Below are 115,343 nucleotides of genomic sequence, written 5' to 3'. Positions count from 1 at the left end.
TGGTGACGACGCCGCTCATGGGTTCAGTCCCGCCAGACGCTCTTCAGGCCAGCCCGTCAGCTCCACGAGGCGGGAAACCTCGCTGTCACCGGGGGCGAATGTAAGATGCAGCGCGCCTTCCGGCAGCAGGTCCCCGGCCCGCTCCGGCCATTCGACTAGCATGATGCCCTCGCACGCCTCATCCCAGGCCAGTTCGTACAGCGCATCCGGCCCGTCCAGACGCCAGAGGTCATAGTGATGCACCGCCCCTTTCGGCGTCTCGTAAGGCTGGACGAGCGCGAAGCTGGGGCTGGGTACTTCCATCTGCGGATCCTGAGCCAGATGGCGCAGGAATGCCCGGGCGAACGTGCTTTTCCCGGCCCCTAAGCCCCCCGAAAGCGCGAGGCAGTCTCCGGGTGCGCAGCGATCGGCGATCAGGGCCGCCAGAGTTTCGGTTGCGAGCTGGTCATCGAGGCGTATCTGCATGGCCCCAATGTGGCCCGACTGCCGTGTGCCAGCAAGCACGTTTGGGGAACATCCGTGCCCGTTCAGCCGGATGTGTGCTGAAGAAGCGCTTTCCACCGCACCATGACCGGGCCTTCCTGAAACTCCGCCGCCCGCTGCCGCGCCTTAACCGACATGCGCTGGCGTTGCTCAGGCGCGCCCATCAGTTCCAGCAGGGCAATAGCCAGAGCCTCAGGCTCTTCGGGTGGAACCAGCGATCCAGTCTCGCCATCGCGGACGATTTCCGCCGGCCCGGTCTCGCAGTCAAACGCCACGACCGGCACTCCGGCCGCCATGGCTTCGAGCAGCACCATCGGCAGCCCCTCATATCGCGAAGACGCTACGAACAGTGCGGCGCGGGCGTAATCGGCGTCAATGCTCCCGGTTGCGGGCGCGATCGTCACATGATGCAGACCCTGTGCCTGCTGAAGCAGGGCATCACGATCGGGGCCATCGCCGCGAATCAGCAGCTCCCAGCCCGCGCTCCGCGGGTCCTGTTCGACGATCCGCCAGGCCCGGAGCAGCAGGTCGTAGCCCTTCTGCTCGGTCAGGCGTCCCGCAGCCAGAACCAGACGGGACGCTTCCGGATAAGGCCTGTCCGTCACGCACGGCGCCATGTTCGGAATGGCGGTCAGACGCGCCCGGACCTTCGTTCCTTCCCGCCAAAGAACCGTGTCCCGCTGCGTCAGGACAACAACATCGTCGGCCCAGCGCGCGGCGAGCTGCCGGCCCCAGACGCGCTTGCGGCGGTTTAGCGTCACGTTGAAATTGAAATGCTCCCACACGACACAGCGCACGCCCGCAAGCCGCGCCGCTGCCACGCCGTAAAGTGCATGGGTGGACTCCACGACCACCAGCGTGTCGATCTTCTCCCGTTTCAGCAGGCGCGACAGCCGCCAGACGATCCGGAACCAGGAATTGAAGACCTTCACCGGCCGGTCGAACAGGGACGAGACGGCGATTTCGGGTGACAGCGGAAAGGCCGGAGCCCCCGCCCCGACGAGTTCCACCAGACGCACCTCACAGCCCTGACGGACCAGCCCGTTCATGACGGCACAGGCCGAGCGTTCAGTGCCGCCGAGGCCTCTGAGGTCCTGAATTACAAACGCATATCGTGCCTTCAATGCCCTACCCCAACCTCTTCAAACCGATTATGAAACAGATCATGACGACTGCACCTCAGACCCTGACCACCGATGTCGCGATTGTCGGCGCCGGTCCGACCGCCCTCTTCGCCGCATTCGAATGTGGCATGCTCAAGCTGTCCTGCGTCCTGATCGACGCGCTCGACAGCGTAGGCGGACAATGTGCGGCGCTCTATCCGGAAAAACCGATCTACGACATACCAGCCCATCCCGCCATCGAAGGCGGCGCACTGATCGAGGCGCTCGAACAGCAGATTGCACCGTTCGACGTACCCCGCCTGCTGGGCTCGCGGGTTGAGACGCTGGAAGGTCAGCGCGGGGCGTTCACGCTGAAGACCGCACGCGGCGACGTCATCACCGCGAAGGCCGTCATCATCGCCGCCGGTGCTGGTGCATTCGGGCCGAATCGTCCGCCACTCGACGGGCTTGAAGCCTATGAGCGCACGGGGGCCGTGCAGTATTACGTCAAAAAACGCGCCGACTTCGCAGACAAGCGCGTCGTGGTCGCAGGCGGTGGCGATTCCGCGCTGGACTGGGCGCTATCCCTCTCCGAAGTGGCGGCGCAGGTCTATCTGCTGCATCGCCGGGACCGCTTCCGCGGCGCCCCCGAGACACTCTCGCGTATCGAACAGCAGATTGCAGCCGGGAAGATCGAGAAGGTCGTGCCCTATCAGCTCCATGCCCTGCACGGCACGGACGGCGTGCTCTCGACCGTAGAAGTCACCACGCTTGAAGGCACGTCCCGGCATATCGAGGCCGATGCGCTTCTGCCGTTTTATGGGTTGTCCACCGATCTGGGGCCGATCGCGCTCTGGGGGCTGGACACGCATCGCAATACCGTCCCCGTCACCCCGGCCACGCTCGAGAGCAGCACGCCAGGTATTTTCGCGATCGGGGATGTGGCGACCTATCCGGGCAAGCTGAAGCTGATCCTCCAGGGCTTCTCCGAAGGCGCCATGGCAGCCCATGCCATCCATGCCATCGTCCATCCCGACACGGCTCTGCATTTCGAGTACTCGACCAGCAAGGGCGTGCCGGGCTGACGGAGCAGGACGGGACAGGTTTTTTCGCAGCGCTGAGCTGGCTTTCATGGCTTCAGAGCGGTTTCACGAACGACAACACAGCAGGACAGATATGAAAGTCATCGTTATGGGCGCCGGCGTCATCGGCGTGACAACGGCCTGGTATCTCGCTCAGGAAGGCCACGAAGTCGAAGTCATCGACCGCCAGCCGGGTGTGGGTCTGGAAACGTCCTTTGCCAATGCGGGTCAGGTCTCTCCGGGTTATTCCACCCCCTGGGCCATGCCGGGTCTGCCGTTCAAGGCCGCGAAGTGGATGTTCGAGAAGCACAGCCCGCTCGTGATCCGTCCGCGCTTTGATACGGCCATGTTCCGCTTCATGGGCGAGCTGCTCATGAACTGCACGGAAAAGGCCTATGACATCAACAAGGGCCGGATGCTGCGGATCGCGGAATATGCGCGTGACCGTCTGGACACCCTACGCGCAGAGACTGGCATCACCTATGACGGTGCCCAGAAAGGCCTGATCCAGCTGTTCCGCACCGACAGCCAGATCGAATACGCCGCCGAAGACATGCGCCTGCTGGCCGAAAGCGGTGTCGAGCACAAGCTGCTGACCGTGGACGAGATCCTGGCCCGCGAACCCGGCCTTGCCCATGCGCGGCATCTGCTTAAGGGTGGCCTGCTTCTACCCGGTGACCAGACGGGCGATGCACATCTCTTCACCCGCCGTCTGGCCAAGATGGCCGAGGAAAAGGGCGTGAAGTTCCATCTCGGCGTCAAGATCGAGGCTCTGGAAGCCGCCAGCGATGCCATCGTCAGCATCCGCACCAGCGCCGGCCGCATGACGGCGGACCGCTATGTTCTGGCGCTCGGCAGCTATTCGCCGCGCTTCCTCAAGCCTCTGGAACTGCGTCTGCCGATCTATCCGGTCAAGGGTTACTCCCTGACCATGCCGATCACGGATGAAAGCCGCGCCCCTGTCTCGACGGTCAATGACGAGACATACAAGGTCGCCATCACGCGCCTTGGCGACCGCATTCGCATCGGTGGCACGGCGGAGCTGAACGGCTTCAACCTGCGCCTCAGCCCGGACCGTCGCGAGACGCTGGAGCTGTCCTTCAGCGAGATGTATGGCGGCGGCGATCTGTCGTCCGCGAAATACTGGACCGGCCTGCGCCCCTGCACGCCGGACGGCACGCCGATCGTTGGCCCCTCCCCGCGCTACGGCAATCTGTGGCTCAACACCGGCCATGGCACACTGGGCTGGACGATGGCGGCAGGCTCCGGCCAGATCGTAGCGGACCAGATCTCGGACCGCCAGACGGCCATTCCGTCCCTCGACCTGTCGCTGGACCGCTACGGCGCCTGAGACACACTCCCTGTCCGCAAACCGTTATGGTGTTTGCGGACAGGATACTGAAATATTTGCTCTCATTTTTTTGCCATTTTCCATATTTCGGAAGTAGCGTTACAGTCCAAGGCCAATTGATGGCTATGCTATTAATTGCATGCATTGGCACAGACTGGATACGCAATGAATTTTTCCGATATCTCCAAAGGCTCAAACACTGCGCCTTGCGGTATTTCGCATTTTCATGAGTTCCGACCTGCGGAGAAAGTTGTCGGGCCCTTCATGGTCTGGGAGCTTACGGACGATCACGGCTGGACTTATGATTATCACTGGAAAAGGCCAACCCAGGATCTGAATCCCATAGGTTTCTACAGTGTGAGAAATCTGATCGTTACCAGACCGGGCAGCAACATCCTCAGCACCAATCTTGTTTATGACTGCGCCACAGGAATTGATAACCAGCGTAGCATTCCACAAGAAGACGATTATTTCCTTCAGTCACACAAGAACAAAATCATCATCGACGAACCGGTCGTCATAGGAGACGGCGTATCGTTCGACGTCTGGGGGCACTGGCTCATTGATTACCTGCCCAGATTTGCCGTTGTAAAAGCGATGATGGACGAGCGGTTTTCTGAAATGAAAATCCTCCTCCCGCATTTCAGCCCCCAGTGGATCTACCGCTTTCTGGAACTTGCTCTCGGTTTCAGAAGAGAAAATATTATCAATTACAATCCAGGATCCGATATCGTCCTGTGCCGGGAGGCTATTCTCCCATCCTATTGTTATACCAATGAATTTTCGTTCCACAGTTTCGTTCGGGATTTCTATACATCCCTGACGCCTGCTTCCGGGAAAGAGAAAAAGACACGCAAGATCCTCGTGTCCCGATCTGATTTTCTTCACAGCAACCGACAGCTTTCCCGCCGCGCCATTTTCGAGGAAATGGCTCTGGAGCGGGGATATGAAATCATCCATCCGGAAAAATTCTCTCTTGAAGAGCAGATCCAAATCTTCTCCGAGGCTGCGGCTGTTGTTGGAGAGCATGGATCAGGGATGCACAGCACCCTTTTTTCAGGGTCTGGCACAGTCGTAGGATGCCTCGGGTTCTGGAATGCGGTGCAACTGCATATCGGCTATCTGATGGGCCATCAGAATGTCTATGTAACCAGAAACTGCAAATGGCCTACGCCGGAAAACAATCAGTACAGGATTGAATGTACCGAAGAGGATCTGAAGAGCTTTTTTGAAAAAGTCGATTCTCTTATTCGATAGCCTTGCAGAAATCCTACCGGTCTTACGGCTGGCTTTTCCTATAAAAAAACGGGGCCTGCTTGAGCAGACCCCGTTCCGTATTCCGTAGCTCTGCGAGAGAGCTGCGAGCCGTTCCTCAGTTGGAAGGAGCGGCGTCGGACGTCGTGGCATCTGTCGGAGCGGACGTCTTCTTGTGATGCTTGTGCTTGTGGTGGTGCTTCTTGCCATGATGCTTCTTCGTGCTCGTGGCAGTAGCATCGGAATCGGCGGAAGGAGCAGCCGGAGCAGCTTCGGAAGGCGCAGCCGTTGCAGGGGCCGTGGCAGCAGGAGCTTCAGCCGGCGGAACAGCGGCCGTCGTGGCAGGGTCGGCAAATGCCGGAGCAGCCGTCAGGGCCAGGGCGGAGACGGCGGCGATCAGGGAACGGTTGAAAAGACGCATCTGGAAACGAAGCTCCAAAACAGAATAGAGACGAGCCATCATTCAGGTATCCTGAAGTGACCTTGATACTGAAGATACCATTCCTGCTTTGCCGGGTCGCGCATTAACTTTATGAAATTTCAGTCTCTTGTCCGTGTCTTGCGAAAACGCGCCTCAATTCAGACAAACTCTATTGCCCGACCATAAAAAAAGGCGTGCCCGGAAGATCCGGGACACGCCTTTTTTCTAACCGCTATCCTCGGAAGGACGGATCAGATCTCGCGGGACTTGGAAGCACGCTTGCGCTCATGCGGATCCAGGTAACGCTTGCGGATCCGGATGGCAGACGGCGTGACTTCGACCAGCTCATCGTCCTCGATGTAGGCGATGGCCTGCTCGAGGCTCATGCGGCGCGGCGGGGTCAGAAGCAGGGCTTCGTCCTTGCCGGAGGCACGCATGTTGGTCAGCTTCTTTTCGCGAACCGCGTTGACGTCAAGATCGTTCTCGCGCGAGTGCTCGCCGAGGATCATGCCCGTGTAGATCTTCTCGCCGGCATCGACGAACATCGTGCCGCGATCCTGCAGGGAGAACAGCGCGTACTGCGTCGTCGTGCCGTCTTCAGCAGAGATCAGCGAACCGTTGCGACGGCCTTCGATCGGGCCGACATACGGCAGGTAGCCGTGGAACAGACGGTTCATGAGGCCCGTACCACGCGTGTCGGTCAGGAACTCGCCGTGATAGCCGATCAGGCCGCGCGACGGGATCAGGAACGTCAGACGGACCTTCCCGCCACCGGACGGACGCATGTCCTGCATGACGCCCTTACGCAGAGACATCTTCTCAACAACGACGCCGGAATACGGCTCGTCCACGTCCACCAGGACTTCTTCAAACGGCTCTTCACGCTCGCCGGTCTCTTCGTTTTCACGGAAGAGAACGCGCGGACGGCCGATCGTCAGCTCGAAGCCTTCGCGACGCATCGTCTCGATGAGAACGCCAAGCTGAAGTTCGCCACGGCCGGCGACTTCGAACGCCTCGCTTTCCGGGCTTTCCGTCACCTTGATGGCCACGTTGCCTTCGGTTTCCTTGAAGAGACGGTCACGGATCTGGCGCGACGTCACCTTCTTGCCTTCACGACCGCCGAGCGGGCCGTCGTTGATGCGGAAGGTCATGGACAGGGTCGGCGGATCGACCGGACGCGACGGCAGCGGCTTCTCGACAGACGGATCAGCGATCGTGTCAGGGATCGTGGCTTCGGACAGACCGGCCACGGCCACAATGTCACCGGCTTCGGCTTCCTCGACGGGCACGCGGTCCAGGCCACGGAAGGAGAGCAGCTTCGTCAGACGGCCGGTCTCGACAACCGTGCCATCCGGACGCAGCACGCGCACCGGCATGTTCACCTTCGCACGGCCCTGATCGATACGACCCGTCAGGATGCGGCCCAGGAAGTTGTCGCTCTCGAGAATGGTGGAGACCATTCCGAACGGCGCATCCTTGTCCACGTTCGGCGTCGGCACATGGCGCAGCACCAGGTCGAACAGCGGGGCCAGATCCTTCTTCGGTCCGTCCAGCTCCAGATCGGCCCAGCCCTGACGGCCCGAAGCGTAGAGCATCGGGAAGTCGAGCTGGTGCTCATCTGCGCCGAGGGAGGCGAACAGATCGAAGATCTCTTCGTGCACTTCGTCCGGACGGGCGTCGGAACGGTCGATCTTGTTGACGACGACGATCGGGCGGATACCACGGGCCAGCGCCTTGCCAAGCACGAACTTGGTCTGCGGCAGCGCACCTTCAGCGGCATCAACGAGGATGATCGCGCCATCCACCATGCTCAGGATACGCTCGACCTCACCACCGAAATCGGCGTGGCCCGGAGTATCGATGATGTTGATGCGGGTTTCTTTCCACACAACGGACGTGCACTTGGCGAGAATGGTGATGCCACGCTCGCGTTCGAGGTCGTTGCTATCCATGGCGCGATCAGCAACATGCTGATTGTCACGGAAAGAGCCGGACTGTTTGAGAAGCGCGTCAACCAGCGTGGTTTTGCCATGATCGACGTGCGCGATGATGGCGATATTACGGAGTTCCATGTGGTCTTCCAGACGGGAGGCATCGAAGAGAGGATTTGCGCCGTCTTCTGCACCGAATCCCGCCAATATGCAAACTCTGTCACTGTCTTTTCGTCCTGAAGATGCCTTGAGCCTACGGGAAAGCTGGGCCACATCACACAAAACACGGCCCCTTTAAGGAATTCAGACCATGTCCGACCATCACCCGACCGGCCCGTCCGCACCCGGCACCGACGCCCTCAGCCAGCTTGGCCGCGCCACCACCACGCCGCAGAGTCCCGAGGAAGCCGTCCTCGAGCGCGTCCCTTCCCCGCATCAGGGCCGACAGTATGTCGTGCGCTTCACAGCGCCCGAGTTCACCTCACTCTGCCCGGTCACGGGACAGCCGGATTTCGCGCATATCGTCATCGACTACATCCCCGGCGAATGGATCGTGGAGAGCAAGTCCCTCAAGCTCTTCCTGACCAGCTTCCGCAATCATGGCGCGTTCCACGAGGACTGCTCCATCGCCATCGCCGAACGTCTGGTCGCCCTGCTTGACCCGCAGTGGCTACGGATCGGCGCATACTGGTATCCGCGCGGCGGCATTCCGATCGACGTGTTCTGGCAGACGGGCGAGCCGCCGAAGGGCGTGTGGATTCCCGCACAGGACGTCCCCGGCTATCGCGGCCGCGGCTGAACCAGTCCATGACCGAAGCTGCCGCCATCGCCCGCTCCAGCGGGCCCGTCACGCAGGCCCGACTTGTGGTGGACTTCCAGCGTCTCGGGGTCACGCCCGGTATGACGCTGCTGGTCCATGCGTCGCTGAGCCGGATCGGATGGGTCTGCGGCGGGGCGCCAGCAGTAATTTCGGCCCTGCTTCAGGCGGTCGGGCCGGAGGGCACGATCGTCATGCCTGCGCAGTCTTCCGAACTGAGCGATCCGTCAGGCTGGTGCGATCCGCCGGTCCCGGAAAGCTGGTGGGAGACGATCCGTGCGACGATGCCGCCCTATGATCCGCGCCTGACCCCCACGCGCGGTGTTGGGCAGATCGCCGAAATCTTCCGGACATGGCCCGGCGTGCAGCGCAGCCTGCACCCGCAGGTCTCATTCAGTGCATTCGGACCGCAGGCAGCGGATATTCTGGCGCGTCAGCCGATGGAAGATCCGTTCGGCGCACAGTCCCCCCTCGCCGCCCTGTCGGATAGAGATGCGCAGGTCCTGATGATCGGAACGGGATGGGAAACCTGCACGGCGCTGCATCTGGCCGAGAGGCTTGCCCAGCCGGACGGCCCGACCTTTCAGGATGGGACCTGCATCACTGTTGAGGGAGAGCGCCGGTGGGTCCGGCTGTGTCTGCCCGTGACGGACATAGAGCGTTTCCAGCCTTTCGGCGCCACGCTGGATGGCAATGCCCTGCTCCGGCACGGTCATGTCGGCTCGGCGCCCTCACGTCTTTTCCCGCTTGCGCCGGCCATTCGCATGGCCACGGAGCGCTGGACGGGAAGCGAAGCGGCTTAAAGGCTGATCCCGAGCTGCCCTTGGAAATACAGCAGGGGCGCGCGGTTTTCGTCGAGTTCCAGACCAACGGGTCGCGCCATGAAGATGGCATGGGTGCCGCCCTGGAACGTCTCGACCAGTTCACAATGCATCTTCACGAGTGAATCCCGAACGAAGGCCGTGCCATCCGCCGCGCGTTCGATCACGTCCGAACCGAACTTGTCGGCCGTGCGACTGGCGAACAGCATCGCCACGTCCTTGTGGTCGTTGCCCAGGATGCTGAGGCCGAACACGCCGGCTTCCGCAATCGCACGATAGGTCGCGCTGGCCCGGTTAAGACAGATCAGTAGCAGAAGCGGATTGAGGGACACGGACGTCAGGGCGCTGATGGTCGCGCCCTGCTCGCCTTCGCTGCCTTTGGCCGTCACCACGGCAACACCCGTGGCGAAGTGGGACATGGCTTTGCGGAAATCGGTTTCGTTCGGAGTCGTCATGACAATCTCCTTGCCATAATCCGGCGGCAAGCGCACCTCCCCTTCAGAACCCCAGCGTCATGTCGGCTCCGAACAGGATCCGTCCCATATGGTGCTGGTCATCGAACGGGCGCGTGCTGTTGAGCGACCGGTCAAAGCGCAGTTCCGGCCGGAACTGCAGCAGCTTGACGTGATGCCCCACATCCGGCCGCCAGACCGTATTGAGCGTCAGGGCGCCATAGGTCGTTGCCGGAGCGGATTCCGAGCGCGTCGGATTGCCGAGCATGGCCTGCGCATAGCCCTCGTTCTCCGCAAAACTGGCCACAAAACTCCCGGTATTGTCCCGGTACAGCTCGGCCCGTGCATTGACCGTCAGGTTGGGATGGATGTGCCACCCACCCCAGACGACCGCGCTCCATGTATCGGCACGCAGGCCTTCGTCATGAAGCTGGTTCAGTTCCGCCGTGACGCTCCATTTTTTCGAGAACGTCCAGGTCCCGTTCAGATCGTTCCAGTACCGCATGGCGCCATTTGCGCGCGGCCCAAGCGAGCGTACAGCATTTTCCGGCCCGACCCGCAGCAGGTAGGTGAAGGATAAATGCCCGTCCGCCAGATTGTTGCCCGTGACACCGATATAGCCGGCAGGACGGCCATTATTGTCGCCGCGTCCAAAAGACGTCTGGTTGCCGGTATCGGCGCCGAACTGGAGATCGAAATGATCGTCCAGATGGAGCTGGAACATGCCGCCCACATGCTCGAACGGCGTGGAATATTCAGTCGTATAGGCCAGCGTATAGAAAGCGCGGGTCGAAGGATCGAGCGTCTCCACCCCCATGGGGGAGGTCAGGATACCGATCTGCCCATCCAGCCCTTTACTCGTGAACCAGGGCATGTGGATCGCGACATTGGCGAAGACCGGCATGGCCTGATAGCGGCCATTGATCCAGCGGTCTGAAACACCGGCAATCGTATAGCTGCGGGCGTCGGAGCCGTAAAGCATCCGCAGGTTCATCCCCAGACCATACCCGCCGCCGATCGGATCAACCGGTTTGGTGAGCGTGAAGGTGAGCTGGTTCAGCGTCGCCTGATCGGCATAAGGCGAAAGGAGCTGGCCGAAATTGAGGTTGCTGGCGGGGTGGCTGGAACTGCCCATCACGCCGCCTTCAATCTGCGCGCCAAAGGAGACGTCGGAAAACCACTGATCCGTCCAGGCCTTGCCCTGCCCGGTCGCGGTCTGCTCCCCCACGGTCTGGGCGCCGGCAGCGGAGACTCCGAGCCCCGCAAGAACCACCAGTATCGCACCAAAACCCAGACTGAAACACTGCCTCATGCCATCCACCTTCCGGTTGCATGAGGCAGCCCATAGCACAGGCCTGGTTTTTTACTTAATGTTGCTAAGCGGGAATATTTCTCAGAATTTGGCCGTATTCGGGTCAGCGCCCATCCGGCCATCCTTGCGGTCCATTTCCCCGATGGCCTGCATGTCCTCCGCGTCCAGCACGAAGCCGAATACGTCCAGATTTTCCGCCAGCCGCTTTGGATTGACCGATTTGGGAATGACGATCAGCCCGTTCTGAAGATGCCAGCGGATCACGACCTGTGCGGGAGTGCGGCTGTGCTTTTCAGCGATCTTTGCGATCCGCTCATCGCTCAGGACGCGCCCCTTGCCCAGCGGACGCCAAGACTCGGTGCGGATATTGTGCTTTTCGTGAAACGCCCGAAGGGCGCGCTGCTGGAAGTCCGGATGCAGTTCGATCTGGTTGACGACCGGTACCACACCCGTCGCGTCCATGATTTGCTCCAGATGTTCCGGCTCGAAATTGGAGACGCCGATGGACTTCACCCGGCCCGACTTTTTCAGCTCAACCAGTGCCTTCCATGTCTCGACATACTGCCCCTGATCCGGCATTGGCCAGTGGATCAGATACAGGTCCAGAACCGGACGACGCAGCAGGCGCGCGCTTTCGTCATAGGCGCGCATGGTCCTGTCATAGCCCTGCTCGTCATTCCACAGCTTGGTCGTGAGAAAGACCTCCGGATGGTCTTCCAGTCCCTCACCGACGCCTGCCTCATTTTTGTAAAGCCGCGCCGTATCAACGGAACGATAACCGAGCTTTACGGCTTCCTTCACAACCTTTGCGGTCTCATCAGGTGGCGTTTCCCACACTCCCAGCCCGATCTGGGGCATGGTGTGACCGTCATGAAAGGAAATCACCGTCTGGGCATCGGCGGATGGAACCTGTGAGGACATGTCTGTCTCCCTGCTGGGTTGAAGAATGAATTACACGCGCGTGATGTGCTGTCTGTCCAACGTCCGGCCTGAACGACGGGTTCAGTCGCCGCTCAGCAGAACGCCCAGTTTGCGGGTGAATGTCGCAACCGTGAACGGCTTGACCAGCAGCGCACAGCCCGGCGCCAGAGGCTGATCGCCCAGAATGCTCTGCTCGGCATAGCCCGTGATGAACAGGACTTTCAGCGCGGGCCAGCGTTTCATCAACTGCTCGCCCAGTTCGCGGCCGTTCATCCCGCCCGGCATGCCGATATCACTGATAAGAACCGACGGTGGCTCGTCCTGCACAGCCAGAGTTAGCGCGGACGGGCCGTCAGATGCCGTCAGCACGACCCCGCCCAGATCCGTCACCATGTCTGCCACGATCATGCGCACGGCCTCTTCATCGTCCACGACCAGAACCCTGCGCCCTTCCAGAAGACGCGGCTGGGGCGTACGCGGCAATGACGGAGCATCGGCGCGCATCACATCCTGACCGTGATAGCGCGGCAGCCAGAGGGACACGCTCGTTCCCTGCCCGGGGATGGAGCGGATTTCCACCTGCCCGCCCGACTGCTGGGTGAAGCCATAGATCATGCTCAGACCAAGCCCCGTCCCCTCTCCCAGCGGCTTGGTCGTGAAGAACGGATCGAAGGCGCGCTGGACGATTTCAGGCGGCATGCCACAGCCTTCATCCTCTACCGTCAGGACGACATAATCGCCCGCCCGGATGGACATGTCGGCTGCTGCATCAGCCGTCAGGAGACGGTTTTCACTCTTCAGCCGTAGCGTCGTCCCATGGTTGTGCATGGCGTCCCGGGCATTGATGCACAAATTCAGGACCGCGTTCTCAAGCTGGTTGGAGTCCACGCGCGTCAGCCAGAGATCCGGCTGGAGGTCAAAAACAAGCTCTATTCCCGGTCCGACCGTTCCCCGGAGCAGGCTCTCCAGTCCGCGGACAAGCGCATTCATGTCCGTGGGTGTGGGATCGAGGGTCTGGCGGCGGGAGAAGGCCAGAAGACGATGGGTCAGGGACGCCGCCCGATGAACCGCTTCCTGCGAGGCCGTGATGTAACGCTCCAGCCCGTCCATCCGGCCCTGTGCGATCCGCATGCCCAGCAGTTCCAGCCCACCCCCGATCCCGGCAAGCAGATTGTTGAAATCATGCGCCAGACCACCGGTGAGCTGCCCGACAGCCTCCATTTTCTGCGCCTGACGGAGCTGTTCTTCCAGTTCGTTGCGCTCGGTCAGATCCCGCCCGACTGCATAGATCGCATCGCCCTCGTCGTTGCAGCTCCAGTTATAGGTCCGCCAGGTTCCGTCAGAACGCCGCATCCGCACGTCCAGCCCCGCCGTCGGCCAGGGCGTGCCGGTAATCAGCCGGTCGAACGTGTCCCAGACCATCTGCCTGTCATCGGGATGGCACAGCGCATCCAGCCGCAGCCCGGCGAGTTCCTCGGCCCTGTAACCCTGCATTTCCTCCCAGCTCGGACTGACCGCGACGTAATAACCGCGGCGGTCAATGATGATGAACAGGTCGCGTGCAATGTTCCACAACCGGTCACGCTCGCGGGTCCGCTGGAGGATGCGCTCTTCAAGCATGACGTTGAGATCGCGGATCTGCTGCTGCGTGCGGGCCTGACGCATGGAAGCGTGGGTGCGGTCCGCAACGGCGCGGGTGAAGACGATTTCCTCTTCCGTCCAGACATGCGGCGCATCATGGCAGACGAACATCAGCCCCACGAAGCGCCCGAATTTGAAAATCGGAATACTGAGGAACGCCACGATGTTCTCGGCTTCGTAGCGTGCATCATATCCCGCCGTCAGGGGATTGGTGCGGACATCCGAAATAGCCACAGCCTCGCCTCGTGCAAGGAGCGGCCTGAACTCGCCGTAATCCGCGAACGTCCGCACGCCCAGCAGAGGCCGCCGCGCCTCGGCGACGCCGCTGACAGTCATGCCCGTGCCATCATCGTTGATGATGCCATAGCCCGCGCCGCTGGCATCCAGCTCCCGGCAGATGATATGGGCGGCGACCTCTTCCATCATGCCCGTATCATCAAGCGCCCGAAGCTGGTCTCCCAGTTCGACGAGGGCAGCCTGACGCAGGGCCTGACGCTTGCTGCGGTCGATGTCAAAGACAATGCCCGGAAAACGGGCCACCCGCCCCTCTTCTCCCAGATCGCAGCGGCCATTGCCTTCGAACCAGCGCTGGCCTTCCGGCGTGTCCACCCGGAACTCGAAACGGCATTTTCCGCCCCGCCGGGTTGCCGCCGTTACGGCCTGCACCACGGCAAAGCGGTCCCGCGGGTCCACGGCGTCATAGATGACGTTCGGCATGACCCCTTCGCGCAGCCGGGCCGGATCGAGCCCAAGCGTCAGGGCCAGCCGGGCATCGCCCGTCATGCGGGACGCACTGTCATCCCACATCCATGTCCCGGCGATCGCCCCGGCATCCAGTGCAAGCTGAAGCCTCTCGGCTGACTGGTTGGCTTCTGTCAGATCACGCCCGATTGCCAGCAGACGCTGAACGTCCCCGTCCTCGCCAAACACCGGAGTGACAGCTACGTCCCAGAACCGGCGCTGCCCGCGCATGGTCATGGCATAGCCCTGAAAGCGTGCCGTCTCGCCTTCCAGCGCGGTCTGCACGGCCAGGGCCGCACGACGACGCGGCTGCCCGCGCCACAGATCAACCCAGGGCAGCCCGTGCATGATGATCGGGCTGTCCATTTCCATGGATCTGATGCCGCCTTCGCTGACGAAGCGGATACAACCATCGCAGTCGAGGATATGGATGCAGTCCGGCAGGCTCGACAGCAGCAGGCGGGTGAAAGACTCGCTGGAACGCAGAGCTTCCGCCGTTACGGACGCAGAGGACACATCCATCGCCAGCCCGACGCTACGGCGTCCATCCAGACGGCTTTCATCTTCCCGCCAGCCACGAAGCAGCACATACCGGAGCATCGGGCGACGCCGGGACGCTTCCGGCCCCGAAAACGCAGACGGAGTCGGAACTACAATCCGGAACCGCAATTCGTAGCATCCGTCTTCGCGGAGTTCCTCCTCGACGTTCCCGTCATAAACCATCCGGTCTTCGGGATGGAGGAAAAGCAGCAGTTCATCGACAGGAACACCTACGGCCAGCCGCTCGGGAGGCAGGCCCCAGATACGGGCGAACCGGGCGTCTCCAGTCACCATCCGTGTTGCGAAATCACAGCGGTAGAACGCTACTTCCGCCGTGTCCGCCATGCGCTGCATCCGGAGCTGCATGCGCTCCATGAGCGCGTGCTCCTCCTCTTCCGGCGAGGTGGACGCTGCATGCTCGCGCAGCAGTTCATCCACCTGAAGGGCGCACAGGGCCAGAACATGCTCAAGGGCCGGCGCGTTCTGCCGCACACACAGCCAGACCTCGACCACGCCGGAGCGCACCGGCAGCAGGCGTACGGTACAGGAATCGACGGACTGTCCGTCCATGAGGCACGCCGCGCCTTCATAGGCAATCGTGCTTGCCTCACCGCCAAGAATGCGCACCCCTTCGGTATCGCGCACCAGAAGAGCAGCCTCACCGCCCCCCTCGGCGGCAGCAAGGGCCAGAAGATGGACGCACAGAACAGAGGCACGGCCACCGGCCGGAGCCGGACGGAGCATCAGCGCTTCGGTTCCTCCTGCTGCGTCCTCCCCGCGATCCATTGCCTCTCCTCAAGCCCTGCTCATCCGAACGTTTCCCAACTCGGGACCATGTCAGTCATAGCAGATCTGGCGTCCCTCGCATCCTGTCACGAAACCTCTACAATGGGATGGCCACTTTTTCGCCTTTCTTACGTTTCTGTCGGAACGTGATCACATTTTCAGGAGTTTGCCATGCTGAACCTCGATCTGAGCGGCCGCACCGCCCTCGTCACCGGATCAACCGGCGGGATCGGCCTTGCCATTGCCCGCAAACTGGGTGAGGCCGGGGCAACCGTCATCATCAATGGCCGCAAGCAGGACAGCATCGACGGCGCGCTCGAAAAGCTGGGCAAGGCCGTGCCGGGCGGCACCTTCCGTAGTGTGGTCGCCGATGTCGGAACGCCGGAAGGCTGCAAGACGCTGTTCGAAGCCGAGAGCAGCATTGATATCCTGATCAACAATGCCGGTATCTTCGGGCCGAACGACTTTTCGAGACGACGGATGACAGCTGGCAGCACCTGTTCGAAGTCAACCTGTTCTCCGGCGTGCGCCTGTCCCGCGCCTATATGCCGGGCATGAAGGAGCGCAACTGGGGACGCGTGCTGTTCATTGCATCGGAATCCGCGCTGAACATCCCGGTCGAAATGGTCGATTACGGCGTCAGCAAGACCGCCATGCTGGGTCTGGCCCGCGGTCTGGCGAAGCTGATGGCGGGCACGAATGTGACGGTGAATTCGGTCCTGCCGGGTCCGACCCTCTCCGAAGGTGTCGAGGACATGCTGAAGGCCCAGAATCCCGGCAGCACCCGCCCTGTTGCGGAACTGGCGGCAGAGTTCGTGCAGAAGCACCGCCCGAGCAACATCCTGCGCCGTATGGCCACGGTTGATGAAGTGGCCAACCTTGTCGCCTATGCCGCCTCGCCCCTGTCTTCCGCCACAACCGGCGCGGCCCTGCGTGTCGATGGCGGTACGGTCGACACTATCTGATCAGGAAGGCTGATCAGGCAGACGGGGGCACGTCCCCCGCCAGCCGTTGCAAGGCGATCCGAACGTCGGGTTCGACAGCCGGATCGTTCCGCAATGACTGGGCAACGGTCCGCGCAAGCGGAGCCGCAGCATCGCCTTTGCGGAACCAGGCCCGCAGAAAAACCTGCAACCGTTTGCGGACAGGCGCAGGCGTCGCTTCGCGTGCCGCGGCGTCACGCAGTTCGATCACCCACAGGCCCAGCGCCATCGCATGCAGATGCCGCGCCATATAGGTGAGCATCACATCCCGCGGGATGCCCTGACAGTTGCGCACGGCCCGCACCATGCTGGCAGCATTGATCGCCAGCCACTGATGAACCGTCTGCCCGCCGCCCTGCGCAATGAAACGAAGCTGCTGCTCGACCCAAGCCGATGTGCGCCGGAGGTGACTGTCAGCCCGGAACGGAAACACCACACCGAACGTGACGCGCGCGAAAATGACCGCCCCCAGAAAGGCGCTGGCACCGTTGAGAAACGATACTTCGTCATAACGCATGAGGTTTGACGGTCCGATCAGGACGGGCAGGAACATGTTGAACGAAAAGGCGTGGTTCACGAGCTTTGGCGCCCGGGCGGCCAGACCGCCGATCACCATCGGGACCATCAGAAGCAGAGCCAGATATTCCGGCGCCGTGACGGCGGGCACGACAAAAAACGCATAGATCCCCGCCACACCTGCGCACCAGACCGCGCCACGATAGAAGCCGGACGACGCCAGTGCGGGGATTTCGCGGGTCGCCAGCAACCCGTAGACCAGCGCCACGAAGGACACGAAAGCCGGCCCCGAAGGCCACGCCGTTACTTCCCAGAGAAGCCAGGCGCCCATGATGCCGGTTGCAGCCCGCAGCCCGTTGAACACCGCTTCGAGCATATGACGCGGAGAACGCGTCCGGAAACGGAAGTGATCGTGACGCGGTGGCGTGATGATCGCCTGAATATGGTTATGGGCCGCCTCCAGATCACGATCCACATCAATCCCAGTCGCCCCGCCCTGCGCCCGCGCAAGGACCGCCAGCAGACGTGCCAGAACGGCACGTGCATGGTCCGCACTGCGCCGGGTTCCGGACCCCATTTCGAGAACGTCGAACTCAATGCGGCTGTTGGCATCGACCAGTTCGGTCAGCAGGCGACTCTCGGTCTCCGGATCAAACCCGCCTGCCCGCAGGATTTCCGCATGGGAAGCGACCTTGGCGGTAATCTGTTGCAGACGTCCCAGAAGCCTTTGCCGGGCTTCCTTCTGGACATTGGGCAGAAAGAGCGCCGCCATGACCGCTTCGCAGAGCGTTCCGAGCATGATGTACGTGCCGCGCGCCATAGCGACATTGAAAACGTCATCGGGCTGGCTGATCGCGCCGGTCGCCACGATGGCGGAGGTGAAGCTGATAACGAGAAATCCGTACCGCCGGTAGCCGTCGAGAAACGTTGCCCAGCCGCAGCACAGCCCGATCCAGAGCGCGAGCGCAATGAAGAACAGCCCCGCCTGCTGGGGAAAAGCCGCGATCAGGGCCACGCCCATGCAGCCCCCGATGATCGTGCCCGCAAACCGCCAACGCGCCTTGGACAGGCTCTCTCCGCGCGAGGCCGTCGCCACGACCCAGACGGTCAGCGGCGCCCATTGCGGACTGTCCAGCTCCATCCACATGGCGATGAGCAGGGACAGGATCGCCGCGACCGAAGTCCGGACCGCAAAACCCAGATCCTTCGCGGACGGCGCAATCAGCCATCCCCAGCGCCCGATCAGAACATCGCGCAGTTCCGATCCGAATGTTGACCCCAGTCCCGCGAGACCGGCTGCTCTCCCGCCCAAACCTGGCACTCTTCCGTCCGAAAAGCCGCAAATTGCGAAACGGAACCCAGGCCTGTCCAAGATATTGTCATGATCGCATCATAAGTCGCGCTTATGATGGTCCTCAGACTGTCAGCGCATCTTCCAGAATGAGCTGCGTGGCGACTTCCCAACTGCGGGACATCAGGGCCGTCTGCACCGGCTGTTTCAGCCGCACCAGACCCACTCCCGGGGACGGGCATGACGCGAGACGCCGGATCTGAAGCGGGTTGGCCGGATCACGCTGATGCGGCAGAGCAGCGACTGGCAGGATCGTCGCCAGACGCCCGGCGAGCACTTCGACATATAGCAGTTCGAGCGCGTTGGTTTCCAGCAGGACGTTGGGCTTGCTTCCGGCCTTCGCAAAGCACTCATCCACGATCTGCCGGGTCCGCATGGAATGGCCCAGAAGGCCCAGCGGATGTTCGGCGGCATCCGCCCAGCTGAACGTCTTGCGGGATGTCAGCTCCATGCGGGAGCCTGCCACGAAAACATACTGTTCCGCATAAAGCTGGTGCGTCTCGAAACTGCCGTCTTCGGGAACCTGATCCAGATAGATCAGCCCCATCTGGATCCGCTGCTCGGTCAGGTCATGCAGGATGTCGGTATTGGCAGATACCGTCAGTTCAATATGAAGCGCCGGCACGGCAGCCCGCAGACTTTCCATCAGTGGCGGCATGACCTGAATGGCGGGCGGAATGGTCCCGATCGACAGCGTTCCCCCAGCGACTTCATGTGCGAAATCGGCTTCCTGACGCAGACCGTCCAGTGCAGCCACTGTCTGCCGCGCCCAGGCCAGAACGCGCTCACCTTCCGGTGTCAGCCCCAGAACGCGGCGGTTCCGCCGGACGATGGGAACGCCAAGTTCGTGCTCAAGCTGACGGATCGCCATCGACAGCGCAGGCTGCGACACATTGCAGTGCTCCGCCGCCCGGGAAAAATGCCGGTACTGGTCCAGAGCGATGAGATAGGTCAGCTGACGCAGGAACACGAGGGCTTGTCCATGAACACGGAAAGGGTAGGAGTGTGTCGCCGCGGTCCGCCCTTGGCAATCCGGCAGATCGTGTCAGACGGCCGCCCGGACGTCCTATCTGTGGCCCGCTTGCATCAGAACAGAAAATCCCTCCCGATTATCACATATAATTTTGAATATTTTCCCAATCATGCGTTATACTTTAGGGCTCAAGATGGCGAATCACCGTGCCTGTCACAGAAGAGCCTTCTCCCTCTCTCCCCGGTGCAGGCTGACCTGCCCGGTTTCTTTTCTGCCTTTCCCTGACAGGTCTACCCTGCGGGTCGCCGGAGTTTTCCCGTCATGAGCGACACAGTGCTCAACCCCTCTCCCGTCCCTGCTGCTGCGGTCAAAGCCCCCATGGTCGGACGCATGATGTTCGCCGTGGCTCTGGCTGCGATTGCGGGCCTGATGTTCGGACTGGATGTGGGCGTCATTTCCGGCGCGCTCGGCTTTATCCGTGACGAGTTCCATGCGTCCGAATTCGAGCAGTCTTGGATCGTGTCGTCCATGATGTTCGGCGCAGCCGTCGGTGCCCTGGGCGCAGGCCGCATGTCCTATGCATTCGGACGCCGCCGCTCCCTGATCTTCAGCGCATTCCTGTTCGTCGGTGGAGGACTCGTCTGCGCTCTGGCATCCTCTGTGTCCGAGCTGATCATCGGGCGCACGATGCTGGGTCTGGCAATCGGCATCGGAAGCTTCGTGGCTCCGCTCTATATTTCCGAAGTCTCGGACATTTCGCGGCGTGGCAGTCTGGTGTCGATGTATCAGCTGATGATCACGCTGGGCATCCTGCTGGCCTTCGTCTCCAACGCCATCCTGTCCTACAGCGGCTCATGGCGCTGGATGCTGGGGATCATGGCCATTCCCGGCACGTTCTTCCTGATCGGCTCGTTCTTCCTGCCCGACAGCCCGCGCTGGCTGATGCTACGTGGCCGTCACGAGGAAGCCCTGTCGATCATGAAGGAACTGCGTCACAATCCCGAGCTTGCCCATCAGGAAATCCGTGACATCCAGGGGCAGATCCATGACCGTCAGCGCGGTCTGGCGATGTTCCTTGAAAACCGGAACTTCCGCCGCGCCGTCCTCCTCGGCATCGTGCTTCAGGTCATGCAGCAGCTCACGGGCATCAACGTGGTCATGTACTACGCGCCGCGCATCTTCCAGGAAGTCGGTTTCGGGGCGAGCGGCCAGATGTGGGGCACGGCGATCGTCGGCGTGGTCAACTGGCTCGCCACGTTCATCGCCATTGCTTTCGCCGATAGCTGGGGCCGTCGTCCGATGCTGATCACGGGATTTGCCATCATGTCAGCTGGTCTCGCCGTTCTGGCAACCATCATGTCGGGTGCCGTTGGTAATACGGATTTGTCGCATTACCTCGCGATCTCGGTCCTGCTGTGCTTCATCGCAGGCTTCGCCTTCTCGGCCGGTCCGCTGGTCTGGGTGCTATGCTCGGAAGTCATGCCGCTTCAGGGGCGTGATTTCGGCATCACCTGCTCGACCGTAACCAACTGGGTCACGAACATGGTGGTGGGTGCCACGTTCCTCGGCCTGCTGACGACGCTCGGGGCCTCGCATACCTTCTGGCTCTATGCAGCACTGAATGCGTTCTTCATTTTCATGGTGCTGTTCTTTGTCCCGGAGACCAAGGGCGTGTCCCTTGAGTCCATCGAAACCAAGCTCAATCAGGGCGTCACCCTGCGCAATATCGGCCGCTAACCCCCGGCCCCTTACAGCATAAAAAAAGCCCCCGCTCCGCAGGGAACGGGGGCTTTTTCACGTCCGGAGCGTCAGACGCGACCGGCAGCGATCTTGCGATCGGTGTTGTACTGGCTCAGCGCATAGACCGACCAGATGGCAGCCGGGATCCAGCCGATCACCGTGATCTGAAGGATCAGACACACTAGACCGGCGAACGGCCGGCGGATGGTGAAGAACTGCAGCCAGGGCAGAAGCAGGGCAAGAATGAGACGCATGATGCTCTCCTTTCACAAAAGTGCTCTGTCCTCAGTGTTCGGTGAGAAACGCTCCGGATGCAACTCCGCATCATGACGAGGTCTGCGGAAGCGGATCACGTCCGACCAGTTCCAGCAGCAGGAACGACCGTCCCGTCACGACATATTTGTAGCTCTGCGGGAAGATTTCCCGCTCCACGGCGCCGCCGTTTTCCGGAATATTGGTGTCGAGCAGCAGCTTCCAGCGCCCCTCGCCCGTCTCCGGCAGCGTGAAATTCACCACATCCTGCCAGCCATTGAAGATCAGCATGACAGTGGCGTCCGATCCCCGGCGCTGGATGCCGCTGGGCTGGCTGCGCCCGTCTATCATGAGACCGAAGCACTGCGCGGTTTTCCATTCATCAGGCTGCATGGTGCCGCCATTGGCATTCAGCCAGGTCAGCTCCTGAATATCCAGCTCCTTGTTATAGGCTTCCATCAGGAACCGGGCACGATGCAGGATCGGATAGCGGTGTCGCAGGGCCGTCAGACGCCGGACAAAGGCCTCAAGCTCCTTCGCCCGGTCTCCCAGCGACCAGTCCAGCCATGAAATCGGGCTGTCCTGACAATAGGCATTGTTATTGCCATCCTGCGTCCGACCGAACTCGTCCCCTGCCAGCAGCATCGGCGTACCCTGTGACAGCAGCAGCGTGGACAGCATGTTCCGGCACTGACGCCAGCGGATGTCATTGATGTCCGGATTGTCGGTCGGGCCTTCCACACCATAATTGCAGGAGCGGTTGTCGGATGATCCGTCCTTGCCGTCTTCCTGGTTCGCCTCGTTGTGACGGTCATTGTAGGACACGCAGTCCATGAGCGTGAAACCATCATGGGCCGTCACGAAATTGATGCTGGCCCAGGTGCGGCGACCACTGTGATTGAACAGATCAGGGCTGCCAAGCACACGTGGTGCCAGCGCATCGGCATGGGCCTCTCCCCGCCAGAAATCGCGGGTCGTGTCGCGGAACTTGTCATTCCACTCCGCCCAGCCCGGCGGGAAATTGCCGACCTGATAGCCGCCCGGACCGACATCCCAGGGCTCGGCAATCAGCTTGACCTGTGACAGCACGGGGTCCTGACGGCAGACGCGCAGGAAACTGGAATCATTGTGAAAACCGTCTGCTTCACGCGCAAGGATTGTTCCGAGGTCAAACCGGAATCCGCCCACACCCATTTCGTTGACCCAGTATCGCAGACTGTCCGCTACGAACCGGATGCAGTTCAGATGGGTCAGATTGAACGTGTTTCCCGTACCCGTTTCGTTAATGTAATAACGCGGATCATCCGGCATGAGGCGATAATAGGACGCATTATCCAGCCCCTTGAAAGACAGTGTCGGACCCAGTTCGTTTCCCTCGGCCGTATGGTTGTAAACCACGTCCATGATGACTTCGAGCCCGGCTTCATGACAGGCCCGCACGAGGTTCCGGAACTCCTGCAGCGCATGGTCCCGGTCATGGGCATAGCGGCTGTCGGGGGAGAAAAAGCCGATCGTGTTGTAGCCCCAGTAATTCGTCAGCCCCTTGTCCGCCAAATACTGGTCCGTCACGAAACTCTGGACGGGAAGCAGTTCAACTGCGGTAACGCCAAGCTGCCGGATGCGCCTGAGCAGATTGCCGTCCGTCAGCCCGGCATAGGTGCCCCGTAGGGTTTCCGGTACGTCCGGATGCTGTTTCGTATAGCCCTTGACGTGCATTTCGTAGATTACGGTGTCATGCCAGGACGTGCGGGGATGCTCGAAATGCTGGGGGGCCGGATCAGTGATGATGCCTTTTGGCACGAACGGCGCACTATCGCGCTCATCAAAGCTCAGATCCTTGTCTGCATGGCCAAGCTGATAGCCGAACAGGGCCGGATCCCATTGTAAATCACCATGAAATGCCCGGGCATACGGATCCATCAGGAGCTTGTTGGGATTGAAGCGATGCCCCGCTTCGGGCGTATAGGGACCATGAACCCGAAGACCATAAAGCTGCCCGGCGCCCAGGTCGGGGATCCAGCCATGAAAAATCTGGTCGGTATATTCCGGCAGGCGGATACGGTCGGTTTCGGTTTTGCCATCCGCGTCGAAGAGGCAGATTTCAACTGCTGTTGCAGCCGTGGAGAAGACGGCGAAATTGACACCCCCATTTTCCGGTACGGCACCTGAAATATTCGGACGCCCTTCGCGCAGGCCCTTCTGACGTGTGCTGCTCATAAACCCCGTTCCAAAACCGGATCAGGCAGGTCCCTCCGCCCGTCTGGCGGGGCATCCTGCATTCCGAAACGCTAACGCCTCCAAACCACAGACACGAACATAACTTATCCGTGAAGGCGGTTCGCAAACGCCGCTTCAAGCGTTGTCCCTGACACAGGCATCAAACGTCAGAGACAGCGCCCTCGCGGCCGGAAAGATGTGCGTCATGAGCAAGATTCAGCACCCCGCGCAGGATATTACATTGCAGCTCCTGTCAGTGGCAGGCGAGATGTACCCGTTCATCAAAACCGGCGGTCTGGGGGATGTTGTAGGCTCGCTGCCCACAGTTCTCGGGCAGCACGGGATCGACACCCGGACAGTTCTGCCGGGCTACCCCGCTGTGCTCCGTGCCTTATCCGAACCACAAAAAATAATCCGCATTGATAACGTTCTGGGCCATGCCGTCACATTGCGTGAAGGCTGGGCACAGGGTCGCCATCTCTATATCGTGGATGTTCCGGACCTCTATGCACGGCCGGGCAATCCCTATCTTGCGCCGGACGGGCAGCCATGGGCCGATAACGGAATGCGTTATGCCGTCCTGTGCCGCGTAGCAGCGATGATCGGTACCGGCGCGCTGGCTGACTGGAAACCCGATGCCGTTCTGAGCCATGACTGGCATGCTGGTCTCGTGGCAACCTATCTGAAATACATGGATGCCCCGACGCCTCCCGTCGCACATGTGATCCATAATCTTGCGTTTCAGGGACTGTTCCCGCGCGACATGATGGGCGCTTTCGGGCTGCCGGATCAGGCCTATGACAGCGGTGACGTCGAATTTTACGGCCAGATCGGCTTCATGAAAGCGGCACTTCAGGTCTCGCACCGACTGATCAGCGTTTCACCGACCTATGCCGAGGAAATCCAGACCCCGGAAGAAGGGATGGGCCTCGACGGTATCCTGCGTTCGCGCGCGAATGTTCTGACCGGTATCCTCAATGGCATCGACCTGCGGGAATGGAATCCTCTGACCGATCCTGCCGTGTTTTTCCCCTATGCTGTCGGTGACCTTGCGGCACGACGGGCCAACAAACGCGTGTTTCAGGCAGAATTCGGCCTGCCTCAGAATCCCGATGCCCTCCTGCTGGGCATGGTAAGCCGTCTCACCACGCAGAAAGGCGCTGATCTGCTGGCGGGTCTCGCGCCACGGCTGTTCGAGGAGAACATCCAGCTGGCTGTCGTCGGTACGGGAGACCGTGACATCATGCAGTCCTTCACGCAGCTTCAGGGACGCTATCCGAAAAACTGCGTCTGCCACATGCGCTACAGCGAAACGCTCGGCCACCGACTGCATTCCGCCGTGGATGCCTCAATCATTCCATCCCGGTTCGAGCCCTGCGGCCTCACACAGTTCCATGCCATGCGTTACGGTTCCGTTCCGATTGCGGCCCGTGTTGGCGGTCTGAGCGATACGCTTGTCGATGCGAATTCTGCTGCCGTCATGGAAGGCGTGGCAAATGGCATCCTGTTTCCCCGACCACGGAAGACACCATGTTTCTGGCCATCCGCCGGGCACAGAATCTGTTCCGTCAGAAAGCCGTCTGGGCGCGGATGCAGCGCAACGGTGCCTTGCATGACGTCTCCTGGGATTCCAAGGGCGCGCAGTATGCCCGTCTCCTGATGGAAATGACGGGACGACGTCCCGTTGCCCGCGAAGCCGAAAATGCCATCGCGCCCCGCCGCAGCGACCCCGTGTCGTCCGCACCCCGCACGGCACGGCAGGCCGCACGCATGCCGCGTGGGCGCAATGGCGAGCAGGTCAGTTCCGTTCTTAATTTTCCCCGTACCGGCACCCATGCCTAGAGGTTCTGAATGCAGGCCATTACCGTGTCTTCGCCTTTGCAATCCATGATCGACGATCTGGTGGCCACCCGCTGTCAGGACCCATTCGCGCTGCTCGGGCGCCACCGCGAAGGACGAACCGATCAGGTCCGTGTGTTCTACCCGGACGCGCTTGAAGTCCGTCTGACAGTAGAGAGTGCCAAGGGAGAGCGTACGGAAAAGACCATGCGCCGCATCGACGACCGCGGCATTTACGTCACCACAATTCCGAAAACCAGCCGCTACAGCCTGCGTATTCTGTGGGCAGATGGATGGCAGGAAACGCATGATCCCTACAGCTTCGGCCTGCTGCTAGAAGAACTGGACCTGTATCTGTTTTCAGAGGGACGCCATCATCATCTGGACCAGATGATGGGCGCCATTCCCATGACGATCGACGGTGTGCAAGGTGTCCGCTTCGCTGTCTGGGCACCCAATGCGAAGCGGGTTTCCGTAATCGGGGATTTCAATATCTGGGACAGTCGCCGCCATCCGATGCGACTTCGACATGAAGCGGGAATCTGGGAGTTGTTCATTCCTGGTCTCCGTGCAGGCGAGCGCTACAAATATGAAGTCATGTCGCAGGACGGCACAGTGCTTCCCGCCAAGGCCGATCCCTATGCCCGGGCCAGCGAGCACCCGCCCGCCACGGCTTCCATCGTCGCTTCATCCAGCATCCACAGCTGGCAGGACAAGGCCTGGATGCAGGAACGCGCCCGGCACCAGACCCCGGAAAACCCACTCTCGATCTATGAACTGCATGCCCCCTCATGGCGCCATCCGCAGAGTGGCCGGGGCGTTATGGACTGGGACGAACTGGCCGCAACACTGATCCCCTATGTCACGGAACTGGGCTTCACCCATATCGAACTCCTTCCGGTAACGGAATATCCGTTCTCCGGCTCGTGGGGCTATCAGCCACTTGGGCTTTACGCACCCACCTCGCGTCATGGCAGCCCCGAACAGTTCGCCCGCTTCGTGGACCAGTGCCATCAGGCTGGTCTCGGCGTCATCATGGACTGGGTGCCGGCACATTTCCCGGCCGACCAGCACGGACTGGCCTCTTTTGACGGAACGCATCTGTATGAACATGCCGATCCCCGCGAAGGCTATCATCAGGACTGGCATACGCTGATCTATAATTTCGGCCGAAACGAAGTCCGCGGCTTTCTGACGGGAAGCGCGCTTTACTGGCTGGAACATTTCCACATCGACGGACTGCGCGTCGATGCCGTGGCCTCCATGCTCTACCGCGATTACAGCCGCGAAGAAGGCGAGTGGTATCCCAATATCCATGGGGGCCGGGAAAATCTCGAAGCCATCGGCTTCCTGCACCACCTGTCGGAAACCATCCGCCATCTCCATCCCGAGACCCTCCTCATTGCCGAGGAATCCACCGCCTGGCCGGGTGTGACAAAGCCGGTTTCCGAAGGGGGGCTGGGCTTTGACTACAAGTGGAACATGGGCTGGATGCACGACACGCTGCGCTATATGGAGCGGGACCCGCTCTGGCGTGGCCATCATGGCAGCGACATCACGTTCGGCATGATCTACGCCTATTCCGAGCGTTTCATCCTGCCCCTGTCGCATGACGAAGTGGTGCATGGCAAAGGATCGCTTCTCGCAAAAATGCCCGGCGATGACTGGCAGAAACATGCCAATCTCCGGGCCTATTATGCCCTGATGTGGGCCTATCCCGGCCGCAAGCTTCTGTTCATGGGCTGCGAACTCGCCCAGCCGCAGGAATGGTCCTACGAAGGCGAAATCGCCTGGTTTCGGCTGGATGATGCGTTCGGTCGCGGCATGCATGATACGGTTCGCGCCCTGAACGGACTGTACCGTCGCGAGCCCGCCCTGCATCAGCGCGACGATACGCCGTCCGGCTTTCGCTGGCTGATCGCCGATGATCGCGAAAACTGCGTTTTTGCCTGGCTGCGGCAGGCGCCGGACCGCGCACCGTCCTGATCGTCTGCAACATGACACCGGTGCCCCGGCATGATTACCGGATCGGAGTGCCATCAGACGGAAGCTGGCATGAAATCCTCAATACGGACGCTGCGATTTTCGGCGGCTCCAACATGGGCAATGGCGGCCTGTGCCACGCACAGCATGTCCCGTCTCACGGTGAGGCCCAGTCCCTCGTCCTGACACTCCCGCCGCTGTCCACCCTGTATTTCTCTCCCCACCCCGCGAGCCCTCAAGGATCTTCTTCATGACAGCCTTCCATTATACGGGCCGCTTCGGCGCAGAACTTCTCAGTCCGGACCGGACACGTTTCTCATTCTGGGCACCATCCTGCGAGACAGTCATTCTTGAAGTGGAAGGTCTGCCGCCGCAGGTCATGGAACGGCATGAAGACGGGTTCTTCACGACCGAAGCGCTCTGTGGTGCAGGGGCACGCTATCGCTTCCGGATCCGTGACGACCTTTCCGTCCCCGACCCCGCCAGCCGCTGCCAGCCCGATGGCATACACGGGCCGAGCGAAGTCCTCGATCCCGGTTTTTATCAGTGGAAGCATCCGGGATGGAAAGGCCGCCCATGGGAAGAGACGGTCATCTACGAGCTGCATGTTGGTCTGGAAGGTGGCTATGAAGGCCTGATGGGCCGGCTGCAAGAACTGGTCGATCTGGGTGTCACGGCCATCGAACTCATGCCGATCAACAGTTTCAGCGGTAACTGGAACTGGGGCTATGATGGCGTGCTGCTGTTTGCACCCGATATTTCCTATGGACGCCCCTCCATTCTCAAGACGCTGATCGACCATGCCCATGGGCTGGGCCTGATGGTGTTTTTGGACGTGGTCTATAATCACTTCGGCCCTGACGGGAATTACGTGCCCGAATATGCGGAAGCGCTTTTCGACCCGGACAATGCGACCGTCTGGGGTGAAGGGATCGATTTCCACAATCCCGTCGCGGCAGAGTTCTTCATCGACAACGCGCTGCTCTGGCTTGCGGAATACCGTTTTGACGGACTGCGGATCGACGCCGCCTGGGCCATCACCAACCGCAACTGGTTCACCCAGCTCCGTCAGCAGATCGCCCGCTATACGGAGCCGGAACGGCATATCCATCTGATCCTCGAGAACGAGAACAACGATTCCGCACTGCTCCGCGATGGCTACAGCCAGTGGGACGAGGACTGGCACCATGCCGTCACCGTTCTGCTGACCGGGGAGGACGAAGGGTATTTCAAGGCCTTCACGAACGACCCGACCGCTCTTCTGCGCCGGGTTCTGGCGGAGGGCTTTGCCTGGCAGGGCGAATATTTTGCTCCGGCAGACAAAATGCGCGGCACACCAAGCGAAGATCTACCACCCACGAAATTCGTAACCTTCCTGCAGAATCATGATCAGATCGGCAATCGCCCGCGGGGAGAGCGGATGATCACGCTCTGTGAGCCGGAAGCGTTCAAGGCCGCCTATGCGCTGCTTCTGCTCTGCCCGATGACGCCCATGCTGTTCATGGGAGAAGAATGGGGATGCACCACGCCATTCTATTTCTTCTGCGATTTTGATGGAGAACTGGAGCAGAAGGTCCGCAAGGGACGGAATGACCAGTTTCGCAAATATTGCGGGATCAGCGACCCGACAGAACTGGAAAGCCTGTCCGATCCCATCGCCCGTTCGACCTATGACGCGTCACGTCCCGACCGGCAGGAACGCGAAACGCCTGCCGGACAGGAATGGCTTGCCCGCACGAAGGAACTACTGGGGCTGCGCCACCATCACATCACGCCCCATCTGAAGGGCGCGCGCAGTGCGGGCGCGGAAGTTCTGGGGGACGGCGCCGTCCGGGCAAGCTGGCTTCTGGATAACGGCACCCTGCTGAGCATCGCCCTCAATCTGGGCACCCAGACCCTGCCCATCGTCGAACCGGGCTCCGTGATCTATCAGACCGGTGTCGATCGGACGGCCGGCACCCTGCTCCCCCACAACATCGTCGTGGGGTTGGACCGCGCCCTCTAATTCCTCAGAGGGATTTACCTGTTGGGGTGGACGCGGCTGTCGTGGTCCGCAGCCATCCGCCCTCGAACCCCGCGCGCTCCAGCCCGGCGCGCAGATAGGGGTTCTTTTTCATCGTGTTCCACACGAGCCCGCTCCGCCAGTTCTCCAGCATCAGCAGGATCGGCCCCTGATCAATCCCGAGCTGCTGACCATCCACCCAATAGGATTTCTGGTCGGCAAAGGACGGATTGAAGGCATCGAGGAAACCGTACTTGTTGTAGATCCGGTCTCCGTAACGCGCGCGCATTTCCTTGAGCGCTGGCAAGGCAATTTCCGGCGCGAAGGCAATCGAACCACCAACAGCCGTGGGTGCGATTGTTCCGTCATCCAGAATATAGTCCCGCCCTGCCCCACGTGCACTGTAGGCGAGGTAATGGCGTTGTTTGCCATCATAGACCTGCTGTGCATCGCCCGGACCGTCACAGGCGGTCAGACCCCAGATATTGGCCCCATAATCCTTCCAGTCTCCCGGATTGGCCTGTGCATAGGCGCGCTGTGCATAGGCGGCTTCACGCCCGTTCTGGAAATAATCGACGTTATGCGCCCGGTTCCAGGCATCCTGCACGCCGCGGAAATCAATCCAGGATTCACTGTACTGATGCCCGAACATCGGCGCGAAATTCAGCAGCTTGTGCCCCTGAAAATCGCCCCACTGTCCTTCATAGGTCGCAGTCCAGGTCTTCCAGGTTTCGGCCGGAAGCGGATGCGTCGGCGAACCAAGGGCCTGAAGATAGATGATCAGACCCTCGTTATAGCCCTTCCAGTCGCTCGGCAGGAATGTATGCGGTGGCATCCACCCCATGCTGAGCCAGGGACCATGGGCTTTCATCCATGTCCAGTCGATCCGGCGGTACAGATGATCCGCAATGTCGCGGATTTCCTTTTCCTGCGGCGTGTCATGATCAAAATAGGACTGCGAGAACAGCACGCCCCCCATCAGCAGCGCGGTATCGACACTGGACAGCTCGGACCAGTCCGCGACGCGCAGCCCGGTGTTGGGATCGAGGAAATGGTAGAAGAAGCCATGATAGCCCGCAGCACCTGAAACATGATCGTTTTGCGGCAGGCTGGCGAGGAAACGCAGCGTCGTCAGGGTCCGGTCCACAGCCTGCTGGCGGGTGATATAGTTTCGTTCCACACCAATACCATAAGCCGTCAGGCCGAAGCCGACGCTGGCAATGCTGGCAGCCCCATTGGGAAGCGGCGCACGATCCGGCACCAGACCATTATGTGGATTGGCCGTTTCCCAGAACCAGTTGAAGGTCCGCTTTTCCAGATCATCAACAAAAGCGGTATCGGCAGCTGGAAGGCTCGCGGGCTGAAGGGCCGGCGTCAGCGCCGTGCTGTTCGTTGGCGCAGCCTTTGCAGAAGGAAGCATCAGGGCCAATGCGCCCAGAGCCATCCCGACCCGCCGGAAGCGATCCATCCGGGAGGCCCTTCTGTCGCCCGTCACGGCCTGTAGAGAGAAAAACGGGACTTCGGAAGTCCGTTGCGTCCGGTGCTGCATGCTCATGCGGGGAGGATAAGCAGAAGCACAGACCGCCACGCACCTCCCGTTACATCAACTTTCTGTGACATCCAAAAAGTGAGGGAACTCCGCCCTTGTCAGGAAGAACTTTATGACAGGATTGAGGCGAATGTAACATCCGCAATATCTGAAATGACTGGTTCCAAAATTCCGGCGCTCATGCCCGAATCTGTCTCGCACAGCATCCGGGCCGCAATTTCCGCTGTTACGAAGGTCGCGATGACCTCGGGCCGCTTGTCGCGCACCCCGAAATCCCCGATCGGACAGACCAGACGGTCGATCTGCTCCTGCGAAATGTCGATCTGACGGAAGGCGCTCTCAAATCGCTTCCGCTTCGTCCGCGACCCGATCATGCCGACATAGCGCAAGTCACCGCGCTCCAGAGCCGCCCCGGTGATCAGCGCATCCAGCGTATGGCTCTGGGTCAGGACCAGAACGCCCGATCCGGCCGGAGCGCCTTGGACAAGCGGCTCCCACTGCTCGGTGACATGTGCCTCCACGCCCGGCGGCACGACCCCGAACTCCTCCTCCCGCGCATCAATCCAGACCAGCCGCAGCGGCAGAAGTGCGAGCGAACGTGCCAGAGCGCGCCCCACATGCCCGGCCCCGAACAGCAGCAGTTGCGGCAGCCGCTCCCATTCCGCCCGGATTTCCGCCTCAAGGGCCTCCGCGTCTTGCACACGCTCAATGCGAACGGTCACGGCCCCGCCACAGCACTGGTTGATGGCCGGACCCAGCGGAATATGGCGCTCGACCGCCTCTCCTCCCGACGCCAGAAGCACCCGCCCCTCCGCCATGCAATCCCACTCCAGGCGCCCCCCGCCGATCGTGCCGGTCTGCTCGCTTCTGGTCAGGAGCATGAACGCCCCCTCTTCCCGTGGCGTCGAGCCCAGGGCGCGAATGACGGTCAGGCGCACCATGTCCTGCCCCTCCCGACGCCAGCGCAGAACATCCGCCAGCATGGTCAGCCAGCCCGATCCTGCAATGCCATGAGGGTTTTCAGAACCCGCTCAGGCGTGGCCGGGGCATCGAGTTTCGGACAGGTCCGGTAGTCGTCCAGACTGGCGATCGCGTCCGAAATGGCCTGCAAAACCGCGACCCCATGCACGAACGGCGGCTCCCCCACAGCCTTGGAACGGAAAATCGTCTCCTCCCGGTTGGGCGCGTTCTCCAGCAGTTCCACATTGAAAATCCGTGGCCGGTCGGAACAGGCCGGGATCTTGTAGGTGCTGGGTGCATGGGTCCGCAGACGGCCGCCTCCATCCCAGACCAGTTCTTCCGTCGTCAGCCAGCCCGCACCCTGCACGAACCCACCTTCGATCTGCCCGATATCAATGTCCGGGTTCAGGGACTGCCCGGCGTCATGCAGGATGTCCACGCGGTCGATGCTGTGCTCGCCCGTCAGCAGATCGACCGACACTTCCGCACAGGCCGCGCCATAGGCGAAATAGAAGAACGGCCGCCCGCGCCCGGTCTCGGGATTCCAGGAAATCTTCGGCGTCTTGTAAAACCCGTTCGAGGACAGCGAGACCCGCGCGAAATAGGCCTGCCAGGCGAGTTGCTGGAAGGTCATGATCTCCGTACCGACATGCACGCCATCGGACCGGAAATGGATGTCTTCGGCCGCCACGCCCCATTTCTCGGCAGCGAACGTAATCATCCGCTCCTTGATCTTGCGCACCGCATCCAGCACCGCCATGCCGTTCAGATCCGCCCCTGAAGACGCCGCCGTGGCCGACGTGTTCGGAACCTTCCCGGTCGTGGTCGCCGTGATGCGCACACGATCCGCCGTCAGGCCGAATTCTCGCAGGACGATCTGCACCATCTTGGTATGCAGACCCTGCCCCATTTCCGTCCCGCCATGGTTCACCTGAACCGAGCCGTCCGTATAGACATGCACCAGCGCGCCGGCCTGATTGTAATGCGTGGCGGTAAAGGAAATGCCGAATTTCACCGGCGTCAGTGCAATGCCGCGACGGATGATGCGACTGTTACGATTGAATGCCCGGATCTCCGCCTTGCGCGCCTGATAGTCACAGCGCGCGACCAGCTTGGTGATGATCTCAGCCGTAATCGAGTCCTCAACCGTCATGTGATACGGCGTGAGATTGCGCGTTCCCGTCCCGTAAACATTGCGTAGTCGAACCGTTACGGGATCAATACAGGTCGCAAATGCGACTTCCTCGATCACCCGCTCGGCCGCGACAATGCCCTGCGGGCCGCCAAAACCGCGATAGGCCGTGTTGGACTGGGTATTGGTCCGCAACGGTTCGGATTTCAGCCGCACATCCGGATAGAAATAGGCGTTATCGGCATGAAACAGCGCCCGGTCCGTAACGGGCCCAGACAGATCCGCCGCCCAGCCGCACCGCGCGGCCAGCACCATATCCACGGCCAGAATATCGCCCTCATCCGTAAAACCGACATCGTAGTCGATCAGAAAATCATGGCGCTTGCCCGTGACCATCATGTCATCATCACGGTCCAGACGCGCCTTGACGGCCTGTCCCGTCCGATCAGCAGCGATGGCGGCCAGACAGGCCCAGGCATTGGCCTGCGTCTCCTTGCCGCCAAACGCGCCGCCCATCCGCCGCACTTCCGTCGTGACCAGATGATGCGGCCGCCCGAGCACGGCCGCGACCAGATGCTGCGTCTCGGACGGATGCTGCGTGGAGGACCAGACGCGCATTTCCTCGGCCTCTCCGGGCTGGGCAAGTGCGGCCTGCCCTTCCAGATAGAAATGCTCCTGCCCGCCAATCTCGATCTGCCCCGACAGACGGCGCGGCGCGGCCTTCAGGCCACGCTCCACATCCCCGCGCTGCATGGTCAGGGAGCGCCAGACCATCGGACTGCCATTTTCCCGCGCCTGCGTGATGTTCAGGATCGCAGGCTTTTCCTCATACTCAATCTTCGCCAGCCGCACGGCCTGCCGCGCCGCCTGACGCGAGGTCGCCACCACGGCGAACATCACCTGCCCACAGAAATGGACATGATCCGTCGCCAGAAGCGGCTCGTCTTCCCGATAAACCGGGCTGATCTGGTTTTCCCCCGGCACGTCTTCCGCCGTCAGCACGCACACGACACCCGGCGCGGCGCGCACGTCGTCCAGATCCATCGACACAATCCGCGCATGCGCTTTCGTGCTCAGTCCCGGCACGAGATGCAGCGTGCCGCGTGGCTCAGGCATGTCATCAATATAGGTCGCCCGCCCCGTCACATGCAGCAGCGCGCTTTCATGCTTCATGCTGGTCGAAGCGGCACCCGGAACAAGATCAGACATGTGCCAGCCCTCCCGTCCGGGCGAGGCGCGCCTGTTCAGTGCCCGTCGTTTCTTCAAAGAACCGCGTCAGCAGATTGGCGGCCACGGTCTGCCGGTACCAGGCACTCGCCCGCATGTCGGTCAGCGGGGCGAAATCTTCCAGAACCGCTGACCGCGCAGCCTCAAGCGCGTCCTCGTCCCAGACCCGTCCGAGCAATGCCGCTTCCGCGCCTGACGCCCGCTTGGGCGTGGCCGCCATGCCGCCATAGGCCAGTCGGGCTGTGGTGATCCTGCCCTGATCGTCCGTCTCGATCATGAAAGCTCCCAGAACGGCGGAAATGTCCTGATCGAAACGTTTGGAAATCTTGTAGGCCCGGAACAGTGCGTTCTGTGCCGGTATCGGAATGGCCAGCGCCTCCACGAACTCGCCGGGCTGACGATCCTGCTTTCCGTAAGCGATGAAATAGTCTTCCAGCGCGATGGAACGACACTCCGCCCCGCGCCGCAGATGCAGCGTCGCATTGGCCGCAATGAACATCGGCGGCCCATCTCCGATCGGGGAGCCATTGGCGACATTCCCGCAGACGGTGGCACTATTCCGCACCTGCGTAGAGCCCAGACGGCGGATCATTTCCCCCGCATCCGGCAGCAGTTCCGCAATGGCCAGCCGCGCGTCCTGATACGTCACCGCAGCTCCGATCCGCAGTCCCTCCGGCGTTCTGCTCAGAGCGCGCAGTTCCGGAACCCGCCCGATGGGCACGACATGCTTCAGACGACGCATCCCCTTCGTCACCCAAAGCCCCACATCCGTGGCCCCCGCAACAATCGTCGCCTCCGGATCAGCCATCAGGATCTCCGCCAGATCCTCCGCAGACGCCGGGATGCTGAGCGTGCCTTCAGGCCCTTCAAGCCGCACGCTCTTACCGTCCTGCAACGCCGTCAGGCGCTCGGCAATGGCCTCTACCTGCGCATCAAAACGGTCCGGTCCGGCCGCCATCGCCTGTTTCATGGCCCGCACAATTGGCGCATAGCCGGTGCAGCGACACAGATTACCGGCCAGTGCATCATCAATAGCCTGATCGTCCGCCGAGGCGCCTTCGGTCTTGCGATAGGCAGCCATCGACATGACGAAACCCGGCGCGCAGAACCCGCACTGCGAGCCATGCTGCTCAACCATGGCACTCTGCACGGGATGCGGCGCATCCGGCGTGCCGAGATCCTCGATCGTGTAGATCTGGGCACCGTCCAGCATGCTGACGAACTGGATGCAGGCATTGACCGCCCGCCAGTTCAACCGCCCCTCCTCAAGCCGGACGACCAGCACCGTACAGGCCCCGCAGTCGCCTTCATTGCAGCCTTCCTTGGTACCGGTCCGGCCGCGCTCACGCAGCCAGTCCAGCAGGGTCAGCGTCGGGGACACATCCCGGAGCGTGCAGAGGTCTTCCCCCAGATAAAAACGGATAGTCTGGCGCATCGGGCGGAATCTCGGGCAAAAATACGAGGGGATGTGCAGACTTCTGTGCAACACCGCAGGCGTTGCCGTCTATATCCAAGATCTGCACGAAGCGTTGCTTTTTCTAGAGCAGCGGATAATGACAGGCGACCCTGCGCCCTTCCCCGACCGTCCGAAGCTCCGGCCGTTCCTGCGCGCAGCGCGGCTGGGCCAGCGGACAGCGCGTATGAAACGCACAGCCCTGCGGCGGATTGATCGGGCTTGGCACGTCGCCTTTGAGCGGCGGCGGCAAGGGCCGGTCCGGGCGGGGCACCGCATCCAGAAGGGCGCGCGTATAGGGATGGGCTGGAGCTTGCAGAACCGCCAGCACGTCCCCTTCCTCCACGATCCGCCCCAGATACATGACGGCAATCCGGTCCGCCATCTGCCGCACGACCGCCAGATCATGGGAGATGAACACGCACGCTACACCCAGCGAATTGCGCAGATCACGCAGCAGATTCACGATCTGCGCCTGCACGGACACATCGAGCGCGGATGTCGGCTCATCCGCTACCAGAAGATCCGGCCCCAGCATCAGGGCGCGGGCAATGTTCAGACGCTGCCGCTGCCCGCCTGAGAACTCATGCGGATAACGGGACAGGACGGACGACGACAGGCCCACCTGTTCCAGCAGCGTCCCGATCCGCTCCGCAATGCCGGTCCGTCCATGGATCCGCATCGGCTCCGCCAGCGTGTCACCGATGGTACGTCTCGGATTGAACGTCGAGGACGAGTCCTGAAACACCATCTGCATCCGTGACCGCCAGCGCCGCAGCGCCCGGTCTGACAGGCCGGAAATCCGCTCGCCCTCAAAAAACACGGCGCCCGAACTCGGCGCCCCCAGCCCGATCAGCGTCCGCCCCAGCGTGGACTTGCCACAGCCGGACTCCCCGACCAGCGCAAGCGCCTCCCCGCGATGCACGACCAATGACACATCGCTTACGGCCCGCAGGGTTTCCCCATGCGACAGGCGGTAGTGTTTACTGAGGTTTTTCGCTTCAAGCAGAACAGTCATGCGTCGTACAGCACGCAGGCCACGCGCCGCCCTTCTTCCGGTGCACGCAACGCAGGACGCACCGCACAGTCCGGTCGCACGAACCGGCAGCGCGGGGCGAAAACACAGCTCTCCGGCCGCGCATCGGGAGCCGGTGGACGCCCCGGAATGGTCGGCAGCGCATCCGGCCTCGGACCATCCAGCGGCGGGATCGCTTCCAGCAGAGCCTGCGTATAGGGATGCAGCGGCCGCGCCATGACCGCCGCAACCGGCCCCTGCTCTACTACAAGCCCCGAATAGACGACCGCCACATGCGTGCAGGTCTGCGCCACCACGCCCATGTCATGCGTGATCAGCATCACACCCGCCCCACTGTCACGGATTTCGCACAGCAACGTCAGGATCTGCGCCTGCACCGTGACATCGAGCGCCGTAGTCGGCTCATCCGCGATCAGAAGCGCGGGGTCACAGGACAGCGCCATCGCGATCATGGCGCGCTGGCGCAGACCGCCGGAAAGCTGGTGCGGATAGCGTTTCGCCGCCGCTTCAGGGTCGGGGACACCCATCCGTCCCAGCAGAGCCACGGTCCGCGCCCGTGCTTCACGACGGCTGACGCGCTCATGCAGCCGGATCTGTTCGTCGATCTGCGCACCGATGGAGCGGACCGGTAGAAACGCCGTCATCGGGTCCTGAAAGATCATGGCCATGCCCGCACCACGCAGACGCCGCCACTCTCGATCCTTCATCCCCAGAAGTTCACGCCCCTCGAAACGGATGGAGCCCGTAGCCTTCAAACCGGGCAGCAGTCCCATAACGCTCATGGCCGTCAGGCTCTTCCCGGACCCGGACTCCCCGACCACGCCCAGCGCATCCCCGCGCCGAACGGTCAGGGACACATCTTCCAGAAGAGCCGTCCCGTTCGGCAGTTCCAGATGCAGGTGATGCAGCTTTAAAAGAGCGTCAGCGCCCATGCCGTCCCTCCATGATCCGCGGGTCCAGCAGGGCATAGAGCCCGTCCACCAACGCATTGGCGATGACGACAAAAACAGCGGCATACATGACCGTCGCCATGATGAGCGGCAGGTCGAGCGTCGCCAGCGCCTGATAGGTCAGCCGCCCCACACCCGGCATGGCGAACACGACTTCCGTCAGAAGCGCGCCGCCGCCCAGAAGCTGCGCAAAATCCAGCCCGAACAGCGAAATATAACTCAGCCAGGACAGCCGCAGACCATGCCACAGCCACACGCGCACCGGTCCCGCACCCTTGGCGCGCGCCGTGCGGATGGCGTCTTCGCCCATGGCGGTCAGCAGTTCGGAGCGCAGGACCCGCGCATACAGACCGATAAAACACACCGCCAACGTCAGGGACGGCAGAAAAAGTGCCTTCGCCCAGCCCCACGGGCTCTGCGAAAACGGCACATATCCGAGTGGCGGCACCCAGCGAAACAGGAACGTGTCATGCCAGCGGCTCTGCGTGACGAGATTGACGACCTCGCCCAGCCAGAACACCGGCATGGACAGCCCGATCAGCCCCAGAACCATCAGCAGCCGGTCCACCCAGCTGTCGCGCAGCACAGCCGACGCAATCCCGAACACCAGCGATCCGCTGACCCAGAAAAACGCCGCCCACAGCACCAGCGAGAGCGTTACAGGGGCTGCCTGCAACACCTCGGGCACGACGCGCTGCCCGTGATTGACGAAGGACGTCAGGTCCCGGGTGACGAACAGCTTTTCCATCATTTTTACGTACTGAACGGGCAGCGGACGATCGAATCCATATTCCGCGCGGATGCGTTCCACGACCTGCGGACTGGCGCCCCGGCCTGCAATGCGCGCCGTCGGGTCCGCCCCCGGTGTCGCAAAGAAAATGCAGAACACCAGAACCGAAATTCCAAAAATGACCAGCAGCATCTGCCCGGTCCGGGAGGCAAGACTGCGGATCATCGGCCTGCTCCTTTCGGGTCAAGCTGGTCCCGCAACGCATTGCCCAGAACATTGAGCGCCAGAACGGTCAGAACGATTGCCAGCCCCGGCACGATGGCCACCATGGGCCGCGTATAGAGTAGCCCTTCCCCGTCCTGAATGATCGTTCCCCAGGACGCCGCCGGGGCCTGAACGCCGAGCGACAGGAAGGACAGTGCGGATTCCGCCAACATGCACAGCGCCATCACCAGTGGTGCCAGAACAGCCATGGTCGGCGTTAGCCCCGGCAGGATTTCCCGCCACAGGATGCGCCAGTCTGACGCCCCCATCCCCCGCGCCGCCATGACGAACCCCGCCTGCGACAGGCTCAGCGCCCGTGCCCGCAATGGCCGCGCCGCATAGGGCACATAGACCAGCGCGATAATCCCGATCGGGATCAGCAGATTATCCGCCCCGATGGTCACAGGCCCAAGCCGGATACCGTGCCCCACCGTGACAACGGACAGCGAAATCGCGAACAGATAGACCGGGATCGCCCAGAGCATATCCAGAATGCGCGACAGGATCAGATCGATCCAGCCACCGAAATACCCCGCACAGATCCCGATACAGGCCGCCAGACACAGGCAGAACGTCGCAGACGCGGCCGCAATCAGCAGGGAATTGCGGCCACCATACAGAACGCGCGCTGCAACATCCCGTCCCTGCGAGTCCGCCCCAAGTGCATATGGCCCTGGCCGCCAGTCTGGTTCGATCGGACTGAGACCCAGATGAAGCGGATTGTCATTCGGCTGCATGAGGTCAACGCGCTGCCCGTTCCGGATCGTCGTCCCCGCGATGTCGGAGGAAAACGGGTCAATCCCGTTGAACGACGCATAAAGCGGAGCGGACAGGCAGGCGAGGACGATGGAAAGGAGAAGCAGAGCCGCGAAAGCGCCGTCACGGCGCGTCAGAACAGCGCGGATAATCCGCCGATAACTTCCTTCCACGCCTGCTCCAATCCGTTCCGGTTCGTGATCTTTTTTGTTCTACAGCACGAACGGGCCCGGACAGAAGGGGGTCTTTATCAATCAGACCAGTTGATAGGCTGGCCTGCGCACATGCAGACGGATGCGCTGCTGAAGCGCGACCAGATCGGGAAGGAGTTCGTTATGGAGCGCGCGCACGCTGTCATGCGCGGCATAGAAGCGTCTCGTCCCGCTCTCGCTGACCAGAATGGCCGCGCCGAGGAAGACGCCGTTGATTTCGATGACTGTTGAACCAAGCATGATGCCGGACCCTGAAGAAAGAGCCCGACAGTCCAGTTGTCGGGCGTTATGACACGCCGGAGACACTTGCCTCCGGACCTGAAGCGGAGCAGCGTTTGCGCTGCGTGCTACACATTCGACACATCATTGACCGACTGGTCCTGTTGCTGTGGATGCCACTGGAGGCTGTCAGATACGACGGCCTGCGGCATGCCGTCAATATATAACGCATGAACATGATGTGATATCGACGCCCCGCCCATAATAACGCTATTGTTTCGTTGTAACGGAAATCATCATTTACCGTCTGCCCTTTTCCCCATTTCGCATGTTAAGTGAGGCCATGAGCAAGAAGGTTCCGCTGTCCCCCGCCCCGTTCGAAGGTTATGCCGCCCCCCGGGGACGCGTTTTCAACTCCTTTCTGGAGACGGTGGGAGGCACACCGCTTGTCGCGCTGCCACATCTGACCCAGCGTGAGCATCTCAACGGGCGGCTACTCCTCAAGCTGGAATTTTTCAACCCGCTCGGCTCCGTCAAGGACCGGATTGGCGTGGCCATGCTGCGGGATGCCGAAGCGCGCGGCCTGATTACGCCGGGCCGCACGGTCCTGATCGAGCCGACTTCGGGCAATACCGGTATTTCGCTTGCTTTCGCGGCCGTGGCGCTGGGATACCGCCTGATCGTCACCATGCCGGAAAACGCCTCGACCGAGCGCCGCAAGATGCTGCGCCTGATGGGCGCGGATACTGAACTGACACCTGCATCCCGCGGCATGGCCGGCGCCATTGAACGCGCCGAGCAGCTCAACCGCACCCTGCCTGACGCCTGGATGCCGAGCCAGTTCGAAAACGACGCCAACCCGGCCGTGCATGAAGCCACGACGGCCCAGGAAATCTGGGAAGATACGGCAGGCAAGGTCGATATGGTCGTGGCCGGTCTGGGCACGGGGGGTACGGCATCCGGCATTGCCCATGGCCTGAAAAAACATCGTAAATCCATCAAGGTCTACGGTGTGGAACCGCGCGAAAGTGCCGTGCTGCATGGCGACGAGCCCGGCCCGCATGGCATTCAGGGCATCGGCCCGGGTTTCGAGCCTGATACGCTGGATCTCAAGGCGCTGGACGGCGTGTTCGAAGTTTCCGAACAGGAAGCCGTGGCAACGGCACGGCTGTGTGCAGCGGTTGAAGGCATCCCCATCGGGATTTCGTCGGGTGCCGCGCTGTTTGCGGGAATGGAACTGGCCCGCAAGCCCTCCAGCCGGGGTAAAACGATCGTGGCCATCGTCCCGTCCTTCGCGGAACGCTACCTCTCCACACAGCTCTTTGACGGGCTGGCCTGAGTACCCATAAAATAACTATAAACAAAAGTTGTTTTATTTAATAGGCGTTTGTGTTCGTTATTAACTCGAAGTCCTGTTCCGCTCTCCTGCAGAAGAGTCGGTACGGCTGAGAGGAGATAACGTCATGAACCTGTTTTCCGGCCGTCCGACATCCTTCGATCCCGCTTGGGCCACGCATGGCCTGCCTGATACGGGCCGCCAGCAGATCGCCGGCGCGTTCCAGCGCCTCGGCCAGCAGGTCGAGCTGCTGCTGGTCCCCGGCCTCTTCGGTTCAGGTCCGGATCACTGGCAGTCTCACTGGGAACAGGCTTATGACTTGAAACGTCTCCACCAGACGGACTGGGAAACACCTACACCCGCAGACTGGGAAGCAACGCTCACCGCTGCGGTCGAGGCCTCATCCCGTCCGGTTTTTCTGATCGCCCATAGTCTTGGGGCCGTGCTGAGCGCGAAATGGCTGAGTCGTCATGGCGGACAGCGCGTGGCCGGGGCATTTCTGGTCGCACCTGCGGATATTGACCATACAACCCATCCGGACGTGGAACGCATCCGCTCTTTCGGGCCGCTTCCCAATACGCCCCTGCCGGTCCCCACCGCGATCATGGCCAGCAGCAATGACCCCTGGCTGTCCCTGCCGCGTGCGCGGGAATTAGCCGGTCAGTGGCAGTCGGATTTTCTGGAAGCGGGCGCTGTCGGCCATATCGGCAGCAGCGAACCGCTGGGTCTGTGGGAGCATGGCGCGACGGCCATGCTCGATTTTGCCCGCAGGAAACTCCCGTTCCGGGTGCAGTGATCGCACCTGGAAGAGTCTGCCTCAGGACTTGCCGGAGATCGGTTTCCAGCGGTTGAGCAGCAGGGAGTTGCTAACCACCGAGACGGAACTCATGGCCATGGCAGCGCCCGCCACGATCGGGTTCAGCATTCCGAAAGCCGCCAGCGGCAGGCCCAGAATGTTGTAGATGAAGGCGAAGAACAGGTTCTGCCTAATCTTGGACAGGGTCGCATTGGACAGCGAAATCGCATCCAGAACGCCGGTCATCTCGCTCTTCATCAGCACGACATCAGCCGTATCGAGTGCGACGGCAGAGCCCGCGCCAATGGCGAACCCGACATCGGCTGCGGCCAGAGCCGGCGCATCGTTGATGCCGTCGCCCACCATACCAACCAGACCGCCCTGCGCCCGATATTTTGCAACACCATCCGCCTTATGCTCGGGCAGCACGCCGGCAAGATAGTCATCCACGCCGACCTGACGGGCCACAACCGTCGCCGCGCGTTCGTTATCGCCCGTCAGCATCACGACCCGGATGCCCCGCGCCTTCAGAGCTTTCACGGTCGCTATGGCATCTACCCGCAGTTCATCCTCCAGCGCGATAATCCCCAGAACCCGGGCACCCTGCGCCACAGCAATGACGGTATTGCCCTCGCTTTCCAGCGCGGCGACCGGCAGGGACGACAGGTCCAGCCCGCTTTCCTGCATGAATTTCGGCGAGCCCAGACGCGCTTCCTGTCCGCCGAGCTGCGCAACAACGCCCTTGCCTGGAACAGCCTGAAAACCCTCTGCTCCAACAGAAACACCGACGCTGTTACTCTCGGCATAATCCACGATGGCACGGGCCAGCGGATGCTCGGAATTATGCTCCAAGGCATATGCAACGCCCAGAAGCGTATCCACCGGAACACCCACCGCCGGATGAACGGCTGCAACCGTGGGGCGCCCCTGCGTTAACGTGCCGGTCTTGTCGACGATGATGGTCTTGAGCTTCTCGGCCCGTTCCAGCGCATCGGCATTGCGGAACAGGATACCGGACTGCGCGCCACGCCCCGTCCCGACCATGATGGCCGTCGGCGTCGCCAGACCCAGCGAACACGGGCAGGCAATCACCAGTACGGACACGGCCGAGACGAGACTCCATGTCGCAGAACCGGTAACGGCCCAGCCAATCAGGAAGGTGAGAACGGCAATCCCGATAACGGCAGGCACGAAAATGCCCGAAACCTTATCGGCCAGACGCTGTACATTGGCCTTCGACCCCTGCGCCTGCTCGACCATTTTCACGATCCGCGCCAGTGCCGTATCCGCACCCACACCGGTCGCCCGGACACGCAGCGCGCCATTGGCATTCATCGTCCCGCCAAAGACCTCGTTGCCGATTTCCTTGAGAACCGGAACGCTTTCACCCGTCAGCATGGACTCGTTGATTTCGGAAGACCCCTCGATGATCTCGCCATCCACCGGCACGCTCTCGCCCGGACGCACGACGAAAATGTCCCCGACATGCATGTCCGCAACCGCGCGGTCCACGATGGCGCCATCACGCTCGACATGCGCGATCTGCGGCTGAAGCTGGAGCAGGCTCTCGATCCCCGCGCTGGTCCTGTTCTTGGCGCGGGTCTCCATGAGCTTGCCGAGCGAAATCAGCGTGATGATGGACGCGCTGGCTTCAAAATAGACATGCTGATGCAGCCCGAATACCACGACAACCGCACTGAACAGCCAGGCGATGGACGTTCCGAGCACGACCAGCACGTCCATGTTGGCCGAGCCGCCACGCACGGCATTCCAAGCCCTGCGATACAGATGCGCGCCACAGACGAACTGCACGATCGTCGCGAACAGGAACTGTACCGGAACCGGTACGATCATGCGCCCGAAGAACATGCCGATCATCTCGGCAAAGAGCGGCAGGGACAGGATGAGCGTCAGGATGAAGCGGTTGCGCTCACGCTTCCAGATGGCTGCACGCTTGGCCTTCGGGTCTTCGCGCGTCCCCTCGTCCAGACGTGCTGCGCCGAAACCGGCCTTTTCGATCTTCCCGATCAGGAGAGCCGGTTCGACCACGCCGGGAATGTAATTGATATGCGCCCGCTCGGCCGCGAAATTTACGCTGGCCTGTACGGAAGGCTGGCGGTTCAGGATCTTTTCAATCCGGGCCGCACAGGCCGCGCAGGTCATGCCCGACAGCGACAGGTCCAGGCTCTGCTCGTCCACGGAAAAGCCTGCGCGCCGTACGGCCGCCACGACGCTTTCAACGGAGGATGAGGCGTTTTCAAAAGCGACCTGCGCGCGTTCGGACGCGAAGTTCACGGTCGCCTTCACACCGTCCTGACGGTTGAGGACTTTTTCAATCCGCGCGGCACAGGCGGCGCAGGTCATGCCACCGACGGGGAAACTGATCGTTTCTGACATCTGGAAAGGGTCCTGTCGGCTAGGAGGATTCTGCAAAGAGTTCGTAAAAAATATACCCCGCCACCCTATTTTTCAAGCGCGGAAAAGACGGCATTTCCATCGCCAAGAACAATCTCGTGATCGTGGAAGCGGCACAGGGCGTCGCGATGCGCCACACTGATGAAGGTGGTGCTTGGCAGCGCGGAAAGAAGGGCCTCGTAAAGGCGGCGTTCATTGCCTTCGTCCAGGGCGGATGTCGCCTCGTCCAGAAACAGGATCGCCGGCCGGAACAGGAGCGCTCTCGCCACGGCCAGACGCTGCTGTTCTCCGGGGGACAACACATCCCGCCAGTTAGCAATTTCATCCAGCCGATGGCTGTATCCCGCCAGATTCACGGCCTCCAGAACCCGCTGGCAGGACAGCGTTTCATAACGGTCCGGCGTTGCGGGATAGCTCAGGGTCTGGCGGAGGGTTCCGGACGGCACATAGCTGCGCTGGGGCAGGAACATGGCCTGACGCATGTTGAAGGACACCGCCCCGCTCCCGTGACGCCACAATCCGGCAAGGGCGCGCAGGAACGTGCTTTTTCCCGAACCTGACGCCCCACGGACCAGCCAGCGCTCCCCGCTTTCCAGAGTCAGGTTGCCGATCCGGGCAATCGGTGTCGTATCCGGAAGGCAGAGCGTGAGATCGCGGATCTGCACCGAAGGAATTTCCGATACGAAACGTTCAATCCCTGTCTCGGACTGCTGGCTGACCGTCCGCTCGAACTCACCCAGACGCTGGAGCACCGAACGCAGCGTCGCCAGATCCGCATAATTGAAAATGAACCATTCCAGACTGATCCGGACCTGCGTGTAGGCCGAATTGATCTGGGAATAGAGGCCGAACGTCAGAGCATGGGCCATGGCTTTCGGCGCCAGCATCAGCCACAGCGGTACCGTTGCGATTCCGGTATAGATTTCGCCAATGAAATTGACCCGCCAGGTGTAACGCACGACGCTGCGCCAGTTGGTGGCGATATGCGCCAGATAGCCGGACAGACGCAGATGCTCGGCCTCCTCGCCGCCATAAAAGGCGATCTGTTCGGAATTGCGCCGGATATCCATCAGCCCCGCACGCAGATCCGCGTCGAAATGCTGCTGCCGGTAATTCGCCCCGATCAGGGGAGAACCGAACCGCTCCAGAATCCCCGAGGCCGTCAGGGTCGTGATGACCGCACCCAGAAAAAGATAACCGGGAATGTGGAAATGATGGCCGTGCCAGTCGAAGGACAATACCCCCCCGATGTTCCACAGAACCACCGCGAAAGAGAACAGCGTGGTCACGGCATCAATCGCATCCAGGCCGAGCTTGAGCGTCTGGACCGTCATCTGCGACAGGTCATCCGCGATACGCTGATCGGGGTTGTCCGCCCGGTTCGGACCGTGTTCGAGGCGGTAATACGCCTCTTCTGACAGGTACTGCCGCAGATAAACCCGCGTGTTCCACAAACGCCAGCGCATGGACAGGATCTGCGTCAGATAGGTCTGCGTCACATGGACCGCAACGGAGCCGACCGTCACCAGCAGGTAAAGCGGCAGCATCCCTAGGCAGTGCGCGACCTGACCGGCAAAGAACGCATCGAAAAACCGGTGATACCAGGCCCCGAACCAGACGGCGGACTGCACGTAAAGCACGGACAGTCCGATGGCCCCTCCCAGAAGGGACCAGGCCCACCACTTCTCTTCGGATTTCCAGTAGGGAAAAAGGACTTTCCAGTCCGAAAGCGAATGTGGCGGGGTCGTTTCGTCAGTAGTTTGCACGAAGTGTGGCCATGAAACTGCGGGGAGCGGCGGGGAAGTTGAACTGCCAGACACCGCTGGCGCGCTCATAATAATAGCGGTTGGTCAGGTTTGTCGCGTTGAGCTGCAGCTTCAGATGTTTGTTGATCTTGTAGCCGATCATGCTGTCCAGCGTCATGTAGCCGCCCTGAACGGTCGTCGCATAACTGCCGCGCAGATTGCTGTTGGCATCGATACCCGCGCCGAAATTGAGCCCTTTCAGGCGTCCGTATGGGACGTTGTAATGCACCCAGGACTTGAACATATGGTGCGGGGAATAGACGCCGCCGAAATCGCTGACCTTCGAGTTCGAGACCTTCGTATCCAGATAGGTATAGCCGATCGAGACATCGAGCCCCGGCAGGATCTCGCCATCGATCTGCGCTTCCCAGCCCTGACGCCGGATCGGACCGGTCGTCATGTAGAACTGCGAGTGATCCGGATCCTGAACCGGCTGGTTCACGCTCTCCATCCGGAACAGCGCGGAAGAAATGTTCAGGCGGCCATGGAGATATTCCGCCTTGAAACCGGTCTCGACCTGATTGCCTTCCTGCGGCGCAAGACCGCCCCCGCGATAGGTCTGCCGACCGACCGAGGGCGTGAAGATACTGGAATAGCTGGCATACCACGAGATGTTCGGCGTGATCTGATAAACCGTGCCCAGATACGGGGTGAGCTGCCCGTGAATGTTGGACGTCGTCGCCCAGTCCGTCTTCGGGCCGGGCGAGACATACTGGAGCTTCTCGTAGAACCGCGACACGCGTCCGCCAAGGATCAGCGAGAGATGCCGGATCACTTCAAGACGGAGCTGTCCGTAAAAACCCCACTGATAGGCGTAGTCGTCCGTGCCGTAGCCGTCATCGTTCTGCTTGTAGTCGATGCAGTTCGCGGCCGGGGGCTTCACAACGCCCGTATTGTTGATGCTGACATCGTTGTAAATGGCATCGCAGTTGACGTTCGCATACTGCGTCAGCTGTTCGTAGGAATTGTAGTTGAAACCGAACAGCGCGTGATGCGTCCGGTTCAGGAGACGGAAACTGCCCTGGGCATACACATCCGCTGAGCGCGACGTGTTTTTGCCCCGCATCCCAACCACGCCGATATCCTGATACTGGAGCAGACCGGTTTTAGCGTCGATCGTCGTCCAGGGCTCGTTATACAGCGTGTTGTAGTTCTGGTCATAGAACGTGGCGCGCGCGGTCGCCGTCCAGTCGCCCCAGAGCTTCTGGGTGATGGACGCGATCGTCTGCTGCGTCATGTAGTTGCTGTAACCCCAGTCCTGGCTCGGATTGGCATCGCGTCCGCCATACCACAGCGTCTTTTCCGTCGTGACCGGAAGACCGTAATACGGCGCCGTGATGTCCTGCTGCTGGGCCGCATGAGAGACGAGGAATGTCGTGGTCGGCGTGACGTCCCATTCCAGCGCGCCATAGGCCTGCCATTTGCGCGAATGGGAGTATTTGTAGAAATAATCGTTGTCCTGGAACAGATCGGCGGTCCGGAAGCGGAGCGTCTTTGACCTGTTCAGCGGAATGGTCATGTCCACATCAGCGCGATAATTATTGAAGCTGCCGACCATGGCGGAACCATCGACCGCGAAATCCCGTCCCGGCTTCTTCGTAACCTCGTTGACAACACCACCGGCGCCACCGCCACCCTGCAACAGACCCGACGACCCGCGCAGAACTTCAACGCGATCATACATGGACAGGTCGAAAGCCGCGTTGTTCAGCGTGCCGGACGCGTCAGGCGTGCCGTCCACGGATGTCGTGAGCTGATAGCCACGGGAATAGTAATTCGAATTGGCCGTAGAACCCGGCAGAACGCGGATGCCGTTGATCTGGCGCATCGCGTCCGCCATCGTCAGCATGTTGGAATCTTCCATGCGCTGCTGCGTGATGACCGAAACGGACTGCGGCACGTCCTTGAGCGCCACGGGACTCTTACCCCAGGCTTCGACAGCAGGCGCCGTATAGGTGTGGTTGGTTCCGAGAACCTGAATATTTTCCGCTTCAGTCCCGTCCACATCCGCAGAAGACTGTGCAAGAGACGCAGCCGACATCGTGGCAGCACCTGCTCCTGTCACAGGCGCCGTAAGAGTAGTTTTCGCCGACTGAGATGCGGCAGCCGTCGCAGCGTGATGCGAGCCGCAATGGGTCGGACGAGTTGTCCCGTGTGTGGCATGGCAAGCGGATGAATGGTGTTTTGACCGCTCTGCAACGGTGTCGGCCATGGCCGCAGGACAGGCTCCTGCCATAAGGCTGCCCCAGATCAGGGCATTGTGGGAAATGGCGGAAAGGCTGAGCCGACGGCGAACTGAAGTGCCATGCTGTGTCATAGTGTCTGTCCTAGAGAGACATGCCGGCGCCATGCAACATTCCGCCTTGTGAAAGCATCCTGTAGCGGCATGGGGCCGGTGATGAAACGCTCCTGTTCCAAATCTGGCAGACTGGGGCCGCCCCATCTTTTCAGGAGGAAGCGGATCGCGTCTCAGGAAACGACGTCAAATCCGGTATCTTCGACCACGTCCTTGAATGCAGCGGGCAAAACCTTTGCTGGATCATAGGACACCGTCACCTTCCCGCCATCGAGAACGATATCGACGGCCGTCACGCCGCCCACGGCTTCAAGAGCGCGCTGGAGCTTGCCGGAGCAACCATTGCAGGACATGCCCTCGACCGTCATGTGTGCTGTTTCTGTCATGTCACGAAATCCTTGAAAAAGAGGCTTTCCCCCGCGACGGCCTTATCAACATACGAGACGGAGAGACGGACGATGAAGCGATTCATCCTGAACCGCTTCTGAACGCGACCCTAATTCCCTTTTGTGTCTCTATGTTTCAGATACCATACCGGGGTATACATTTTCATATTGCCCCCGAAACAGATTCGACAAGCCATTTTTTCTACGCCCCAAAAATAATCTTTCCCCATCCCCCCGGCGGGTATAGGATCACATCAGGTTCAAACATCGAATCACGCTGCTTCTTACCCTTGCTGGGACTTCTGATGGTCAGGACACATGCCCGGATCTGGATCGGCCTGCTGGCCTGCCTGCTAATGCAGGTCGGGCTGCTGCTTGGCACGTCCACCGCGCAGGCCAAGACCGAAGCGCCGCATCACATGGCCATGGCGATGCACCACATGGTCCATCACCAGAAGCCCGACAGCACGGACTGCTGCAGCACGTCAGCCTTCCATGCGATCCCCCATCCCCAGCAGTCTTCCGAAGGGTGCTGCCATACGCATATGGTCTCGACCGAACCCATGCTGACCGTGGCGTCCATCCAGCCTTCCGGTCCCGTCAGTCTCGTCGCGCGCGCTTTTGCGTCCGGACGACACGACCGTTTCAGCGGCACCGACTGGATCCCCGCCTCTCCCCCACCGAAACTCCGCGCAATCTGACACACGCCTGACAGGCGTGGACCCGTCCTGCTGCCCTCAGAAGGCAGACAGGGCCTGATCCTTTGTCATTTTCGCGGATTTCTCAGCATGACCTTTCCGTCCCGCATCCGGGGCGGCCTGACACGACGACGTTTCGTAACGGGTCTTGGCGCAGGCGGCCTTCTGGCTTCCCTGCCCCGCACCTCGCACGCATTCTCGTCCAAGGCCTCTTCCGGCATCATACCCCCCATGCCGTCCGACCGGTGGGATCTGAAGATCGGCCACACGCGCATCTCGCTCGATGGCAAGACCATGCACGCGCCGACCGCCGGCGGCACAGTGCCGGGTCCGATCCTGCGCTTCAAACAGGGCGACACCGTCAGCATCAACGTCACCAATACGCTGAACGAGCCCACTTCGATCCACTGGCACGGCATCCGCACGCCCTCGAACATGGACGGCGTGCCGGGGCTGAGCTTTAGTGGGATCGCACCGGGTGAAACCTTCACCTACCGCTTCAAGCTCCATCAGAGCGGCACCTACTGGTATCACAGCCATTCCGGGATGCAGGAAGCGATGGGCCTCTATGGCGCACTCGTCATCGACCCGCGCCGGCCAGACCCGAACGCCTGCGACCGCGATTACGTCATCTTCCTGGGCGAATGGACAGATGTCATGCCCGATGACATCGTCAGCAATCTCAAGATGCAGGACGATTATTACGTCTTCCGACAGCGCACGGCCGCGTCCTTCCCGAAAGAAGCGCGCGAGGCCGGAAGTGCGGGTGCAGCGCTTGCGGACCGTCTGGCCTGGTCGAAAATGCGCATGGCCGCGACCGACATCGCGGATGTCTCAGGCGCGATCTACACCTACACGCTGAACGGCCATGCCCCGGATATGAACTGGAGCGGTCTGTTCCGGCCCGGCGAAAAAGTGCGCCTGCGCTTCATCAACGGCTCAACCATGACGTTCTTCGACGTCCGGATTCCGGGGCTCGAAATGCTGGTCGTGCAGGCCGACGGCAACGATATCGAACCCGTCCCCGTGGACGAATTCCGCATCGGCGTGGCGGAAACCTACGACGTGATCGTCCAGCCGAAGGACGAGCGCGCCTATGCCATTTTCGCCCAGAGCGAGGACCGCACCGGCTACGCCCGCGGCACCCTCGCCCCGCGCGAAGGCATGATTGCTCCCCTGCCCCCCATGGACCCGCGCCCCGTCCGTACCATGGTCGATATGGGCATGGGGAACATGAAGCCCGGCGAAAGCATGAAGGACATGGACATGTCGGGAGACATGTCCGGCATGAAGATGGACGGCGACATGGCCGGAATGGACATGCACGGCATGGACATGAAGGGTATGGATATGAGCCACATGGCCATGCCGAAGATGGAAGTGGACGATCCCGGGCCACCGCCCATCAATGTCGAAAATCAGATGCGCGCCATGATGCCGATTGACCGGACCGGCAGCCCCGGTGACGGGCTGGAAAACAACGGCCGCCGCGTCCTGAACTACAAACAGCTCCGCGCCACGCGCCCCGGAGCGGATCTGCGACCGCCGACGCGGGAGATCATCCTGCACCTGACCGGCAACATGGAACGCTATATCTGGGGCATGAATGGCCGGAAATTCTCGGAATCCGGCCCGATCCGTCTCAAGCTCGGCGAGCGCGTGCGCTTCACGCTCATCAACGACACCATGATGGAACACCCGATCCATCTGCACGGTCTGTGGAGCGAGCTGGAAAACGGCCAGGGCGACTACCGCCCCTACAAGCACACCATCATTTCCCAGCCAGGCTCGAAGCTGAGCTATCTGGTGACGGCCGATACCCCCGGCATGTGGGCGTATCACTGCCACCTGATGTATCACATGGATCTGGGCATGTTCCGCACGGTGATCGTGGCATGAAACACGCCCTTTCCCTCACGGTTCTGGCCCTCGCAGCTCTGTCCGGCACGGCCCGCGCCGATCAGCCAACCTATCACGCCGCCGATGCGCCGGAGGCAACCCCGGTCGTCTATATCGGCAACATCAAACCCGCCATGGATCAGGGCACCTGGCTGCACGGCATCTTCAACCAGCTTGAAGGCCGTTATGCGCCCGGCGGCACCGATTTCCGCTGGGATGGCGAAGCCTGGTTCGGCGGGGACTACAACAAGATCTGGCTCAAATCCGAAGGCACGCTCGAAAAAGGCCGCCTGAGCGATGGCGACCATGAACTCCTCTATACGCGCTCCATCTCGCCCTACTGGAATCTTCAGGGCGGCGTGCGGATGGACCTCGATGACGGTCCAACCCGCACCTGGGGCGCATTCGGGATTGAAGGTCTGGCGCTGTACGAATTCGAGTTCGGGGCCACGGCCTATGTCAGCGATCGCGGGCGTTTCGCCGCCCGCATCGAGGGGTCTTACGACTTCCTGCTGACCAACCGCCTGATCCTTCAGCCGCAGGCCGAGTTCAATTTCTACACAAAATCCGACGCGGGACGGCAGGCTGGCGCCGGTCTGTCGGATGTCGATGCCGGTCTGCGCCTGCGATACGAACTCTGGCGGAAGTTCGCGCCCTACGTGGCCGTGACCTACTCCGGATATCTCACCCAGGCCCGCCGGATCGCCCATGACCAGCACGACGACACCGGCTCCGTCCGCTTCAGCCTCGGCGTCCGAAGCTGGTTCTGATCATCCCTGTCCAATCACAACGAACACACCGAAAGGCCGACATCATGCGCAAGACCTTCCTCGCACTGAGCATCCTTTTCACAACTGCCGCAGCCTACGCCGATCCATCCATGCCCGGCATGGACATGAGTCACATGGATATGAGCGGCAACAGCACCATGACTATGCCGTCAGCCAAAACACAGGACCCGATGACCGGACTGAACATGGATCAGCAGATGGCGCTGTGTGAGCAGCTTGAGACTCTCAGCAAGCAGAAGAACCCGCTGACGCCGAAAATGAAGCAGCAGCGCGCCGCCTGTCAGAAAATGGATATGGGCATGGCGGATAAAGCCGCCCCGAGCGAAACACTGGACCGCTGATCGCGCAGATTTTTCAGCGCATCATCCGGCGGACGACCTGGAGAAGCTCGTCGATCGCGTCTTCTCCCCCGTCGTCCTGCACCGCCCGACGCACGCAGCCATTGGCGTGGGAGGACAGGATCTGGATGGACACGCCATCCAGCGCCGATTTGATGGCGGAAATCTGGGTCAGGATATCGACGCAGTAGCGGTCGTTCTCGATCATGTTAAGAACACCGCCAACCTGCCCCTCGATCCGGCGGACGCGGTTCGTCAGGGCCTTTTTGCGGGGCTGTTCGACACGGCGGCCATCATCGTCCACCGGTGCGCAACTCTCGCAGATATCTGCTGCATGTTCTTTCTGGGATAGTGCCATTACAGGATCCGCCTTCTGCCAGACATCCGAACGTAACATCATGGGTCCATGCTCGCCCATCCGGCGCCCACAGGCCGGTGTATGCCCCCCTGCGCCGGGAATTTCCAGTCTGACAAGACGAAGCCGTGTTTCGGGATCGGAAAAAAGTCGAGTCCCGGCTGGAAAAGCGTAGCCTGTTTCCGGGCAAATGGACGAGGCTTTCCTTTTGCTCCGGGCGGATCACGATATGCCAGCCGCGCCAGCGGGCAATTTCATAAAATTTATTATAAAACCGGCAATTTGCCTGTCTGCGAACAGGTCTTGATGCAAATCATTCTCACTCCCCTTCCCGGACGGACAGGATGCGCCTATCTAGGATGAAGGTCGGGGCTATAAGCCGCCGCCACATTCACCGGGGTACGGAACTGATGTTGTATCTGGATACACTGCCCAAGGGCGGACACGCCGTGATCGAGAAGATCGAACAGCGTGCGCCCCTGGACCCGATTGCCACACGTCTGGGAGAGCTGGGCTTCGTGCCCGGTGAAGCCGTGCAGGTGGTCGCGACCGGACCCATGGGCAGGGATCCGATTGCCGTACGTCTGGGGACGTCGCGCTTTGCCCTGCGCCGTGGTGAAGCCGCCCGCGTGGGTCTGCGGGCTGTTTCCTGACCTCCATGAGTTCGACAGCGTCCGCGCAGACACCCGCTTCAAACCTGCATATCGCCCTTGTCGGAAATCCGAACTGCGGCAAGACGTCCCTGTTCAACCAGCTGACGGGAAGCCGGCAGAAGGTCGCGAACTATGCGGGTGTGACGGTCGAGCGCAAGGAAGGGTTCTTCACAACGCCCAATGGCCGCGCGATCCGCGTGCTGGACCTGCCGGGCGCCTATAGCCTTGATTCGACCAGCCCGGATGAGGACGTCACACGCGACGTCTGTCTGGGCCGTCACCCGAGCGAACCACAGCCCCAGATGCTTGTGGCCGTCATTTCCGCCACCAATCTGCGGCTGCATCTGCGCTTCCTGCTCGAACTGAAGCAGCTTGGCCTGCCTGTCATCGTCGCACTGAACATGATGGATGAGGCCCGGCGCAACGGCCTCAAGATCGACGTCGCCGGATTGCAGGCCGATCTGGGCATGCCAATCGTGCCGGTCGTGAGCCTGAACCGTGCGGGCGTGATACCGCTTCTTCAGGCACTCGATCTGCCCCTTCCCGCCCCTCCGGTACCGCTTCCGGCAGGCATCGACTTTCATATGGAAGTGCGGCGCCTGCTGGCGGCTTATGTCGTCGATCCGTCCACCGGAAAGGACCGCCTGACTGACCGGCTGGACCGTGTTTTCCTGCATCCTGTCTGGGGTCCGGTCATTCTGCTGGTCGTGCTGTTCATCATGTTCCAGACGGTCTTCGCCTGGGCACAGCCGCTCATGGACGGGCTGGACAGCGGGATTTCGACTTTCGGGCAGATCGTCCTCAAGCCCCTGCCGGATGGCATCCTGCACAGCCTGCTGGCGGATGGCGTAATCGCGGGCGCAGGCACAGTCATCGTGTTCCTGCCGCAGATCCTCATTCTGTTCCTGTGGATTCTGGCTCTTGAGGAATCCGGCTATCTGCCCCGTGCCGCGTTCCTGCTGGACCGACTGATGGCACTGGCTGGGCTGAGCGGCCGGTCCTTCATTCCCCTGCTATCGAGCTTCGCCTGCGCCATTCCGGGCATCATGGCGGCCCGGACCATCCAGAACCCGCGAGACCGTCTGGTCACGATCCTGATCGCGCCGCTCATGACATGTTCGGCGCGTCTGCCGGTCTATACGCTGCTGATCGGGGCGTTCGTGCCCCATCGGACCGTGCTGGGGATTTTCGGGCTTCAGGGGCTGGTCCTGTTCGGGCTCTATGCTGTGGCCATCGTCAGCGGCGTGATCGCGGCCCGTGTGATGACACGCGGCGTGAAATCCGAAGAGCATCCGCTGCTGCTCGAACTGCCGCCCTATCGCCGCCCGAACCTCAAGAGCCTGGCACTCGGCCTGTGGCAGCGCGCGGTGATGTTCCTCTCCCGCGTGGGGACGATCATCGTCTCACTGAACGTGCTGCTCTGGGCGCTGTCGAGCTTCCCGTTACCGCCTGCGGGCGCTCCGGGTGCGGCCATCGATTACAGTCTGGCCGGGCGCATCGGTCATGTGATGCAGTGGGTGTTCGCGCCCATCGGTTTCAACTGGCAGATCTGCGTCTCGCTGATCCCCGGTCTTGCAGCGCGTGAGGTGGCCGTCAGTGCACTGGCGACCGTCTATGCCATCGGGGCCACGGATGATGGCGCGGCCGACAAGCTCCTGCCGCTGCTCTCGACACAGTGGAGCATGGCCACCGCGTTTTCGCTGCTGGCCTGGTATGTCTATGCGCCGCAATGCATTTCCACGCTGGCTGTCATGCGGCGGGAAACCGGATCGATCAAAACCGTTCTATGGGCTGCGGCGTATCTGTTCGGACTGGCCTATCTGGCGGCGTTCCTGACCTATCACATCACTCGCGCCATTACGGGAGTTCCCTGATGATCGAACTTGCTGTTGCCCTGCTGATCGTCTGCGCAGCCGCAATTTACTGGTATGCGCGTCTCTTCCCCCAGGGCTGGGGCCGCCTGCGCACGGCCGTGGGCTTCGCTCCTGCGCCGCAACCCACAATCGGAAAGGGCTGCGGCGGATGCACGGGCTGTGACCGCTCCGGCAAGGGCGGCTGCCACTAGGACAGCCCCCTCCAGGCCTCAGGCTTTCTGAAGGCCCGGATTGCCACGCTCGACGGCGAAGCTGGCATAAGTCGACAGCGCGCCATCGCGCACCATGACACGGTCGATGATCTTCAGATCGGCATGCCACACATCCGGCCCCACATCGCACAGCACATAACCGCGTTTATCGGTCGTGGCCTTCAGATGCGGGTTTTCGCTCCGGGCAATCCGGCTGAAATGATCATTATCGCCCAGCCCGTCCGCGCCGGATGAAATGGACGTCGCCAGGAACTCGACCGAGACCGGCTTGCCCCGCCCTGGCTCGACCACCAGATCCCCGGCGAAATGCCGGTGCGCGTCTCCGGTCACGTTGACCACATTTCCCGGGCAGTGCGTGCCGATGAAATCCAGCAGGCGCTTGCGGCTGTAGAGATAGCCCGACCACTGATCCATGCTGTAAGTCAGTTCGGCATGGGCGGATTTGCGATGCGCCAGATCCATGATCATCACCTGATGCGCCAGCAGGTTCCACTTCGCATCCGACCGGCCCAGACCATCAAACAGCCATTGCTCCTGCTGCGCGCCCATCATGGTGCGCTCGGGCGACCAGACGTCCTTACCCTGCGCCGCATTCGTGTCGCCATAGGCCTGATCGCTGCGATACTGACGCGTATCCAGCACGAACATGTTCATCAGGTCGCCAAAGCGGAAGCTGCGATAAAGCTGCATGTGGCTGCCATCGGGAATGGACGTCGCCCGCAGCGGCATGTTCTCGTAATAGGCCTGCAGCCCCGAAGCCCGGCGCAGCCGGAAAATCTCCGGCAGCGTGCTGTCCTGATCTGTGTCTCCGGCCCAGTTGTTGTCGATCTCGTGGTCGTCAAAGCTGACGATCCAGGACGTCGCCGCATGGGCGGCCTGAAGATCCGGGTCCATTTTATACTGGGCATAACGGCGACGATATTCGTCCAGAGAATAACATTCCGGCCCGACATGGCGACGCAGGACATGGGCCTTGTGACCGTCGATCTCGCGCAGATGATCGCCGCTGTCCGGGCCTTCGTAAATGTAATCGCCATAGTGGAACACGAAGTCGATCGGCTCGTTCGCGATGGCGCGCCAGGCGGTGTAGTAGCCATATTCGTAATGCTGGCAGCCCGCCGCAGCAAAGCGCACGCGCGACAGCGGCGCACCCGGCAGCGGGAGCGTGCGGCCCCGGCCGACGGCGCTCGCATAGCCTGCGATATGGAAGCGATACCAGTACGGGCAGTCCGGCTTCAGACCCGCCACCTCGACATGAACCGAATGGCCAAGCTCGGGATGGGCCAGTGTCTGTCCGCTCTGCACGGGTTTCGAGAAACTCTCGTCCTCGCTGACCTCCCAATCCACCAGAACCGGCTTGAGAACTTCCATGCCTCCTGCTTCTTCCAGCGGGTTCGGGGCCAGTCGCGTCCAGAGCACCAGCCCGTCGGACGCAGGATCACCGGATGCCACGCCGAGCTGGAATGGAGACGTCTTGAAGCTCGGATTCTTTTCCAGATCGCGCGGAACGGCGGCCCGCAGGGCGCGGACGCGCGTGGACAGGAGGAGACCCGCGCCAAGGCCGGTCAGCAGGCTTCTACGTTTCATGAACACCATGCAGCACTTCTTTCCAACAGAGCCCGGTTCACAGCGGAACCGGGCTCTCAGAGGTCTTGGGACACACGCCCTCCATTGTGTGGACACATGGAAGAGGGTTTTGCCCACACCCCGAAGCGGCATTTCATGAAACTGTCACGAATGAGAGCGTGCGAATTCCCTAAACGCTTGTCCGCCATCGCCCGGAAAACGCCCCGGCGCGGCGGTGATTCGAAAACGTCCAGAAACGGGAACATGGATGCGCTGTCAGCAGGAATGGTTGCGTCTTTATCGCAGGGTGCGTTCCCGGACCCGCCGGGAGGATGCGGATGATCACCTTCAGAATGCACTCGTGAATTATTTCGAGCGGCCCGAAGGCAGCGTGCAGCATCAGGACGCCTATATCACCCGCAGCGCCATCAATTCCTCGCTCAATGCGATCCGTCGCGAACAGCAGGGATGCGTGCAGGCGGCGGAAGGGTTCGAGACACTCCTCGAGACCCCGGATCCTGCGCCATCGCAGGAAGAGATTTATGAATCGAGCCAGAAACTGGCGCATTTCCGTGCGGGCTGCGAACAGCTTCCGGACAGGACCCGTCAGATCTTTCTGATGAACCGTGTTGAAAAAATGAAGTACAGCCATATTGCGAAATCACTGGCAATCAGTGAAAGCAGTGTTGAAAAACATATCGCAAAGGCGCTGGTCTTCCTTTCAACATGGATGGATCATTGAAATACCGATCTGATGGATGTCACCAAAACCCGTGCGGCAGAATGGATTGCGCGCCTGCATGCCGAGGACTGCACGGAACTCGATCATGACAGGTTCCGGTACTGGCTGGCGAGCGATCCCCGGAACGGTCCGGTCTTCGAGCATCTGACCGAACTGTGGGAAATGGCAGGTGGCGTCACGCCACCATCCGTTACGATACCGCATCAGACAGTGCGCCGTCGCGCCTTCAGTCGGCGGCATGCGCTGGCCGGGCTGGTCGCGACGGTTTTTCTGGCAGTGCCTCCCTGGGAAGGCGCCCATGCCAGCCGCATCGAGGAAACGGGAACCGGCAGCATCCGCGATATCCGCATTACGCCCCATACCCATTGCCGCCTCGACACCCAGACCCGCCTCGTGATCGGACGCAGCGGACAGCAGGCGCGACTGTGTCACGGACAGGTCATGCTTTCGACGTCGGGACCGGACGCATTCCATCTGTCGGCCGATGGCATGACCGTGCAGCTTCACGGGCAGACGGCCGCCAATATCCGGATCAACAGCGGCGATACGGAAGTCACGGCCGTCCAGGGCAAGGTGTTCCTGAGTGCCGCGGCCCTGCGTGCGGCGGGGCGCTGGGTCATGCCGGGGCAGCGTCTACGGATGTACCGCAATGGCGGATGGAACATCGATTATCCCGATCTGGAAACGCTTCTGTCCTGGCAAGGTGGAGAACTGGTGTTCCGCAATCAGCCGCTGGCGGACGTGATCCAGGAAATCAACCGTTATGCCTCACGGCAGATCGTTCTGTCCGCGCCGCGTCTGGCCTCACAGCGTCTGAGCGGCGTTTATCATGTGCGGCAGGGGGATGCGTTCTTGCAAATGCTTCCACATCTTTTGCCATTACGCATCCGGCCGGCCCATAACGTTTACGAAATCGTTGCTTTGTGACGTTTCGATGAAAACCGCTGCACCGCGCTGAGGTTTTCGATTTTTCATCTGTCTTCCTGTCGAGACCGCATTCAGGCCCGACGACAGGAAACGAGCCCCATGACCCCGCCCACCCGTTACCCCCGCCGCACCGTTCTGCTTCTGTCGGCAGGCGCGACCATTCTGACGCAGACGCTGTCCAGCGCCTTCGCTGCCCCCGCCTCCAACGTGCATATCGCAGCACAGCCCATGGGGCAGGCCCTCGTGACACTGGGGCAACAGACTGGCCGCAACATCATCTTCACACCCGATGCGGTAGCCCATCTCCGTGCCCCGGCTCTGAACGGCACCCTGTCGCCGAATGAAGCCGTCAAGCGTCTGCTGCGCGGTAGCGGACTGAAGGCCGAGGCCATGCCGGATGGCGGCGTCATTATCCGCAAGGACACGTCCGCGCGCCCAAAGCCGCAGCGCCTGCGTGAAACGCAGGCGCATGAGATCGAGCAGATCGTCGCAACCGGCCACCGCACACGTTCGGTCATGAGTGTCAGCGGTGACGAAATGCAGACGCTCATGCCAGGCCAGAGCCCGATGCAGGCGCTGGACCTGCTGCCGGGCGTGACGTTCACCAACGTCGATCCCTGGGGCAATAACGAGCAGAACTCCAGCATTTACGTCCACGGCTTCAACCAGAACCAGCTCGGCTACACGATGGACGGCGTGCCGCTCGGCGCCGGGGCTTACGGCAACTATAACGGCCTGTCCCCGCAGCGCGCGGCCATCAGTGAGGACATCGGATCGACGTCCCTGTCCTCTGGTGCGGGTGCGCTGGGTACGGCCTCAACCAGCAATCTGGGCGGGACGATCGAGTTCACCACGCGCGATCCGAAGCAGAAGGCTGGTGCCACAATCAACCAGACCTTCGGAAGCTATTCCACATTCAGAACATTCGCGCGCGTTGATACGGGCAATTTCGGCAACGGCAATTCGGCTTATATGGCGTTCTCCCGTCAGGATGCCCGCCCTTGGAACCTCGGTCCCGCCAATCGGCAGGGCGGCTATCAGGTGAACGGAAAATTCGTTCACAAGGGCGAAAACACAACCATCACCGTCTATTTTGACTGGCAGAACAAGGCAGAGCCGAACACACAGGGTCTGACTGCCCCGACGGATCTTTATGCCCGCGGCGCCTTCTATCCGGACCTGAATGCCGCTACTGCGGGGTATCCTGCTGAAAGCTCAACAAAGGCCGGTCCGGCAACGCCGAATAACAAGTATTACTTCTCCGCCGCCCAGCGGACTGACTACCTGACCTATCTGAAGATTTCCCACCGGTTCAGCCCGAACCTGAACTGGGATAACCAGCTTTACTTCCATTATGACGACGGTGCAGGTGTGGTGGCGACATCCATCCGCACGAATGCAATCCTGACCATTCTGGGTACGTATCTCGATCCGACTGGCACGAAATACATCAAGAATGGCCAGTTCACCTACAGTGTTGCAGGTATTGATCCGAAGGTCTGGGATGCCACGGGTGGCACGGCTTTTGCCGTTCGCACCACGGAATACAGCGACTATCGCGGTGGTCTGACCAGTACGCTGCATTACCGGCTTGGCCATCACAATATCGAACTGGGCGGCTGGTATGAGCGCAACAACAACATGCAGGCCCGGCGCTGGTATCCGCTGACCGCCACCAATACCCTGACGCCTTATGAACGCCCCACCAACCCGCTCTTTACCCAGTGGCAGAACAATTTTTACACCAACACGTTCGTTACGCATCTTCAGGACAGCTGGAAGGTTACGCCGCGCCTGACACTGACGGCGGGTTTCAAGTCCGAACTGGTGTATACGAATGGCACGCTGCCGATTGCTGCCCTGCCGCAGTCTCTGGCCTCGTCGGTAAAGGGCGCGAAAACGATCGTTGATACCAGCACCCAGACCATCGCGGGCGGCACGATCCCGTCTTTCAATCCATTCCTGCCGGCCTTCGGTGCGCTGTGGAATTTCACGCAGCATGAGCAGCTTTTTGCCAATATCCAGGAGAATATGAACTCCTTTGCCTCCACCGGATATGGCTCGACTTCTCCCTGGGCGGTGTCCAATCAGGCGGATTTCGAGAAGTTCAAGCGCAGCGGCAAACCGGAATCCTCATGGACGTATGAAACCGGCATCCGCACCAGCCATCCGATCAACACGCGGATCCTGACCGGGATCAGCGGGCAGCTCGAATATTATCACGTCGATTTCTATAACCGCCTCGGCACCATCTCCCCACCGGGTCAGGGCATTTCGGGCGTCGGCAATACGGTGGCGAACCTTGGCAGTGTCTCGACGAACGGCATGGATATGTCCTTTACGCTGCGTTTCGGGCCGCATTTCTCGATCTATGATGCCGTGTCCTATGTCAGCAGCATCTACGGCAACGACTTCATGGATGGTGCGACACTGTATGCCACGCAGGGCAAGAAGGTTCCGGCCATTCCGGCCTGGTCCGACAAGTTCGCCGTCAACTACAATCAGGGCGGCTTCAATGCCCAGTTCAGCGGCAGCTATATGGGCGTCCGTCCGGGCACGATCACCAACAGCGTCATGGTGCCGCCGCGCGTGCAGCTCGCCTTCAGCTCCAGCTACACGTTCCGCCACATCCCGCACATGAACAGCCTCAAGCTCCAGTTCAACGCCAGCAACCTGACGAATGCCCGCTCCTGGTCCTCGATCTCTGCGGGCGATGCCAGCACCTATACTGGCTACCCGACCGCACCCCGCATGTTCTTCGGAACGGTCTCAGCCGCTTTCTGATGCTCGTCTCTCAGGCTTTCGAGCCTGAGAGATTTTCCCATTTTGAAAATCTTCCGGGAAATCCAAAAGGATTTCTCGACCGGGCATTGTCCCGCTCCATGATGCCTGATCGCAAAGGTAGAGCCAGAAGAGTCCCGCTCCGCTTCTCCTCTTTTTCACAACAGTTCACGCAGTCGTGAAAACCATGATTTTCTCGACATGCCTGATTCTGCCTGCCTGGTGGAGAGTGCAGGTTTTCCGGGGATGCCGTCGCTTGCATCCATCCGGACTTCACGACGTTTCCCATCGCATGACAGTCTTGCGGGCATGTGCCGGATCGGTGTGTCGTTTGATTGCTGGAAAGTGAAGGCCTATGTCTCACGATGTCATGTCGTCACAGTCGTGACCAGATAAGCCGCAAGAGAATGGGATCGCTTCATGAAACTTCTGGCCGTTCACCCAAGTGCCCTGATGTACACGCGCGTGTTCCTGCGGCTGGAACCACTTGGGCTTGAACTTGTTGCGGGCGCTGCACGCAATGAAGGACATGACGTTCAGATCATCGATCTCCAGGTCGAGAGCCATGAAGACTACTGGAAGCGTCTCGCTGACTTCAAACCGGATGCGATCTGTTTTTCAGGAAGCTATCTGGCGAACATTCCCGAGATCCTCGACCTGTGCAAGGAAACGAAACAGCGGATGCCCGGGAAGTTCATCTTCGTGGGCGGTCATTCGGTGTCCTTCATTGCACCTGACGTGCTTCAGCTTTCCGAAGGTGCCATCGACTGCATCCTGAAGGGTGAAGGCGACGCGACCGTCGGCCTGCTGCTGGAAGCCATCGAAAAGAAAACAGACCTGCTGAAGGTTCCCGGTGCCATCACGGTGGATGGCGAAGGGCCGCCGCCGATCTTCGTGAAAAGCCTCGATACCGTCCGCCCGGCGCGTGACCTGCTGCATCACCGCAACAAGTATTTCATCGGTACGCTGGACCCGGCGGCTTCCATCGAATTTGCCCGTGGCTGCCCGTGGGACTGCACGTTCTGCAGTGCCTGGACGTTCTATGGCCGCTCCTACCGGACCGTCAGCCCGCAGGTGATTGCTGACGAGCTTGAGGCACTGAAAGAGCCGGGCATCTTCATCGTTGATGACGTGGCCTTCGTCCATCAGGAACATGGCATGGCCATCGCGGACGAAATCAAGAAGCGCGGGATCAAGAAGGAATACTATCTTGAAACCCGCGCGGACGTGCTTCTGCGCAACAAGGAAGTTTTCAAGACCTGGAGCGAAATCGGGCTGACCTACATCTTCATCGGGCTTGAAGCCGTGGATGAGGAAGGGCTTAAGCAGTTCCGCAAGCGCGTCTCGCTGGATGCCAATTTCGAGGCTCTGGAATATGCCCGTTCGCTCGGTCTGACGGTTGCGATCAATATCATCGCCGATCCGTCCTGGACCCGCGAACGGTTCGAAGCCGTGCGTCAGTGGTGTCTCGAAATCCCGGATATCGTGAACATCTCCGTCACGACGCCCTATCCCGGCACCGAGATCTGGCACCGCGAGGCCCGCCGCCTGACGACGCGCGATTATCGCCTGTTCGACATCCAACACGCTGTTCTGCCGACCACCCTGCCTCTGCCCGAGTTCTACAAGGAACTGGTCAAGACGCAGCAGGTGCTGAACACCAAGCACATGGGCTGGGAAGCGCTGAAGGGCACGGTCGGGATTGCGACACGTTTGCTGCTGCACGGACAGACGAACTTCGTGAAGATGCTTTGGAAGTTCAATTCGGTCTTCAATCCGAAGCTCCAGCTCTCCGACCATATGCGCAAGCCGCGCTATGAAATGCCGGTCCAGCCGGACGTCGTGGACAAGATCGACCGCAAGGCGCTCTACGTCCACGGCCCGGGTGGTCGCCGGACGCGCGCGCTCGACGATGCGACAGAGGGCTTTGTGGACAAGACCCGTATGGGTGCGGAAGCCGCCGCCGCGGAGTAACGGTCAGGACGAAGGCGGAAGTGGGCTGAAACGCCAGACGTTTTCGGACGCCGGGCAGCGGCCTTTCAAGCCGCCTTCGACCGCCCGGCTTTCCAGAAGCGTGAAAGCATAGGTCTGACCATAGCATTCACGCAGGAACGCCTCGTCGACGGAAAAAGGCGGTCCTTTCAGGCAGGACTGATCGTAATCCAGCGTCACGAGAAGTTCGGGAACCGGACCGGTCAGGAACAGGAGATGCACCGCATAGGCCCGGCGCAGGTCCTCCGGCAGGGCGATCAGTGCGGCGCGGTCATAGATGCCATCCATCGGGCCGAGCAGATCAGGCGTCAGGTCGAAAATATTGCCTGCGAAAATACGGATGGTCCCGGTAGAAAAACAGCGTAATGGCCCTGCATCCACAATGTCGGGCGTGATGCCGAGGTCGCTGAAGAACCGGTGCACGGCGATATCGCTTAGCTCACATCCGGTCACGTGATAGCCCTGCCCCGCGAGCCAGACCATATCCTGGCTCATGCCGCACAGAGGGACGAAAATCTGCGCTCCCGCCGGAAGATCCAGAGCCGCGATATGACGGGTCAGGAGCGGATTGGCCTGCGTTTCGTGAAAGCCCGTCTCGCCGCGCTCCTATTTTTCCTGCCAGAAAATGGCATTCGATTTTGCGTCCATAAGTCCGGCTTTCTTCCTGCTTTTCCCGGCTGAGACTGTGCCGGGTTCTGCTGGCGAGGCAATGGCATGTGTCGGGAAAATATGAGAAAAGCCGCTCATGGTCATGCTCACCCCCTCCCAGCAGCAGGCACTTGATGAAATCATTGCCGCACATGCCGCAGGACGGCCGACGCATCTTCTGACGGGATATGCGGGTAGCGGCAAGACGACGCTGATGCAGGCCGTCGCCCGGCATTTCATGGCCGAAAAGAAGGTGGTCGTCATCACGGCGCCTACCCACAAGGCCACCGCCGTCCTGCGCTCAAAGGTCGATCGGGACGTTGACTGCCGGACTATCCAGAGCCTGCTGAGCCTTCAGCCGTCCTCGCAGGGCACGACCACGACCCTCGTGCGTTCCAAGCGGCCGCAGACGATTGCCGATGGCATTGTGATCGTTGATGAATGCTCGATGCTCTCCGCGGAGCTGATGAACTGGATCCGCGATCTTCTGCGTTACTGCTTCGTGCTGTTCGTGGGCGATCCTGCACAGCTTCCACCCGTGGGAGAGGCTGCATCCCCGTCCTTTTCCGTGCCCTCGCGCTCCCACCTGGAAACCGTCGTGCGGCAGGCGGCGGGTAATCCGATCCTCGAAGCCGCGACCATCATCCGCCAGAGCCAGGGCGGTGACGCCGACTGGAGCTGGGTCCGCGATGCGCGTCAGGAGCAGACGGGCCTGTTTCTGCCCAAGGATGTGGAAAGCTGGGTGCGCAAAGCGTTCCTGTCTGATGCCTTCGCCGAAGACAACGACTGGTGCCGCTATCTGTGCTGGACGAATGCGCGCGTGCATCAGATCAACCGGATGGTCCGGCTCTGGCGCTATGGCGGCGAGACGCCGACGCCTTTCATGCCCGGCGAACGGGTCGTGTCGCGCGCGCCGTTTTCCGTCCAGCAGGAAGAAGGCGGCCCGCGTCAGGCGATTGCCACGAATGAGGAAGTCCTCGTCATGGACATCAAACCCGGGCGGCTTTCCTACAAGTTCGAGCTCTGCAAGGACGTGCCAGCCTGGGTCGCGGATCTTGCCTCATGGGAAGTGACGCTGCTGACGATGGCGGGCGAGGAAATCACCGGCCATATCGTGCAGAACCAGAAGGATCTGGATGCTGTGGACCGGCGTCTGGTGCAGGAAGCGAAGCAGCAGCATCGGCGCTGGAGCCATCGTTTCGCGTTTCACAATGCCCTGCTCCAGCTTCAGGCGATCTATGCCATGACGGTCCATACAGCACAGGGCAGCACGTTCAAGAACGTGTTCGTGGATCTCGGCGATATCGGCCGCCGCGCCCGGCAGAACCCGCTGGAGACGCAGCAGCTCTGCTATGTGGCGGTGACGCGCGCCACTGACATGGTATTCCTCGTCAACACGACGGGTCTTTCCGCACGATAGGCCGCGACGCCCACAGCGACGCCAGAATGGACCCCGAGACGTTGTGCCAGATGGAAAAAACCGCTCCCGGCAGCGCTGCCAGCGGCGAGAAATAGAGACGCCCCAGTGTCGCGGCGAGGCCCGAATTCTGCATTCCCACTTCCAGCGCCAGCGTGCGGCAGATGCTTTCATCAAAACCGAGCAGTCGTCCGCCCCAGTAGCCCCCCAGCAGACCGATCCCGTTATGCAGAATGACCGCCAGCAGCATGACCGGACCGGCCTCTTTCAGAGATGGCCCCACACCGGCGACGATCGCCCCGATGATGAGCAGGATCGACACCATGGCCACCAGCGGGAGCGCGGGCTCCACCCGCTTCACTGCGCGATGGCACAACGTATTGAGCGTAACCCCTGCCAGCACGGGAAGCGCCACCATCGTCAGGATACTGCGGAACAATGCCCAGCTATCCACGGCCACACCAGTAGACACATAGAACCGTACCAGAAGCGGCGTTGCGACAATCCCGACGAGGGTGGAGAAAGCGCTGATGCTGACGGAAAGCGCCACGTCCCCGCGCGACAGATAGATCATGACATTCGAAGCCGTGCCGCTCGACACGCAGCCGACCAGCACCATGCCCGTGGCCAGCGCGGATGGCATGGACAGCAGATGCGCAATCCCCCAGGCGGCAAGCGGCATGACGAGATAATGCAGCCCCACGCCCGCCAGAACCGGTGCGGGACGACGCAGGATCCGGCCGAAATCGGCAGGCGTCAGGGAAACACCCATCGTGAACATGACGAAGGCCAGAAGCGGCGTGATGACAGGAACTAGCGTCAGGAACGGTCCGGGCAGAGAAAGGGCGAAGCCGGACACCAGAATGGCCCAGAGAGGAAAAAGACGAGTCATTTTCAGAGCATGACCGTTTCAGAAGGGAAATTCTCAGGATGCATTCGACTCAACTGGATGAAAAATGACAGAAATGCCCTTATGCCGGGGCATGGCTGGTCCGTCATCTCTTTGGCTGACGTATCCGGAAATGAGGTAGCCCGAAAAATGCCATTAACCCGGAAGTAAGCTGAGGATGTCTTGATGGTGTTGCGAGGAATCGAAATCCGTCTGCCAGCTTTATACGGGAGTGGCCTTTACAGCCTGTTCAATAGCCCATGCTCCATCAATGACTCCTGATCCCCCTACTCTGCTCGGATGCAGCGCGGTTATTTTCCTGCTTCTGGGTGTCCATTTCATCCTGTCTGAACTTCCCGGCAGGCGATGGGCGCGTATCATCTGGTATGCGGCACCGTTTCTTCTGGGATCATTGTCCGGTCTGTTTTTCATTATCCCGACTCTTCTGCCGGGCTTGTGGGCGCTGCGGCTGGGTGCTCTGTCCATGACCCTGGCCTATGGGGCCGGATGGCAGGCCCTGCGTGTCATGCTGGGCTGTCAGGTGCAGCTTCCAGTACTGCTGCTCGCCTGTAGTGCGTCTTTCCTGCTTTCGATTCTCGCCGGACCGACCGGCCTGCTCCATGTCGTCAGCACAGGCTTTCGTCTGGCAGTCATTGCAGCTTTCCATATTTTCGCAGCACGTGATCTGCAACAGAACGTCAGGATCATGACACCCGCAAGACGCAGTCTGCTGCGACTGCTACGCATCTACGCAGGCTTCCATCTTTTTCTCGTACCATTTGTCCTGTGGATGCCAGCCCCTCTGGGCGCGGCTCCGGCCACTGTATGGGCAGTAACGAGCTATAATTTCCTTGCAGTCATTGAAGTGGCGCTGTTTGCACTGGCGATGATTGCAATCCCCTGGGAACAGCTTGCCTTCCAGCAACAGGAACTGATTCTGCAGGATCCTCTCTCGGGGGGCAGCAATCGCAGGGCCTTTCAGGCCTGGCTGGACAATGATCAAAAGGTCTGCACCCACGAAGCGTTGCTCATGGTCGATATCGATCACTTTAAGTCCATCAATGACGCCCATGGTCACGCGGTCGGAGATCAGATCATTACCGCCATGGGACGTGTTTGTGCCGACATCCTCTACCCCACGACAATTCTTTTTCGCATTGGCGGGGATGAATTTGTCGTCGTCTTCCAGTGTGATAGCCCTGATGAAATGCTTGCGACTGCGGAACATCTTAAAAAGGCCTTTGCAACGGAAACTCGCATGATCGGAGGTGGCGCCGTCATGGCGACGCTCAGTATCGGCGCCGCGCTGTGTCCCGGTATCGGAATTCCCCGGACGGAACTTCTCGCCCGGGCTGACAGTGCTCTCTACGCTGCCAAACAGACTGGAAGAGATCGTGTAGTGCATTTCCCCTGGGCGGAAGAAGCAGTCTCTTCAGCCCTGACCAGTAAAGGCTCCGGAGATTCATAGATTCTTTCTGGCACCCATCGAAAAATATTCCCTGTAACGCGCCAGCGCTGACCATCCCAACGCGACCAGCACTGCAGCCAACGAAAATGTCGCGGCCCAGACCAGAACAGCCGTAGAAGCACGCTCCAGAAAGCAGAGCATCAGAGCCAGTACGGGCAAGGCAAAGCGTGTCCATCTTACCGGTTTTAGGAAGGCGGGTCGTTGCAGGTGAGCGATCCGCAGCATCTTGGGTTCGTGCAATGCCTGAAGAAGCAGGCTCAGGCTCCACAGCAGGGTGCAGACAAAAATGGTCACAGCCGTCGTGCCATCTGAAACGAGACAAGAGCAACCAAAAGTGCCACGAGATCTGTTGCAGCAAAAACTGTTGGAGCATGGAAAAGGCTGGCGCCCGGACGGGTTGCAAGATCCAGCGGCGTCAGAAAAAATCCCAGCGTGCCCAGACAGAACAGCTGGATTTTCCAGCCCTGAAACGGGCGGTGCAAACCGCTCCATCCCAGACCGGCAACCATGCTGAGAACCCAGACAGCCAGAAAGACATATCCTTCTGCAAAAGGACGGTCATGCAGCGCTATCGGCAAAAGCCGATTGGCCCAGAAGAACGCCACTGTCGCCATCAGAAAGCCAACGATACTGCCGATTGCCAGACCTTCCGCAATGCGGAACATGATCTTTCGCCCGGACTGACGGCGGCGTTTCATGAGGAAAATGACCGACCCGCTGGCGAACATGATCGCCCCCATCACTCCGGACAGGAAATACAGCCAACGCATTCCATACCCAGTCCACCGGGCATAATGCAGACCATCGAGCACCTGCTGCGTATGGGTAATCGGACTAGGCAACAGAACGTGGCGCAGGACATGGCCATCTACGGGGCTAAAGTCGACGTGTTCGCGGGTCAGGAGCGGGCCGGACGCATCAGTTCTCGACACAAGGATGCTCTGGGAGAGGAACAGGATAAACCCGACCTGTCCGGTGCCGAGTGTCCGTTCAGCTTCCGACAGGATGGGAGCCAGCGGCGGAAATGGCCGGGAGGGTGGAGCAGGCTGTTTTTCCGGCGTTTCAGGGACAGAGGGTGCCGGCGTCCGGAATACGTTTTCAATGGAAGCCGTATAGGACACTGGCGGGAAAAGGGTCCGTGCACGGATGAAGGTTCCGCTATAAGCCATCAGGACAATGAAAGGCAGGAACGGCACGCTCGCCACCACATGCACATCCAGCCAGGCCCGCAGTCGGGACGCGAAGGGACGCAGAAGCGTTAGGTCGGAAACCAGTCCCTTTAGATGGATGATGACGCCGGACCCGATCGTGACCAGCAGCGCAAGCCCTGCGAGAGCAATCAGGGTCTCGCCATAGATCCCGGTCCGCATCGTATAATGCAGGTTATAGAAGAAGGTCCCGCCCACCGTGACGCGGGCTGCGAGACGTTCTCCGGTCTGCGGGTTGTAGGGAACGGTAAGAAACTCGTACCCGTCATGATGCTGGAGACGCAGATAGGGGTCCCGCAGCGAAGGCAGGGTTATGAAGGGCTTTTCGCCCTGCGCGATCAGGTCCTGCACGTCCGGAAGCAGACGATCCAGTGAGCGGGGAGAAAACGTATCGGTCTGCGGAGGAGCTTCCGGCTGGCACCAGCGCGTCAGTTCGGTATCGAACATGGCCAGACAGCCGGTTGCGAAAACACAGAACAGCACGAGGCCCGCAGCAAAGCCGACCCATGCGTGAAGCCACCCCATCCGGGTTCGGAGCGTATCCTGCATCAAGGACTCAGCACAACAGCCAGAGCGGCGATCAGACAGACTGCACCCGCGATGAGGCCACCGCGTAACGGGCTGCGTGTTCCAACAGCGATCAGCAGGAGAATGGGAAACACGGCGATGGCAATCATCTGCCCGAAGATCGTCGCGTCATGTCGCGCGCCCGGCCCCCATTTCGGCGACCCCAACGTGATGAAATGCGCCGCCATCCAAGCCAGTGCAAAACCCAGCAGGGCGCGCCAGATCCATCGCCGGGTTGGCGAAGCTGGGCGCGATGTGGAACGACAAGATGGCGTCTGTGTCGGGACTTCAGAAGCCATCAGAAATTCGAGCGGAGGGTAAACATGAAGTTCCGGGGTTCGCCGTAGTAATTGTAGTAATAGAAATTTCCGAGCCGCTGATAATAGCGCGTGTTTGAGATGTTGTTGAGGTTCATGGTCAGTGCCAGATAACGGTTCCACTGGTAGCCAACCTGAGCAGATGCCGTGATATAGCCGGGCTGTGTCACGAGGCGATTGCTTCCGAATGTGCCGCTCTGCGCGTTGATGCCGCCGCCGATGCTCCAGACATTCTTCTGCGCGCCCCTGTAAGGTTCGATGCGGTAATGCGTCCAGAGTTTCCACAGATGGTGCGGCGAGTTCGCAGCATAGGCCAGTCCGGCACTCGTGGGCGTACCATTATCGACGATGCGGTTGTCGTTATAGGTATAGCTGGCGTTGATATCCCATCCCGGCAGCGGGCGACCGATCACTTCAACTTCTGCGCCCTGACTACGGGTCTTGCCCGCTGCGACGTAGCAGGTCTCGGCATGGCTCGGGCCGCAGGTGGGGTCCAGATCGCTGTTGGCGATGGCATCATTGCGCTGGACGATTTTATACCCTGCCATCGTGAAGCTGAGCATCTGGTTGAACAGCGCTCCCTTCATGCCTCCTTCAAGCTGTCCTCCGCGCACCGGATCGAGCTGGCGCCCGTCAGCGCCATAGGCCGATTGCGGGCTGAAGGTGTCGGTGTAGCTGGCATAAAGCGTGATATGCGGCAGGACGTGATAGACCAGCGCGGCATAAGGCGTGAGGATACCCTGCTGGTTGATGGAGGTCTCGGTGACTGCACCCGGCACCAGATCACGAGATTTCTGCACATAGCCGCTGATACGCCCGCCCAGCGTCAGGAAAATACTCGGCATGAGCTGAAAGCGCCCCTGCCCATACACGCCCCACTGCTCGGTCGGCTCCCAGCTGCGGCTTTTGATGGACGGGAGGATGGTATTTGAAATCGCGCTGTAGTCACCGATCGGCAGACCGGCCAAAGTCGCATTGGTGCGCGAATTGACGCTCGCCCCGCCACCTTCATAAACGTAGCGATTGTAGTTCGCGCCGATCATGAGCGTGTGCGTCCGGTTCAGCAGATGCAGCGGGCCGGTCAGGTAGCCATCCACACCATCGTTGGTCTCACCATAGATGGAGCGTGCAGCAACATAGTTCGCAGTCCTAGCGCTGGCCGTGTAGGCGTTGATATAGCTGTATTGCAGGTTGGTATCGGCTGTCCTGTGCCGGCCAGTGATACGTCCAACCCATCCCATGCCGAAACGCCGCTCAATCTGGCCCATCACTTCCGTCGTGGGCACCTGGCTCTTGTTCCAGTCCGACCCGATATACGTGTTGCGTGGCAGGTTGAGGTCCGCTCCGGTTCCGGCCAGACGCGGCAGACCCATGTAGCGCGTCGTGTCATTGGACTGCGACGTGACAGAGACCGTAAGGGTTGTGCGGCGGTCGATATGGATGTCCGTAACCCCATAGATCGTCCAGCGACGGTCATAGGCGTTTTTATAGAAGAAATCGCGATCGGTTCCGGACATCACGAGACGGGCAGAAACGATCTTCGAGTTCCCGATCGGGCCGCCGAGATCAACCGTGGCATGGTAATTGTTCCATGAACCGGCACTGAAAGACGCATTGCCCTGAAAGGTCTCGGTCGGGCGCTTGTGCACGAAATTGACACTGCCGCCCGGTGCGCTCGAACCCTGCAACACGCCGTCGGGACCGCGCAGAACCTCGATCCGGTCGTAGATTGAAAGATCGAACTGCTGGCCAAGCTGGAGGCCACCGGTTGCGGGCGAACCATCATACTGGGCCGCAAGCTGGAAACCACGGGATGTAAAACCGGCTGTTCCATCACCGTAAAGGTTCACATTGACGCCCGCGACCTGCTTGAGCGCGTTATCGACCGTAAAAAGATTCTGGTCCTTCATCTGCTGCGTGCTCAGGACGGAAATCGACTGCGGCACATCTTCCGGCCGCAGCAGCATCCGCGTCGTGGAAACCGCCCGGACCGTATAGGTGCCTGTCCCATCCGTAGATGCTGTCGGGCGATGTCCATGCACCAGAAGCTGCTCGACACTGCCGGGGAGACTGTCATCCGCCTTGGCTTTGTGAGGCACGGAGGATGGGGATTTTCTCTCTGAAGATGCCTTACCGTGCTCATGCTTCGAGACTGGCAGAGCAGCGGGAGTAATCTGGGCAATTGCCTCCTCCCAGCCGCCAGACAGCAATGCGATGGCGTACAGGGTTTTTCTGAACCGCGTTCCCGGACGGTTCATCGAGGAAAATGATGCGACCCCGTTCCGGCTTTCCGGCAACGGGCGGGAAAAAGAACCCGGATTATTCCCTGTCTGCATCACATGCGCTCTCGAATGGTCGTGTGTTGGTTACATCCCGTAACAGGATCGATGTGAACTTATATGAGAATAATTCGCATTAACAGGGGATATGCTCATTTTCCTTTCGGAAGCGGTCCGCTGAAACAGTATGTTTTCAGTCGATGCGTTTCTGAGGCATGAAATATGAACAATTATTACAATTGATTTTCCGCCTGCTGAAGGACACATATCACCCCGTTCAATCGGTTGTACTGGCAGCGGGATTTCATGGGGCCATTCTTCAGTCAGGAAGCACAGAAAATACGGTCATCATTTACTGTATTCTTTCGTGATTTGTCCTGGCTCTATGCGCCTCGTCTTTCCGCTCTCGGTTTTTCACTCCGCACGACAATTGCTGCACTGGTCGCTCTAGCCATTGCTCTCTGGATGGAACTGGGACAGCCGCAATGGGCCCCCATGACCGTGTGGATCGTGGCGCAGGGGACTCTGGGGGAAAGCCTCTCCAAGGCCCGCTGGCGCGTGGCGGGAACACTGGGTGGCATCGTCTCGGCGATTGCCCTGGCAGCGGCTTTTCCACAGGCGCCCTGGCTGTTCTTTCCGGCGCTGGCGGTCTGGATCGGGTTGTGTACGGCTCTGGGCACGCTGGTTCATAATTTCCGCAGCTATGCGTTCGTGCTGACGGCCTATACCTGCTCCATCGTGTCCCTGAGCGCACAGGCGCAGCCCGATCAGGTGTTCAGCATCGCCATGGCGCGCGGAAGCTACATTCTTCTGGGCGTGATCTGCGGTACCGTGGCGGACATGGCCTGCCGGAGCAATGTTCCCGGCAAGGCGCGTGCCGCCATCCGCAGCCAGCTCCAGCAGATCGTGCTCGAAGCGGCTAATGCCTCGCGTGACATCCTGCTCGAACACGGAACGCCCGAGAGCGATCTGCATAACATCTTCTCCCTGTCGCTCAGCCTGAGTGACCGGATCGAGTTCAGTGCCATCGAGGTCGGACGTACGAAGGGCATTGTCGATTACGCCCGCGCTACGCTTGGACTGGCCTCCCGGCTGATGTCCCGCGCACTGGGCATGCGCAGCCGGCTGAGCGCCGTGCCCCAGCGTTCGGAACGCACACAAACCCTGCTGCAGGACAGCGCCGGAATTCTGGATCGGCTGCGGGTCGATATTGATGATGCCGATACTCTGCAGACCCTGCGCCAGGACGTGCTTGCGCTGATCGGCCGGTGTCAGGCGAACATTGAACAGACGGTGAGTCTGCCGCCTGCGGAAAGCGATAGTGGCATCGTCTTCAATGATCGTATCCTGTTACAGGGCCTGCAACTGACGCTGACGGAACTTCAGCATCTGCTGGGCTGTCTGGCCAGTGATCCCAGCGAAAACCCGAGCGCCGAGAGCTACAGACTGGCGCGCCCGCGAAACTGGTATGCCGCCATCCACAATGGTCTGCGCTCCTGTGCCGCCGTTCTGATGGCAGCCTATGTCTGGGAAGTGACGGCGTGGCCGGACGGGCCGCTTTTCATCACGTTCGTCTCGGTGGTCTGCGCGCGTTTCGCTTCCTTCAGCAACACGCTCCTGGCCAGCAGCGCGTTTTTCTCCGGCGCGGTCTGGGCGACGCTTGCGGCGGTCGTGCCCGTCTTTCTGGTGATGCCGGTCACGGCGTCCTATGCGATGCTGTGCCTGACGATTTCGGTCCCCATGCTGATCGGCGGACTGGCGACACGTGCTCCCGCCCTCGCCTCACGGGCCGCATCCTTCAGCAATTTCTTCCCATATCTAATCGGCCTCGACAATCACAGCCGTATCAACGAAACCGAATGGTTCAACACGGTGTTCGCCTTGCTAAGCGGCCTCGGCTTTGGTGTGCTCGTGTTCCGCTATGTCTTTCCGTTCCAGCTGACGCGGTTTTACCGGAACTTCCGGCTGGATCTGCTGTCCGATCTGCGACTTATCGGAAAAAACCGGCGCTGGATGACAGAGGCTGTCTGGGTCGGCCAGATCGTCCTTGGCATGGAACAGCTGATTGCCCACACCAAGTCAGTCCAGGCCCGCTCCAATGATCGCTGGCTACACGCCGCTTTTTCAATGATGACGGTCGGGCGCAACCTGCTTCAGCTTCAGGCCTATCGCGCCCAGATCGGCCTTCCCGAAAACGCACGGGCGATCCTTGCGCGCCTGTGCGAGAGTTTTGCCAGCGCTTCAGCCGGACCCGAAACCCTGGAACTCCAGTCGCGGGAAGCACTGGAGAGCCTCGCCGTCATGGAGAACGCAGAAACCAGCCGGAACACCCGCCTGCTTCTGTCTTCAGTGACGGGATGTCTGATCATCATTTCGACGGAGCTTGGTCACCGGAACGAAATTATGGAAGCGTCCTGAAACGATTTCCCGAATCCGTGAGTTTTCGCGGGGAAATGGAAAACAATCATGTTCACAAATCTCTGAAAATACTCGGTTTCGCGGGACATTCCGCCGGTCCGGAAGCAATCGGATTCATGAGTTGAATTTTTGGGTTTCCGTCATGCGATCAAAGTGCCAAAAGCCCTCGCGTTCGGGGCGCTCGGGTCGCCGTTCCAGTCAGGAAGTCCGCCGTGTTCAAAACGCTCTCCGCTCCGGTGATCGCAGGCCTCTGCGCCCTGTTCGCGTCGACCTTTATCGCGATAACGACCGAGGTCGCACCGGTTGGCCTGCTGATCGACATGGCCAAGTCCTTCAATATCACCGAAGGTCATGCCGGGCTGGCCGTCAGCGCCTATGCGCTGCTCGTCGCGTTCGGGGCCGTGCCCATCACGATCGCCACGAGCCGCATGGACCGCAAGATGCTCATGCTGCTCTGCCTGTGCGGATATGTCCTCTCCAACCTGATCTCCGCGATGGCGCCGAACTTTGCCATCGTCTGTGCCGGCCGTGCCCTTGGGGGACTGTCGCATGCCCTGATGATGTCCATTGCAGCGGCCTATGCCGCCCATCTGGTGCCCGAACGCATGACGGGACGGGCCATTTCCTTCGTCTTTGGGGGAACATCTCTCGGGTCCGTGCTGGGCGTTCCTGGAACAGCCGCGATCAGCCATTTCGCGAGCTGGCGTGTGGCGCTTTACGTCATTTCGGGGCTGGCGGCGATGCTGACGGTCTTCATCGCGCTCTATCTACCCCCCGTTCGTGGGGCGGACACCAAGGCACTCAAAGTTCCGACCATCCGCTCCCCGCAGGCTGCACGCATCTTCGGCGTCGTGATCGGCGTGAACGCCGTGTTCTTCTTCGCCCATAACCTGCTCTACACCTATGTCTCCCCGCTTCTGCTGGCGCATGGCCTGCCGGAGCATCTGCTGAGCGTCGCGCTGCTTGTTACGGGGGGCGTCAGCATTTTCGGTCTGTGGGGCGCGGGACAGGTCGTGGACCGCTGGCCGGCAGCGGGTCTGTTCGGCGGTGGCCTGGCCATGCTCACCGGCATGATCCTGGTCTATGGGCACCTGATTTCCGCGTGGCCCAGCGTGGGTGCCGTCGGGCTGTGGTGCATGGGTTATGCCGCCATCATCCCCTTCGTCATGTCCGGCGCCATCCGCGCGCGCGCCACCGGCGCGGATGTGGCCGGAGCGGCCATCAACAGCAGCAGCAATTTCGGCATCCTTCTGGGCTCGGCCATCGGCGGCCACCTTCTGAGCACGCTGGGCTTTGCCGTGCTGTGCCCGGCCTCCATCGTGATCGCCCTGGGCGGCATCCTGCTGGCAGCGTTCAATCCCGCAGCCTTTCCCCGTAGGCTTCAGCAGGACTGAGGCCACGTTCCCCTAGCCGATCATGTCCTTCTCCTTCTTTTCACGCTCCGCCCCGATGCTGAGCTTCTGATAGATCCCGAGCGCGATCACCATTCCGGTTGCCACGACGAGAAGGGCAGCGGGATAGAGGATGTCGCCGGGAGCTTTGCCACTACGCTCGAACACGCCGACCAGCCCTTCGATAAAGACTGCGATGATGACGGTCGTCATGAACTTGGTCAGGCTGACGCGGGCTTCGGCGATGGACTGCTTGCCCTTGGGCCGCAGGACTTCTTCCTCGATGAAGTATTTCGCCACATCGAAAACGGCGATCGAGATCACCACATAGCTGATGGCCTGAAGGATTTCCTCGCGTCCCTCCGTCAGGGACGCCACGAAGGCCGAGACAAGACCGATGCCTCCCGAGAGGATCAGAAAGCTCGCCAGAAGGATCAGCAGCGCACTGGCACCCGCAAAGGCCCAGCGGGACAGGGAATGAATGTTCGGCATGATGTGTCGCTCTGCATCTGAAGGAAAACCGCAGACGGATCCGGACATTTTCAGCGACAGGGACCGTCCGCGGGACAGCCTCACATTATCCGACCTGATAGTGCAAATGCGAGCAGGATCTTCAAACTGCGCAGACTAGGAGCGGCTGGCTCCCAGCCGGGGTATGACCTGAATGAAGACCAGTTCCGCAGCAAGTTCGACCAGTGTCTGGGTCACGATCACGGCGGCCAGAAGAGGCGCCCCACCCGGCACGGCCAGCGCAAGCGGCAACACAACGAGCGAGTTACGCGTCGCCCCACTGAAGGCCAGCGCCCGCCCGGCCGGTGCCTCAAGTCCGAACAGCCGCGAGATGCCCCAGCCCAGTCCGGGTGCAAGCAGGGCGAAGGCTGCATAGACCGGCGCAACCTGAAGCACGACTGCCCTCGCCGGCCCGAGATGCGGGGTCATGGACGCGATGACGATGAACAGAACAATCGCCGTAACCGGCACAGGCAGCAGACCCAGCCCCGTGGCGACCCGCTGCCCCGTCGAAGTTCGTCGCGCCCAGAGCTGGACGATCCATGCCAGAAATAAGGGAATGATGATCAACCACAGGAAGGCATGCAGGAACGGTCCCGCCTGAACCAGCTGCGACATTCCCTCCCCCAGGAAAAGACGAAGCCAGACTGGAAGCAACACCATCTGCACTGTCAGAAGAACGGGTGTAGCGGCAAGGAGAAGAGCCGCATCCGCCCGCCCCATCTGGGCAAACGTCACCACCCAGTCGATACAGGGGCAGAGCAGGACCATCAGAATGCCCAGCCGAATCATCCCGTCTGCCGGTGCGAACGGGAGCAGTAATGCTACGAGCGCAGGAACAGCCAGGAAGTTGGTCACCAGAAGGGCTGCAAGGAACCGTGTCTTACGGAAAGCCTGCCCCAGTTCCGCAAGCGGGATCTGCAGAAAGGTCACGAAGAGCATCACGCCGAGGGCCGGATTGATGACGGCCTCCCAGGACGCCGTTCCCTTGACCAGCATGGCTGTCCCTGCCCCCAGAAGAACAGCGAAGAAATACAGCGCAACCTGATATTTTTCGAGCCGGTCCCGCAAAGGTGTCATCATGGCTCCTGATCCAGGGGCAAACGACCTGTCTGGCCATAGCGTCGGGCATAAAGCAGAAGGGCAAGATAGGATGGCAGAACAAGCAGGGCAAACATGGCCTGAAAGCCGAAGACGGGTTTCAGGGCGACATAGATCTGCGGAATGATTGCGCCGCCGCTATACGCCATCACAAGTAAAGCAGATGCCAGGGGAGTCCACAGGCCCGCGCCCCGGATGGCGATCGGAAAGATCGTAGGCATCAGCATGGCATTGGCGGCCCCCAGAAGGGCGACGCAGAGTACGGAGACATAACCGTGCGTCAAAAATGCTGCGGTGGTGAGCAGTCCTCCCATCATGCAGGCCAGTTCCATGAGCCGCTCCTGCGTCACGAACCGGGGTACAATCAAAAATCCGGTCACATATCCCCCCAGCATGGCCGCCAGGGTCAGAGACGTGAAAAAGCGGGTCTGGCTGAGGGGCAGGCCGAAGCCCTGTCCGTAAGTTCCGATGGCATCCCCGGCCATAACTTCAATTCCGACATACAGGAACATCACGGCAATGCCGGCGACCAGATGCGGCCGGAAAATGCGTTTGCTGCTTTCCAGCGGTCCGGGAATCGGGGGCGCCTGCAGGTCGGGCAGTGGACAGACTGCCACGCCGATTGCCGTTATCAGCAGGACGACCGCCATTGTCATGTAGGGAGCGTAAATGGCGTGGACGAAACCGGTCAGAAGAGCATTGCGCGCCACAGGGTCGATCGTCTCCTGCGCGCGTTGCGAGATGCTGCCGATATCGCCCATGACCAGTGTTGCGAGCACAATTGGCGCGAGGATCCCCGCGCATTTGTTGCACACCCCCATGATGGCAATGCGCTGGGAGGCGCGTTCGGACGGGCCAAGCAGACTGACCAGCGGATTGATGACGACCTGCATCAGCGACAGACCCGCCCCCATGACCAGAAGACCGGTCAGCGCACCTCCGTAAAGGCGCATGGCAATGAACTGTCCGAAGAGTGCCACGCCTGCCGCGCAGAGAAGAAGCGATACGGACAGTTCGGTCCGCAGGCCAAGCTTCCGGGCCAGAAAAGACGCCGGAAGCGAGAACAGGAAATACGAGAAATAGAACACCATCGGGACAAGGAAGGCGCTCGTATCGCTGAGATCGAACGCAACGCGGACGAAGGAAATCAGCGGGCCGTTCATCCAGGTCACAAAGCCCATGATGAAGAAAATCGCTGCTGCAACACCCAGCGGTGCCAGTCCGTAACGTCCGGTCAGGCCTTCATCAGGCCGAACAGAGCCCGTCACGACGTCAGACCCGCATCGCGCAGAATTGCCGCTGTCCGGCTGATCCAGGAATCATCCGGATTCCATCCAGCCAGTCGCGCGGCACTGAGCAGTCCGCCTCCAACCGGAGGAAGGCGTGGCTCAACCGGGGCGCCATGCCGGGCCGCGATGGCTTCCCGAAGGAAGCGGCTCTGGAAAGTTCCACCCGCATAGCTCCATGGCAGGCGCGTTTCGGGAAAGCGGCGCTGTGCGGCAGCAATGTGCTCGGAGAGATGGTCGGCAGCCTGATGCATCAGACGTCTGGCTGGCTCAAGCCCCTGTTCGGCCAGATCCGAAACGATCCGGGTCAGCGCCGCAACACTGGCCCGAGGATGCTCGAGCGCGCCATACCATTCCAGCAGCGCCGTCCCGCAGGGTTCTGTGTCGAGCGGCAGCCCCATGGCGCCTGCAAACGGGGCGAGAAAAGCCTGATCTTCCTGATTGCGTCCATCCAGCAGCATGGTCAGCAAGGACAGTGCCTGACGCCCGATCCAGAACGCGCTTCCTTCGTCTCCGAACAGGCCACCCCAGCCTCCGACCTTGATCTGGTTGCCCTTGCCATCCGTTGCCCAGGCGACCGAACCCGTGCCGGAGAGCAGAAGAACCCCCGCCTGTCCGCCAAATGCCCCGGTACACGCCATTTCAACGTCACCGGTAAAGCTGAAAGGCTGCGGAAACGCTGCCGCGACAAGCTCCGCCTGCCTGCGACCATGAATGCGGCTTTCGCCATAGCCAGCAATCCCAAGCGAAAGCGCCGCCGCTGTGTCGGGGATCTGCGCGAGCAGTCCGTGCAAAACAGACTGCCAGTCGCTCTGGTCAAACGGATTGGAACCCGCGGCCCGAACCACAGGACCCAGCGTTCCATCCTGACCGAGCACGACCAGAAGCGTCTTGGTTCCTCCCCCATCTATGGCCGCGATACAGGGCACAGTCTGAGGCACAGGCACCCCGTGGGAGAGAGGGAGGGACTGTATGTTCTGGAGCGAAGCGGGCATGGGAAATGTTTCGTTAGGGGCAGCAAGGTCGGACACGACAATCAACGTGACATGAACTGCACCAAGAGCGCAGCCGGTTATCGACCTCTGGTGGGAATGAGCCTTAAAACAGGATCTTTCTCACAGCGGTTCATGACGCCTGTCTTACCGATATCATGTCCTGTCCCTCTTGTATCGATCTGGATATGATTTGCAGCTGAAGGGTTTTTAAAACCCTTATAGTTTCGAGCCTTACTGGAAAAGATTCCATCCTGTTTGGACAGGGATCAAAGCGGTTGCTTATCGTTTGATGCGGTGCCGATGTTCAAGCTCCTGCTGGTCTAAATCACATTGACGAAAGACCTATTCCAAAGCCTTGTGGCGGCGGGACTGACGACGCTCCCGAAGGGGGCGGCAGTTCTATCAAGGCCCTGTGGTCTTACAGTCTGAGACCTGCCCGCCGGTGAGGACAAAGCCGAGAGGATGTTCTTGACTGTCGCATCAGGCATGGATCTTGCGCGTAAAGCTGCCGTGTGACCAACCAAAAGTCTTAAGTTGCGTCCCCCTTGCTTTTGCCCCGGCAGATCTGTGAAGGGGCGCGGACCACAGTGCTGTCGATCCTATGCGGCCAGTCACCGGTCAGATCCAGACCCACCGGAATTTGCAGCAGGGCATCCTAGACACTCCGTTCGGCCCAACGGCGAAACCGGGCATACACGCGTTTCACTTCCCGTAATGCTCATGCATGTCCCGCCGGAAAGCATCCAATGCGCAGGACATGCAGCATGCCGTTAAAGAACAAGCGGTTATCTCCCTCGAAACGAGGCTTAACATCCGCGCTCAAACGGCAGAAGCAACCCAATCATTGCCCATTTCTAATCCGTCAGAGCGCCTTGGCGCCATGCCCGCTCCAGACCAGTAAGTCTTTTGCCAATATGGTCTAGGCATTTTGCCAGTGCGGATTAGTATGCTTATAAGGTGTATCAAATTCTTCAATATAAGTATTAAATGAATCTTGCTTATGGATTTGAGTTGATGGAGGAACTAATCCATTATATAAAAAGTTATGATACAATCTACTGAATGCTCGATTAAATACCCCGGGGCCTGTTTTATACGCAATAAATAATCCCTTATGAAGGTAGCTATTCCTATAAAGAGACAGCAGGCAATCATTTAATATTAGATTGTTTGACGTGGAACCAAAGAAATCATTGTGTATGACATTGTTTTTAGTGGTAAAATAGCATCCAGACCCCTGGAATGCTTTCATAAATTTTAGCGTATTTTCATCTTTTAATTTCAAATCAGCATCTAGCCACCATCCACCAAGACGATTGATAATGTGAACACGAAGAAAATCTGCAGCTTCGGCAGGATGACGAGCGTTTAAAAACAACTCCCGTGCTTCTATACCATAATTTTGATAGAGCCACTCAGATGCTTCTTCTCGATCAAAAACCTTTACAGGCAGCCCCGCAAGGGTAGAATGATACTCAAAATTTGACAAAATTTCATTTGGAGGATTATTATCCCAATACATATAAAGTTTATATGGTATCTGGTTATTATTTAAATTTTCTCCAACCTTTCTCCCAAAAAAGTTGCTAGCTATTTCAAAATAAATAGAATCTATTTCTTCTCCCGTATGAAATTCTTCAAAGGCGTTACCTATTGTTTTGAGGGCCTCTTCTGGTTCTTGTTCCTGCCAAGCAAGGCTGACCCCGCGGATGTAATTGGCATAAGGAATACAAAGACTTTCCAGTTCTAAGATTTCCTCTTTAGGCACTTTCTTTCCTGCTTTGAGCAAACAAAGCAAACGTGCCTGTAACAGAGATTGCGCCAGAGGATAGTGATCAGGACGTTTATCATGTAGATCAAAAGCTAACCGATAAAACTCTGATGCTTCTGCAACACTTCCTTCGGTATGAAGGATATTAGCCAAATCAAAAGCTGAACCGACCGTGTCAGCACCCGTCTCTTTAAAGCGATTATACGCCGATGGAAAATTTGGCAAAAATTCTCTTATTTCAGAAATTCTTTTTTCAAATGAATTATCTGTCGTTAATTCTTTTTTTTTGATAAGATCTTTCGCATGGCATCCCTTCTTCAGGAGAAGTTTTCTCATTATTAAATTCTAATTGGTTTTCTTCTCGCACCTTATCCCATTGATCAATACTTAAATTGGACGGACTAAGTGGGGTATGGGGATCACTGCTCATCGATAAAATCCTTTTCTGCCTCTGGTAAAATTTCTATCCTGCTTATCATATATTTAGCAAGGAATACTAGCATTTTACCAATTAGGGGCTTTGATTCATTCGATAAAGATCGTACCTTCAAAATTTTTTTTTGTATTCAAGATACTGAATCTGCAAGAAGGTTATTGCATAGCTCAAATTTGGGATGGAGACTTAGCAAATCCACGATTGCATATCGGCTCTCCTACGCCAATAAAATCTTCTTTTTAGCATAAAACCGCCCCAGAAAAGCGATGATATAAAGTCGGCAGTTCTATCAGGGCCCTATAGCTTTACAGCCTGAGACCTACTCATCGGTAAAGACAAAGCTAAGAAAATGTCTCTGACTATCGCATCGGGCATGCATGCCTTGCCGGAAAACATCCAATACGCAAGACATGCAACATGCCGTTAAAGAACAGGGGGGTTGCCTCCCTCGGAACGAGACCTAACATCCGCGCTCCAATGGCAGAAGCAACCCAGCCATTACCCATTCCTAATCTGTCAGAACGCCTCGGGCCATGCCCGCTCTAAACCAATAAATCTTTTGCCAAAAGGAAATCCTTAGAGGACAGATACATCATAACAGCGCCAGTAAAATTCATGCCATGTGAGCAGTAATGCAATAATATATTCTTTACTCGCGGCAGTGAAACACCATTATCTGCTAACTGCAATTACCCAAATCGATCATTGATTGCCATTTGTGCCAAAATTCTAGCGTATCAATTGAACGCGTTTGCACAGCGGTAGAGGCCGCAACACATCAATGTTGCACTTCCTGTCCTAGAGCATCGGTCCAGACCGAACCGTTCCACCAAACCGGAATGCCCTTTGTTTTAGCTGAATTGCTACTGGAATAGCAGTCAGTGCAATAAAGCTGCGCGCCGGTTGTTGGCGTACTGGTCCCTGAAGCTACTCCCGGCAGATCAGCATAGGGATAGCCGGGGCTGACATATGCGCCAGAAGCGCCCCCGCCATATGAGGGATTAACCTCACCTTTAGAGTTGGTTTGGATCAGGATATACGGAGCGCCCGGCGCAGAAGACGATGCCATGAGAATGGCCTGCCCGGCCATTTTCAGCCAGTTGTTGTTCATCACAATCGCACCTTTGAACTCCCAATCCCCGCTGCTGCTCTGCGTGGCGCAAGTTCCGGATGCCGTACAAAGCTTAAGCGATCCATCGCCGCTAAAGGCCATGTTGGCGCCGGCAGCACCATCGGTCATGGACCCTACTGTTCCGCCTACACGCAGGCCGATGCGAAGGGACATAGCATTATGGTCCGGGCACGTCGCTCCGCTGGCAGCATCGCATTGTTCCCACTGGTTCAGTGCCATGGATGACGTGCCTGCATTTTTGAACAGGCTGCTCATGAGAGCAGTATCACCCGGCGACGAGCCAGCAGAGATCGGGTTCGTCACGTTGAACGTGTTGCCAGCGATCGCCTTCACGAAGTCAGATGTGAAGGGACTCAGTTCCAGCAAGTTGGGGAGCTGGCCGCCGAGATAGATGCCCCAAGAGGTTTTATCCGGCCATGCGTTATAGCCATCCGTCTGGGCGGTACCATCTACCCACTGCGTACCCTTGGTGTGACTATCAACTCCGATCGTCAGGCCATTGAAATGGTATTTTCCACTAATAGCCGTATGCAGTTCGTCGTCATACTCCCCGTTTTCACACTCACGCATCAGGGAGTGTTGGGCATCGGACCCGGCATCAGCCGGCGCAGTGTCGAAGTCTCCCAACTCGCAGGTCAGGAGGTGGTTGAACTGCTTGGTACGAGCGCCGAGATAGATGGCCGGGCTCGTTGCACCGGCATCATAGTGGGTGTCGAGGTTTGACGCTGTGGTGGCATAGGTCTGGGGATTGGTCGTGGCCGCATTGCCAGAACCTGGAATGACCCATGTATCCACGTCCAGTTGGTCGCACACGGACGTACCGGTAAACGCCGAAGGGCATGGCAGACTGAAGCTCCAGTTGTTCAGCATTCCCGAAAACCCGTTGACCGCATAGGTGCCGTAGCTGTCGAGACGGTTGACGTAATCCGGCGTAGATACGTTGCTGATGATCGTCTGATGCTGCTTGAGTTTCGCACGATCGGCGGTGGACAAAACTGGAGAAATCCACACGCTCCCGCTATCGAAAAACACGGAATGCTTTACCCCGTCCGCGCTGGTAAACGCTGCGCTTGCCACAACTTTCGGAGTCGTGCTTTTCGTTCCATTATCGACCACGACAGCGTCAAAGGCGTTGTAGGACGCGATTTGCGCTCCTGTGGTCGGGCTCAGGCCGGGACGATTTCCTGTGTAGCTGTCACTGGAGTTCCAGAGGCTCAAACAGGCAGCGAGATTCATCCCGCCTTCATCCTGACAGGTCATGACGACATGGGAACCACGCCCCGCTGCCATCCCACCAATAACAACGCCATCGGGATCGGTCCATACATCCTCGGATGCCGGGTTTGCCTGTCTGTGCGATCCGGTTATCCTTACAATAGATGTGCCATCTACCATGCTCGTAAAGTTGGCCCGGCCCAGTTTCAACATGTCGCCTAAGGGTTTTTTCGGGCCATCAATGGCACCAGCTGAAATTGCGCTGAGATCCACTGCAGGAGATGCCCCAGAGTAAATAGTTCCCTGAGTATTTACCGAAGAGGTCACATTTCCATTAGCATCTAGGCCAGCTATTCCTGATTTCACATTGATTTCTGATGAAGTCAAAACATCGGAAAGCAATTGATCGGAGGACGGACAGGCAATAGGCGTTCCATCCTCATGTGTTCCACATATCTGAGCAACCACGGAAGTGGGATGCCACTGCCCATCGGATCCTTTATAAGTTTGAGCAAGAGGTTTCCCGGAATTATCCAATCCAGTAACTATAGAAACAGGCTGGATGGAACCAGTAGATGTTTTATAGAAAAGAGGAATATCTTGAGAAAAAGAACTATTTCCGCAAAAAGAAAATATTAAAATAGATATTGTGTATTTATTAAATTTTAATTTGGATTTATTTTTAATTATCATAGTTTATTTCTTCCTAAGGAAAATTTTCTTATCCGTTCCAATATAGTTTTGATATGGACGCGCACGCGCAGAATGACGATGCTGTTTTCTTATATCTAATTGTGCTTGCACATCACCTCTTCAGGTGACGTCAGAAGTTATCCACAAGACGCTAGAATCGGTTATTCCCATCTTGGAGATGACAACTGTCGCATAACTTTGGTCCATCATCTCCTATAAAATGACAAAGTTTCTCAAGCGCGGTTTGGTAGCAGAGTCGATTATTGCGCTTATCTGCGATAAGATAGTCTTACTTATGCCGGTAGAATCATTTTTTCGGTTCTAACTACGTTATAGTACTTTGGATTTTTGTTTGATAAAAAATAACATATTAATCATAGGAATTTAAAATAATATTTTATATATGTGTTTTAACCACTTAATGTGAAGATTCAAATTCCTGTCACTTCGAATTTATTTTATAAGAAGTGCAACGTTATTTCAAAAAATTTCGATATGAACATTGCTGATATCGTCCACCGAAGATCATTTAGCAGCACCTTTCCACTTGGCTAAATTTTCTCAATCTGTGGCTTCCAAACGTGTTATTTTCGAAAATACTTAACTTATACTTTTATGAAACTTAAAATTATTGCGTAATATAATAGATAATAGATTTTTTTTCTCCAAACGTCAACCTAATAATTTCCATGGATTGATAAATTGCCGATTGAAAGAGTCAGAGATCGAGACGCGCGTCTTTATCCACTTAGAAGAAGGATCTTGATTTTTATGATTTGAGATTGGTGGGGCGAAATGGGTTTTGGAGATATGTTTCCAAAACCCTTGTCTAAGCTTAGGGCCTATTGATTTGAGTAAGGCAATCTAATGCAGGCTCTATAAGGAGACTGAAATAAGCGACCTATACTGGCTGACGGACGAACAGATAAAGCGTTATGGCCGCTCTTTCCCATGAGCCATAGGCGCTCCCGGGTCGATGATCACCGCGTGCTGCATGGCATTATTTCCGTTAATCGGAGCGGCCTGCGCTAGCGCAATGCCCCCCGGGAATATGAGTCGTGCAAAATACCTTCTAACCGCTAGAAGGGTTAGGGTGAAATGAATGTTTTTATGTGGATAATGGATGGCCTATCTGATGCCTGAGATGTCCTAATGTAAATTCTGGTGGATATGGATCTGACCGATGACTGGCCGCATAGGATCGACGGCACTGTGGTCCGCGCCCATTCACAAAGCTGCCAGGGCACAAAGCGGGGAGACGCATCTGAAGACTTTTGGTTGGTCACACGGCAGCTTTATGAGCCAGATCCATATCTGATGCGACAGTCAGGAACATCCTCTCGGCTTTGTCCTCACTGGCGGGCAGGTCTCAGACTAAAGCCACAGGACCCTGAGAGAACTGCCGCCCCAATCCCAATATCATGCTGGCTGATCGGATCTATGGTAGTGACAGTTTCCAACAGGATCTGCTGAGCCACGGGATCCTGCTCGTGCTTCTTCCATCCGGCAAGGGCCGCAAGGCTTCCGAGAAGGCAGCCTGGCGATGCGACCGGGACCGCAACACCGCTATGCTAGGACCACCATCTCCTTCAGGAGTGTCCTCAGTCTCGCTGCCACAAGGCTCTGGAACAGGTCTTTCGTCAATGTGATTTAGACAGCCGGAAGAACCATCATTGATATTGCGTAAAGTCGCATAGTCACGAAAGCAATTAATGGTCCTTCGATCTGCTCTAATGAAATTTATTATATTGTTGAATTAAAAATTCCCGGAAAATTATCAATTAGTTTTTTCTTGTCGTCATCGTATAACATATTAGATAAGCATATAATGTCATGTACATTATCATCTATTCCTAGATTTAGAAATAGATCCTCATATGACAGATAATTTATATTCTTATTATTGCCGATTCTATAGTCAGAAAAATAAAGAAAATTGGATTCATTATCTTTGAATCTCTTTCCTGTTTTTAAAATACCTTCTTTTTGATTGTTAAAATCAATAGATGCAATATATGTATTGCTGCTTGGATCTCTTATTGAGACCGTATTAGGATCTTCGTCAAATTCTATTTTGTATGTTATCACAGCTGATTGCCTACGATCTCCTTCCAATGTCATGGGGAATAAATTAATTTTATCGCTATGGTTAGAAAAACTAAAGTGTAAGAAATTTGGATATTCCTCAAAAATAAAGGATTTTACTTCAACGAGGTCAGAAATTCCTTCATAATCATCTGACGCATAGACCATTCTTTTAGAGATTTTATTAAAGAATATACGTTTCCCATCCAATGTTCTGAGTGAGAAAGATAATTTATTCAAATGTTTTGCACTATTTCCTTTTTCGGATATAAATTCTTTCAATAAACTTTCTTGAATTACAGCAACATTTCTATATGTTTTAGAAAGAAATCTTTCACAGCAAAAATCAAAAACATCGTTAACATTGAATAATTCCCAGTAAGCCATGGAATCACTTAAATCTACTCCCAGCCTCCTTTTTATTCTCTCGACATAGTGCTCCATAGATCTACATACATAATGCATTATCCTGGCATGTTCCCAAGAAACGTTTCTATTACATGAACCATCCCAATTGACTACTTTTCCATTTGGGCAAACGTATTTATCATTATCGACACCAAAAAATCGATGAGGCCCATGGTATTCCTGGCCAAAATTTTCCGGTTTGATAAAGCTTTTAACTAAAACATTTTCACTGAAATTTTCCGTTGATCTATACCTAAATGCATCGACAGTTGGCATTCGAGGCTTAACTACCAACCCTGAGCTTCCGTAGATACACCAGTTAATAGCTATCCCTTGACAACCATCAAAACGAGAAAAGAAGCTATTTATTGATTCATCATCATAATAAAAGTATTCGTCAGCATCTAAAAAGCCAATCCAATCAAAATTTCCTTTCGCTAATTCGCAAGCATATTTTAGACATTCTCTATGCCTAACGTCATGATCAGTAATGTTATCTCTATTCGTTCTAAAGTAACGAATATCAAATTTTTTAGATGCTGCCTTTATAATTTCGTACGTTCCATCATTTGATTGATCATCAAAAATAAATATGGAATTTATTCCCACTGCAATATGATAAGCTATCCACCCAGATATATCGCTTACTTCATTTCTGACATATAATGCTATTGCAATCTTAGCCATTATTCTCTATTCCTTTTTATGACCTTGCGATAGATAAGCATATTTCTACATTTATTCAAACCTTTTTAATATCCAATATTAATATAAAATTTTTATTTGAATTAATATTTTATATTAACGCGCAATGAATACATATTACTAAAATTTATTTTATTAATGATATTTCGGTAATTAATATTCGTAATTATTGTAGATAGCCTCGGTATTATTTCTGCTTCTTGTATTTCTACGCTCGTTCATTAATCCTTTCTAGGCAGAGTAATATGATACATTTTACCGACGATATTGAGCAGTTCGATTCTCATGGTGGCACGAGTAATACTAACTGTATGGATGAAAACCTTGCTCATGATTTTTATCGTTAGAAATATACTTAACGCGTCGATTAAGCACCAACCTTGAGGTCTTGGGCGGCTAAATATGTAGAGATATAAACCTAAAACGCAGCCTTTCCCTTAAGAGGCTGTAAAATAAAATCATGCTTTCCTATAAAAACTTTATCAGCTTTTGAGCAATAGGCAATGTTCGCCTAGGTTACGTTGACGAAAGACCTGATCCAAACCTTGTAGCAGCGAGACTCAAAATACTCACGAAGGACATGGCAGCCTTGTTGCAGCAGTCGCAGTCCTTGGAGCGTTGTAAGCCTGTCTTCCGGAAAGACTTACGACCTTTGAGGAATGAACTAACAATCAAAATTTCGTGGATCGGCAGATGGAGAGTTCGACAAACCATTGGCTGATTCCCCTTGCGCCTGATTTCAGGTTTTTGGCATATTAACTTCTGTTTCCTGGTCCTAATTTTCGCTTTGCGTTTTGAGCAGAGAGGGTTGCATGCTCTGGATTGCTATGCAGCGGCATTAATATGCTCCAAGAGGAGAAAGCGGCGCATATTATAGACAATATTGACCAGCCCGATACTTATTGTGGCTCGAACGATACCAACTGTTCGGATGAACAATCCCATCTGTGATTTTTGATCAGCAAAGACATGCTCGACACGCGAGCAGATAACGGATTTGCCTGCGTTGGACTTTTGGATATGCTGGGCCATAGGCTTGAGATGCGGCTTTTTCCTGTAAAGCTTCGAGACAAAGCCCTGCTTCTCCATGAACTCTTCATTGGCCTTTGAGAGATAGGCTATGTCGGCCCAGACCGTTGAGGCCGTATTTAGTTTTATCTAGCAGGTCTTCGCGCAGTCTAGCGCCATTACTGGCGGCAGCATCCATCGTCTTCCATTTTCGGATCAGCTGAAATTTCCGGTCGATGGAAATATGCGACTTGTAGCCAAAAAACAGGATGGCGAGTCCGTTGCGGAGATCGTCACGTCATTCTGCCGTCTGGCCTCGGTAAACTTCAGAGTTCAGCGTGCATGATGATCTTTGTGAGAAAGCTTTACAGGCTTGTCCTGCCAGTCCTGTGGGATCCGTCCTGCCCGCAGATCCGTCTTTTCATCGTTGGTATTGCGCTGCTTTGGAGCCTCTACCAATGTCGTGTCCAGGATCTGGCCTGACATCGGCAGATAACCCGCATTCTGCAGGATCACGTCAAAGCAATTGAACAGACCATCAATCGCACCAGCCTGGATCAGATGCTCACGAAACAGCCACACCATTTTGGCACCAGGCACACGGTCCGACAGCCCCAGACCTAAAAAGCGCATGAAGGAGAGACAATCATGATCAGATATTCCGTCCGTTCATCGGACAGGTTGTTCAGCGTCTGGATCATCAGGACCTTGAACATCAACACAGAATCAAGCGGCTGGCGCCCGCCTTTGCTCCCGTCTGAATAGGCCAGTGCCTTTTCCAGATCATGGCGGAACACTTCAAAATCTACAGTCCGGGAAAAGGCTTCGAGTTGACCACCAAGCCCACTCAGCCGAGCAAGACGCTTTTCAACATCAAAGAAACCCGGCTGCTTCATCATCCATTCTCCCACCAGGAACAGAATCACAGTCAATAGTTCAGAGTTAGGGGTTTTTCGAACCCTCCAGATCTCTCATCTTCAGCCTTCTTACAAATTCTGAAGCAGATTCCCCCTTCAAATCAGCAGAGAATGATTTTCACCTCATTATTGTGATATATAACTTTATATTATCATATGATAGATATTTGGTAATATAATAAAGCGGTTTACCGACCAAAATGGGTTTGAATTTCTGCAACACCTCCTCTAAGAAGCCTCACCAAATTATCGGGCTCTTATTCAGGACTGTTCATTCCCACTTTCATTCATACAGTGCCCCGGTATTTTTCGTATAATTTCCCTCTCTCCCATCAGAGTTCCGCGTCTCATGGACACCAAAACCCTCTTCTCCGGAATGGCCTTGGCCTTCGGAGCTTATGCAGCGTTCGCCATCAGTGACGCCTTTTCCAAACTGCTCGACGGGAGTCTTGACCCTTTTGAAGTGGCATTCTTTGGCGGGGTCTTTGGTTGCCTGATTCTTCCTTTCATTCGCAAGCCACATGAATCCTATCTGGACATCGTCCGCCCGAAATTCCGCGGAATGTGGTTGCTGCGCGCAGTGTGCGTTTTTGTTGCCACCGCTGCGAGCGTGGAAGCCTTCATGCTGCTTTCAATGCCAGAGGCGCTGTCAATCACCTTCCTGATGCCGTTGTTTGTCACGATCCTTTCGGTCGTATTCCTCAAGGAAAAGGTGACGTTTTGGGCTTGGCTGGCTGTCGCTCTTGGTTTTGCCGGAGTCCTCATTGTCTTGCGTCCTGGAATGCGCCCTCTCAATCTGGGGCATCTCTGTGCGTTTCTGGCAGCCTGTGCGAACGCAGGAAGCGTGATTGCCTATCGTCTTGCTGGCAAGGAAACCGTACGGCTATCTCTTTTTGGCTCCAGCCTGATGGGAGCGCTGGTTGGAAACGGTCTTCTGATGATCGCCCATGCCACATGGCCAGCTCATACACGCATCTGGGTTTACCTGTTTGGATATGGCTTCCTTACTGCCTTGGGGCAGCTGTGCATGATGCTTGCAACCGCACGGGCTCCGGCAAATCGGGTCGCTCTGCCTCAGTACAGTCAGATGGCGTGGGGTGTCGCATTGAGCTACCTTGTTTTTCGTCAGCCAATTGATCGTTGGACGTTCGTTGGAATCGCAGTCCTGACAGCATCTGGCATGCTGAACTGGATCCGACAGCGGATACGCTATGAAAAAATGGCCATGAAAGAACGTCTTGAGCGTCGCAAGGCGAAGAAAATCACACAAGGAAGCCTTAAAGCAGCAAAAAAGAGCGCTTTATCCATGCGGTAAAGATGCCTTTATAGGCCGTCATGAATGGTGGCAAAAAGGATACAAGCTTCAGTCAAAATCAAGAAAAACATCAATCCATCTGGCGCCGAAAATGTCTTTATCGACTTGAGGTCACAGATGGATCTTTATGTATGCTTTCACAAATTATAGCGCTACGATCCGGTAACAAGCAGCTTTGCTCTTTTGCGTAGCTCACGCAAAAGAGCCATTGAGCGTCTTTTTGTACCTCAAATTCAGTCACCCGCTTACGCCGTCACGACACCGGTGTATCGTGCCACTCATCGCCCAGAAGTTCCGGGGTTTCAAACTGCTCCAGATTCTGGAAATGAATATCGCAGTCCTCAGTGAAGAAATGGCTCACTATTCCTTTCACCAGCCGATCCGCGCCATCACTGATGGCCGGAATGTCTCCACTGACCTTTCCGTGGGACACGGGTTGCGGGAAAGCAGAAGCAGTGAATATTCCGCAGATCAGGACAGATGACATCGACTTTGGGCTGAAATTCAAATGCAGACCCAAGATCAGGCGAATTGGCAAGTTCGCTGTTGATGACTCCATTCCTGCAATTGTCAGGCGCGGGCACAAAACGATCCTTCCAAAACCGTATTCTGTCGGAAAAGACCTGGAGTTCCGGACGCTTTGAAAGATCAACATTGAAGCCGGTCGCAGCAATGATAAAATCCGTCTTGAGCACGCCGCGTGACGTCGTCAATTCAAGCCCCTCACCTTCGACAGCGATTTCCTCGATCTGACAGTCCAGATGGAAAAAGGCATTCGGGTACTGCGACACACGCAGAACGCTGGGTCGCGGCGGAGGCGTCTGAGCCGAAAGCGTGCCACCGAGAAAACGCCACTTCCATTCATCCGGCAGATTGACGAATCCCTGTACGACACCCTGGCTACCAATTCCGGTAAACTTGTTAACCCGTGGAATATCTTTTCGTCTGATCAGGATATCGACCCGTGCCGCGCCCTGCTCCAGAGCAGTCGCTGCATTGTCCATCGCAGCAGCTCCAGTTCCGATTACGACAACCTGCTTTTCCCTGAGCTCCCTAAAATCGATCATGTCAGCCGAATGAGCCCGAGTGCCTCTCATGCCTGCGTTCCAAAGCGATGCTAGTACCATGCCCGAAACGTCAGGGCCGGAATGCTGAGGCATGGCCCGGTCAGCGTTTCTGGCGGACCGCAACGTATCCATGCGGGCATATGTTGCCCACGGCCCTTCTCAGTCTCTGGGTGCCATATCGTAAACTACATGGTCCAGTACACCATAACGCTTCAGCGTGCATGAAGCCGTAAGGCCAAGTTTCAATATCTAAAGTTGCAACTATCCAACGAAGGAAGCAAAGTATTTTTTGTATTGTTATGGTTTCAGGGGCACACAACCAAAGAAACTTCTGCTTATAAGCTGCTTTGTTAAACATCTGGGAACCGGATAGCCTTAGCACTACAGTTGCGATTCATTTTCCGGGCCAGAAAGGTGAAGAATTTAGGGCCTTTCGCCGACGTAGATTTCCTGAAATTCGAACTTTCCGGGAAGCATTGAAGTCATGAAAATTGCAAAATAAAATGAACCACAAATGCAGCGGAAATCATTGAAGCCAAAACAATAATATTAGAAACCGGAAATGGAACCAACACCTATTATTCTCGATAATTCTCGCCTTATCAAAAATTGCTCAAGTATACGCCCAATGACATAAAGGGATACAAACATAGCACAAAAAATATAAGCAGGCTTGGGAGATAGTTTTTTGTTTATCTTTTCTTGATCACTATTTTCAGAATCATCTTTCTTATCCGGCTCAGGCACACCAAGAAATTTATCAATGAAATTCATGGGCACTACTGCGTCTTTTTTCTGCGACGCCCCATCCCCCCCCCTTTGGGATGCGTATGGATCGCCGCAGCAGAATAAGCCGCTGCCCGATATTCTTTGGTGAACTCGAAAACCTTCCCGAACCCGAAAAACAAAGCAGGGGCCAAGAAGCAGAACAATAACGTTTTGCTTACAAGGTTATAATACAGCCTCTTCCCCTGGCTGGCTTCTTTAACCTGCAGAACGCCAGAATCGAAAATCGACATTTTGTCTTGAGCAGGTTGATTTTTTTTCTGGAAAATTAACCTGTCCTGATCTCGTGTATATGTCGTTCCTGGAACCTGCAAAAGGGCGTCAAGTTTTTCAAAAGCCTGATCAGTTGATACTTCAGGAGCGAGCGGCAGGCTGCCTTTAACATGCCAGATCCAGTCTAAAAAACGTAAGTTCAATTGCATCGCCTTTCTGAAACGACCGTTTCCTGTAGCAATCAAGACACCTTATTGACTGCGAGCCCGCACCGCCTGTGTCCCAAAACGTTTCCTGAATTTCTTCCTGATGGTTTTAAAGGCTTGAAGATATGGATATGTCAGCTGTTCGCGCACAGACATGCGACGACCCCCTTCCATCCCCAGAAGCTCTGCCTCTCCATCCACACATGTCCCGAAAATACGATCAATAAAAATATAGGTGTTGGAAAAATTACTGCGACTTGCTTCGAAATCACGCGAATGATGCAGACTGTGGTGTTCAACCGTATTGAACAGATATCTCCACCATTTCGGAGTATTAAACCGGACATTGATGTGCTGATAGATAGAGATTGCCATCGTCATCGCGCCAGCAAGCAAAACAGCGCGCGGAACGAAATCGAAAAAACCATCCATTCCCAGCCCAATCAGGAACAGTTCAAGAGGGTTACCCACTGCGCCCTTATTGACGTTAAGCTGTGTTACATAATGATGAACAGAGTGGGGCAGCCAGAGCGGATACCAGTTGTGCATTCCCCTGTGCATCCAGTACTGACCGAAATCAAAAATAAACGATAATAAAAATGCCTGCACGAGCAAGGGAAGCCCCATAAACCAATCCAGCTTTCCAAGATGGAAATAGCCTTGGACGTAATCAGCCACCGCATCGCTACCGACATAAATATTGATATATCGAACCAGGGTGTATCCCATGCCGACATAGAAAAGATCTGTCACCAGCTCTTTCCACGTCAGCTGCCAACTCCTGTAGCGTGGATTGATCCACTCCAGACAAAGAAGGAGAGCCTTAAAACCTACAGAAATCCAGATTGCAGTCGAAGCTTTTGCAATCGAATTGGGAGCATAATACCAGAACAAAATCAGTGCGAAGAGCACGGTCGGCTGAAAATACGTGAAGAAAGCCCGCTTCACAGGACCGCCTTCAACTCTGGGAATATTTTCCCACCCGATTGTAACGGGGGCCTGCCTTCCGATTACTCGGTTTCCAACGCGAATTCCGTCCATTATCATCTCCTAGAGACAGTCAACCAAGTTGGTACGGATACAGATCGATTCGAAGTTAAGCAGAAAGATGTGTTCTAGGTCATTACGTCAATCGACGTATAATTTCCCGGAACACCCTATTGTGAGACTCTAAATTGCGTTTTTCCCGGCTTGCATCCTGCGCCCTAATGCTTGCCGCAGAGGCCAATTCACGTGTCCTCGAGCATTTCCCCGATCAGATATCAGCCAGGACCATAACGGCCTGCCCCGCACGGACGGGCTTCCCAGGTGATGCCCTTATCTCACGGATAATACCCTCAGACGGAGACTGTACCGAGATCTCGATTTTCATGGATTCCAGAACCATAACGGTTTGCCCGGCCTCAACACGGTCTCCGATTTCTACGAGCACTTTCCAGACATTTCCCGCGACATAGCTCTCGATTGCGACTTCGTCTGCTGCCAGAGGAGCTTCTTCTTCAGGCGCGTCGGATGTTTCAAGAGTTTCGAAATGATCAAGCCCGGCTTCGATCCAGTAACGACGCTCTGCTTCGAAAGCCTTTGCCTGCTTGGTACGGAAAGATGCGATTTCTCCAGCCTCACGCGCGAGAAAATCCTCATATTCAGACAGAGACAGCTCACCTTCTTTTACCTGGAGATCATATCGTCCAATCGGAAAGTCACGACGGATTGTTTCCAGAGTCTCCGCAGACACTGGAAAAAAACGCAGCTGATCAAAAAATCTCAGCAGCCATGGTTTTCCTTCAAAGGCCTTTGGCAGCGTATATCGTGCCCACATCTGTAGAGTGCGCCCTACAAACTGATAACCGCCCGGACCTTCCATTCCATACACACAGAGATACGCTCCCCCGATGCCGACAGAGTTTTCTGCAGTCCATGTCCGTGCAGGATTGTACTTTGTCGTTACCAGCCGTTGCCTGGGATCCAGTGGTGTCGCGACCGGAGCGCCCAAATAGACGTCCCCAAGCCCCATAACGAGATAGCGCGCATCAAACACGATATTCCGCACGTCTTGGATGGAGTGCTGTCCGTTGATCCGACGGATAAACTCAATGTTACTGGGGCACCACGGAGCATCCGGCCGAACCGTAGTCATATATTTTTCGATCGCCAGCCTACACGCAGGATCGTCCCAAGACAGGGGAAGATACACGGTTCGGGAAGGCACACGGATGTCTCTCTGTGCCGTCACCTCGCGCCAGAGGCTTGAGAGATAGGCCAGAACCTCTGAAAGAGGTAGAGAATCTGGCGCAAAGTGTATCTGAAGCGATCGTATGCCTGGCGTGAGATCAATGATCCCCGCCGGCCGCGCTCGCTCTATAGCTTCCATAAGAGCATGAACGCGGAATCGCAGAGCAATATCGAGCTTGGCTTCGCCAATTTCCAGAAGAAGATATGTATCGCCAGCCAGACGGCCGACCAGGCGCTCACTCCCCTCCCCTATATCAAGGACAATCGGAGACTGCAGAGCACCGCAGCAGGACCAGTTCACGGACACAGACGACAGCGACGTTATTTCTGCGTTCTGTGCACGAGCGATGTCACGTGCCGTTTTCACCGTAACGGGAATAAATCTGATCCGGTCACCCGCCCTGAGCTGACCCAACTGCCACAGATCTGCTTCGATCACTGTTGCTGGACAGACAAACCCGCCAAGACTTGGACCGTCAGGGCCAAGAATGACAGGCATGTCACCTGTAAAATCGACTGCGCCAACCGCATACGGGTTGTCATGGATATTGGACGGATGAAGCCCCGCCTCACCTCCGCTGTCACGGACCCATTCCGGCCTTGGGCCAATCAGGCGGATACCTGTGCGGTTCGAATTGAAATGAACCTCCCACTCGGCTTCGAAGAAACGGTCGATATAGGCTGGAGTGAAATATTCCGGCGCCCCGTGCGGTCCATAGATGACACGAATCGTGCGTATGTCACCCAGCTTCATCCTCAGCTCAGGCGCAAGGACCCGTCCTTCCGGCGCTTCATTGCAGGCTTCGATGTGGAGCACATCTCCTGCCAGCAGGGGACGACCTGCGTGACCGCCGAATTTTCCAAGCGTAAATGTGGAACGGCTCCCGAGATACAGCGGCACATCAATTCCGCCACTCAGACACAGCATCGACCGTGCACCGTTTCGCGTTGTCCCCAGTTGGAGCGTCTCACCCGAACGGATGCGGAAGACCGCGTCCATCTCGCGGGAAGCACCGTCGAGATTGATCGGGATATCCGCGCCTGTCACCACGGCAAAAGTATCAGTGTTGAACCTCAGGGTCGGGCCAGTCATGATAATTTCAAGACCGGCCACATCCGGAGGATTGCCAAGCAACGCATTGCCAAGGCGAAAAGCACGACTATCCATCGGGCCCGAGGGAGGAACGCCGACGGCCCAGTATCCCAACCTTCCGGGAAAATCCTGGATCGTTGTCTGGGTTCCGCCTGAGAGAACATCAATCGTCGAAGCGCGATAGACAAGCTGTTCGAGACAGCGGGTCCAGGGGGCGCCGGAGGCAAAGGGAGCGTCGAACAGGATTTGCCGCAAATAATTCTGGTTTGTCTCGACACCATACAAGCGCATGTCTGTCAGCACGGTATCAAGCCTTGCAATCGCCTGCTCGCGGGTTGGCGCATGGGCGATGACTTTGGCAATCATGGGATCAAAAAACGGTGAAATCTCGGCGCCCGCTTCAAGCCAGGTATCGACCCGCAGACCATTATCGTCCGTAACTGGGAAACTGACTTCAGTCAGAAGACCGGGGGATGGCTGAAAATTCTTTCCCGGATCTTCAGCGTAAATCCGCGCCTCGATCGCATGGCCAGAAGGCGTGAGCGCTGCGACAAGCGAATGAAGAGGAGCAAGGGTTCCGGCCGCCAGTTCAATCATCCAGCGGACGAGATCAACACCCCAGACTTCCTCCGTAACGCCGTGCTCGACCTGAAGACGGGTATTGACCTCCAGAAAATAGAAATCTTTCGACGCAGCGTCATAAACAAACTCCACCGTACCCGCACTTCGGTAGTTGACCGCCTTGCTGAGCCGGACCGCCGCTTCGCAAAGAGCGTCGCCCATTCCGTCCGGCAGCCCCGGAGCGGGCGTCTCCTCAATAACCTTCTGGTTACGCCGCTGAACTGAACAATCCCTGACACCAAGGGAAACTACCTCTCCCCGACCGTCCCCGAAAACCTGAACTTCGAGATGGCGTGCATGTTCGATATATTTCTCGATAAAAACGCCAGAATCGCTGAAGTTATTTTCCCCCAGCTGACGCACTGTATCGAATATTCCGACGAGTTCCGCTTCGGTCTTGCAGACACGCATGCCGATACCGCCGCCCCCGGCCGTGCTCTTGAGCATGATCGGATAGCCAACTTTTCCCGCGGCAGCCTGCGCATCCGGCAGATTCTGCAGCAGCACCGATCCTTCGAGGAGCGGCACACCTTTGGCTGCAGCCAGCGCCCTGGCCTCGTGTTTCAGTCCGAACGCCCGAAGCTGGGCAGGCTCAGGGCCGATAAAACTGATCCCTGCGGCGTGACATGCCTCGGCGAATCCAACATTTTCTGACAGGAAGCCGTATCCTGGATGGATGGCCTGAGCTCCCGTTTCCTTTGCGATCTCGATAATTCGTTTCGCATTCAGATATGTTTGGGAAGGCCCCCCTTCACCGAGCGACACAGCGATATCCGCATCACGAACGTGCAGACTTGCTGCATCCGCCTCGGCATAAACCGCGACCGGACTGATCCCCATTTTTCTTAATGTTCTGATGATTCTGCACGCAATTGCACCGCGGTTGGCAATAAGGACGCGATCAAACATAGCGCGGAAATCCAGACTGCAGAGAGATGGTGGAAGAAGTATTCATCATGGTCCTGCACTCCGATTACACATAAGCCGGGCCGCCTTCCGGGCCACCACAGCATTATCTCCCGGGCTTTTATCCCGCCGTGTAACCTCGAAGCCGAGGTCGCGTGCTCTCGGACCAGTCTCCCAACATCAGTTGGGGCGGAACCCTAGCGCGCCATTAATTTCAATCTCCTTCCGATACAAAAACGGGTCAAGGAAAATTTCATGCATCACATTGCTGGGAAAGATTGAAATCAGTCCGGGAACGGAATCTTTATTGTTGTAAACCCGTATCGTGTTCGATATAAAAATTGGAAAGCCGCTAGGGTTCCGATTCAGTTCTCTGAATGTCTGGTCCGAGAGCGCGCGGCCTCGGTTTCGAGGTTACACGGCGGGACAAAAGCCCGGGAGATATTGAGATGCCGGAAATGGCGTCGCATATCTGTCGTGATGTGTGCGCCATCTCCGTCTGATTAGGCCGGAGAAGAATGACGATGACACACCATACATGTCTTCTCGCAAAGACGAGCCCCCGGCGAGGCCAGAGCGCCTGTCCGCTTACGATGTGTGTAACACCGTGAGCCCCGACGGCACGGTCTACGGGGAAACGCCTCCGCTGTCGCTCCGCCCGAAACCGGATAGCGAACGTCTCGCACTCCTCGGTTATCAGCAGGAGCTGCGGCGGGATCTCGGGCCTTTTGCATCCTTTGCCGCCGGCTTTTCGTTCGTCTCGGTTCTGACGACAGTGTTTGAGATGTTTCCGCTCGGCTATTCTTTTGGTGGCCCCGCATTTTTCTGGACATGGCCACTCGTTTTCCTCGGACAGTTTTGCGTAGCGCTCTGTTTTGCAGAAATCGCTGCGCATATCCCGGTTGCAGGGGCCATTTACCAGTGGTCGTCACGACTGGCGGTCCGGAACGTGGGATGGCTCGCCGGATGGCTGACGCTGATCGGCTATATCATCAGCGTGTCCGCCATTGCCATTGCCATGCAATCTATTCTTCCCAGCCTGTGGGATGGATTTCAGGTCATTGGCGGAGACCCGAACGTGACGACGCTGACGGGCGCTGAAAACGCGGTCATTCTGGGTACGGCGACCATTCTGGCCAGCACGATCATCTCATGCGCAGGCGTGCGTATTTCAGCATTCGTCACGGTGACCGGAGTTTATGCTGAAATCGCCGGATTATGCGTGCTGATCGTAGCACTTTTCTTCAATACCCGCCGCGGCCTGGCTGTTACCGTTGACACGACCCATATGTCACCAGGAATGTCATCCTCGGGCGCCTTTCTGGCTTCGATGCTTATGGCCGTCTACGTCATGTATGGCTTCGACAGCGCCGCCGAACTTTCAGAAGAAACGCGCGATCCGGCACGGACGGCGCCTCGCGCGATTATCCGCTGCCTTCTGCTGTCGTTCGTCGCCGGTGGGCTCGTCATTCTGGGCACCTTGATGGCAGCCCCATCGCTGTCTTCAGGCGAACTTGCGACAGTGGGCGTACCCTACGTCATCAATGCCATCACATCCGGAACCATTGGGCATATCCTGCTGGCCACGGTCGCCATTTCAGTATTTTCAGCAACCATCGCGATCCAGACCTCAGCCTCCCGCGTTCTCTTTTCAATGGCGCGAGACGGTGTTCTCCCCGGAGCCGGGCATCTCGCACAGGTTTCGTCCCGCACAGGAACGCCGGTTGCCGCCACAGTGTTCGTAGGCGTGTTCAGCGCCGCTTTCCTCGGAATCAATTACGGCGATTCATCCCTTTTCAGTGCCATTACGTCATCGGCCGTGGGGGTAACGTATTTCGCCTATCTTCTGGTGACCGTGCCGCTTCTGGTCCGGCGTTGGCAGTGGATGACGTCTCAGGCGCCTTCTCCATTTGGTTTCGAGCAAAAAGGGTATATCCGTCGCGCGCTAATCAACCTGTGTGCGGTGGTGTGCGGAGCGCTTTTTCTTCTGAATACGCTCTGGCCCCGCAGGGAAGTGTTCGATCCGAGCGGAACACGGCCTTACATGGTGGCGTTCCCCGCAGCATTTCTGATCATCGCCCTCGGGACAGGGCTTATTCTTCAAAAATTCCAAAGTACCAAATCTGCACTCTAGGCCATCAGCAGGCGACGGCATGACGTTCGTCAGCGACTAAGGAGTCACTCCATGAATAATTCGGCTGAATTTCCGACCCTTAACCCCACCCTGTATCGGGAAACCATTCCCGGCGGCAGCCATCGCTCCCTGATCCTGCGTGCAGGACAGAAGCTGCGTCTGACGGATATTGAGGGCGGTGGAAACCTCTCCCTCATGGCCTTGAATGCGAAACAGTTGACTGAGCGACTGAATCTTCCTGACACGCTCAAGGCGCAGCACACGGCATTCGTGACCGAAGGCCACTGCCTGTACTCAGATATGGGGCGCGTCCTGCTCGCCATCACTGCGGATACCTGCGGCTGGCACGACTGTTTTGGCGGCGTTCTGAATGCCGAGGAGACACGCGAGAAATACGGCGCAGGCCGCTTTGGGGATTTGCGCAACGGGTTCCACCGCAACGGGTTCGAAAATCTGCTCGTGGAGATGGGGAAATGGGATCTGGATGCGCAGGACATCCAGATGATCGTTAATTTCTTCAGCAAAGTCGCGGTCGCCGATGGCGGATATCTGAACTACGTCCCAGACAATTCCAGGGCCGGGAGCTATGTCGACCTTTATGCGCCGATGGACACACTCATCGTCATGACGGCACTTCAACACCCGATGGATCCGTCCTCTCACTACGCGCCCAAACCGATTGAATTTGCCGTGGAAGACGTCCGTGATGCCGGGATTACTGCCGCGTGCCGCCAGTCATGCGCCGAGAACGGGCGTGCCTTCTACAACACAGAACTCTTCTGCCTGTAAGGAATTCTGAGAGATGTCCATCATTTCCAGCACGTTCGATCCCGCCGACGCCATTTCCCGCCATGTCATCGGAGCAGGTGAACCCTATGTCTTTGACGTAAAGAAAGGCCAGACTCTCCGTCTGCTCGATCTCGAAGGCAATCAGGCGGTCGATACGCTCTTCTACAATGCCAACAACACCCGCGAGCGCTATGACGTGCAGCGCACCATCCGCAAGCAGAAGGCACTGTTTCTGACCACCGGGACAGTTCTGTACTCCAATCTCGGCGGGCCTCTGGCGACGATCACCGCCGACACATGCGGACAGCACGACACGCTTGGCGGAGCCTGCTCGCAGGAGAGCAATACGGTCCGTTATGCAACCGACCGTTTTTACATGCATAGTTGCCGTAACAATTTTCTTTGCGGCTGCCTTCAGGATGGACGCCTGACCAAGCGCGATCTGGCACCAAACATCAATTTCTTCATGAATGTTCCCGTCACGCCGGACGGTACGCTGGTCTTCGCGGATGGCGTCTCCGCTCCCAGGAAATATGTGGAGCTAAAGGCCGAAGTCGATCTGATCGTCGTGATCTCAAATTGCCCCCAGCTCAATAACCCCTGCAACGCGTGGAATCCGACCCCGGCAGAAGTACTCATCTGGGACTGATTTACAAAAAGACGAAGGACTGGACGATGTTGACCATTCTGCCTGACCTCGCCCCGCAGACGCTGCTGGCCTTGTATCGCGACAACACGCTCACGCCCCGGGAGCTGATCGCTGCACTACGCATGAAAGCGCTGGCGATCAATGAGCATTATCGCGCATTCATCCATATCCTCGATGAATCCGAAACCGAGCCTTTTCTGCACCATCTGGAAGCGAAGGAAAACAGAAGCCTCCCGCTCTATGGCCTCCCATTCGTTATCAAGGACAATATTGATCTCGCCGGCATTCCGACGACTGCGGCCTGCCCGGCTTTTGCCTACGTTCCCGATGAAACCGCAACAGTGGTTCGGCGCCTCATCGAGCTCGGCGCCATTCCAATCGCCAAGGCCAATCTCGATCAGTTCGCAACGGGCCTGAACGGCACCCGGTCCCCTTATGGCGCCTGCCGCAACAGTGTGCTGCCCGATTTTCCGTCCGGGGGCTCCAGTTCGGGCTCGGCACTGGCTGTCGCGCTCGGGATCGCAAGCTTCGCCCTTGGAACCGACACCGCAGGAAGCGGCCGTATCCCCGCCGCTTACAACAACCTCGTCGGGCTCAAAGCCACCCGTGGGCTTATCTCAACGCATGGTGTTGTTCCCGCCTGCAGAACACTGGACTGCACGACACTTCTGACCGCATCTGCAAGTCAGGCCAGCGCATTGTTTTCCCTGATCGCCCAGTACGATCCTGCGGATGACTACAGTCGAAAAAATCCCCAATGGAATGGGGCCACGGCATTCGGGGCGGTACGACCGGGCTTTCGGTTCGGCGTTCCGCAAAGCCTCGACTTTGCGGGATGTCCCGAAGGAGACGCTCTTTTCGCTCAGGCTGTTGCTCGTCTGAAGGCGATGGGTGGCATTCCGGTGCCCATGGACCTCTCCCCCTTTCTGGAAGCGGCCAGACTTCTTTACGAGGGCCCCTGGGTTGCGGAACGGTATTTCGTCGTCCGCGACCTGCTGGAACGCGATCCCAAAGCCATCCTGCCCGTCATCCGTGACGTTCTTGAGCCAGCCCCCGGTTACAGCGCCGTAGAGGTTTACGCCGCGACGTACAGGCTTCAGCATCTCAAGGCCAGGTGTGACGCCATCATGAGCGGGCTGGATTGCGTGCTGACCCCTACGATGCCCCGGCCCGTCACACTGGCTGAACTGCATGAACAGCCGGTCGCGGCGAATTCTCTTCTCGGCGTCTATACGAATTTCATGAACCTTCTGGACTACGCTGCTGTTGCCGTCCCATCAGCCTTCATGTCCAATGGCCTGCCATGGGGGATAAGCCTCTTCGGACGCGCATTTACGGACCAGTATCTGCTGAGCCTTGCGGATGCGTTCCAGCGGATGTCAGGTCTGCCTCTCGTAGGAGAACAGACACTGGAGTCCCCTGTGAAGGGGCGTATTGCTGAAAACGACAAAGCGCGCGTCGTGGTCTGCGGCGCACATCTCGACGGCCTGCCGCTCAACTGGCAATTGCAGGACCGCGGTGGCCGGCTCATCAAAGTCACCACGACAGCACCGTGCTACCGCTTTTATGTTCTGCCCGGAGGGCCGCCCATGCGTCCCGGACTTGAGCGATGCGACGATGGCGGGAGTGCCATTGAAGTCGAGATCTGGGAGCTGCCTTCCGCCGAACTTGGATCTTTCCTGACGCAAATTCCTGCCCCCCTGGGGCTGGGCAAGGTTGAGCTCAGCGATGGAAGTTTTGAAACCGGCTTTATATGTGAAGGCGCTGCCCTGTCCTCTGCCAAAAACATTACCTCTACCGGCGGATGGCGCGCATGGCTTTCTTCCGGAGATGAGCACAAAACACCGGCCTGAAAATCAGGCCTCTCACGTTTCATCCAGTTCCCGGATCTGTTTTTCCCCTAACAGGACAGATTCTTTTCCGTATCGGTTCCGCAACAGACTCGCGGATTTATAATCCGTGTGCGCTCGAGCAGGGAGATTGTAATGTATCAGGGTTCAACCGACAGGCCTGCGAAAGGTCAGGCAGAAGGAGCGGCTCCCCCCGGCTTTCCCTGTATTCTTGTCGCCGATGCCCCCTCCCCGTCACTCCGTCTGTTTTCCGATGCACTGGAACACGCTGGAATGACGGCCATGACCGAACCTGATGGCAATGCCATGCTCAACACCCTCAAGACCGTGTCTCCTGATCTGGTCGTGATGGAAGTCGCACTGGCCGGACTGGGCGGCTTCGAAGTCGCGACCCGGATCAGGCACGACCCTGCCCTCAGTCATATTCCATTCATTTTTCGCACCGAACATATGGAAACCCAGAATGTTCTGCGGGGGCTGGAGGTCGGAGGGATCGATTACATTTCCAAGTCCCGACCGCTGGAGGAAATGGTCGCACGCATCAAGACGCATCTGCACGTCGCCATCGAAGCACGCACCCTGCGTCTGGCGCTCGATGCCTGTCACAGGCCGATGATTGGCGTTTCTTCTGATGGCTGCCTCTCGTGGTACACACCGGCCGCCTCTTCCCTGCTGTCCGGGGTTTTTGTATCATGGCAGCCCAATACGCTCCTTCCGCCTGCCCTTGGGGAGGTTTTCATGGAACTCGTAAAATGCAGTCCTTTGCCAAAACACAGGACTGTTGAGCTGAATGCCGCCATGGGAAGCACCATCGAGGGCGGAAGCCTCGAATGTATCACAACCGGCCCCATGCCGGACGGCACAATGGGTATTACCCTTCTGCTACGCCGCCCTGGAGAGGAAGAACGACGCCTCGGCGCACGCCATAACCTCACAACGCGCGAAGCACAGGTCCTCTTCTGGATCAGTCGCGGCAAATCGAACCGGGATATCAGCGAAGTGCTCGGCATCAGCTCCAGAACGGTCAACAAACATCTGGAGCAGATTTTTGCAAAACTTGGCGTGGAAAATCGGGCCTCTGCCGCGGCAATCGCCGTAAAAACATCGGCCGAGTGAATTGGAATACTGATAATGATCGCCCTACCCGACAGATATCCGGTCACTATTCTGAAGTCAGTGCCATGATGACAGGGCTGCAACGCGCAAGAGCACTTCTTCAGGCCGGGCGACCAATGGACACGCGGTCCGTAGCCCTGTCTGAAACGATCCGTCATCCTGCATCGGCCGAAGCACGGTTTCTCCTCGGAGTCAGTGAAGCCATGCTGGGAAATATCCGGGAGGGTCTGTCCCAGCTCCGCAAGGCAACAGAACTAAAGCGTTCTGCGGAATATTACGCCCATCTTGCACGATGTCTGCTCATGGTCCGTCAGGATCGGGAGGCGCGTGCGGCACTCCATGATGCGGAACACTGCCTGGCCAGCGCAGAAAGGGTCGATGCATTGACGCGTGACACGATGGGATGTGCTTACGCAAGATTGGGAAGCCACACTGAATCTCTTCCGCATTTTGCCGCGGCCGTCCGTGCGCAGCCTGGCAACGCGCAATTTTGCTATAACCATGCCATTGCCCTGAGCTTTGTGGGAGAAACAGCAGAATCAGAAACAGCCTTCGAGAAGCTTCTGGCACAGGAGCCGCAGAATGCGCGCGCGCATCACGGTCTGGCCGGCCTTCGTCGGCAAACAGCAGAATGCAACCATGTTCCGCGCCTTCGCGCCGTCCGGAACGCAACAGAAGATCCGGAATCCCGTCTTCTACTCGGATATGCCCTTGCCAAAGAACTCGAAGATATTGGCGAAGCGCAGGACTCTTTCAGATGCCTGCTTGACGTCAACAAGGAGCACCGCAGCCGGATCTCATACGATTTTGCTCATGATGCCGAGATATTTGACGCCATAGAAGCCAGTTGGCCCCAGTTCGCCTCCGCGCCCGTCACGCACGCCCCCGGGAAAGCGCCAATCTTCATCATTGGGATGCCGCGAACCGGAACGACCCTTGTGGATCGTATCCTCTCTTCGCATCCTGACGTGGTGAGCGCAGGCGAATTGCAGGCTTTTCCGCTCGCAGTCAAAGCAGCTTCAGGGACGCGAACCCGCAATGTTCTGGACCCCCAGACACTTTTTCACGCCGCAGACAAAGACCTTGGACATATCGGCAAGTCCTACATGGAACGCGCTGCATCGCATGTTCCGTCAACAGGCAGGCGTTTTATCGATAAATTTCCCGGAAATTTTCAATATGCCGGGCTTATCGCACGCGCCCTTCCACACGCCGCCATCGTCTGTCTGCGACGCCACCCCATGGATACAGTGGTCAGTAATTTCAAAAACCTGTTTGCAACGACCTCCCGATATTACCAGTACAGTTATGACATTGAGGAAATCGCACAATATTATGTCCGCTTCGATCGGCTCATGAAATTCTGGCAGGCTTCGATCCCCAATCGAATTCTCGAAGTGAATTATGAAGATCTGGTCGAGAAACAGGAAGAAACGACACAAAAAATTCTGGAACATTGCAATCTGCAGTGGTCAGAAAGCTGTCTGACATTCCACGAGAACACGTCCCCCGTCTCAACGCCGAGTGCGGCACAGGTCCGGCGCCCGATTTACCGGGATGCTGTCGCCCGCTGGCGTCGATATGAAAACGCCCTGGGTCCAGCCCGGACCGTTTTCGATACGGCAGGAATTTCGGTTTAGCATGATCCAAAAACCGAAAATTCTGATGTCAAACATCAAAACATATCGAAACCGGATCGACATAATGCGCCACAAGCAGGCAATATCCTGGCTGTGATCCGAAAATAGTGTGTAGCTTTTTCCCCACACACCATGTCTTCGCAATCAACAGAACCTCACGAGAAAGCAGAACATGTCAGACACTACATCCCCCTCCACCGCAAATGAGCAAATCGTCCAGCCCGTGCTGACGGTCTGCGTAACATGCCGTCGCGGCCTTTCCTCCGCCGAAATCGGCGATGCCCCCGTGCCGGGACGCCAGCTTTACGATGCTCTGATGGCGAACGCAGAGGGATCCGGAATTGTAGTCAAACCAGTCGAATGCATGTCTTTATGCGCTCGGGGTTGTGCCGCAGCGGTCTCGATGCCCGGAAAATGGACGCTGCTTCTGGGTAGCCTCGAGATAGAAAAACTCGCTGATTTCAAGGAATGGCTCAAACTCTACAGTGCATCGAAAACCGGCATGGTTCCTGCGTCCAAACGCCCACCAGCACTCTCGGACATGGTTATCGCGCGGCTACCTGCCGACGTGGCATCAGCAACCAAGACGGCTTGAAGCAGCATTTTAGCAAAAAGCAGTCCGCGCTTATGAGTGATTTACAGTTCTTCCTCGCCCAAGGCGTACTGCTTTGCCAGCCCTGAAATCGACTGTGCCTGAGGAACATTTCTGATGTCATCGCCCCTTGTCCGCCGGATCGATACCATCACAAAGCCACTCTCGCGCCGTCGCTTTATCGCTGCGGGAGGCCTGCTGCTGGCTTTCGCAGGCCAACGCCATGCCTACGGCGACGAGACCTTGGTGGGAGAAAACAATCCACACCCTTTCACCACGCTAGGCGGCCTTGTCCGTGTTGATCCTGGCGGTCTGATCACTTTGATTGTTCCGAACATCGAGATGGGGCAAGGGATCTTTACGACTGAAGCGATGATGATCGCGGAAGAGCTGGAAGTCGATCTGGACGCGGTGCGGGTCGTCACTGCCCTTCCGCAGGAAGTCACAGATGTTGCACCCGAAATCCTGCAATCCCTCTCGACAGGAGGGTCCCGCTCCGTTCGCAAAGCCTGGGTTCCTCTCCGGCAGGCCGGGGCCTGCGCACGTCTGATGCTGGTCGCAGCAGCAGCCAAACAGTGGGGTGTAAACCCGGATACATTGATTGCACAAAATAGTGCCGTACGTGACAAAGCCGGAACCCGCCATACACCCTATGGCGCCCTTGCGCACGCTGCCGCGCGTCAACGTATCCCTGCCCATATCGCGCTCAAATCACCTTCCGAATGGAAACTTATTGGACACACCGCTCTGCGCGTCGATATTCCGTCAAAGGTCAACGGGACGGCAGTCTTCGGAATTGACGTCCGTATCCCCGGAATGGCCACTGCGGCCGTCATTGGACCTCCCAATTGGGGAGCAACCGTTCACAGCTTCGATGCCACGGCTACGAAGGCAATTCCGGGCGTTCTGGACGTACTCCATATCTCGACACATGTTGCCGTTGTTGCGACCAGTTATTGGGCGGCCAGAAAAGGCCTTGCTGTACTGAAAATAAACTGGATGAAGGGAAGCGGGCCTGTTGTTTCCTCCAGTGATATCAGAACGATACTCCAGGATTCTGCGCAATCTGTTTCTGAAATTATGGCACTGAATGATTTGGGGACCGACGCTGCGCTTGAGCGCGGAAAACACGTAGAAAGCACATATGAGCTTCCCTTCCTTGCACATGCCCCAATGGAGCCGCTCAACGCAACCGTCCACGTCCGGTCCAATGGTTGCGACGTGTGGGTAGGGACCCAGGTGCCCACACGCGCCCGCAAGGCTGTTTCCAAAGTCACGGGACTTCCTGAAGACAAAATTGCCATCCACAATCATATGATAGGCGGCAGTTTCGGGCGTCGGTTGTCGACCGATTTCATTGAGCAGGCTGTACAATTCGCATCTCATATTTCCCGGCCCGTCAAATTTATCTGGAGCCGGGAAGAAGATCTCCGACAGGATCTGTTTCGTCCTGCATATTTTGACAGAATCAAGGCGTCTCTTGGTAAGGACGGCCTCCCACGCGCCTGGTCTCATCAGATCACTGGTCAATCCGTTGCGGATCGATTCACCCCCGGAGGATTGCCTGACGGAAAACTTGATACAGATGCAGTCGCAGGTGCCGTCGAGATTCCTTACGCCATCCCGCATCGACGCGTCAGTTGGGTCAGGGCACATACTCCCGCGCCTGTTGGTTGGTGGCGAGGGGTCGGCCCAGCTCACAATGTCTATGTTGTCGAAAGCTTCATGGACGAACTCGCCGCCACTGCGAAAATCGATCCCATCGAGTACAGGTTAAGATTACTGGGCGACAATCCGAGATCGGTTAATGTCCTAAAACGAGCTGCGCTCGAAAGTGGCTGGAACGCCCCACTTCCCGAAAATCATGGACGGGGAGTAGCGCTCCATAACGCTTTTGGTTCTTATTGCGCCATCGTAACAGAGGTCTGTATTCTGCCAGAATATGCGGTAAAAATACGCAAGGTAACAGCAGTTGTAGATTGTGGTGTCGCAATCAATAAAAATGGAATAACCGCGCAAATCGAGGGAGGGATTCTCTTTGGATTTTCTGCAGCTCTTCATGGAAAAATTACAATCAAAAACAATGCTATAGAACAAAGTAATTTTCATGATTTTGGACTGATGAGGATGAATGAATCTCCTGAAATAAGTACATTCATTATCGACAGTCATGAAGATACCGGTGGTATTGGCGAAGTCGGAACCACGGCTGCTTTCGCCTCTCTCGGCAATGCCCTCTTTAGCGCGACTGGCGAAAGGCACCGATCTTACCCGTTCCAGCCTTCCACCAAGACGTAGAATTTCCATAATTCAAGATCCAGAAGACCATAAAGTACGTCATGAATCCATGAGTACATTCCTTTGTAACGTCGTGGCACAGGAACAAACCTTTTTTGACATATCATGACCAAAAAAAGCCGTCTGTTCCTTCTCAAATTTATAGGCAGCGTGGGTAGAATAACCTTCGATATTTCTGGCGGATACGTCAAACAACATATATCTATATCAAAACGAAACCTTCAGAGTGAACACAGTCATACAAAGCGTTATCCTGATGCTTCAAGGAGCCAACATGGCAGTGATCTCTTCGCACAAACTGCGCCTGCTGTGCGCCACCGCCCTCGTCGGATGCGCAGTAACCCCAGTTTCGAATTCTGCTCGAGCCGCAGCAGCCCAACCTGCTTCCCAGGCCGAGACGAAGAAACAGCAGCCGAACACATATAAAGGAAAAGCTGCCCAGAAAACGGCCAGCACTCCAGCACCCACAACGCAAGCGTCGAGCAAGGCCAAATCGATCGAAGCCGCATCTGACGAGTCGATTGTTGTTACCTCGAGCCGACGCGCCACGAGCGTGCAGAATGCAACAACGAATATCACTGCCATCAGTGCCGAAACGATCAAAAGCGAACGACTGGACGACATCAAGTCTCTCGCCGCACTTTTGCCGGGCGTGACGGTCGTCAATTCCGGCCCGAACGGCGCAGGAACGATTGTCATGCGAGGCATTTCCACCAGCGGAACCAGTACCAACGGCGTATTCAAGAACAATGCCGTTGGTGTCTATATCGGCGAAGTTCCGATGTATCTCGACTTCATGCTGCTCGACATCAACAGAGTTGAATCTCTGCAGGGGCCTCAGGGAACACTTTTCGGTCTGGGCACATTGGGCGGAACCATTCGCTACATGCCCAATCGTCCAAACACAAACAAATATTCCATTTCAGTTCATGGCCGTGTCTTTGGTCAGTACCATTCCACGGCCCCTGGCGGGGATGAAGACGTCACAATCAATCTGCCCATCTGGAAAGACCATATCGCATTTCGTTCCGTTACGGGATATTACGATGACCCGGGCTACATTGATTATGATTACGTTCTGCGCAAGCCAGGTATCTCGAACCCGCAGCCGGCTGGCCCCAATAGCTTTGGAAGCTCCGCTCAGCGGGATGAAAACTTCAGCAAGCATAGCGGTGTGAACTTCAATCACACTCTGACAACACGAAATCAGTTGATGTTAAAGTATAATGACGACTTGAAAATGTACCTGACTTACGCCCACCAGGAAACAAAAACGGATGGTCGTTCTGCCACAGGTGCCGGTGTCATGAATACGGGCAACTGGGATGGTCCGTGGCGTTATCTGGAACCCGTCGATAGAAGTGGTGACCTTTACAGTGCCGAAGTGTACGCCAACCTTTTCCATATTGCACAATTCGTTAGCACGACTGCATTTACACATCAGGTAATCGATACAAAATACGACAATACCGATCTGCTGCTCGATCTGGATTATGGCTATCAGGCCTTTCCTCAGTTCTCGTCTTGGAACACCTCACATGACGATTATCGTCAATTCAATCAGGAACTACGGCTTGTGTCGACACACAAGGGTCCCTTTAGCTGGGTAGTTGGGGGTTTTTATAACAAATTCAACACGAACACGGTCTACCGCGAGCATGTCCCGGGCTTCTCAGAATGGGGCGTCGCGAACGGCTTTGGGAACGTATACCGGCCTGATGAACTGGAATATGCATCGCGCGTCGAAACAGAAACCGCCGAACGGGCCCTGTATAGCGAAGGCACATTACATCTGATGAAAGGCCTGCAGATTACTGGCGGAATTCGATATTTTGACTATGATGCATCAAATAGCGGCGGATCAGGTCTTCCGCTCTATCAGACCTACCCAGACATCAAGTTGTCCAATGCCGGTGGCGGAACAGGATCAAATGGTATCGTTTGGAAAGCGAACGCATCCTATCGCTTCAACCCTCAACTGATGACATACTTCACCTATAGCACGGGATATCGGGTCGGTGGATACAATCGGGTCGCTCCCTGCATTCTCCCCCTCAACACATCAGTGCAGAATATCTGCGCTCTTTCTAATGAAATCAGCTACAAGCCTGACACTACCCGTAATATTGAACTCGGATTCAGAGGAAATCTTTTCCATAACCGGTTCGTCTTTTCAATCGATGGCTATCATATCGACTGGCTCAACGTGCAAGTTCCCAGCCAGACAGTTTATGGCGCCGTAGGGATCACCACGAACGGCGGGCGAGCTGTGTCGAACGGCTTCGAATTTTCCGGATCGCTTCGGATTACGCGCCAGTTGCACCTTACTGCCAACTATGCGTACGTTGACGCTCATCTGACGGAAGGCGTTGCAAATCTTGTGAACGGTGTCGCGAATGCTTACGCTGGCGACCGCCTGCCCGGTTCAATGAAGAATTCAGGTTCAATAACGGCAACATATATTCTCCCGCTCGACAACAACCGTAGCGTCAGATTCAACTGGATGGCTGCATATTCAGGCTCCATATACTCCACTGTGGGCCTTCATGATTATGGAACCCGCATCCCGAGTTACGTTACCCACCGTGCTTCCATCAGCTATCGCGCAGGCAAATGGAACGCATCATTTTTCGTAAATAATACTTTTAATCAAAGGGCCATCACTGCTGTGAGCAACCAAAGCAATACGCTTAATCAACAGGTCACTGGCGTAACCGAGCGCTATTATGCGGAAAGCATTCTTGCCCCGCGCGTCATCGGTGCAGAGGCAACAGTGAACTTCTGAAAATATCTTGGATATTTCTGCTATGTGCCTTCATCAATAGATGGATGCACATAGCAAAACAGAATATCATTCAAAATAAATCTATGTTTTGCGAATATTATAGCAGGTAAAAGGTTAATCGCGATGATGATGCGTAAATTTCAGCATATAAAGTCTTTCATACCAATGCTTGGTTTTGCTTTTCTTTTGGCTGGATGTGCGGTTCAACGCTCTGAAAGCCCCAGAGAACATGTGCAATCCGTTCCAGGATTTGCAGACTTTATTGCGATAAATGATGCCACCGTCTGGGTAACAAACAAGGGAAGAGTTGAACACTGGTCCCGGAACGGCAAACTTTCAGAAGTGGCAATGCATCATCCATGCGGCGCTATGGCCGTGGGTTTCGGTTCTCTCTGGGTCGCCGATTGCGCCGACAATACGCTCAACCGCATTGACCTGAAAAACGAAAAACTATCCGCTGTCATCAACACGGGCATTGCCAATCCCCGAGGCGAAACGAATGTTGTCATCGGAGATGGATCGGTATGGGTAGCCAGTAACCGAAGCGGTTCAATTACACGCATTGATCCCCACGATAACAGTATCTCTTCAGTCATTCGGGTTGATGCTGATACATATTATCTCTCTTTCGGCCTGAAATTTCTATGGGCAACGACACCAACTGGACGGGAACTGGAAAAAATTGATCCAAGAACCAATACCTTGGTGCAAAGGATCCCTGTCGGGAGGGATCCAGGATTTCTGGTTGCCGGCGAAAACGCAGTATGGGTGCAGGAGCAGGCTGATGGAACCGTTGCACGCATTTCGCCAGAAACAGGGAAGGTAACTGGCAGGGTCAAAGTATCAGATACGCTGAAATACGGGGATATCGACGCTGGCGGGGGCAATATCTGGCTTCGCACAACGACCGGCCAGACTTATGTGGTGATCGATCCTGAAACTCTCGACATTCTGGCTCGGGTCGGAAAGGAGAGTGGCAGCGGTGCATTACGGTATACGAGTTCAGGAATCTGGACGACGTCTCACGATATACACACATTATCTTGGTGGTTTCCTACTACTTTCCGCCATTAAATATCGAGACTCAGCTTTTGGCAGAAAATCGACCAAGCACAAAAATGGTTATATTATAACCTTCAGCATTTAATTATCCCACTAGCGCATTTTCTTTATTTTTTACGATGGGTATATGTTTCATGAATAAACTTGCAGGAAAAGTCGCAGTCGTTACAGGTGCATCTAAGGGAATTGGCTCAGGAATTGCCGAAGCACTTGCTGCGGCAGGTGCTGCAGTCATCATCAATTATGCTTCAAGCAAAGTCGAAGCAGATGCAGTTGTTACTGCCATCACCGAAAAGGGTGGCAAAGCCCTTGCGGTACAAGGCGATGTATCGTCCAAGACTGATGCCGAAGCCATCATCGCAGCCGCTATTAGCGCATTTGGTAGACTGGATATTTTGGTCAACAACTCCGGCATCTACGAATTTGGCCGGATCGAAGAAATCACCCCGGAACATTTCCACCGCCAATTCAATGTAAACGTTTTAGGTTTGATCCAAGTAACACAAGCCGCAGTTCCTTACCTTGGAAAAGGAAGCAGCATTATCAACATTAGCTCGGTATGCTCCCAGGTCACGCCACCCAATGCCGCTGTTTATGTTGGTACGAAGGGCGCCGTGGATGCGATCACTGGATCGCTCGCAAAGGAGCTCGGTCCGAAACAAATCCGCGTCAACGCCATTAATCCGGGCCTCACCAAGACTGAAGGAACCCATTCGGCAAATATGGTTGCAACTGATCGGGAACGTACGGTAATTACTCAGACACCACTTCAACGCGTTGGTGAGATATCGGATATAGCACCGATTGCAGTCTTTTTGGCCTCAGATGACGCTCGTTGGCTGACCGGCGAAATTCTTATCGCTGCAGGTGGCCTCCGCTGAGACGAAGGTGGTCGGGCCTCTGTCGTAGCGGATTGCGGTCCGCATCCCGTCCTTATACGTCTGCGTACGAAGCAGTAGACGCGTAGTGTAAGTTACACAAAAACCCCGCTAAGCCGTTGACTTAGCGGGGTTTTAAGACTGATGGCTATGGTTGCGGTGGCTTGCAACCAAAGTAGCCTGTGCCTTGTGAGCGGTTGCATTGAGAGGCTTTCTGCATGACGTATTCGATTGACAAACAGTTGCTTTTATCAATATTTTGTCTCGATACAGTTTTTTATTCAGACCGTATCAGTCAGCCAGCCCTCGGTTTAAAGACCATCCGCCCGCTGGAATTCCCGAAGGCTCCCGATGACAACAATAAGCCCCCTGCTTCAGGCATGCC

General features: G+C 57.7%; 83 protein-coding genes, 6 pseudogenes and 2 riboswitches (1 of these 91 running past the window's edge). Of the genes and pseudogenes, 41 read left to right on the top strand and 48 right to left on the bottom strand.

Annotated elements, in window-relative coordinates; all coding sequences use genetic code 11:
* The 3 genes from addB to GRO01_RS00420 form a co-directional block, all read right to left on the bottom strand.
* Positions 1-19, bottom strand: partial view of a double-strand break repair protein AddB gene (addB, locus tag GRO01_RS00430; protein WP_062507980.1) — the 5' portion only. It extends 3,032 nt beyond the left edge of the window; 19 of the gene's 3,051 nt are visible here — the first part of the coding sequence; its start codon is at positions 17-19; its stop codon lies beyond the left edge, outside the window.
* Positions 16-465, bottom strand: a complete 450-nt coding sequence (gene tsaE / locus GRO01_RS00425; RefSeq protein WP_062507981.1) for a tRNA (adenosine(37)-N6)-threonylcarbamoyltransferase complex ATPase subunit type 1 TsaE — start codon at positions 463-465, stop codon at positions 16-18. Before tsaE ends, addB begins: the two co-directional genes overlap by 4 nt.
* 62 nt (positions 466-527) lie before the next feature.
* On the bottom strand, positions 528-1,607 hold the full coding sequence (locus GRO01_RS00420) for a glycosyltransferase family 4 protein (RefSeq protein ID WP_062507982.1): 1,080 nt from the start codon (positions 1,605-1,607) through the stop codon (positions 528-530).
* Positions 1,608-1,648: 41 nt separating this feature from the next.
* Between GRO01_RS00420 and GRO01_RS00415 the strand changes: the two genes are divergently transcribed.
* From GRO01_RS00415 to GRO01_RS00405, 3 genes are all read left to right on the top strand, one after another.
* Positions 1,649-2,671 carry an NAD(P)/FAD-dependent oxidoreductase gene (locus GRO01_RS00415; protein ID WP_062508074.1) on the top strand — a complete coding sequence of 341 codons (1,023 nt, stop codon included), beginning with the start codon at positions 1,649-1,651 and terminating at the stop codon, positions 2,669-2,671.
* 91 nt (positions 2,672-2,762) lie between these two features.
* The gene (locus GRO01_RS00410; protein WP_062507984.1) at positions 2,763-4,019 is read left to right on the top strand and encodes a D-amino acid dehydrogenase; all 1,257 of its coding nucleotides are present in this window, start codon (positions 2,763-2,765) and stop codon (positions 4,017-4,019) included.
* 165 nt (positions 4,020-4,184) lie between these two features.
* The gene (locus GRO01_RS00405) at positions 4,185-5,276 is read left to right on the top strand and encodes a glycosyltransferase family 61 protein (RefSeq protein ID WP_062507986.1); all 1,092 of its coding nucleotides are present in this window, start codon (positions 4,185-4,187) and stop codon (positions 5,274-5,276) included.
* A gap of 115 nt (positions 5,277-5,391) precedes the next feature.
* Here GRO01_RS00405 and GRO01_RS00400 read toward each other — a convergent pair whose 3' ends face one another.
* Positions 5,392-5,736, bottom strand: coding sequence for a hypothetical protein (locus GRO01_RS00400; RefSeq protein ID WP_231490123.1), 345 nt, complete (start codon positions 5,734-5,736; stop codon positions 5,392-5,394).
* A gap of 209 nt (positions 5,737-5,945) precedes the next feature.
* The gene (gene typA / locus GRO01_RS00395) at positions 5,946-7,766 is read right to left on the bottom strand and encodes a translational GTPase TypA (RefSeq protein ID WP_062508078.1); all 1,821 of its coding nucleotides are present in this window, start codon (positions 7,764-7,766) and stop codon (positions 5,946-5,948) included.
* Between the two features lie 169 nt (positions 7,767-7,935).
* Between typA and queF the strand changes: the two genes are divergently transcribed.
* Positions 7,936-8,424 carry a preQ(1) synthase gene (queF, locus tag GRO01_RS00390; RefSeq protein WP_011252213.1) on the top strand — a complete coding sequence of 163 codons (489 nt, stop codon included), beginning with the start codon at positions 7,936-7,938 and terminating at the stop codon, positions 8,422-8,424.
* An 8-nt stretch (positions 8,425-8,432) separates the two neighbouring features.
* A complete protein-coding gene (locus tag GRO01_RS00385) occupies positions 8,433-9,245 on the top strand; it encodes an aminoglycoside N(3)-acetyltransferase (RefSeq protein ID WP_062507988.1) in 813 nt (270 codons plus the stop codon).
* Here the strand turns inward: GRO01_RS00385 and GRO01_RS00380 are convergent.
* The 4 genes from GRO01_RS00380 to GRO01_RS00365 form a co-directional block, all read right to left on the bottom strand.
* Positions 9,242-9,718 carry a flavin reductase family protein gene (locus GRO01_RS00380; RefSeq protein ID WP_062508079.1) on the bottom strand — a complete coding sequence of 159 codons (477 nt, stop codon included), beginning with the start codon at positions 9,716-9,718 and terminating at the stop codon, positions 9,242-9,244. The genes GRO01_RS00385 and GRO01_RS00380 overlap by 4 nt on opposite strands.
* Positions 9,719-9,761: 43 nt before the next feature.
* A complete protein-coding gene (locus tag GRO01_RS00375) occupies positions 9,762-11,027 on the bottom strand; it encodes an outer membrane beta-barrel protein (protein ID WP_062507990.1) in 1,266 nt (421 codons plus the stop codon).
* An 81-nt stretch (positions 11,028-11,108) separates the two neighbouring features.
* Positions 11,109-11,948 (bottom strand): aldo/keto reductase, encoded by an 840-nt coding sequence (locus tag GRO01_RS00370; RefSeq protein ID WP_062507991.1) that lies wholly within the window; start codon positions 11,946-11,948, stop codon positions 11,109-11,111.
* A gap of 81 nt (positions 11,949-12,029) precedes the next feature.
* On the bottom strand, positions 12,030-15,656 hold the full coding sequence (locus tag GRO01_RS00365) for a PAS domain-containing protein (RefSeq protein WP_141306709.1): 3,627 nt from the start codon (positions 15,654-15,656) through the stop codon (positions 12,030-12,032).
* Positions 15,657-15,827: 171 nt separating this feature from the next.
* Between GRO01_RS00365 and GRO01_RS00360 the strand changes: the two are divergent.
* Positions 15,828-16,621 (top strand): annotated as a pseudogene (locus GRO01_RS00360) (SDR family NAD(P)-dependent oxidoreductase).
* 13 nt (positions 16,622-16,634) lie between these two features.
* Here the strand turns inward: GRO01_RS00360 and GRO01_RS00355 are convergent.
* Entirely contained in the window at positions 16,635-18,476 is a 1,842-nt protein-coding gene (locus GRO01_RS00355; RefSeq protein WP_231490125.1) for an FUSC family protein, read from the bottom strand.
* A gap of 94 nt (positions 18,477-18,570) precedes the next feature.
* Complete coding sequence (locus GRO01_RS00350) at positions 18,571-19,476, bottom strand: LysR family transcriptional regulator (protein WP_062507995.1); 906 nt, start codon at positions 19,474-19,476, stop codon at positions 18,571-18,573.
* 324 nt (positions 19,477-19,800) lie between these two features.
* Between GRO01_RS00350 and GRO01_RS00345 the strand changes: the two genes are divergently transcribed.
* Positions 19,801-21,216 carry a sugar porter family MFS transporter gene (locus GRO01_RS00345; RefSeq protein ID WP_083541268.1) on the top strand — a complete coding sequence of 472 codons (1,416 nt, stop codon included), beginning with the start codon at positions 19,801-19,803 and terminating at the stop codon, positions 21,214-21,216.
* Between the two features lie 71 nt (positions 21,217-21,287).
* Here GRO01_RS00345 and GRO01_RS00340 read toward each other — a convergent pair whose 3' ends face one another.
* Positions 21,288-21,473: a YqaE/Pmp3 family membrane protein gene (locus GRO01_RS00340; protein ID WP_062507997.1), complete on the bottom strand. Its 186-nt coding sequence runs from the start codon at positions 21,471-21,473 to the stop codon at positions 21,288-21,290.
* Between the two features lie 70 nt (positions 21,474-21,543).
* Positions 21,544-23,688 (bottom strand): glycogen debranching protein GlgX, encoded by a 2,145-nt coding sequence (gene glgX / locus GRO01_RS00335; protein WP_062507999.1) that lies wholly within the window; start codon positions 23,686-23,688, stop codon positions 21,544-21,546.
* A gap of 196 nt (positions 23,689-23,884) precedes the next feature.
* Here glgX and glgA point away from each other — a divergent pair.
* The 3 genes and pseudogenes from glgA to treZ all read left to right on the top strand — a co-directional run bounded on the left by glgA (position 23,885) and on the right by treZ (position 29,515).
* Positions 23,885-25,530 (top strand): annotated as a pseudogene (gene glgA / locus GRO01_RS00330) (glycogen synthase GlgA).
* Positions 25,531-25,539: 9 nt separating this feature from the next.
* A pseudogene (gene glgB / locus GRO01_RS00325) lies at positions 25,540-27,764 on the top strand (1,4-alpha-glucan branching protein GlgB).
* Positions 27,761-29,515, top strand: a complete 1,755-nt coding sequence (gene treZ, locus GRO01_RS00320; RefSeq protein ID WP_062508001.1) for a malto-oligosyltrehalose trehalohydrolase — start codon at positions 27,761-27,763, stop codon at positions 29,513-29,515. The pseudogene glgB and the gene treZ overlap by 4 nt, the downstream one beginning before the upstream one ends.
* 4 nt (positions 29,516-29,519) lie before the next feature.
* Here treZ and GRO01_RS00315 read toward each other — a convergent pair whose 3' ends face one another.
* The 9 genes from GRO01_RS00315 to GRO01_RS00275 form a co-directional block, all read right to left on the bottom strand.
* Positions 29,520-30,980 carry a glucoamylase family protein gene (locus GRO01_RS00315; protein ID WP_371857366.1) on the bottom strand — a complete coding sequence of 487 codons (1,461 nt, stop codon included), beginning with the start codon at positions 30,978-30,980 and terminating at the stop codon, positions 29,520-29,522.
* Between the two features lie 191 nt (positions 30,981-31,171).
* Entirely contained in the window at positions 31,172-32,044 is an 873-nt protein-coding gene (xdhC, locus tag GRO01_RS00310) for a xanthine dehydrogenase accessory protein XdhC (protein ID WP_062508003.1), read from the bottom strand.
* A gap of 2 nt (positions 32,045-32,046) precedes the next feature.
* Positions 32,047-34,362 carry a xanthine dehydrogenase molybdopterin binding subunit gene (gene xdhB, locus GRO01_RS00305; protein ID WP_062508005.1) on the bottom strand — a complete coding sequence of 772 codons (2,316 nt, stop codon included), beginning with the start codon at positions 34,360-34,362 and terminating at the stop codon, positions 32,047-32,049.
* Positions 34,355-35,815: a xanthine dehydrogenase small subunit gene (gene xdhA / locus GRO01_RS00300; RefSeq protein WP_062508007.1), complete on the bottom strand. Its 1,461-nt coding sequence runs from the start codon at positions 35,813-35,815 to the stop codon at positions 34,355-34,357. Before xdhA ends, xdhB begins: the two co-directional genes overlap by 8 nt.
* Before the next feature lie 103 nt (positions 35,816-35,918).
* Positions 35,919-36,851, bottom strand: coding sequence for an ABC transporter ATP-binding protein (locus GRO01_RS00295; protein ID WP_062508009.1), 933 nt, complete (start codon positions 36,849-36,851; stop codon positions 35,919-35,921).
* Positions 36,848-37,801, bottom strand: a complete 954-nt coding sequence (locus GRO01_RS00290) for an ABC transporter ATP-binding protein (protein ID WP_062508011.1) — start codon at positions 37,799-37,801, stop codon at positions 36,848-36,850. Before GRO01_RS00290 ends, GRO01_RS00295 begins: the two co-directional genes overlap by 4 nt.
* On the bottom strand, positions 37,791-38,774 hold the full coding sequence (locus tag GRO01_RS00285; protein ID WP_011252233.1) for an ABC transporter permease: 984 nt from the start codon (positions 38,772-38,774) through the stop codon (positions 37,791-37,793). Before GRO01_RS00285 ends, GRO01_RS00290 begins: the two co-directional genes overlap by 11 nt.
* Positions 38,771-39,721, bottom strand: a complete 951-nt coding sequence (locus GRO01_RS00280) for an ABC transporter permease (protein WP_062508087.1) — start codon at positions 39,719-39,721, stop codon at positions 38,771-38,773. The genes GRO01_RS00285 and GRO01_RS00280 overlap by 4 nt, the downstream gene beginning before the upstream one ends.
* Before the next feature lie 102 nt (positions 39,722-39,823).
* Positions 39,824-40,021 carry a hypothetical protein gene (locus GRO01_RS00275; RefSeq protein WP_062508013.1) on the bottom strand — a complete coding sequence of 66 codons (198 nt, stop codon included), beginning with the start codon at positions 40,019-40,021 and terminating at the stop codon, positions 39,824-39,826.
* A 322-nt stretch (positions 40,022-40,343) separates the two neighbouring features.
* Here GRO01_RS00275 and cysK point away from each other — a divergent pair, with 322 nt between their 5' ends.
* Positions 40,344-41,339, top strand: a complete 996-nt coding sequence (gene cysK, locus GRO01_RS00270; RefSeq protein WP_062446695.1) for a cysteine synthase A — start codon at positions 40,344-40,346, stop codon at positions 41,337-41,339.
* A gap of 124 nt (positions 41,340-41,463) precedes the next feature.
* Entirely contained in the window at positions 41,464-42,132 is a 669-nt protein-coding gene (locus tag GRO01_RS00265) for an RBBP9/YdeN family alpha/beta hydrolase (RefSeq protein ID WP_062508015.1), read from the top strand.
* 21 nt (positions 42,133-42,153) lie between these two features.
* On the opposite strand, the gene GRO01_RS00260 is transcribed toward GRO01_RS00265, so the two are convergent.
* The 4 genes from GRO01_RS00260 to GRO01_RS00245 all read right to left on the bottom strand — a co-directional run bounded on the left by GRO01_RS00260 (position 42,154) and on the right by GRO01_RS00245 (position 49,034).
* Positions 42,154-44,529 carry a heavy metal translocating P-type ATPase gene (locus GRO01_RS00260; protein ID WP_062508017.1) on the bottom strand — a complete coding sequence of 792 codons (2,376 nt, stop codon included), beginning with the start codon at positions 44,527-44,529 and terminating at the stop codon, positions 42,154-42,156.
* A gap of 65 nt (positions 44,530-44,594) precedes the next feature.
* Complete coding sequence (locus tag GRO01_RS00255) at positions 44,595-46,313, bottom strand: ABC transporter ATP-binding protein/permease (RefSeq protein WP_062508019.1); 1,719 nt, start codon at positions 46,311-46,313, stop codon at positions 44,595-44,597.
* Positions 46,300-48,393 (bottom strand): TonB-dependent siderophore receptor, encoded by a 2,094-nt coding sequence (locus tag GRO01_RS00250; RefSeq protein WP_371857372.1) that lies wholly within the window; start codon positions 48,391-48,393, stop codon positions 46,300-46,302. The genes GRO01_RS00255 and GRO01_RS00250 overlap by 14 nt, the downstream gene beginning before the upstream one ends.
* A 428-nt stretch (positions 48,394-48,821) precedes the next feature.
* Entirely contained in the window at positions 48,822-49,034 is a 213-nt protein-coding gene (locus tag GRO01_RS00245; RefSeq protein WP_083541271.1) for a heavy-metal-associated domain-containing protein, read from the bottom strand.
* A 305-nt stretch (positions 49,035-49,339) separates the two neighbouring features.
* On the opposite strand from GRO01_RS00245, the gene GRO01_RS00240 reads away from it, so the two are divergent.
* The 4 genes from GRO01_RS00240 to GRO01_RS00225 all read left to right on the top strand — a co-directional run bounded on the left by GRO01_RS00240 (position 49,340) and on the right by GRO01_RS00225 (position 52,763).
* Complete coding sequence (locus tag GRO01_RS00240) at positions 49,340-49,735, top strand: hypothetical protein (protein WP_062508026.1); 396 nt, start codon at positions 49,340-49,342, stop codon at positions 49,733-49,735.
* 87 nt (positions 49,736-49,822) lie between these two features.
* Positions 49,823-51,631, top strand: a complete 1,809-nt coding sequence (locus GRO01_RS00235; protein ID WP_062508028.1) for a copper resistance system multicopper oxidase — start codon at positions 49,823-49,825, stop codon at positions 51,629-51,631.
* On the top strand, positions 51,628-52,401 hold the full coding sequence (locus tag GRO01_RS00230; protein WP_062508030.1) for a copper resistance protein B: 774 nt from the start codon (positions 51,628-51,630) through the stop codon (positions 52,399-52,401). Before GRO01_RS00235 ends, GRO01_RS00230 begins: the two co-directional genes overlap by 4 nt.
* 44 nt (positions 52,402-52,445) lie before the next feature.
* Positions 52,446-52,763: a hypothetical protein gene (locus GRO01_RS00225; RefSeq protein WP_062508032.1), complete on the top strand. Its 318-nt coding sequence runs from the start codon at positions 52,446-52,448 to the stop codon at positions 52,761-52,763.
* A 13-nt stretch (positions 52,764-52,776) separates the two neighbouring features.
* Here the strand turns inward: GRO01_RS00225 and GRO01_RS00220 are convergent, their stop codons facing one another.
* Entirely contained in the window at positions 52,777-53,118 is a 342-nt protein-coding gene (locus GRO01_RS00220) for a metal-sensitive transcriptional regulator (RefSeq protein ID WP_062508090.1), read from the bottom strand.
* A 407-nt stretch (positions 53,119-53,525) separates the two neighbouring features.
* Between GRO01_RS00220 and GRO01_RS00215 the strand changes: the two genes are divergently transcribed.
* Genes GRO01_RS00215 through GRO01_RS00205 form a run of 3 tightly spaced genes read left to right on the top strand, consistent with a single transcriptional unit; the run spans position 53,526 to position 55,833 of the window.
* On the top strand, positions 53,526-53,768 hold the full coding sequence (locus GRO01_RS00215; protein WP_083541272.1) for a FeoA family protein: 243 nt from the start codon (positions 53,526-53,528) through the stop codon (positions 53,766-53,768).
* A gap of 5 nt (positions 53,769-53,773) precedes the next feature.
* Complete coding sequence (feoB, locus tag GRO01_RS00210; RefSeq protein ID WP_062508034.1) at positions 53,774-55,642, top strand: ferrous iron transporter B; 1,869 nt, start codon at positions 53,774-53,776, stop codon at positions 55,640-55,642.
* Positions 55,642-55,833, top strand: coding sequence for a hypothetical protein (locus tag GRO01_RS00205; protein WP_062508036.1), 192 nt, complete (start codon positions 55,642-55,644; stop codon positions 55,831-55,833). Before feoB ends, GRO01_RS00205 begins: the two co-directional genes overlap by 1 nt.
* Before the next feature lie 18 nt (positions 55,834-55,851).
* Here the strand turns inward: GRO01_RS00205 and GRO01_RS00200 are convergent, their stop codons facing one another.
* Positions 55,852-57,450, bottom strand: a complete 1,599-nt coding sequence (locus GRO01_RS00200; RefSeq protein WP_062508037.1) for an alkaline phosphatase D family protein — start codon at positions 57,448-57,450, stop codon at positions 55,852-55,854.
* Between the two features lie 238 nt (positions 57,451-57,688).
* On the opposite strand from GRO01_RS00200, the gene GRO01_RS00195 reads away from it, so the two are divergent.
* The 5 genes from GRO01_RS00195 (at position 57,689) to hpnR (ending at position 63,844) form a co-directional block, all read left to right on the top strand.
* Positions 57,689-58,162, top strand: a complete 474-nt coding sequence (locus tag GRO01_RS00195) for an RNA polymerase sigma factor (protein WP_062508040.1) — start codon at positions 57,689-57,691, stop codon at positions 58,160-58,162.
* A gap of 12 nt (positions 58,163-58,174) precedes the next feature.
* Complete coding sequence (locus GRO01_RS00190) at positions 58,175-59,089, top strand: FecR family protein (protein WP_062508041.1); 915 nt, start codon at positions 58,175-58,177, stop codon at positions 59,087-59,089.
* Between the two features lie 99 nt (positions 59,090-59,188).
* Positions 59,189-61,873: a TonB-dependent receptor plug domain-containing protein gene (locus GRO01_RS00185; protein WP_141306703.1), complete on the top strand. Its 2,685-nt coding sequence runs from the start codon at positions 59,189-59,191 to the stop codon at positions 61,871-61,873.
* Positions 61,874-62,071: 198 nt separating this feature from the next.
* Positions 62,072-62,266: a hypothetical protein gene (locus GRO01_RS00180; RefSeq protein WP_141306701.1), complete on the top strand. Its 195-nt coding sequence runs from the start codon at positions 62,072-62,074 to the stop codon at positions 62,264-62,266.
* Between the two features lie 24 nt (positions 62,267-62,290).
* Positions 62,291-63,844: a hopanoid C-3 methylase HpnR gene (hpnR, locus tag GRO01_RS00175; RefSeq protein WP_062506956.1), complete on the top strand. Its 1,554-nt coding sequence runs from the start codon at positions 62,291-62,293 to the stop codon at positions 63,842-63,844.
* Between the two features lie 3 nt (positions 63,845-63,847).
* On the opposite strand, the pseudogene tmpT reads toward hpnR, so the two are convergent.
* Positions 63,848-64,453: pseudogene (gene tmpT / locus GRO01_RS00170) on the bottom strand (thiopurine S-methyltransferase); the annotation flags it as partial.
* Between the two features lie 15 nt (positions 64,454-64,468).
* Positions 64,469-64,615 carry a hypothetical protein gene (locus GRO01_RS13760; protein ID WP_307722786.1) on the bottom strand — a complete coding sequence of 49 codons (147 nt, stop codon included), beginning with the start codon at positions 64,613-64,615 and terminating at the stop codon, positions 64,469-64,471.
* On the opposite strand from GRO01_RS13760, the gene GRO01_RS00165 reads away from it, so the two are divergent.
* Positions 64,608-65,930: an ATP-dependent DNA helicase gene (locus tag GRO01_RS00165; RefSeq protein WP_062506954.1), complete on the top strand. Its 1,323-nt coding sequence runs from the start codon at positions 64,608-64,610 to the stop codon at positions 65,928-65,930. The genes GRO01_RS13760 and GRO01_RS00165 overlap by 8 nt on opposite strands.
* On the opposite strand, the gene panS is transcribed toward GRO01_RS00165, so the two are convergent.
* Positions 65,902-66,819 carry a ketopantoate/pantoate/pantothenate transporter PanS gene (gene panS / locus GRO01_RS00160; protein ID WP_062506952.1) on the bottom strand — a complete coding sequence of 306 codons (918 nt, stop codon included), beginning with the start codon at positions 66,817-66,819 and terminating at the stop codon, positions 65,902-65,904. The genes GRO01_RS00165 and panS overlap by 29 nt on opposite strands.
* Before the next feature lie 268 nt (positions 66,820-67,087).
* Between panS and GRO01_RS00155 the strand changes: the two genes are divergently transcribed.
* Positions 67,088-68,284, top strand: a complete 1,197-nt coding sequence (locus GRO01_RS00155) for a GGDEF domain-containing protein (protein WP_062506950.1) — start codon at positions 67,088-67,090, stop codon at positions 68,282-68,284.
* Here GRO01_RS00155 and GRO01_RS00150 read toward each other — a convergent pair.
* From GRO01_RS00150 to GRO01_RS00135, 4 genes are read right to left on the bottom strand one after another with little or no spacing between them, the layout of a single operon-like run.
* Positions 68,279-68,578 carry a hypothetical protein gene (locus GRO01_RS00150; RefSeq protein ID WP_062506948.1) on the bottom strand — a complete coding sequence of 100 codons (300 nt, stop codon included), beginning with the start codon at positions 68,576-68,578 and terminating at the stop codon, positions 68,279-68,281. The two genes, GRO01_RS00155 and GRO01_RS00150, sit on opposite strands and share 6 nt — an antisense overlap.
* Positions 68,575-70,041, bottom strand: coding sequence for a PepSY-associated TM helix domain-containing protein (locus GRO01_RS00145; RefSeq protein WP_062506946.1), 1,467 nt, complete (start codon positions 70,039-70,041; stop codon positions 68,575-68,577). Before GRO01_RS00145 ends, GRO01_RS00150 begins: the two co-directional genes overlap by 4 nt.
* Entirely contained in the window at positions 70,041-70,358 is a 318-nt protein-coding gene (locus GRO01_RS00140; protein WP_231490006.1) for a hypothetical protein, read from the bottom strand. The genes GRO01_RS00145 and GRO01_RS00140 overlap by 1 nt, the downstream gene beginning before the upstream one ends.
* The gene (locus GRO01_RS00135; RefSeq protein ID WP_244926358.1) at positions 70,358-72,712 is read right to left on the bottom strand and encodes a TonB-dependent siderophore receptor; all 2,355 of its coding nucleotides are present in this window, start codon (positions 72,710-72,712) and stop codon (positions 70,358-70,360) included. Before GRO01_RS00135 ends, GRO01_RS00140 begins: the two co-directional genes overlap by 1 nt.
* 315 nt (positions 72,713-73,027) lie before the next feature.
* Here GRO01_RS00135 and GRO01_RS00130 point away from each other — a divergent pair, with 315 nt between their 5' ends.
* On the top strand, positions 73,028-75,073 hold the full coding sequence (locus GRO01_RS00130; protein ID WP_062506942.1) for an FUSC family protein: 2,046 nt from the start codon (positions 73,028-73,030) through the stop codon (positions 75,071-75,073).
* 212 nt (positions 75,074-75,285) lie between these two features.
* The gene (locus GRO01_RS00125; RefSeq protein ID WP_062506940.1) at positions 75,286-76,467 is read left to right on the top strand and encodes an MFS transporter; all 1,182 of its coding nucleotides are present in this window, start codon (positions 75,286-75,288) and stop codon (positions 76,465-76,467) included.
* A gap of 12 nt (positions 76,468-76,479) precedes the next feature.
* Here GRO01_RS00125 and GRO01_RS00120 read toward each other — a convergent pair whose 3' ends face one another.
* The 6 genes from GRO01_RS00120 to GRO01_RS00095 all read right to left on the bottom strand — a co-directional run bounded on the left by GRO01_RS00120 (position 76,480) and on the right by GRO01_RS00095 (position 85,603).
* On the bottom strand, positions 76,480-76,956 hold the full coding sequence (locus GRO01_RS00120) for a hypothetical protein (protein WP_062506959.1): 477 nt from the start codon (positions 76,954-76,956) through the stop codon (positions 76,480-76,482).
* A gap of 135 nt (positions 76,957-77,091) precedes the next feature.
* Entirely contained in the window at positions 77,092-78,057 is a 966-nt protein-coding gene (locus GRO01_RS00115) for an arsenic resistance protein (protein ID WP_231490004.1), read from the bottom strand.
* The gene (gluP, locus tag GRO01_RS00110; RefSeq protein ID WP_062506934.1) at positions 78,054-79,343 is read right to left on the bottom strand and encodes a glucose/galactose MFS transporter; all 1,290 of its coding nucleotides are present in this window, start codon (positions 79,341-79,343) and stop codon (positions 78,054-78,056) included. The genes GRO01_RS00115 and gluP overlap by 4 nt, the downstream gene beginning before the upstream one ends.
* On the bottom strand, positions 79,340-80,356 hold the full coding sequence (locus GRO01_RS00105; RefSeq protein WP_083541163.1) for an N-acetylglucosamine kinase: 1,017 nt from the start codon (positions 80,354-80,356) through the stop codon (positions 79,340-79,342). Before GRO01_RS00105 ends, gluP begins: the two co-directional genes overlap by 4 nt.
* A 919-nt stretch (positions 80,357-81,275) precedes the next feature.
* The gene (locus GRO01_RS00100) at positions 81,276-82,463 is read right to left on the bottom strand and encodes a glycosyltransferase family 32 protein (RefSeq protein WP_141306695.1); all 1,188 of its coding nucleotides are present in this window, start codon (positions 82,461-82,463) and stop codon (positions 81,276-81,278) included.
* An 878-nt stretch (positions 82,464-83,341) separates the two neighbouring features.
* A complete protein-coding gene (locus tag GRO01_RS00095) occupies positions 83,342-85,603 on the bottom strand; it encodes a hypothetical protein (protein ID WP_141306693.1) in 2,262 nt (753 codons plus the stop codon).
* Positions 85,604-86,495: 892 nt separating this feature from the next.
* Here GRO01_RS00095 and GRO01_RS13455 point away from each other — a divergent pair.
* Positions 86,496-86,632: pseudogene (locus GRO01_RS13455) on the top strand (IS5/IS1182 family transposase); the annotation flags it as partial.
* Positions 86,633-87,346: 714 nt separating this feature from the next.
* Here GRO01_RS13455 and GRO01_RS00090 read toward each other — a convergent pair.
* Both GRO01_RS00090 and GRO01_RS00085 read right to left on the bottom strand, forming a co-directional pair.
* Positions 87,347-88,783: a glycosyltransferase family 2 protein gene (locus tag GRO01_RS00090; RefSeq protein WP_083541155.1), complete on the bottom strand. Its 1,437-nt coding sequence runs from the start codon at positions 88,781-88,783 to the stop codon at positions 87,347-87,349.
* An 843-nt stretch (positions 88,784-89,626) separates the two neighbouring features.
* Positions 89,627-90,708, bottom strand: a pseudogene (locus GRO01_RS00085) (IS5 family transposase).
* 367 nt (positions 90,709-91,075) lie between these two features.
* On the opposite strand from GRO01_RS00085, the gene GRO01_RS00080 reads away from it, so the two are divergent.
* Positions 91,076-92,041: a DMT family transporter gene (locus GRO01_RS00080; RefSeq protein WP_231489998.1), complete on the top strand. Its 966-nt coding sequence runs from the start codon at positions 91,076-91,078 to the stop codon at positions 92,039-92,041.
* A gap of 389 nt (positions 92,042-92,430) precedes the next feature.
* On the opposite strand, the gene GRO01_RS00075 is transcribed toward GRO01_RS00080, so the two are convergent.
* The 5 genes from GRO01_RS00075 to uca form a co-directional block, all read right to left on the bottom strand.
* On the bottom strand, positions 92,431-93,138 hold the full coding sequence (locus GRO01_RS00075) for an NAD(P)/FAD-dependent oxidoreductase (protein ID WP_141306691.1): 708 nt from the start codon (positions 93,136-93,138) through the stop codon (positions 92,431-92,433).
* Positions 93,139-93,657: 519 nt separating this feature from the next.
* Positions 93,658-93,882 (bottom strand): hypothetical protein, encoded by a 225-nt coding sequence (locus GRO01_RS13450; RefSeq protein WP_231489995.1) that lies wholly within the window; start codon positions 93,880-93,882, stop codon positions 93,658-93,660.
* Between the two features lie 5 nt (positions 93,883-93,887).
* A complete protein-coding gene (locus GRO01_RS13445; RefSeq protein ID WP_244926357.1) occupies positions 93,888-94,352 on the bottom strand; it encodes a hypothetical protein in 465 nt (154 codons plus the stop codon).
* Positions 94,353-94,358: 6 nt separating this feature from the next.
* Positions 94,359-95,354 (bottom strand): sterol desaturase family protein, encoded by a 996-nt coding sequence (locus GRO01_RS00065; protein WP_062506909.1) that lies wholly within the window; start codon positions 95,352-95,354, stop codon positions 94,359-94,361.
* Between the two features lie 214 nt (positions 95,355-95,568).
* Positions 95,569-99,168 carry an urea carboxylase gene (gene uca, locus GRO01_RS00060; RefSeq protein ID WP_062506907.1) on the bottom strand — a complete coding sequence of 1,200 codons (3,600 nt, stop codon included), beginning with the start codon at positions 99,166-99,168 and terminating at the stop codon, positions 95,569-95,571.
* A 105-nt stretch (positions 99,169-99,273) separates the two neighbouring features.
* Positions 99,274-99,377: riboswitch (guanidine-I (ykkC/yxkD leader) on the bottom strand.
* A 130-nt stretch (positions 99,378-99,507) separates the two neighbouring features.
* A riboswitch (guanidine-I (ykkC/yxkD leader) is annotated at positions 99,508-99,608 on the top strand.
* Positions 99,609-99,703: 95 nt separating this feature from the next.
* Here uca and GRO01_RS00055 point away from each other — a divergent pair.
* The 11 genes from GRO01_RS00055 (at position 99,704) to GRO01_RS00005 (ending at position 114,961) form a co-directional block, all read left to right on the top strand.
* Complete coding sequence (locus GRO01_RS00055; protein WP_083541159.1) at positions 99,704-101,299, top strand: amino acid permease; 1,596 nt, start codon at positions 99,704-99,706, stop codon at positions 101,297-101,299.
* Between the two features lie 51 nt (positions 101,300-101,350).
* Positions 101,351-102,088: an urea amidolyase associated protein UAAP1 gene (locus GRO01_RS00050; protein WP_062506925.1), complete on the top strand. Its 738-nt coding sequence runs from the start codon at positions 101,351-101,353 to the stop codon at positions 102,086-102,088.
* A 13-nt stretch (positions 102,089-102,101) separates the two neighbouring features.
* A complete protein-coding gene (locus GRO01_RS00045) occupies positions 102,102-102,737 on the top strand; it encodes an urea amidolyase associated protein UAAP2 (RefSeq protein WP_062506924.1) in 636 nt (211 codons plus the stop codon).
* A 26-nt stretch (positions 102,738-102,763) separates the two neighbouring features.
* The gene (atzF, locus tag GRO01_RS00040) at positions 102,764-104,590 is read left to right on the top strand and encodes an allophanate hydrolase (protein ID WP_062506922.1); all 1,827 of its coding nucleotides are present in this window, start codon (positions 102,764-102,766) and stop codon (positions 104,588-104,590) included.
* 132 nt (positions 104,591-104,722) lie between these two features.
* On the top strand, positions 104,723-105,703 hold the full coding sequence (locus GRO01_RS00035) for a response regulator transcription factor (protein ID WP_083541157.1): 981 nt from the start codon (positions 104,723-104,725) through the stop codon (positions 105,701-105,703).
* A gap of 65 nt (positions 105,704-105,768) precedes the next feature.
* Positions 105,769-107,343 (top strand): sulfotransferase, encoded by a 1,575-nt coding sequence (locus GRO01_RS00030; RefSeq protein ID WP_338085192.1) that lies wholly within the window; start codon positions 105,769-105,771, stop codon positions 107,341-107,343.
* 172 nt (positions 107,344-107,515) lie between these two features.
* Positions 107,516-107,938 (top strand): DUF1636 family protein, encoded by a 423-nt coding sequence (locus tag GRO01_RS00025; RefSeq protein WP_062506921.1) that lies wholly within the window; start codon positions 107,516-107,518, stop codon positions 107,936-107,938.
* 114 nt (positions 107,939-108,052) lie between these two features.
* The gene (locus GRO01_RS00020) at positions 108,053-110,233 is read left to right on the top strand and encodes a xanthine dehydrogenase family protein molybdopterin-binding subunit (protein WP_062506920.1); all 2,181 of its coding nucleotides are present in this window, start codon (positions 108,053-108,055) and stop codon (positions 110,231-110,233) included.
* A 274-nt stretch (positions 110,234-110,507) separates the two neighbouring features.
* Positions 110,508-113,018 carry a TonB-dependent receptor gene (locus GRO01_RS00015; RefSeq protein ID WP_062506918.1) on the top strand — a complete coding sequence of 837 codons (2,511 nt, stop codon included), beginning with the start codon at positions 110,508-110,510 and terminating at the stop codon, positions 113,016-113,018.
* Positions 113,019-113,141: 123 nt separating this feature from the next.
* Positions 113,142-114,092: a Vgb family protein gene (locus GRO01_RS00010; protein ID WP_231490000.1), complete on the top strand. Its 951-nt coding sequence runs from the start codon at positions 113,142-113,144 to the stop codon at positions 114,090-114,092.
* Between the two features lie 122 nt (positions 114,093-114,214).
* Positions 114,215-114,961 carry a glucose 1-dehydrogenase gene (locus tag GRO01_RS00005; protein WP_062506916.1) on the top strand — a complete coding sequence of 249 codons (747 nt, stop codon included), beginning with the start codon at positions 114,215-114,217 and terminating at the stop codon, positions 114,959-114,961.
* Positions 114,962-115,343: the final 382 nt, after the last annotated feature.

Origin of the sequence: Gluconobacter roseus NBRC 3990 (assembly GCF_006538885.1) — a bacterium.
Taxonomy (GTDB): Bacteria; Pseudomonadota; Alphaproteobacteria; order Acetobacterales; family Acetobacteraceae; genus Gluconobacter; species Gluconobacter roseus.
The sequence above is the reverse complement of the archived record's forward strand: the minus strand, read 5'-3'. Positions and strand labels throughout refer to the sequence as shown.

Excerpts from the sequence above, each read along its gene's own strand:
- GRO01_RS00100 (WP_141306695.1), bottom strand. The coding sequence starts at position 82,463 with ATGAGAAAACTTCTCCTGAAGAAGGGATGCCATGCGAAAGATCTTATC.
- GRO01_RS00370 (WP_062507991.1), bottom strand. The coding sequence starts at position 11,948 with ATGTCCTCACAGGTTCCATCCGCCGATGCCCAGACGGTGATTTCCTTT.
- GRO01_RS00025 (WP_062506921.1), top strand. The coding sequence starts at position 107,516 with ATGTCAGACACTACATCCCCCTCCACCGCAAATGAGCAAATCGTCCAG.
- GRO01_RS00290 (WP_062508011.1), bottom strand. The coding sequence starts at position 37,801 with ATGGGCGCTGACGCTCTTTTAAAGCTGCATCACCTGCATCTGGAACTG.
- GRO01_RS00005 (WP_062506916.1), top strand. The coding sequence starts at position 114,215 with ATGAATAAACTTGCAGGAAAAGTCGCAGTCGTTACAGGTGCATCTAAG.
- GRO01_RS00315 (WP_371857366.1), bottom strand. The coding sequence starts at position 30,980 with ATGGATCGCTTCCGGCGGGTCGGGATGGCTCTGGGCGCATTGGCCCTG.
- GRO01_RS00260 (WP_062508017.1), bottom strand. The coding sequence starts at position 44,529 with ATGTCAGAAACGATCAGTTTCCCCGTCGGTGGCATGACCTGCGCCGCC.
- GRO01_RS00225 (WP_062508032.1), top strand. The coding sequence starts at position 52,446 with ATGCGCAAGACCTTCCTCGCACTGAGCATCCTTTTCACAACTGCCGCA.
- GRO01_RS00140 (WP_231490006.1), bottom strand. The coding sequence starts at position 70,358 with ATGGCTTCTGAAGTCCCGACACAGACGCCATCTTGTCGTTCCACATCG.
- GRO01_RS00120 (WP_062506959.1), bottom strand. The coding sequence starts at position 76,956 with ATGCCGAACATTCATTCCCTGTCCCGCTGGGCCTTTGCGGGTGCCAGT.
- GRO01_RS00190 (WP_062508041.1), top strand. The coding sequence starts at position 58,175 with ATGGATGTCACCAAAACCCGTGCGGCAGAATGGATTGCGCGCCTGCAT.
- GRO01_RS00265 (WP_062508015.1), top strand. The coding sequence starts at position 41,464 with ATGAACCTGTTTTCCGGCCGTCCGACATCCTTCGATCCCGCTTGGGCC.
- GRO01_RS00245 (WP_083541271.1), bottom strand. The coding sequence starts at position 49,034 with ATGACAGAAACAGCACACATGACGGTCGAGGGCATGTCCTGCAATGGT.
- GRO01_RS00240 (WP_062508026.1), top strand. The coding sequence starts at position 49,340 with ATGGTCAGGACACATGCCCGGATCTGGATCGGCCTGCTGGCCTGCCTG.
- GRO01_RS00205 (WP_062508036.1), top strand. The coding sequence starts at position 55,642 with ATGATCGAACTTGCTGTTGCCCTGCTGATCGTCTGCGCAGCCGCAATT.
- GRO01_RS00340 (WP_062507997.1), bottom strand. The coding sequence starts at position 21,473 with ATGCGTCTCATTCTTGCCCTGCTTCTGCCCTGGCTGCAGTTCTTCACC.
- GRO01_RS00295 (WP_062508009.1), bottom strand. The coding sequence starts at position 36,851 with ATGACTGTTCTGCTTGAAGCGAAAAACCTCAGTAAACACTACCGCCTG.
- GRO01_RS13760 (WP_307722786.1), bottom strand. The coding sequence starts at position 64,615 with ATGACCATGAGCGGCTTTTCTCATATTTTCCCGACACATGCCATTGCC.
- GRO01_RS00275 (WP_062508013.1), bottom strand. The coding sequence starts at position 40,021 with ATGCTTGGTTCAACAGTCATCGAAATCAACGGCGTCTTCCTCGGCGCG.
- GRO01_RS00080 (WP_231489998.1), top strand. The coding sequence starts at position 91,076 with ATGGACACCAAAACCCTCTTCTCCGGAATGGCCTTGGCCTTCGGAGCT.
- GRO01_RS00075 (WP_141306691.1), bottom strand. The coding sequence starts at position 93,138 with ATGAGAGGCACTCGGGCTCATTCGGCTGACATGATCGATTTTAGGGAG.
- GRO01_RS00405 (WP_062507986.1), top strand. The coding sequence starts at position 4,185 with ATGAATTTTTCCGATATCTCCAAAGGCTCAAACACTGCGCCTTGCGGT.
- GRO01_RS00105 (WP_083541163.1), bottom strand. The coding sequence starts at position 80,356 with ATGCCCGCTTCGCTCCAGAACATACAGTCCCTCCCTCTCTCCCACGGG.
- uca (WP_062506907.1), bottom strand. The coding sequence starts at position 99,168 with ATGTTTGATCGCGTCCTTATTGCCAACCGCGGTGCAATTGCGTGCAGA.
- GRO01_RS00155 (WP_062506950.1), top strand. The coding sequence starts at position 67,088 with ATGACTCCTGATCCCCCTACTCTGCTCGGATGCAGCGCGGTTATTTTC.
- xdhC (WP_062508003.1), bottom strand. The coding sequence starts at position 32,044 with ATGCTGGCGGATGTTCTGCGCTGGCGTCGGGAGGGGCAGGACATGGTG.
- GRO01_RS00185 (WP_141306703.1), top strand. The coding sequence starts at position 59,189 with ATGACCCCGCCCACCCGTTACCCCCGCCGCACCGTTCTGCTTCTGTCG.
- GRO01_RS00380 (WP_062508079.1), bottom strand. The coding sequence starts at position 9,718 with ATGACGACTCCGAACGAAACCGATTTCCGCAAAGCCATGTCCCACTTC.
- panS (WP_062506952.1), bottom strand. The coding sequence starts at position 66,819 with ATGACTCGTCTTTTTCCTCTCTGGGCCATTCTGGTGTCCGGCTTCGCC.
- GRO01_RS00020 (WP_062506920.1), top strand. The coding sequence starts at position 108,053 with ATGTCATCGCCCCTTGTCCGCCGGATCGATACCATCACAAAGCCACTC.
- GRO01_RS00030 (WP_338085192.1), top strand. The coding sequence starts at position 105,769 with ATGATGACAGGGCTGCAACGCGCAAGAGCACTTCTTCAGGCCGGGCGA.
- GRO01_RS00285 (WP_011252233.1), bottom strand. The coding sequence starts at position 38,774 with ATGATCCGCAGTCTTGCCTCCCGGACCGGGCAGATGCTGCTGGTCATT.
- typA (WP_062508078.1), bottom strand. The coding sequence starts at position 7,766 with ATGGAACTCCGTAATATCGCCATCATCGCGCACGTCGATCATGGCAAA.
- GRO01_RS00165 (WP_062506954.1), top strand. The coding sequence starts at position 64,608 with ATGGTCATGCTCACCCCCTCCCAGCAGCAGGCACTTGATGAAATCATT.
- GRO01_RS00145 (WP_062506946.1), bottom strand. The coding sequence starts at position 70,041 with ATGCAGGATACGCTCCGAACCCGGATGGGGTGGCTTCACGCATGGGTC.
- cysK (WP_062446695.1), top strand. The coding sequence starts at position 40,344 with ATGAGCAAGAAGGTTCCGCTGTCCCCCGCCCCGTTCGAAGGTTATGCC.
- GRO01_RS00050 (WP_062506925.1), top strand. The coding sequence starts at position 101,351 with ATGAATAATTCGGCTGAATTTCCGACCCTTAACCCCACCCTGTATCGG.
- GRO01_RS00345 (WP_083541268.1), top strand. The coding sequence starts at position 19,801 with ATGAGCGACACAGTGCTCAACCCCTCTCCCGTCCCTGCTGCTGCGGTC.
- xdhB (WP_062508005.1), bottom strand. The coding sequence starts at position 34,362 with ATGTCTGATCTTGTTCCGGGTGCCGCTTCGACCAGCATGAAGCATGAA.
- GRO01_RS00045 (WP_062506924.1), top strand. The coding sequence starts at position 102,102 with ATGTCCATCATTTCCAGCACGTTCGATCCCGCCGACGCCATTTCCCGC.
- GRO01_RS00385 (WP_062507988.1), top strand. The coding sequence starts at position 8,433 with ATGACCGAAGCTGCCGCCATCGCCCGCTCCAGCGGGCCCGTCACGCAG.
- GRO01_RS00180 (WP_141306701.1), top strand. The coding sequence starts at position 62,072 with ATGCCTGATTCTGCCTGCCTGGTGGAGAGTGCAGGTTTTCCGGGGATG.
- GRO01_RS00215 (WP_083541272.1), top strand. The coding sequence starts at position 53,526 with ATGTTGTATCTGGATACACTGCCCAAGGGCGGACACGCCGTGATCGAG.
- GRO01_RS00235 (WP_062508028.1), top strand. The coding sequence starts at position 49,823 with ATGACCTTTCCGTCCCGCATCCGGGGCGGCCTGACACGACGACGTTTC.
- GRO01_RS00365 (WP_141306709.1), bottom strand. The coding sequence starts at position 15,656 with ATGGATCGCGGGGAGGACGCAGCAGGAGGAACCGAAGCGCTGATGCTC.
- GRO01_RS00375 (WP_062507990.1), bottom strand. The coding sequence starts at position 11,027 with ATGAGGCAGTGTTTCAGTCTGGGTTTTGGTGCGATACTGGTGGTTCTT.
- GRO01_RS00230 (WP_062508030.1), top strand. The coding sequence starts at position 51,628 with ATGAAACACGCCCTTTCCCTCACGGTTCTGGCCCTCGCAGCTCTGTCC.
- GRO01_RS00195 (WP_062508040.1), top strand. The coding sequence starts at position 57,689 with ATGCGCTGTCAGCAGGAATGGTTGCGTCTTTATCGCAGGGTGCGTTCC.
- GRO01_RS00055 (WP_083541159.1), top strand. The coding sequence starts at position 99,704 with ATGTCTTCTCGCAAAGACGAGCCCCCGGCGAGGCCAGAGCGCCTGTCC.
- GRO01_RS00035 (WP_083541157.1), top strand. The coding sequence starts at position 104,723 with ATGTATCAGGGTTCAACCGACAGGCCTGCGAAAGGTCAGGCAGAAGGA.
- GRO01_RS00250 (WP_371857372.1), bottom strand. The coding sequence starts at position 48,393 with ATGTCGGCTGCGTCTCTTGCACAGTCTTCTGCGGATGTGGACGGGACT.
- GRO01_RS00220 (WP_062508090.1), bottom strand. The coding sequence starts at position 53,118 with ATGGCACTATCCCAGAAAGAACATGCAGCAGATATCTGCGAGAGTTGC.
- GRO01_RS00135 (WP_244926358.1), bottom strand. The coding sequence starts at position 72,712 with ATGCAGACAGGGAATAATCCGGGTTCTTTTTCCCGCCCGTTGCCGGAA.
- GRO01_RS00410 (WP_062507984.1), top strand. The coding sequence starts at position 2,763 with ATGAAAGTCATCGTTATGGGCGCCGGCGTCATCGGCGTGACAACGGCC.
- GRO01_RS13450 (WP_231489995.1), bottom strand. The coding sequence starts at position 93,882 with ATGAATTTCATTGATAAATTTCTTGGTGTGCCTGAGCCGGATAAGAAA.
- GRO01_RS00015 (WP_062506918.1), top strand. The coding sequence starts at position 110,508 with ATGGCAGTGATCTCTTCGCACAAACTGCGCCTGCTGTGCGCCACCGCC.
- GRO01_RS00065 (WP_062506909.1), bottom strand. The coding sequence starts at position 95,354 with ATGGACGGAATTCGCGTTGGAAACCGAGTAATCGGAAGGCAGGCCCCC.
- GRO01_RS00200 (WP_062508037.1), bottom strand. The coding sequence starts at position 57,450 with ATGGTGTTCATGAAACGTAGAAGCCTGCTGACCGGCCTTGGCGCGGGT.
- hpnR (WP_062506956.1), top strand. The coding sequence starts at position 62,291 with ATGAAACTTCTGGCCGTTCACCCAAGTGCCCTGATGTACACGCGCGTG.
- GRO01_RS00095 (WP_141306693.1), bottom strand. The coding sequence starts at position 85,603 with ATGATAATTAAAAATAAATCCAAATTAAAATTTAATAAATACACAATA.
- queF (WP_011252213.1), top strand. The coding sequence starts at position 7,936 with ATGTCCGACCATCACCCGACCGGCCCGTCCGCACCCGGCACCGACGCC.
- feoB (WP_062508034.1), top strand. The coding sequence starts at position 53,774 with ATGAGTTCGACAGCGTCCGCGCAGACACCCGCTTCAAACCTGCATATC.
- GRO01_RS00090 (WP_083541155.1), bottom strand. The coding sequence starts at position 88,783 with ATGGCTAAGATTGCAATAGCATTATATGTCAGAAATGAAGTAAGCGAT.
- GRO01_RS00010 (WP_231490000.1), top strand. The coding sequence starts at position 113,142 with ATGATGATGCGTAAATTTCAGCATATAAAGTCTTTCATACCAATGCTT.
- atzF (WP_062506922.1), top strand. The coding sequence starts at position 102,764 with ATGTTGACCATTCTGCCTGACCTCGCCCCGCAGACGCTGCTGGCCTTG.
- GRO01_RS00415 (WP_062508074.1), top strand. The coding sequence starts at position 1,649 with ATGACGACTGCACCTCAGACCCTGACCACCGATGTCGCGATTGTCGGC.
- tsaE (WP_062507981.1), bottom strand. The coding sequence starts at position 465 with ATGCAGATACGCCTCGATGACCAGCTCGCAACCGAAACTCTGGCGGCC.
- xdhA (WP_062508007.1), bottom strand. The coding sequence starts at position 35,815 with ATGCGCCAGACTATCCGTTTTTATCTGGGGGAAGACCTCTGCACGCTC.
- glgX (WP_062507999.1), bottom strand. The coding sequence starts at position 23,688 with ATGAGCAGCACACGTCAGAAGGGCCTGCGCGAAGGGCGTCCGAATATT.
- treZ (WP_062508001.1), top strand. The coding sequence starts at position 27,761 with ATGACAGCCTTCCATTATACGGGCCGCTTCGGCGCAGAACTTCTCAGT.
- GRO01_RS00115 (WP_231490004.1), bottom strand. The coding sequence starts at position 78,057 with ATGATGACACCTTTGCGGGACCGGCTCGAAAAATATCAGGTTGCGCTG.
- GRO01_RS00400 (WP_231490123.1), bottom strand. The coding sequence starts at position 5,736 with ATGATGGCTCGTCTCTATTCTGTTTTGGAGCTTCGTTTCCAGATGCGT.